This window comes from Clostridium sp. JN-9, from assembly GCF_004103695.1.
Taxonomy (GTDB): domain Bacteria; phylum Bacillota; class Clostridia; order Clostridiales; family Clostridiaceae; genus JN-9.
The window spans coordinates 3,113,892-3,223,191 of the sequence record NZ_CP035280.1; the positions used below are offsets into that span (position 1 = coordinate 3,113,892).

The following is a 109,300-nucleotide window of genomic DNA, read 5'->3' on the forward strand; positions in this document are numbered from 1 at the left end:
TTAACTTGCTGCTAAAATCATATAAATTGATTATATCCCCTACTTTAAATTCAAAGGAATAGTTATTATAATACTCACTTGGGATATATTGCGGCGCCAGGCATTCGATTGAGGAAACAATGATTTTCTTTCCAGGCTTTAAAATCTCTTTTAATACTTTTAACCTTTCCCATCTTAAGTCACTGGATATAGCATCAATATTATAAAACACTATCTCTTTAGTGGGAAAATAAAAGCATTCTGGTATGTATAAGGATAAGTCCTCGTATAAATTTTTTGCCTCCATGTCACTATGTGTTAAGACTAGGAATGGCTTGTCTATTTCTTCATACAAGCCATTTATTAAATAACTCCTGGCCGAATCTGAAACCCCAAAAATACTCAGAGGAAACTTATTCTTCTTAATATTCGCTAATGCTGATTTAAATTCATTACTTTCCTTAAGAGGTTGTGTAATTCCAACCAATCTCATTAAATTCCGCCCCCTAACCTACTCCGCTTTATATCCATTATATTTATTCATTGCTTCTTCTAAACTAGTCTCCATTATTTCCTCTACAGCCAATAATGCTGTTTCTAAGGTCTCATCTAAAACCTTTCTTTCTTCTTCAGAGAACCTTCCAAGTACATATGAAACTAGATTTTCCTTTGGCTGTCCAACTCCAATTTTTATTCTTGGAAATGAATCTGTACCAAGGTTTAATATTATATTTTTTATTCCATTATGACCGCCTGCACTACCTTTGCCTCTTATTCTCAACCTTCCTACAGGAATGCTTATGTCATCATATATTATTATTATTTTATCTAAATCAATTTTATAAAAATTTACTGCCTCCCTGACACTTTCACCACTTAAATTCATATATGTTGATGGTTTCAACAATAGAACCTTTTCTCTGCCTATATATCCCTCTCCATATATTCCTTTAAATTTTACCCTATTTAATTCAATATTATACTTTCTGCTTAATAAATCAATTGTATCAAATCCAACGTTATGTCTTGTTTTTTCATATTCTCGTCCTATATTGCCTAATCCAACTATTAGATACATCTTTTTCAACTCCTAAACAATAAATTCCACTTTTTGATTATACACTTTTTTTTATATAATATATACTTTTAAAATCTAAATAAATAAGAGACCTTATATGGTCTCCTATTTATTAGTGTCCTTCATTTCTGATAAAACTATATTGTACTGAACTATCTTGCCATTTCTCCATACTTTGCATGATACTGTATCACCAATTTTGTGAGAATCAATTATATCCGCTAGATCTTCAAACTTTGTTACTTTCTTTCCATCTAATTCTACTATTATATCTGTTGGCTTTATACCAGCTTTATAAGCTCCGCTGTCTTTAACTACCTCTTTAACATATACTCCCTGAACTTTGTTTGCATCAGAAATGATACTTTGTCCGTAAATTCCTATAAATGGTCTGCTTACAACTTTACCATAGTTCATTAATGATTTCACAATATCTTTTGTTTCATTTATAGAAATTGCAAATCCCATTCCCTCTGCACCTTGCTCTGTTCCCAATTTAAGGCTGTTAATTCCTATAACCTCTCCAGCCTCATTACACAATGCCCCGCCGCTATTGCCGGGATTAATAGCTGCATCAGTTTGGAGAACTTTATAAATTGCTCCCTGATAACTAATTTTTCTATTTAGAGCACTAACAATTCCAGCAGTTACACTTCCAGCAAATTCTTCACCTAAAGGATTACCTATTGCTATTGCTAAATCACCCACTTTTACCTTAGATGAATCTCCAAATTTGGCTACTGGAAGGTTTTGAGCTTCTACTTTAATAACAGCTAAATCTGACCTTGCATCAGCTCCTACTAATTTTGCATCTAGGGTTTTCCCGCTGGATAGTCTTACAACTATTTTTTCAGATCCTGCAATTACATGGTTATTTGTAACAATATACCCATTTGGGTCAAAAATAATACCAGAACCGCTGCTTTCATCCTGTGGTCCGAAAAAACCATCAACCTTATTGCTTATACCTACTACAGCAGGCCCTACAGCTTCCGCTACCTTATTGATTGCATTTTTAGGTATATCTGCGGTTTTAGTATCTCCTTGTTGAAACATAGATTGATTGTTAGGAGTTAACACCCTTGCTGAGTACTTCTTATCAACAATATATGCGCCTACTGCTCCACCTATGGCTGCTGATGCAATAATTATACATACTAATTTAAAAAATCCTTTAATTCTTCCATGTCTGTTATTATTTCGAAATTTGATTTTGCCTTCTTCATTTAATACACTTTCCCATTGAACATCCTTAACTTTATTTAAGTCACTATCTCCCAACATAATACACCTCCCAGCTTTTCAATATAATCAAATCTATCTGGACACAGTTTTTAAAGTAAAAGTAAATTCTACTCCCTCAGGCATTTTGTTTTCAACCCAAATGTCTTCACCATGCTGAGTCAGTATGCTTCTTACTATTGGTAACCCCAGTCCTGTACTAACTTTATTTGATCTGGATTTATCTCCTTTGTAAAATCTATCCCAAACATGCTTTATATCTTCTTCAGGAATATTGTTCCCGTTATTGTAGATGGAAATCTGAGCTTTATTGCCCTTTGTTCTGGTAGTTATATTAACAGTACCGCCATCTTTAACATATTTAATTGCATTATCCAAAAGATTGGTAACAACTTGTGTTATTCTATCCTTATCACCATAAACATACAAGTTATCATTTTGAAAACACACATCAACAATTAATTTTTTATCTTTAATTTTCGTTTCAAATTTTATAACACTTAACCTTATTATTTCATTAATATCTATTTCCTCAATTTTTAATTTAAACTGACCAGCATCAATTGAGGAAAGATCTAATAGCTCATTTACCAATCTGGTAAGTCTCTGAGTCTCCTCATAAGCTATTTTTAAATAATACACTTCTTTATCTTTAGGTATTACTCCATCTATTATACCGCTTATAAAACCTTTAATAGATGTTATAGGTGATCTTATCTCATGTGACACATTAGAAATAAAATCCCTTCTGTTTTTTTCAACTTTCTCTAATGAATCAGCCATAGAGTTAAAAGACTCAGCAAGTTCTCCTATTTCGTCATTGGAATTAATATCCACTCTCTTATTAACCTCTCCCTTTGAGATTTTGTCAGCAACATAATTAATCTTTGCTAATGGTTTTATTATTATTTTCTGGGAGAAGAAATAAATAACGAAATTAGAAGCTACAATAGCCAGAACAGCTGATATCCATATAATCAGGTACACTCTTTTCAAAGGTCCTTTAATTTCATCAATTGATGTATGCATAATAATGGCACCCTTGAAGGTTCCCGTATCAGAAAATATTGGTATTTCCAAAGAGTGTACAGGAGTTTTAAAAGCACCACCATATAATCCTCTTTTTTCAACAATATGATTTAGCCTAAGTTCTTCTAAATCACTTGTAAGTATCTGATTAACAGAGATTTTATTTTGGCTGCTGTTTGAAACGGCATAAACATAGCCATAATTATCTGCAAGCCAGATATTAGTGGATAAATAATTGCCTATATAAGATAATATATCATTTATTTTTTCTGCAGACATATCATGATCTATGTACTGTTGTGCTGCATTTCCTATTAATTTAGATTCAGCCAGAAGCTGAGATTTCCTCTGATTATAATAATAGCTGTCAAACCATATTGACAGAACAGCAGCAGTAGTAATAAAACTAACAGCAATTATTGCGGTGAATGTTATAACCATTTTGGAAAACACGGTTTTTTTCATTGCTATTTCACCTCAAACTTATACCCAACACCCCATACTGTTTCTATCTGCCAGTTTTCTCCCTTTTCTAATTTTTCTCTTAATCTTTTCACATGAACATCTACTGTTCTGGAATCTCCAGGATAATCATATCCCCATACTTCACAAAGCAGCTGTTCCCTAGTAAATACCCTGTTCTTATTGCTTGCAAGGTAATACAATAATTCAAATTCCTTTGGAGGCATTTTAATTTCTTTACCATTATAAACTACTGAATATGAATTAATGTCTATAGTCAAATCCTGAAATTTAATTATCTCCTTATTATCATTATCCGTATTATATCTTCTTAATACTGCCTTGACTCTGGCCAGCAGTTCTTTTGGTTCAAATGGCTTAACTATATAATCATCTGCACCCAGCTCCAATCCAAGTACCTTATCAAAAGTTTCTCCCTTAGCAGTAAGCATTATTACAGATGTTGAATAATCCTTTCTTATCCACTTTAAAACATCAATACCATCTATATGAGGCAGCATTATGTCAAGTAAAACTAAATCAGGCTTATATTCTAAAAACATTTCTTCTGCTATTTTTCCATCATGGCAAACCCTTGTTGAATATCCGGCACTTTCAACATACATTTTTATAACTTCACATATATTTTCGTCATCATCAACAATTAGAATTTTACCGATTTTACCATCCATTTAATTTTCCTCCTAAATAGTCATATATATTTAATTTACCATATAATCTATACACAATGTGTTCCATTTTATAAAAGTTACAAATTATTTACTTAATATATAATAAGATTAAAAGGACATACTGAATTATACAGTATGCCCTAATGCTAATATAAAGTATTTATATTATTCTTCGAATAATTTACTTACGGATTCATCTCCATATATTCTTTTAATAGCTTCTGCAAACAATGGTGCCACAGATAAAATAGTGAATTTATCAAGCATCTTTTCTTCTGGTAAGCATATACTATTTAACATTACTAACTCTTTTATTGCCGAATTTTTTATTCTTTCAATAGCAGGGCCAGATAAAACAGCATGTGTACAGCAGGCATAAACTTCTCTTGCTCCCCTTTGCACTAGTGCATTTGCTCCGTTTGTTATAGTACCTGCTGTATCTATCATATCATCAACAAGGATAACTGTTTTATCCTGAATATCTCCAATGATATTCATTATCTCAGAAACATTTGCCTTTGGTCTTCTCTTGTCAATAATTGCTATTGGTGCATGCAGCTTATCTGCAAACTTTCTTGCTCTGGTAACACTTCCAAGATCAGGAGATACCACAACAACATCATCTCTATCGGCAAAACCCTTTTTTATAAAATATTTCGCAAGTATTGGAGAACCTAATAAGTGATCTACTGGTATATTAAAATAACCAGAAATCTGCGCCGCATGCAGGTCAATTGTAAGTACTCTGTCTGCTCCTGCTGCTGTAATTAAATCTGCAACTAATTTAGCTGTAATTGGATCTCTTGCCTTTGCCTTTCTGTCCTGCCTTGCATATCCATAGTATGGAATAACTGCGGTAATTCTTCCTGCAGATGCTCTTTTAAAAGCATCAATCATGATAAGCAGCTCCATTAAATTATCATTTACAGGTGAGTTAGTGGATTGTACTACGAAAACGTCTGTACCTCTAACGGTTTCGTTGATATCTACTGATATTTCTCCATCACTAAATCTGGAAACTTTTGAGTTTCCAACACTTACACCTAGAATGTCAGCAATTTCCTTTGCCAACTTAGGATGGGAATTTCCAGCAAAAATCTTAATGTTTTTACCATGAGTTATCATTGTTAGTCCTCCTTAGGTTAATTAATTATTTTTTCAAACCTTTTTTTTCTACCCAGCCCTCTATATTAGTCTGCCTAGATCTTGCAATTGATAAAGCACCATCAGGCACTTCTTCTGTTATTGTAGATCCAGCGGCTGTATAAGCATTATCATTTACTTTAACAGGTGATACTAAATTAGTATTACAACCTATAAATACATTATTACCTATAATTGTCTTATTCTTAACTTTTCCGTCATAATTAACTACTACTGTTCCGCATCCAAAGTTACAGCCACTGCCAACTTCAGCATCTCCTATATATGTCAAATGAGATACTTTGGTTCCATCTCCAATAGTAGATTTCTTAATTTCAACAAAATCCCCTATTCTTGCTGATTTTCCTATGACAGTTTCTGGTCTTAAATATGCATAAGGACCTACTGTTGTATTTTCGCCAACATGGCTTTCAATTATAACAGAGCACTGAATTGATACGCCCTGATCTATGACGCTGTTAACTATCCTTGAATTAGGATATAAAATGCAGTTACTATTTATAACCGTATTTCCTTCTATAAAATTACCTGGATAAATAATTGTATCATTATGTATTTCAGCCTCTGAACTTATGTATGTATTTTCAGGATCAATTATTGTTACACCATTTTCCATATGTTTTTTATTAATTCTAAGTCTCATTATCTTATCCACATCTGACAGCTGAGTTCTTGAATTTACACCCATTGTTTCTTCAAATGGGATAGGAAGGGCTCCTACCTTTAATCCTTCATTTTTCAATATTCCAATAATATCAGTGAGATAATACTCTCCCTGAGCGTTATTATTATTAAGCTTTTTTAATGCATTTAAAAGGCATTCTATATCAAAGCAGTACATTCCTGCATTAATTTCATCTACTTTTAATTCTTCGGCACTGCAGTCTTTATGCTCAACTATGCTGTCAACCTGGCCGTTCTGTTTTCTTATTATTCTGCCATATCCAGTTGGATCATCAACTAGTGAAGTTAATATTACAGCTTTATATTCTCCTTCTTCATGGTAGTTCATAAGTTTCATGACAGTTTCTGATTTAATTAAAGGAGCGTCACCTGTAAAAACAGCTACAGTTCCTTTCTTTCCATTAAGGAAATCCTCAGCACACATAACTGCATGCCCTGTACCTAATTGTTTTTCCTGAAAAGAGTAGTTAACATTTCTGCATTTTGTAGCTTCTTTTACCTTATCTGCTCCTCTGCCTACAATAACATCTATATCATTTATCTGACTTCCCTTTAATGTATCTATTACGTGATTAACCATTTCTTTCCCGCACACCTTGTGCAGAACTTTAGGCATACTAGATTTCATTCTTTTTCCTTCACCAGCTGCTAATATAATAGCACACTTATACATTTTATCACCTCATTAGGCTAATTATTTTAAATAACTTGTACTTAATGTTCGTAAACACCCTATAATATTATATTTTATATATAGATTATTTTCAACTATAAAAGATAATTTTCTCCATAATAAAAAGGAGTATTTCTACTCCCCTTTATTACTCTTCAACTTTTCCTTCAGTTGTTTCCTCATTCTTAACCTTTTCATACTCATCCAAAATAGCTTTTTGAATTTTTTCTCTGGTTTGAGTATTTATTGGATGTGCTATGTCCTTGAACTCTCCATCAGGAGTTTTTCTGCTTGGCATAGCAATGAAAAGTCCGTTTTGCCCTTCTATAACTTTGATATCATGAACAACAAACTCGTTATCAAAGGTTACGGAAACAATTGCCTTCATTTTACCTTCTGCAGCAATCTTTCTAACTCTTACGTCTGTAATTACCATTAAAATCCACCTCCAAGATGCTTCAATATATATATTATTCTCTACGTTTTAGTTTTTTCCTTCTTATTTTTTAAAAAATTATTAATTTTTTTGAAAATTTAGTTATTTAAAAAATTTAGATGGTACAATTTCAGGTTCGCCATTTTTGTTTATACCATTGAAATCTACTAAGGATACATATTCATTAATAAGTTTCTTCTCTGTGTCAGTGTTATCTATAAGCATGCCTATACCAACAATTTCACTTTCAAATTCCTTCATTAAATCTATTATGCCGATAGTTGTGCCTCCTGCCTTCATGAAATCATCTATAAAAACACATTTGCTTCCCTTTTTTATAGCCTTTTTTGATAAAGTCATGTTTTGAATTCTTCCACTTGATCCAGAAACATAATTAATATTAACTGTAGATCCTTCTGTAACCTTTGAATCCCGCCTAACCACCACTAATTGTACTCCCAGGTCTTTAGCAACTTCATAAGCCAGTGGAATCCCTTTTGTTTCAACAGTTACCACATAATCAACATTTTTATCATCAAATTTTGAGGACAAAATAATACCTGCCTTGGCTATTATCTCAGGATTGCACATTACATCGCTGACATAAAGAAAGTTTCCCGGTACTATTCTATCCTTATTCTGTAAAGTTATACATAGTCTTTCACAGAATCCCATTACTTCCTCAGATGACATTCCGCATACATATTTAACTCCACCTGCAGCTCCTGCAATAGTCTCTACTCTTCCCATATGAAGTTTGTTTAGTACATCTTTTATTACATATAAATCCTCACTTATTGTAGATTTTGCAGCATTGAACATTTCTGTGAAAGTATTTAGGTTTATTATAGTGTTTGAATTCTCCAATAAAACCTTGGTTATTATTGCCACCCTTTGGTTCCTAGTATATTTCTCCATTCTATCACCCATCATTTTAGATTTTACGAATAATTTTTATATTATTTAATTCATTATTCATATTTTATGACAAAACCCTGCTATTATCAATACTTATTTATTGATGTTAAAATTAAACATTAACTTTTCGCATGTATATCAATAAAAGTTTTTTTATTGTGTTTTTTTTTATTAAAATTTGATTATAATTAAAGATGTATAATTTTTAAAATAATACATTACTTTAAATCATATAGTAGAATAATTATATTGTTTTGGTATTAATATTGAGGAGTTGGTTATTTTGTCATTAGATTTTCTTCCAAGCAAAGAAACTAAAGTTCATTTTATAGGTATTGGTGGAATAAGTATGAGCGGGCTTGCTGAAATACTTCTTCAGAAAGGTTATAAAGTTTCCGGATCAGACATGAAAGTTTCTGAGACAACTTTAAAACTGCAGTCCATGGGAGCTGAGATTTATATAGGTCATAAAGCAGAAAATGTTATTAATTCAAATTTAGTGGTATATACAGCTGCTATAGCACAGGATAATGAAGAACTTTTAAATGCCAGGAAATTAAATATACCATTACTTACCAGAGCTGAATTTTTAGGTAAAATTATGAATGGCCATAAGTATAACGTAGCTGTTTCTGGTACTCATGGTAAAACTACTACAACATCCATGTTATCTCACATAACTGTTCATGCTGATTTAGATCCTACAATACTGGTTGGTGGAGAGTTAGATCTGATAAATGGAAATGTAAGAACAGGCAGCAGTGAATATTTTATAACTGAAGCCTGTGAATACAAAAAATCTTTTTTAAGCTTTTTCCCTTATATTGGCATTATATTGAATATCGATGCAGATCACTTGGATTTTTACAAGGATTTAGATGATATTGAAGATGCCTTTTATCATTTTGCAAAGCTTATTCCTGATGAGGGGTATTTAATTGCAAACAACGAAGATGAAAGAATTCAAAATATCATTAAAAAAGTAAATTGCAGCATAATAACCTTTGGTTTAACCTCAGGTGATTTCACTGCAGCAAATATAGTATTTGATTCATTAGGAAATGCAGCTTTTGATGTGGTTCATAACAATAATGTTATAGGTAAAGTTCATTTAAATGTACCGGGAAAGCATAACATTTTAAATGCTCTGGCAAGTCTTAGCTGCGCATATGTATTAAAAATCCCTATGGATTCAGCTATAAAAGGATTGGAGACCTTCGGCGGCACACATAGGAGATTTGAAATCAAAGGTGTTAAAAATGGTATTACAGTTATTGATGACTATGCTCATCATCCTACTGAAATAAAAGCAACACTTACTGCAGCTTTAAATTTTCCTCATAATAAAATATTTAGTGTTTTCCAGCCTCATACCTATTCAAGAACTCTTGCTTTATTAGATGATTTTTCTAAATCATTTTTTAATACTGACACCTTGCTGTTGGCAGATATCTATGCTGCCCGTGAAAAGGATACAGGCATTATAAGCTCAAAAATCCTTGGAGATAAAATCAGAGAGCTTGGAGTCAGGTGCATAAACTTTAATGATTTTAACAGCATAGTTGAATATCTTAATAAGGAAGCAGCTTCTGGCGATATTATACTTACTATAGGAGCAGGAGATATCTACAAAGTTGGAGAAATGTTTTTAAATAAATAATAGTGTAAAACCTTCTCAAAATGGGGATAATAATGATACAAACCAAATGAGGAGGTTTTTTTATATGAAAAATTTCATTATATCTGCATTTGCGGACCTGATATTAATTTTAGCAGCCTACTTCATTTTTAGAAGTGTAATCAGCGGTCCAACACGACATAGATTATATGAAAAGTTTTTTAGCTCCATGTCAAGATTTATTATAGTTTTATTTATAGTATCAATTTCTGTTACTGGTATTATTGCATTAATACTTTATAAAACCAGATATATTTCATATATAAATATAATATCACCGGGTGTTTTATCCATTTTAGTTGGATTTTTAATGTCAACAGTGCCAACACGTGGTGCAGGGGATGAAAAAAGCAAACAGTAATATATACTTTGAAATCTATGCAGTGTGTTTTTTGAAAAGTATATACATAAATTATCATTGATTTTTTTATGTGCAGCAGTTATAATAAAAACTGTTGCCGGGGTGTAGCGCAGATGGGAGCGCGCGTGGTTTGGGACCATGAGGTCGCAGGTTCAATCCCTGTCACCCCGACCAAGAGAGTTGTTTTTACAACTCTCTTTAAATTTAAAAAACCATATTAAAATTCCAATATTTATTCTTTTATAATCATAATATTATTGAATTATGTTATTTTATTTAATATAATAAATCTATCGGGGTGTAGCGCAGATGGGAGCGCGTATGCTTCGGGAGCATAAGGACGCAAGTTCGAGCCTTGTCACCCCGACCATCATTTCGTATATTTTCTGTAAAGTTTCTAATATTTTCAGATAATTTCTATAAAAGGAGTGATTTTATGAAAGAGAACTATAGTGAGTTATTTAAAGCCATTGTAAAAGCATATTATAATGATGACTTTGAAAAAGCAGTAAATGAATTGTTAGAATCATCTGAAATTGAAAAACAGCAGCTTAAGAATGTTATTGCATCACTTTGCGGTGTTGAAGTTGATTTTAATAGTGATAATTACATAGATTCTTTAATAAATGCAATACATACATATGAAGCTAAACATAAGATTGTAAACCATGTCAAATCCTGCTCAATGGATTGCGTGGATTCTGATGGAAAGACTTCATGTCAAAAAGCTTGTCCTTTCGATGCTATCTTTATTGATACTGAAAGGCATACTACAAGAATAGATAATGATAAGTGCGCTGATTGTGGATTTTGTGTTGATGCTTGTCCAAGTGGAGGTATACTAGATAAAGTTGAGTTTATACCTCTTATTAATTTATTAAAAGGTAATACACCTGTAATTGCTGCAGTGGCTCCAGCTATTGTTGGCCAGTTTGGTTCTGATGTTTCCATTGATCAAATGAGATCTGCATTTAAAAAAATCGGCTTTACAGATATGATTGAAGTAGCATTCTTTGCTGATATGCTTACACTAAAAGAAGCAATAGAATTTGACCATCATGTAAAAGACAAAGATGATTTAATGATTACTTCATGCTGCTGCCCTATGTGGGTTGGCATGCTTAAAAGAGTTTACAACGATATGGTTAAGTACGTTTCACCATCAGTTTCTCCAATGATTGCTGCTGGAAGGGTGCTTAAATATTTAAATCCAGATTGTAAAGTTGTCTTTGTAGGCCCATGCATTGCTAAAAAAGCAGAAGCTAAGAATGAGGATTTAATTGGAGATATTGATTTTGTTCTTACATTTTCCGAAGTTAAAGATACTTTCAAAAGTCTTAATGTTGATCCAGGTAAGCTTAGTCCTGACACATCATCTGAATATGCATCAAAGGGCGGAAGATTATATGCAAGAACCGGTGGAGTTTCCATAGCTGTTAAAGATGCAGTTGAAAGATTATTTCCCGAGAAATATAAACTATTTAAAGCAATTCAGGCAAATGGTGTAAAAGAATGCAAAGAAATATTGTCAAAAGCACAAAATGGTCAGGTAGATGCTAATTTTATCGAAGGAATGGGCTGTATCGGTGGATGCGTTGGTGGTCCTAAGGCACTTATTCCAAAAGAACAAGGTACTGAGTTTGTAAATGAATTTGCTAATAATTCTGAAATCACTGTAGCCGTTGATAGTAACTGCATGAATGAAATTCTACACAAGCTTAAGATTAATACTGTTGAAGATTATAAAAAAGAAGATAAAACAAAAATATTTGAAAGGGAATTCTAATTCTAAGTAGGAATATCCAGAATGTATTTGGGTGTTTACTATCCTACACATGTTTTTGCAGGTTCTATTTTAGGTTCTGTAACCTCAGTTTGTATTTTTCTATTAATATAGATAGAAAGAAGATGTTTGCTAATGTTTGACAACATAAAAGGTGCCATCTTTGACATGGATGGCACTATAATTGACTCTATGTGGGTATGGAGCAGAATTGACAGGGATTATTTAAAGAAGAGGGGAACTGAGGTACCAGAAGATTTATATGATAATATAGGGCATTTAAGTTTCAATGAAACAGCTGAATATTTTAAAGATAGATTTAATATTTCTGACTCTGTAGAAAATATACAGGAGGAATGGAACCGTATGGCCTTTGATGAATACTCTAAAAATGTAAAACTTAAACCAGGAGTAAAGAAGTTTTTAAATATATTAAAAGCAAAAAATATTAAAATTTCTGTTGCGTCAAGTAATAGCTTAACTCTAATTGAGGCTGCATTAAAAAGCAATGATGTATATAATCTTTTTGATTCCATTACTACTACAGATGAAGTAAAAAGAAATAAAAATTTTCCTGATGTATATTTATTAGCAGCTAAAAAATTAGGACTTGCCCCTTATGAATGTGTTGTCTTTGAGGATATTTTACCTGCTATAATAGGAGCAAAAGCCTCAGGTGCAAAAGTTATCGGTGTCCATGATTTTTATTCTAAAAATCAAATGAAAGACATTATAGAAAAAGCTGACAGCTATATTTTTGAATATAATGAACTTCTGGAAATGATGTAATAATGTTATCTTATACGAATATAATATAATATATAATTTATTTGGAGGACGCTTTATGCTGTTGTTCTTATTCATTTTATTATTATGTGCCGCATTAAGCATATCCTACTATTTTGCAAATAAAATGTCTGATCAGCATAAACAGATAATATTACTACGAACACAAAATGACAGATTAAAAAACAAAATAATAAAAAATGATCATACTTCGCAAAATATTAAAATTAAATATATGGAACCGCCATTTGAAATTGGAACCACCTGCAGGAAATGCAGATTATATTTATGCCCTATGGAGGACTCCATTATATTAGCTGATTTAGAAGCTGAAACTGTGGTGAATATTCATGATAGTGCAGAAGTTTCAGGTGTTACCTGGTTTCAGGTATCATTTCTATGTGAGACGGAAATCAATAATAAAGGCTGGCTGCAGTGTGATAAAATAAAATCAGAAAAGTTAATAACATAGAATAATTCTATGTTATTAATTTTACAAAAAACATACTATAAAAAAATGGGGGAAAAATATGAAAAGGATATTCAAAGCATTACTAATCTGTGCTTTATCACTAATGTTTCTTGTGTCCTGCAGCAGAGGCAGTAAATCAAGTGGGACAACCTCTCAGCATCCAGATGATCAGCCTTATGAGCAGACAAATACAATGATGGATACTGTTATAACTCTAAAAGCCTATGGTACCAACGCAAAGACTGCTGTGGATGAAAGTTTCAAAAGGCTGGATGAGATTGACAAACTTGCAAGCACTACCATAAGTACAAGCGATGTTTATAAAATTAATGCTGCAGCAGGAAAAGAGTATGTAAAAGTACATCCTGAGATTATTAAGATGATAGAAACATCAATAAGGTACTCAAAACTCAGCGGTGGTGCATTTGATATAACTACTGGCCCAATAATAAATCTATGGGGTATTGGAACAGATAAAGAGAGACTGCCTTCTGGCCCTGAAATAAAAACAAAGCTTTCACTAGTAGGATATAATAATATCAGCATTAATAAATCAGATAATAGTGTTATGCTCCAGAAAGAAGGAATGGCTATTGATTTGGGGGGCCTTGCTAAAGGCTTTGCTGCTGATGAAGTGCTTAAAATATATGACAAATACGAAATTAAAAAAGGTCTTATTAATTTAGGCTCCAGCACCATATATGCAGTTGGCACAAATCAGGATGGTAAGCCTTGGTCAGTTGGAATCAAACATCCTAGAAATGATGACAGCAGCACTTATTTAGGAATTATAAGAATTTCAAATCAGGCACTGTCTACCTCTGGTGATTATGAAAGATTTTTCATAAAGGATGGCAAAAGATATCACCATATAATTAACCCATCTACCGGGTACCCCGCAGATACCGGGGTAATGTCTGATACAATAGTAATAGACAACAAAGTACCAGATAAAAATATGGTAGCTGATATCCTAACTACTACAGTTTTTGTTCTGGGACCACAGAAGGGCATTCAGTTTGTTGATAATTTGGAAGGTGTATCCTGTGAAATTACAGGAACTGACAATAAAATATATACATCAAAAGGTTTTAAGGATAAGATTTCAAACCTGGGAAGTGACTTTAAATTTGCTAACTAAGCCAAGATTATCTAAAAGATATTTTAACTTATAAAAGAGGTTTTGCCATATTGTTTTTATGGTAAAACCTCTTTTTAACCTTTTATTTAGTTGTTAACCATTGCTGTCCTGTTATGGTGCTGTCTGCATCCATTTTGAATGTAGATTTATATTCAGAAGAAGTAAAATATATATTTCCATCAACAATAGCATCAACCAGCTTAAAGTTTGGTGCTGAAACATAAATATCTCCTTTGAAAACTCCATGTTCAATACTTGCGCTTGGACTATTAACTGTTAGTTTAGGTGCTGTTATCATAAATCTTCCATCAGTAACCTTATTATCATTGTGTGCATAAAGAGCTATTTTTCTCTGCTGAACTGGTGGAGTTTTTGTGTTATTAAATGTTCCATCTAAAACAATTTCTTTATTAAAAGTTAAATTGTCAAGAACTGCAATAATCCACTTTCCATCTTTGCTTATTGCTTTTTCAAAAGCATCATTATTATTTACTATTGAAGCTGATGTTTCAACATCCACATCCGAATTTAATTTTAATTCCTGTTTTCCTGTTATAGCTGTTTTATCGTCGCCAGCTTTATCATCTATTTTAAATGTATCTTTAGCTGCCTTATTAGTAAAGTAGATATTACCATCAATATTGGCATTAATTAACTTGAAATAAGGTGCTGACACATAAATGTCGCCCTTGAAGTTTCCATGTTCAATACTTGCATATGGACTTAAAATAGTTAATTTTGGAGCTGTTAAAGTAAATCTGCCAGTTACGACATGTTTATCATCCTGTGAATAAAGGGCTATTTTACGCTGAATAGCTGGTGGAGTTTTTGTGTTTACAAACTGTCCGTCAAGAACCAGTGCTTTATCTGTTGTCACATTTTTTGTTATAGAAATAATCCATTTGCCGCCCTTTGATTTTGGTGCTATGGCCTTTTGGAATGCATCTGCATTATCAACTATAGAAGCAGCTGATACCACATCCACTGGAGGCTGTGGTGCTGGCTTTTCCGGAGTTGTTGGAGTTGTTGGTGCTGGTGGTACAACAGCAGTTACTTTTGCATTTAACGCTGCAAAGGTTTTCGGGCCAGCTAGTCCATCAACTGCAAGGCCATTTGATTTCTGAAAGTTTTTAACTGCATTTAATGTTAATGATCCAAAGATGCCGTCAACATTAAGGCTATATCCAGCCTTATTCAGGTTCTCCTGAAGATATCTAACACCGCTTCCTGAGCTGCCTCTTCCAAGTACAGCTGTTGGTGTAGTTGGATTTAATTCTCCATACGTATTTGGTCCAACTATTCCATCAACTGCAAGACCATGCTGCTTCTGGAAGTCCTTAACTGCATTTAAGGTTAATGGTCCAAAAAAGCCATCAACATTAAGCTTATACCCATAATTATTAAGATTGGATTGTAGTGATTTAACAGCACTTCCTGAAGAACCTATTCTAAGTAAAACTGAAGAATTTGTTGATCCGTAATTGGCTTTACTACCGGTTGATGTATTCTTTGGCGGGGCTGGTGCTGGCGTTGGAGCTGTTGGAGTTCCATTTGTAGCTGCTGAAACAACATCCACGCCAACCGGACTTACATTTATGGTACCTTGCACAGCCAAAAATGAACATGTTACTACTGCTGCACATACTGTAGCTTTTAACCTTTTGTTCATAATATTTACCCCCTTAATTTAATTTAATTAATTTTCATAATATTCCAATATTCATTGTATCATGATTATGGTAAAATTTACATATTCCATTAGTAATACTGTATTCCTTTTTGGCATAACTTGTCCTAAAAATAAAATAGCGGCAATAATACTTTATATATAAAACTACTATATAATTTACTGTTGTGGTATACTACTTAAGGAAATAAACTTGGAGGTAACTTATATGGCTTGTAAATTTTACTTATATAGAGGAAAAGGGCTAAAGGCCGAGAATGGTCATCCATGGATTTACTCAAATGAGATCGAAGGTTATGATGGTGAATATACTAATGGTGACATTGTAGAGGTATATAATTTCAAAAATGATTTTATTGGGAAGGCATACATAAATGATGTTTCTAAGATCGCTCTTAGAATAATGACAAGGGATATTGATGAAGACATAAATGAGGACTTTTTTCGAAAAAGGCTGTTAAGTGCCTGGGAATATAGAAAGAAGGTAATTGATACCTCAAGCTGCAGGGTTTTATTTGGAGAAGCTGATTTTCTTCCTGGACTTATTATTGATAAATATGAGGACTATTATGTTATACAATCATTAGCATTAGGTATAGATAAATATAAAGATATAATTGTTAAAATATTAAATGAAGATTTTAATGCTAAGGGAATATATGAAAGAAGCGACGTGAGAGTACGTGAACTGGAAGGCATGGAACAAAGAAAGGGATTCCTTTCTGATGCTTTTGATACCAAAATTCAAATAGTAGAAAATGGCGTTAAATATATTGTGGATATTGAAAACGGACAGAAAACTGGTTTCTTCCTGGATCAAAAAGAAAACAGGAAATCAATTCACAAAATATGCAGAAATGCCGATGTATTAGATTGTTTTACCCATACAGGATCATTTGCACTAAACGCTGGAATTGCTGGTGCAAGAAGTGTTTTAGGACTGGATATATCTAATTTAGCTATTGAAGATGCAAAGAAAAATGCAGAATTAAACAATTTATCTAACATTGTTAAGTTTGAATGCCACAATGCATTTGATGTTCTTCATGAATGGTCAAAAGAGGGCAGAAAGTACGATGTGGTAATCCTGGATCCTCCTGCATTTACCAAGTCTAAATCAACAGTTAAAGGTGCAGTGAGAGGTTACAAAGAGATAAATTTAAGGGGCATAAAAATGGTAAAACCGGGTGGTTTTCTGGTTACATGCTCATGTTCTCATTTTATGGATCCCCAGTTATTCAGTGAAACTATAAAAGATGCTGCTAAGGATGCCAGAAGGATGCTAAGGCAGGTTGAGTTCAGGACTCAGGCCTGTGATCACCCAATATTATGGAATTCTGATGAGTCATATTATCTTAAATTTTATATACTTCAGGTAGTTTAAATAATATAAAAATGGGGCTGTTGCACTAAAATAATTGGTGCGGCAGCTTTTTTACATAAAAATAAATCTTCCACTCGAAAGAGTGAAAGATTTATAGTAAAATTAACATATGAGAAAATACATTAATTCACACAAAAATTATACTTTATATCGTGGAAATTATCAATTAAAACTTCCATTAAATATTGAGTACATGATTCCCAATAATGATTCAGTGCGTTTGCTAAGTCAATTTGTAGAGGAGATGGATTTAACAGATTTATATTCGACTTATTCCCGAATAAGGGAAAATCAGGCTACGCCACGTCAGATGCTGAAGATTGTACTTTACTCCTATATGAATCATAATTATTCATCAAGAGCAATGGAGCTATCCTGCAAAAGAGATGTAAATTTCATGTACCTTTTAGAAGGTTCACCAGCACCAGATCATTCTACTTTTGCAAGATTTCGTAGTATTCATTTTGCCCCGTGCTCAGAAACAATAATGGCTGAAATGTCAAATTTTCTTTATGAGATTGGAGAAATATCAGGAGATACTATATTTATTGATGGTACAAAGATAGAGGCATGTGCTAACAAGTATACTTTCGTCTGGAAAAAAGCAGTTTCAAAAAACCTGGAGAGATTACTTTCTAAATTAGCTGATTTTGTAGCCGAATGTGAGGAATTGTATGGAATAAAGCTTGTATACGAAAACAAAGTAAAAATGAAACATGTAAAAAAGCTACGCAAAAAGCTTTACGCCTTGAAAAAGGAAGAAAATATTGAATTTGTACATGGATGTGGTAAAAGGAAAACTCCTATTCAACGTTCTATTGAAAAACTTGAGGAATACCTTAGAAAGTTAAAAGAATATACACAGAAAATCCATACCTGCGGTAAACGTAATAGCTATTCCAAGACAGATAAAGATGCAACCTTTATGAGGATGAAAGAGGATGCTATGAAAAATGGTCAGTTAAAACCAGGTTACAATGTTCAGAATGGAGTAGATTCCCAATATATAGTATGGGTTACTGTTTGCGATAAGCCTGGGGACACAACAACATTGATTCCATTTATAAAAAGCATGGAGAATTCCTTGTACTTTAAGTATTTTAAAATTGATGCGGATTCAGGTTACGAGAGTGAAGAAAATTATCTTTATATCAAAGAAAATGGACAGCTATCATATATTAAACCAGCAAATTATGAAATATCAAAAACAAGAAAATATAAACATGATATAAGCAGAATAGAAAACATGGATTATACTGAATTGGGCGATTATTATACTTGCAAAAATAATAAGAAACTAACAGTAAATAAAATAGTAAAAAGGAAAAGTAAGACTGGCTATATAAGTGAAAAAACAATCTATACTTGTGAGGACTGCAGTAACTGTGTTTACAAGAGTAAATGCATAAGAGGACATAACTGTAAAACGCCATTAGAAGAAAGGGTTAAAAATCTTGAGACTTCAAAACTATTCAACATGCTTCGCAAAGAGGATCTTGAAAGAATTATAAGTGATGATGGTTGCGAGTTGAGAATGAATCGAAGTATTCAAGCCGAAGGCTCTTTTGGAGAGATAAAACAGGATATGGGATTTCGTAGATATCTATGCAAAGGTAAAAAGAATGTTTTGGCAGAAAGTATTTTGTTAGCAATGGCACATAATATAAATAAGCTACATAATAAAATTCAGTTAGATAGAACTGAAACGCATCTTTTTCCACTTAAAAAAGGTGCATAATTATCAAACTTTAAAATTTTAAAAACTCTGCAAATCAAAAAAAGCCTTAATATGAAAGGCTTATTAAAGTGCGTCTTTTTTTAATTATCAAGCTCATTGGGGACTAAAATATCATTAAATTTTCTATAAAACACAAAAAAAATGCTGCCGCGTTAGCATATTTTTTTATGCTAATGCGACAGCCCCATTTTAAGTTAAATAGCTTGTTCACCTATAGAGCTTGTATTCACAATTATACCATCTTTGTATTCTGGTACAACTGTAGTAGTATCCTTCTTGCAGCAATATTCCAGATCATCTTCCAGATTTAATCTTTTTATAGTTTTGTAATGACTTGCTTTTTCTATAAATCCGTATATTCCCTTATTCTGGCTGTAAATATAATGAGCTGTTTTTGCTACATCAGTAAGTTCGGTATAAGGTGCCTTTTTTAAAATACAATCAATAATATATCCGCTGCATATAAAATCATCAATTGAAAACTGTCCATAAGTTCCGGCATTTACTATAGTTACATCATTATCTAATTTGATTACCTTATTAGCCACAGCATTGGAATTTATCATTGCTGCTATGATTATATTTTTAGCACCTTCACATCCCTTTATAGCCCTTGTCCCATTAGTTGTGGTCATTACTACAGTTTTATTTTTAACCACATTTTCAGTATACTCCAATGGTGAATTTGCGCAGTCAAACCCATCTATTTTAACAGCTCTTCTTTCTCCGCCTAATATGTACTTGTCCCTATCTTTGTTAGCTATTGAAAAGGCTTCTTCTATTGTCAATACAGGTATAACAGCTGTACATCCATTTGCTATAGCTGTAGTAATCACTGAAGTAGCCCTTAGCATATCAATTACAACAGCAGATTTATCCTTAATCTTTGATTCCTTTATATCATCAGTTGAAATTATTATGTCAATTTTCATTGGTACCCTGCTACTCAAAATATGGTCAAATGTACCCATACTGAGAAAATTCCTGTTTCATTGTACCCTGCCTTGCCTAAGCTACTACAGTTTGTATAGCACTCCACAGGCGTAAATTCCCGAAATAGCCTTCGGTACACATATAAGCGCTTGTTTAATTAAGCTATCTTATATTCTTTAGCATTAGCTAAATTGATTGAAGCATTTAAATCCCTATCAATAGAAGTATTGCAATTATCACATTTATACACCCTATCTGATAGTTTTAAATCTTTCTTAATCCTGCCGCAGCAACTACAGGTTTTACTACTTGGATAAAATCTATCAACTATTCTTACTTCAATACCATCTTGTTTACTTTTTGAAATAAGTTTAATTCTAAATTCATAAAACTTTTGCTGTGCAACTGCCTTTGCTAAATGTCTATTCTTCATCATTCCTCTTACATTCAAATCTTCTATTGTTATAAAGCTTGGTTTTTGCTTTATTAACTCATGCACAATCTTATTAATATAATCGGTTCTAATATTCGTAAGTCTTTGATGAAGTTTTTGCACCTTGACTATTTGTTTTTGGATATTTTGACGAGTAGTTTCCCCCTTCTCTTTTTTATTTCTTAATTTTAAATTTTCATATTTTCTTGAAAGTTTTCTTTGCTCACGTTTCAGTTTCTTTTCAATTTTCTTAACTTTTATAGTCTTATTAATATTCTTTTTAGTTATTCCATTAGAATAAACTGCAAATTCTTTAATCCCCAAATCGATGCCTATTCCAATAGATGTAGTTTTATTGTTTGTTTTAGTATCTTCATCAACTAATACAGAAACATAATATCTATCAGCTTTCTGACTTACTGTACCACTGGTTATTCTGCCATTAGTTGGTATATAGCCGTATTCTTTGAGTCTAATCCAGCCTAAAGTTGGTATTTTAATTCTATGCCTTTCAATAGTCCAATCAGTTTTATTGTTTTTAGGGAAGTAGGCTTTAGCGTCTTGGTTTTTCTTTTTCTTGAATTTTGGGAAGCCAGCTTCACCTTTGAAGAACTTCTTAAAAGCTTTTTCTCCACTCATAATAGCCTGTTTAACTGCTTTAGAAGATACTTCTTTTATCCAAAGTTTATCTACATTGCTAGGAATATACTCATTGTTAAGCCATTTAGAAAAATCCATGCCGTTAACAAATTTTTTTTCTTTTTCATAAACTTCTTTATTATGTGCAACATAAAAGTTATATACGAACCTGCTTACACCAATTGTTCGATGAATTTTTATTATCTGCTCTTCTGTTGGTTTAATTTCTGTTTTGTATGCTTTTTTCAACTTCTTCATCTTCCTTTATTTTTTTTATACTTTCTTAAGCCATAAATTCTGCAGCTAAAAACATGAAGTATTGAGATTACTGATGTCCTTCACTCATCAATAAGTTTATCCCATTTTTGCGATTATAATTCAATCCACTCCCATAATCTTCAATCACTTCATCTACAATAATTCCTTTTGCATTAGCATATTGTTTAAGAAATATAACTTGATTTTTTAAATCATCTTTTTGATTAGAAGTTGAAACCCTTGTATATATAACTACCTTTAATAATTCAGCAAATTCTTTAGGCCTATAGTTCTTACTCAAATATAGTCACTGCTTTCTTGTGATTATATTATATCATACCTGAGTACATTTGCATATAAGATTATAAACTATTTTATTTCTCCTAAAAAATAATAAATTACTGTTTATTTGAATCCAAAAATGATTCCCTGTATATCAGCTTAGTTGGTACAATTACTTTATTCTCTTTAGTACTGCCTTTTATTTTTCCTATCATCAGCCTTGCAGACTCATATCCAAGCATTGGTGCATTTATATCAACTGAAGTCAGTGAAGGTTTAACGAATTCAGCCAGGGGAACATTATTGAAACTTATAATTTCTATATCCTCCGGTATTTTAAGTCCTGCTTCTTTAATAGCATCCATAGCACCAAATGCCATAACATCATCGGTAGCTACCACCGCTGTAGGAATATCTTTTAGCTGAAGCAGCTCTTTCATTTTCAGATAGCCGCATTCCTTTGTGAATTCGCATTCCTTAATGAGCTCCCTTGCAAAAGGTATTTTGTATTTTAATAATGCATTCCTATATCCATCTAATCTGTCTAATGAAACTATTAATTTTAATTTTCCTCCTAGTAATGCAATATTCTTATGCCCTTTTTTTATAAGCTTTTCAGTTACATTATAGCATGCCTCCACATTATCATTATCAACATAAAGCACTCCCTTAGCTTTCATGGGTTTACCAATTATTAATACAGGTAATTTTAATCTTCTCACAGTATCCAGTATAACATTATCCACAGAGGAATACATTATAATAATGCCATCTACCATTCCCCCCATGGCAATGTTGCTTATTGATTCCAATTGTTCATCATCATTATTCCCAGTGGAAAGAAGAATGCAGTATCCCTGTTCATGTGCAGCTGCAGCAATACCACTCAGGGCTTCCGGGAAGAAAGGATTCAGGAAAGCCATTTGAGTTGATTGAGGCATAACAATGCCAATGGTTTTTGTAGATTTATTAACAAGACTTCTGGCAATGGCATTTGGATGATATTCAAGTTCCTCCATTGCCTCTTTAACATTTTTTTTAGTTTCATCGCTTATTCTTGGGCTGTCAGATATTACTCTTGACACTGTAGATGTGGCCACACCAGCTAGTTTAGCCACTTCCTTTATTGTTACCTTCATAGTTATTACCTCTTTAAATATATAGAATGTTTAAAAGGAGGTAAATATTTACCTCCTTAAATTTCTAATTTCGTTCTCTCCAAGCGAGAAATGCAATTACAAACACAGTGGCTTCCTTAAAATTTCTTATATCAAATCCAGTATCTTTATATATTTTATCCAATCTGTAAATTAACGTATTTCTATGAATATATAGCTTTCTAGCTGCATCGCTTATGTTCAGCCCGCAATTTACAAATTCCTCTATTGTGTTTATTATCTCCGAATCAAACAAGTTAAACTTGTCTGCAAATTTTGTATTTAACTCTTCCTTAACCCTGTCACTAACATTATAAACAATTTTTTCAAACAGCATACTGCTTGATGAAAACACCTTGTCTTTTATTCTGAACTTTTTCCCAAGTGCCATGTATTCAGTCGCATCATTATACATTTTATTAATTTCTTTGGAGTTATATATTGTATCACTGATGCTTATATAACATTTACAGAAAATATTGGATGTTATTAAATCCTTAATACTTTCAGCATGCTCCATAGCATCTTCAAAGGCACCAATAATTACAATGGAATCTCCATATATTATACTAACAACATCCTGTTCATTATATAGTTGTCTTATAATATTAAGAGCTTCACTTTTATTCCCATCCAAATTGACTAATATTATATTACAGCCTTTTGAAATAAATGGAAAACTTTTATCTATTTTATCAACGCTTACAGTCTTTGAATCAAGTAAGTTATAAAAAACCTGTTCTCTTATGGAAAAAATTTCAGAGTATTTACTTTCTATGATATACTTGAGAAGTTTATCACATGCTTTAAATTCCCTGGACATTGTCAAAAAAGCCTTATTATTTTCTAATTCTACTGCAATTTCATGCTTATAGGAGTCTTCAATATCAGGATATCCAGTAAAAATTATTTCACCATCCACTTTATGTAGATTGAATTTAATACCTGAGTTATTTGATAAATCCTGCAAAAAATCTCCAAAGCTCTGCATTGCTGATTCCTCCTAAAAGATTGTGTCTTCTGTTTCCTTATTAAATACATGAATTTTTGATGAATCTAGTGCTACTTCTATTATATCTCCAGCCTTAGCATTGGATGTTCCATTTACCCTGACTGTAATATTTACTTTGTCATTATTTAAATATAATAAAGTTTCAGCCCCTAATAATTCAGTAACCTCAACCTTAGCTTTCATAACTGAATCTCTGTGCTCAGAAATATATTCATCTTTATCAGATATGTTCTCTGGCCTTATGCCCATCATAACATCTTTTCCTATTAATGATAAGTCCTTTAATTTTTTCCCTTTATCTTCTGACAAAATAATATTGTTTCCTTCAAATACAAGAGAAACTTTATTGTCTTTCTCTACTACCTTACAGTCAATAAAATTCATTTGAGGACTTCCTATAAATCCTGCTACAAAGATGTTTTTAGGGTTTTCATAAATATTTTGAGGAGTATCAACCTGCTGTATAACTCCATCCTTCATAACAACTATTCTCGTACCAAGAGTCATAGCCTCTGTCTGGTCATGTGTAACATATATAAATGTAGTTTGCAGTCTCTTGTGTAATTTAGATATTTCAGTTCTCATCTGAACTCTCAATTTTGCATCAAGGTTTGATAAAGGTTCATCCATTAAAAATACCTTTGGTTCTCTTACTATAGCTCTGCCCATAGCAACTCTCTGCCTTTGTCCACCAGATAATGCCTTTGGCTTTCTGTCTAAAAGATGTTCAATATCAAGGACCTTTGCTGCTTCTTTTACCTTTTTATCTATTTGATCCTTAGGCAGTTTTCTTAATTTTAAACCAAATGCCATATTATCATAAACTGTCATATGAGGATAAAGTGCATAGTTCTGGAATACCATTGCTATATCTCTATCCTTAGGTGCCACATCATTAACAAGTTTGTCCCCTATACTAAGCTCTCCCTTTGATATTTCTTCAAGGCCTGCTATCATTCTTAAAGTTGTAGATTTTCCACAACCTGATGGTCCAACAAATACTATAAATTCTTTATCTTCTATTTCAAGATTGAAATCTTTAACTGCTGTCACATTACCAGGATAAACTTTATAAATATGCCTTAACGATAAATTTGCCATTATAGACTCCTCCTAAATGTTATATTTAATAATCTAATTTTAACACTGAGAAGTTTATTAATCTATTCTCAAACTCTACAAAACATTTAAAATGAATTTGTAGAATAATACAAACCGTTGTAATTTTGTCCCTGATACCAGTCTCTTTGTTCCAGTGTGTTATTTATAGAATTTAATATTTCCCACTTTTTAAGACTCCAAAGGGGCCCTATGAGCAATTGTCTTGGAGCATCTCCTGTTAACCTGTGTATTACAATGCTTTCAGGCAGTAACGTTATTGATTTGCATACTATATCAATATACTGCTGTTTTTCCAAAAACTTTAATTGTCCTTTGTTGTATAAATTAACTAATGGAGTGTTCTTCATTAAATGCAGAAGGTGAAATTTAATTCCCTGAATATCTTTATTTGAAATATACTTTATTGTATTTAACATATCATTTTCATTTTCACCAGGCAGACCAAATATAGTATGCACCACAATGTCAATTTTTCTTTTTCTCAAGCTTTTAACTGCCTTCTCAAAGGTTTCTAAGTTGTAACCTCTGTTAATCTTAATTGCTGTATTTTCATTGGAGGTTTGAAGCCCAAGTTCTACCCACACATATATTTTATTATTTAATTCCTCTAGCAGGTCCAAAACCTGTTCTGAAAGACAATCTGGTCTTGTAGCTATTGCAATTCCAACTACATTTTCCTGATTCATAGCTTCATAATATTTTTCCCTTAAAACTTCTATTGGCCCATAGGTATTAGTATAGGCCTGGAAATATGCAATATACTTACCGTTCTTCCACTTATTGTTCATTAAAGATTTAATATTTTCAAATTGCTGATGTATTGAAAATTCCCTGCTTCCAGCAAAGTCTCCGGATCCCCTTTCTGAACAGAATATACATCCCCCTCTGCTAATTGTGCCATCCCTGTTTGGGCAGGAAAACCCAGCATCAAGTGATATCTTAATAACTTTACAGCCAAATTTATGTCTTAAAAAATAATTTAAACTATAAAATCTTTTATCTTCCCATTTTTTCGTCATACGAATTTCCTCGTTTCATTAAAAATTCAGGCTTGTTAATAATGATATCACATTTTAAAAATATTAGTAAATCCTGGCTTACATTTTGTTTGCCTTAAATGTTTTAAGATTTAGCTGCCATTTTCCTATGATATCTGATGTTGATTTGGCTTTATTTCCACTGCTTTTTTCAACAACATCAAAATTCAATACACCTTTATCAAATGAAGAAAATACTGTATCAACTGTGTCCACTGGGTAGTTTTTCTCAAATTTAAATGGTATTAAATCTCCGCTGTCAGTTTTATATACCCTTAAGAATCTTCCTGCGCCCGGTTTATTATATTGAATCATCAGGAACTTTTCATCCATGGAAAATGTCATAAATTCTATTGTACATGACTTAATAATATCCACATTAGTAATATCCTTACCAATAGGCTTCTCTCTTATATTTAGTCCCTGACTGCTTTCAGTATCTGATTTTTTTTGAGAATCCCCTTGTTTTTTATCTTCACCCCCCTGAACTACTAAAGTTTCGTCAATTTTTACAATTGATGAATATGCATCCTGGGACTGTGTGGTTATACATAGCATATCTCCGTTATATCCAAAATTTATTATACCAAACATATTTCTAGGTACTACCTCTTTATTTACATTGCTGCCATCATCTTTAGGAATGGCATAACTTGGAATGCTGCTCATTTCAAGTATTAGATTGGTTTTTACATTATTCTTGTTTTTATATCTTATTTGATTTCCTTCATTAAAGGCTTCAGCCATAACTACATCTTTAGTTTCAGATATCTTATAATCATTTTGCTCCTTTTCAACTTTTACAGTATACTCATCCAGGCTTGTATAAGGCTTTTTTGTATTCACTCTTGTAACCCTTATTTTAAACAATCCGCTTTTACCCATTTCAGTTACATCAATTATATTGTAGCCCTTTATTTTTAAATCAGGGTCAATTTTTGCATCACTCTTTTGTAATAACTCCTTAGAATACAGCTTTTTTGCATTATCTGTATCTTCCTTCATTAAATATTTCATATAGGTATCTGCAACATTTGTAGCAGCCTTTATATCAAACTTATTTTCTTTCTTCTGGCTGTTTGATTCCTTATTGGCATTACTGCATGATATTTGAAATAAGGCACTGGTAATTAATGCTGCAGCTAATATCATTTTTACTATTTTCTTATTAATTAAGCTCAATTCTTTGTTACCTCCCTATTACTTTTATAATAATAGTTTGCCAAAAAATATTATTTTAATTATAATTCATTATTTTTAATTTATATATATATATTTATATTAATTGGTAATTGTATTTTGTTGGGAGTGGATTTATATTGAAAAAGGACTATCATGTAATCCTGCAGATAGCAGCAGTATTTATAGGCACTATAGTGGGGGCTGGATTAGCATCTGGTCAGGAAATAACTCAATTTTTCAGTACCTATGGATATATGAGTTTCATAGGTATAATAATATGCTGTTTTATTTATATTATTTTTGGAAGGATAATAATAAATTTAAGCATAAAATATAACTTAAAATCCTACAGTGATCTTATTTTTCTTGTTAATCCTTCATTTGTTGGAAAGGCCCTGGATATAATTATGGGATTATTCCTGGTTAGCAGTGCCGCAATAATCTTAGCCGGCAGCGGCGCCCTTTTGCATGAATTCTTTAGGCTCTCACCCATTATTGGCATTTTTATAATGGCAGCAATTTCTCTGTATGTTCTTTTAATGGGTACAAAGGGTCTTATTGAAATTAATTCATTTATTGTTCCTTCATTATCAATTGTTATAATTACTATCTTTATTCTGTACTTATTATTTAATAATAATGTGAATCTGCTGTATGTAAAAAATATTCCTGCTATAAAAAAGGCATGGCTCCCTTCATCACTGGTTTATGGAGGTTTTAACATATTCTGCTGCAGCGGTGTGCTTGTACCGTTAAGTTTAGAAATTAAAAATAAGAAAAACTTATTTTTAGGATTAACCATAGGATCCGTAGGACTTACTATTCTTTCTCTAATAATAAATTTATTATTGATATTAAATATTCCTTATATATTTAAATATGAAATACCATTACTTTATATTTCTAATAGATTTGGAAGATTTATTCAGAGTTTATTACTTTTAATTATATGGCTGGAGATGTTCTCCACGGAGGTTTCAGATATATATAGTGTAAGTAAATCTTTAAATGAGTCCATAAATTTATCATATAAAAAATCAGTGTTCCTGATTATAGCCATAGCTTTACCAGTTTCCCAAATTGGATTCGTTAATTTAATAAGCATATTATATCCTGCCTTTGGAATTTTAAGCTTGATTTTTATGCTGCAATGTGTTTATTTTTATTATAAAAGCAATAAATAACTGCTTTATTTAAGTTGCAAATATTTTAACATAGAAAATTTGGAGGCAAAGATTATGGATATACTAAAGCAATTAGAGAGCTGCAGACTATGCAAAAGAAATTGCGACGTTAACCGATTAAAGGGAGAAAAGGGATATTGCAGAGCTGGTATGAATGTAAGAGTGGCAAGAGCTGCATTACATTATTGGGAGGAGCCATGTATATCAGGCAAAAATGGCTCTGGTACCATATTCTTTTCTAACTGTAATTTAAATTGTGTATTTTGTCAGAATCACGAGATAAGTCAGGAATGTATTGGAAAAGATATAAGCATAGAAAAACTCAGCAGTCTTTTCCTTGAGCAGCAGGAAAGAGGTGCTAATAATATAAATCTGGTTACGCCAACCCATTATATACCACAAATTATAGCTTCACTTGAAATTGCTAAAAGCAAGGGATTAAAATTACCCATTCTATTCAATACAAACAGTTATATCAACGTGGATGCCTTGAAATTATTGGATGGATATATAGATGTTTATTTACCGGATCTGAAATATTTTAATGATAAATATGCAGTAAAATACTCAAATGCCCCTGGATATTTTAAGCAGGCATCTGCAGCTATTAAAGAAATGTTCTCTCAGGTTGGTGAAAACATATTTAATAAGGACGGGATAATGACAAGAGGAATAATAATAAGACATCTTATGTTACCAGGTTTGCTATTTGATTCAAAAAAAATAATAGACTATATTCATGCTGCATATGGGAATTCAGTTTATATAAGTATAATGAATCAATATACTCCCCTTTTTAATGCATATAAATATAGTGAAATTAATAAGCCCTTAAACCCGGATCATTATGATTCACTTATTAATTATAGTTTAAATATTGGAGTAGTAAATGGCTTTATTCAGGAATCAGGAACTTCTTCTGATAAATTTGTACCTGAATTCAATTTTGAAGGTTTGTAGTAATATTTTAAAGGGCTCAAAAGAGCCCTTTATTTTAAATTCTATACTTGCTTAATCCAGTCTTAAATGATTCTGTAATCTTTTTAAACTGAGATATATTATCAACTAACTTTTTAATTTCATTTGTATAGCTTGATACATTGGCACTAACTTCTTCAGAAGATGCAGAATTCTCTTCTGCACTTGCTGCCAGTGACTCAATATTTTCATATATTGTTGCTATAGAATCTGATTCTCTACTTAATTGATTTATAGTTTCTATCATGGAAGAAGCAACAGTTTTAACAGATTTTGTAGACTCATGGCTTATATTTTTAACATCCTCCAGGCTTTTTGTTTCTCCTTGGAGCACATCATACTGAGCTTCTATTTTGTCTACCAGTTCTTTTATTTCTTCAGCAAACTGAACAATATTTGAGTTTATTTCCTCAACAGAGCTTTTAGATTGTTCTGCCAACTTTCTTACCTCTTCTGCAACAACTGCAAAGCCTCTTCCCTGTTCTCCAGCTCTTGCAGCCTCAATAGAAGCATTTAAAGCCAATAAATTAGTTTGTTCTGATATTCCAGAAACTATAGATACTATATTAGTAATGTCATTAGCTTGACTTTGCAGTTTTAATCCTTTGTCCTTTACCTCTTGGAATTTTTCCAGTGTTTTTAAGAGATTGTTACTTGTGCCTTCAACATTTTCATTACTATTATTTATTTTATCAATAGCAGTCTCCAGCTCCTGCTTATTTCCATTTTCTCTTTCTACGATTTTCTTTAGGTTTTCTATGTTCCCGTTTAAAGTAGTTACTGCAGATTCAGTATTCTCAGCCTGTGCCACAGCTGTATTTGCAACCTGCTCAACCACCCCTGATATTTCCTGGGAAGTATTATCCATAGTATTAGATATTCCATTAATGCTGGATACAAAGGTATTCATCTCATCTGTAACACCTTTAAAGCCGACAAAATCTGTGCTTACTACCTGTTTATGCTTTCTAATAAGCTTATATAAATCTTCGAAGAAATCATTTGTAACTATATCGCTATCTTCCATGTATTCATTATTAACAATCTTGTTTATACTATCTTTTATACTTTTATTAGGCATCATCAATATAGATGTTCCTATAGATGATGCCACTGCAGAAATAATACCTGCAGCAAACAGTTTTATAATATTCGAGGAATTATTCACACCTATAACAGGTATTAATGCTAATACTGATACTACAAATGTGAATATGCCAGCTTTTACCCCTATATTTTTTATAAATCCAAAGGATAATATTTTGTTTAATGAATATGTTTTTTTGTAATAGATATTCTTTTCAAATGTTAACTTCAGCTTTAAAAAGCTGTCTGTCTTTTCCATCTCATCTACTTTAATGTTTTCTTTAAAATGATTACTTGCCCCTTTAAGCATTCCTAAAAAATAATCAAACATCCCTCTCTTAGATGAATATGTAAAGCATGCTTCTCTATCTGAAATTGGCTCTATGTGCAAAATAGGCGGCTTTGCTCCTGGAAACTTTTTTGTCATTACTACATGCACATCAAACATTGATTTCAAAAATGAATATAAATTGTCATGTTCAAAAAATGCAGGATAATCTTCATAGAAAGCATTTATGTTATCAATTCCTACTTCATACCATAACTTTTTAATTTCAACATTATTATCCTCTGAAATTTTCTGCATTATTTGTTTAACTTTCAAATCATCTACATTCTCAATGGGACTAAATATTTTAGAGGCTCCCCAGCCTACCGCATCCATTGCATTATCAATAGATGTATCTCCAAATAATTTTCTGCAGGTTCTCATCCAAGTAGCTACAATTGTACCTTTCATTTTTTCCCTCCTGATTAATTAATTTTAAAATAAAAGCTAAGTCTAAAAGTTATATATCTTTATATACGTTAATATAATATTATGAAATAATCACTATCATATTATTTTAACATTATGTTATGAATTTTACAAAATAGTAATAATAAACATTTTCATGATAATAATTGATTTTCTTATGATTTAATCAATTAAAGCACCATTTTGCACATAGTATATACTTTTCTGCATATAATAATATGCACTTTTGTTTTAGGAGGGTTTATGAAATCTATAATACATTCATTTTATAAATACATTTTTCTATTATTCTTCATAATAATACTGCTGATTTTACTATTCCCAAGAAAAGTAACAAATGCTGTAGTAATTAATTGCAGTGGAAACTTATGCAGCATGTACATTAATGGTGAAAAGAGATCAATTAAAGTTGCAAAAAGCTTTAAACCTCTTTCTGTAGTCAATTTCAAATATAACCTTATTAAGAATTATAATTTTCAGGAGGTAATTCCTATAACACAGAGGGTTATGAAAAAAAATAATAACTCATATGACCTGGAATCATCTGGAGAGAACAGGCTATCTAATAAGGTATATTATTATAAAATCGTTAATAATGTGCCAGTTGTTTCAAATAAAGATAATTTAATTATTGGAAAAAACAACTTAAAATTATATAAAGATTTTCATGGCAATATAAATACTGTTTTAATTTATCCTATGGATTACTCTAAAATAAGAGTGGGAATATCAACCTCAGAATTCTCATCATTACAACATACTAATTTAGAATTAAAATTTTCAGAGCAGGCATATATTTATGATTTTGTTGAACCACTTTTTTTAATTGCTGATAAAAACTCTGAAATGAAAATATCCTTTGAAAATAAACAAATGAATTTATATGTTAATGGCTTAAAGAAGGCCTTAAATTCCAGAATATATATTAAGTGTGATAAAGCACAATTCCTCAATATAAAAAGAGGCTCCCCAAATTTTGCTCCCATATACAGCGGTATTATTGAAATCAGTCCAAATGGCAGCGGGCTTACTGTAATAAACGAGCTGGATATTGAAGAATACCTGTATAAAGTGGTTCCATCAGAAATGCCTGCCAGCAGTTCGCTTGAGGCGCTAAAATGTCAGGCTATTGCAGCTAGGACCTATGCTGTGTCTGATATGCTTATTAACAGATATGCAGGTTTGGGATTTTATGTAGATGACAGCACACAGAGCCAGGTATTTAATAATACCTTACCTCAGCCTAAATCTACAGAAGCTGTAAACTTAACCAAAGGTCTTGTTTTACTTTACAATAATAAACTAATAGATGCAAAATATTATTCAACATCCTGCGGAATAGGAGCAAATTATAAAGATATATGGTTTAACCCTGATGGAACCAGTGAAACTAAACCCTATTTAAAAGCAAGCTCATATCTTGCATCTTCAAAGCCTCCTTCAACTGAAGATGAATGGCTGAAATTTTATAAGGATATTAATATTAAAGCTACCGATAGCTCTTCCCCCTATTTCAGATGGTTTGCAGAATTCACAAAAAAAGAAATGGAGAGCTCCATTAAAAACTCTGTAAAAACTATTTATGATAAAAGGAAAGATTACATTGAATTATATTTAGGAAATAAAAAAATCAGTTATTTCCCAGACTTTACTGATTTGATAAATATTAAAGTTAATAAACGAGGTGATGGCGGAAATATAATTGAGATATGTTATGTATTCAAAAATGGTAAAATTATTGTAAGAGGCGATACCAATATAAGAAGCTCTTTGAGATGCACAAAAGTCTATGCAGGAAAAGATATTCCTATAATAAGATATACTGGTGATGCCATTTTGGGAAGTACATTTTTACCATCTTCATTTTTTTCAATTGAGGAAAACAATGGTTCATTTATAATATATGGTGGAGGTTATGGTCATGGAGTTGGTATGAGTCAGTTTGGAGCAATGGAACTGGCAAAGAAAGGTGAAGACTATAAAACCATATTAAATACCTACTATAAAGATATAAATATAGTTAAATTAAATGATTTCCCTTTTTAGAGAAATCATTTAATTTAATGCTTTGAATATATTTAACTAAAGCTGTATCTCTACTCTAAGCAGCCTTGCAATAACCTTTATTGACTTATTATCAACGGTTTCCGTTCTAGTTGTTCCTCTGTTGCTGATTAAAAGCAGTTTATTACTGTCTAACTTTCTAATCTGCCTTATTATTCTTTCATTATCAACTTCTATTAAGCATATGGAATTATTCTCAATGTCAGATGTTAAATGCGCTAAAGCCAAATCACCTTTAGCTATTCTGAATCCAATCATATCGTCTTCCTGTATTTCAAGATAAATTACCTTATCCTGAGCAAATCCCTCTATCTTATTGGATACTAATGGCATTTGCTTGAAAGCCTTTGCCTTATCCAGTTCATATTTATAGATTGGGACATTCTTTATTACTGACCCAAAGGCTTCATTCCATACTTCTTTTACTTCTTCCTTCTTAGGCTTTTTATCATATTTTAAGTCTTTTTCCTGTTCATACACCTGCTCTTCAAATGACATAGTAACATCATTTAAATCTGTGCCCAAAACCTTTGATATTCTGTCAATCAGAGTTTGATTAATTATCTTCTTACCCGTTTCAACTTCATTTATGAAGCTTTCAGAGACACCTAATTTTTTCCCTAAAGCCTTTTGTGTCAATTTGGCTTTTGATCTTTCAAGTTTTATCTTTTCTCCTATTCTGCTCATCTTGCTCCCCCATTTATTTTCCGTTTTTTAAGTACCAGCTTTTCTCAGCCATTAAATGCTGAAGTAAGTACTCAAATGTCCACTTAATAGATGTAGCTGTAATAACAGCCATTATGGGCATAGGTTTAAAAAACTTTTTTAATTCACTTATTGATTTTTCAACTTCTGCATCACTAAAATTATTGAACAAAATAACTTTTTCCTTTGGTAATTTCACATTAAAGACTTCCATCTTAAAACCTCTTATTATATCCCATAGTGTCATTTTGCCCATACTTTCCGTGATTATTTTATATCCAGGAAGTTCATTCTTTTTAATAATTTTATCTAAAATCTCTTTTTCTTCCTCTTGGAACCCAAAAATCAACATTTCCTTATTGTTATTCAATATCATTCATCTCCCTTCCCTTAAACACCATATATAATTTTATTATTTTATAGTCTCAGGTTCTTTATATTCTACACCAAAGGTTTCAACTGTTACTTTCTCCATAATCTGATCTTCATATGGCTTATCTTTAAAATCTTTTTTTGCCTTTACTATTTTTTCTGCTGTTTCCCCACCTTCAATAACCTTCCCAAATGCAGCATACTGACCATCTAGATGGGGTGCGTCTGCTACCATTATAAAGAACTGGCTGCCTGCTGAATCAGGGTCATTGGCCCTGGCCATAGAAATTACTCCCTTAGTGTGATTTAACTGATTTTTAAAACCATTTGAGGAAAATTCTCCTCTTATACTGTATCCAGGACCTCCTATGCCTGTTCCCTGCGGGCATCCTCCCTGAATCATAAATCCTGGTATTACCCTATGAAATATCAGTCCATTGTAAAATCCTTTATTAACTAAACTTATAAAGTTGTTTACCGTATTTGGTGCAATGCTAGGATATAATTCAACTTTTACTGCATCACCATTTTTCATTTTTATCGTAACTATTGGATTATCCATAATACCCTCCTGTAAATCATTAGTTTAATACAATATTCTACTACAATTATACATTATTTTCTCCATAATTAGAATTATTTAATCCAAAACAAAGTAAAAAATGGCAGCCAAAATAATTTTTGCTGCCATTTTCATTAAATGTACGGTTCATTATATTTCCTGTTCATTACAATCTATGAATAAATTAGCCTCCATAATTGCTTTTTCAAGTCTTATTAATAGGCTTCCCCCAGGTATTAATATAAATACTTTCCCATTTATTCTTGCCAGTGGTTTATCTAAAAATATCATATGGCTTTCATACTCACTATTTATTTTATCCTCATTCTTGTAACGGCACATTACTTTTAATACTCCTGCATATTTTATATCTGGCTGAGCATTACTGCTGTCATCTGGAAGAAAACAAAGTCTGTTAGTGTCCTTTAATCCTAAAATCATATTATTTATCACACATATATGCTTACTATCTTCTGGATTAACAAGCACAATATAATTAAATTTTTTTACATCATGCAGTTTTATTTCAATTTTATTATCCTTTTCTTCCCCTAAGTAATCTTCGTATTTATCTCCTGAAGCCTCTTTCAAAATAAATGTCTTCATATCTTTATCACCTTATTTCATTTAGTTATATATATTAATTTATTCATTAATAATATAAAATGTGCATTTTCATTTATAAAATAAAATCCACCAGCCGTTAAAATGACTGGTGGTATCTGCAGATTAATTTTAGTTAAGTTAATAAAAATATAAGTATCATATATTATCATAAACTAGTTAAGAGAAGTTCCCATTAAAACCCTTGTGAAATCTTTTGCATTATCCAAATTTTTCACACTGATATTTTTTTCAATTAAACTTCTATCTTTTCTATTCATCAAATACTCTGTTAACATATTAGCAAAGAAAGATACAGGTACTTTACCAATTCCTGCAAAGTCAAGAACAACTTTTTCATTTAAGCTCTCTTTTACTGATTCTTTCAGTAATATTCCATCCTCTGGATCAACCCTTGAACCAACAACATCTTTCACTAATATTCTTTTCATAAATCATAACCTCCCAAATCTATAATTTATTAAATATGTATATTTAAGAATTTTCTATCAATTTGTTTTCTGTAATTATAATATAACAAATCCAAAATATATTGTCAATACTTTAACAATATATTTTGTTAAAAATTTATCTATATAATAGTTCCTTACTTAATTCAATTATTTTTTTGTCATTGAGAGAGTTATAAATTTCTACACTTCCCTTAGAAACTTTATCGTTTAAAATGTTTTGCTTACTCAATTCCCTTTTAAGCTGCTTCGCAGTTCCCAGGCTTCCATCTACCACAGGAACTGAATTATCTATAATCCTGCATAACTCTTTTTTTATAAAAGGGTAATGAGTACATCCAAGTACTATGGCAGCAATATCATCACTTTTATATTTAGCAAGTTTTTCATTCAAATACAGATTAAGTTCCCTTCCTTCCAGTATTCCATTCTCGATAAGTTCAACAAGACCTGCACATGGCAATGGCTCTATGTCTGCAAAATCATTATAATTAGATAGCAGATCCCCGAATTTTCTTTCAGCTAATGTCATAGGAGTTGCCATTATTAGTATTTTCCCTTTTCTTCCGCATTCTACAGCAGGTTTTAAAGCTGGTTCAATACCTATAACAGGCATCTCCTTATATCTTTCCCTTAAATCTGCTATGGCTGCGCTGGTTGCTGTATTGCATGCTATTACTACAGCCTTCACATCTTTTCCTATTAAAAAATCTACTGCTTTAAAAGTAAGTTCTTTGACTTCTGATACAGTTCTTGTACCATATGGTGCGTTTTTAGAATCTCCAAAATAAATATAGTCCTCACTTGGCAATATTTTAACTGCCTGCTTTAATACGCTTATTCCCCCAACTCCTGAGTCAAAAAAACCTATGGGTTTGTATTTTAAATCCATTAAAATCTCCACCTTTTACTTTTCCTATAATGATTTTATATAATTTCATTAATATTATACTTCAATATTTCTTAATATGGTAAGTCAATTTTTTATTTAATAAATTAATGCAGTAAATTTTCAAATGAAACACGAACATTATAAACTTTCATTTTTACTATTGACATTACCATATAATAATTATAAAATCGAAAATATATTTTAAGATTTCTTTTATAGTAATTGGACAATTGAGCTATTCCCTTGATTTATCAAACACAATATAAAATTTGAGGAGGCCAAATATGTTAAAAGATCTAGTTTACACTATACCAGAAGATAAACATAGTGTAACTTATTTAAAGAACATTCTTCTAGAACATACGGAGATAAAATTCGTGTCCCTTATAGGTATCGATTTAGCAGGAAATGATACTGATGAAAAAATTCCTGTGAAGGTTTTTTTAGATGATATTGAAACTTTCTTAAAAGGCGCAATACAAACAGATGGTTCTTCAGTTGTTCTTCCTGGTATTGCATCCCTTAACAATGCTAAGGTTGATATGATTGCAGATTTAGACGTTAACTGGTTTGTTGACTATAATTATGAAAACATTGATGAAGAAACTGCTAAGCCGGTAGGAACTCTTAGAATCCCCTGCTTTTTATACCACGAGAACAAGGCAGTAGACTCCAGACATATTTTGAAAAATTCCATTGAACACTTTTCCACAGAGCTTCTTAATCTCTTTAAAGCATATCCATCTGCACTTTCTGCATATAAAATTACTTATGACGATATAGATAAAGTTGTTGCAACATCTGCAACGGAATTAGAATTTTGGGTAATGACGCCAAATGATAAGGCAGAAGTTGAAGAATTATCTACTTCTCAGGTATTACAGGAACAATACTGGACCAGAACAAAAGGTGTAGTTCGTACTTCACTTGAAGAATCATTAATGCTTATGGAAGCTTATGGATTAGAACCTGAAATGGGGCATAAAGAAGTTGGCGGAGTAAAGGCAGGAATGGATGCATCCGGTAATCTGACTCACATAATGGAACAGCTTGAAATAGACTGGAAATATTCAAATCCAACTCAGGTAGCTGACAATGAACTCATTGTCAGGATCATAGTAAAAGAAACATTTAGGAAGAACGGACTAGATGTAACTTTCTTAGCTAAACCTATTGAAGGTGTTGCAGGAAGCGGTGAACATACCCATATTGGTATAGCATTAAAATTAAAGAATGGAAAGACAATTAATTTATTTACACCTGCATCAAAACATTTCCTAAGTATTTATGGATATGCTTCAATAATGGGTATTTTGAAAAACTACGAGGTTATTAATCCATTTGTTTCATCGACAAATGACTCCTTAAGAAGATTAAAACCAGGATTTGAAGCTCCTGTATGTATAGTTACTTCACTAGGAAATAGTGTAGAAGCTCCTTCAAGAAACAGAACTGTATTACTTGGAACTATAAGAGATCTGCAAAACCCATATGCTACAAGATTTGAATTAAGATCACCCAATCCACATACAAACACATATTTAGTAATTGCAGCTCTTTACCTGTCAATGATAGATGGTATTTCATATGCAGTTAAAAATAATAAATCAGAAGACGATTTATTAAAAGAACTTTCTAAGAATTACGGAGAAGATGCTGATTACCTGGATAAAAACAGAGCTTATAGAAGTGAGGAAGAAGTTTTTGAATATTATTCAGATGAGGAGAGAAATAAACTATTCGGCATTGCTCCTGAAACTGTTTATGAAAACTTAAGTGCTTTTAAAAAGTATCCTGAAAAGCTTAAGGTTTTAGAAGCCGGAAATGTTTTAAATGCAAATTTAATTGAAAGTTTTACTATTGCAGCAACAAAAAGATGGCTTGTAGAAATTAATAGCAGAATACTAAATAATTATGCTGAAGAAATAAGAAGCTTTAAAATGCTTCATTCCATCGATAAGGCCTTGGACTTAGATGTAGCTAATTGGATGAAAGTAAATGATTTACGTTATTACATTATGAAAGATTCTTATGCAAATAAATCACTATTTACAAGGATTAAAACAGCTATAGAAAATAATGATTTACCCCTGGTTTCAAACCTTCAAATAGAATTAGACAGTAAAATGAATGAACTTAGAGAATTATATTCAGCTTACAGCAAGAATCTGCTGGATATCTAAATTATGAGTAATTAAAAAGGTTTCCGCTTAAATGCAGAAACCTTTTTAATATTCCCTTAATGGAAAGCTCTTAACAACCATATCTCTTTTATTATTAATAGGCTTCCAAAGTTCCATTTTTTCTATAGTAATCATTTTATGAGTATCTTTCTTTTTAGCGCTGTCACAAGCAGCTGAATATTCCTTATTGCTCCATTCTCTAATGGCATAATTAGTATTTGCCAGAGAAATATGTAAGTCCCAATTATCAATTTTTTCCCTAACGTCAAATCCATGCAGCTTTAAGGTTTCATTAAAATTCCTTGCAAGTCTTACAATATATCCCTTATTTTCAACTTTCAAATTTACAGATTTATAGGGAGCGTCAAAGCAGATGGCCCCATTTATTTCAGCTTTAAATTTCTTATAAGGCTTTAACATATCGGATATAACTTTGGATAATTTCTCAATATCTGGATCCCCTATTACTTCCATTGTTATATGAAGTGTAGGGAGCTTTTTGTATAGCCTGTATTGCTTACAAATGCTTCTTTGGATATTTTCTACATATATATAGGAATCCCTATCCATTAATGCAACTAAATAATATCTCATTGTTACCCCCAAAATTGTAAATTTTATAAAAACTGGCTTTTTAATATGCAATTATGATTATATCATAGTTCACCAATAAAACAAAATAGTATTTCCCACCATTTCCCTTACATTTATTTAAAATTCTTCATTTCATTGTTATTTTAAAGAATTATGTAATAATCCAATTAAATTTCTATATTATACCCCTTCACTTTTCTGAAATTAATGATAAAATAGTATATAATTGTGTTATAATAAATTTTGTAATATATATAAGGAATACTATCAGATTATATATCTGTAAAATAAATGATAAGGATGGATGCGGGGATGGACAAATTAGTCATAACCGGGGGGAACCCACTTAATGGTGTCGTTGAAATAAATGGTGCAAAAAATGCTGCTGTAGCCATTTTACCTGCTGCTATTTTAGCAAGCAAGGGTGTTTGTACTATTGATAATATACCAGACATTGAAGATGTTAATTGTATTGAAAGAATAATAGCTAGTTTAGGATGTAAAGTTAAATGTGGAAAAAATGTAGTTACAATAGATAGCAGTTGTCTATGCAGGACTGAAGCCATTACTGATGATGTAAGAAAAATGAGGGCTTCTTATTACTTAATAGGTGCATTACTTGGAAGATTTAAAAAGGCAAGAGTTGAACTTCCTGGGGGCTGTTCCATTGGTGTAAGACCTATAGACCAGCATATTAAAGGCTTTGAAGCATTAGGTGCAAAAGTAACAATTGAGCATGGCGCTGTAATAGTAAATGCTGATAAACTGGTTGGTACAAACATATTTTTTGATGTAGTAAGTGTAGGTGCAACAATTAATGTAATGATAGCAGCTACTCTTGCAGAAGGACTTACAGTGCTTGAAAATGTTGCTAAAGAGCCTCATGTGGTAGATGTGGCTAACTTTTTAAACAGCATGGGTGCAAATATTAAAGGTGCTGGGACAGATATAATAAGAATCGAAGGCGTAAAGGAACTAAGAGGATGCTCTTATAGCGTAATTCCTGATCAAATAGAAGCTGGTACATATATGATAGCTGCTGCAGCCTGCGGTGGAGAGGTAAAAATTAATAATGTAATTCCAAAGCACCTGGAATCAATATCAGCAAAACTAATAGAAATGGGTGCTCAAGTTATAGAAAATGGTGATTCAGTTATTGTCAAATCAAATGGTAAGCTTAAGGGCGTTAATGTAAAAACACAGCCTTACCCTGGGTTTCCAACAGATGTACAACAGCCTATGACTACCATACTATCCATAGCAAAAGGAAGAAGTATAATTAGCGAAAGCATCTGGGAAGGCAGATTTAAACATGTTGATGAACTAAAGAAGATGGGTGCAAACATTAAAGTTGAAGGGAAAACAGCAATTGTTGATGGTGTTGATAAACTCACAGGAGCTGTGGTAAGAGCCACTGATTTAAGAGCTGGCGCTGCAATGGTTATTGCAGGCCTATTAGCTGAGGGAACCACAGAAGTGCTTAGTATTGAACATATTGACAGGGGCTATCCCAATATAGAAAATAAATTTAGAGAATTAGGTGGAAAAATTAGAAGGGTTAGTGATTTTTCGCAACTTGAAAAGGCTGAGTAATTCACACCTATTCAAGATTGGAGAATTATACATATGATTTTTTGTTCACTTTATAGTGGTAGCAGTGGAAATAGCATCTTTGTTTCCTCTGGACATTCAAATATATTAATAGATGCTGGATTACCTGGTAAGCGCATAGAAAAAGCTTTAAGCGATATAAATAAGGATGCCTCTAGTATTGATGGTATCTTTATTACTCATGAACATACTGACCACATAAAGGGAGCTGGAGTTTTATCAAGGAAATACAATATTCCTATATATGCAAATGCTGAAACCTGGAATTCAATGTATAATTCAGTAGGGAAAATTAATGAAAGCAATATAAAAGTAATGGATTCTAATTCTGTAAATATAAAGGATCTTCATATTACTAATTTTAAAATACCTCATGATGCTGCTGATCCATGTGGTTATTCCATAAGCCAGGGTGACAAGAGAGTTTCAGTAGCTACAGATTTAGGTTATTTTTCTGATGAGGTAAAGGACTCAATAAAGGACTCGGATATAATATTGCTTGAAAGCAATCATGATACAGAAATGTTAAAATTCGGACCATATCCTTATCCTCTGAAAAGAAGAATTTTAAGTAATGTTGGACATCTGTCTAATGATGCATGCGGAAAAGCAATTTCAGAAATAGTTAAGGACTCACATAAGACTATAATACTAGGACACTTAAGTAAAACAAATAATTATCCAGATTTAGCTTATGCTACAGTAGCAAATGTTTTAAATGACTGTGGATACAAAATCAATAAGGATTTAAATTTGTATCTTGCAAAACGAGATATGCCCAGCGGATATATAGAGTTTTAAAGTAAAGGGTGGATTTTATGAGGAAATGTGTAAGTCTGATTATGTGTTCTGTAATTCTGGTTTCATCGCTATCATTGGTTAGCTGTGAAAAAAAAGATAAGGAAAGTATAAAAAATAAAGAAAAAATTGAAAATGTTTTATCATCAAAGGAGAAAGACAATCTTTTTAATTTAAGTTTGTATTTTGATTCAACAACCAATGAGAATAAACCAGAAACTGCTAAAGAGGAAAGACTTATAAAAAAAGAAGAGGTTATGGGAGAAGTAATAATGCAGGAATTATTAAAGGGTCCTGCAGTGAAAAGCCAGCTAAAACCTATACTACCTAAAGATACAAGATTATTAAGTTTCTCCATAAAAGATAATATTGCATATGTTAATCTTTCTAAAGAAGCAAAAACTAAAATGTCTGCTGCCAAGGAAGAAACTTGTTTAGAAAGTATAATAATGTCTTTAAATCAGATTTCTTCAATTGCCAAGGTTAAGATTCAAATTGACAGTCAGGATTCTGATACCCTAGGAGGCAACTATGATATTTCTAAGCCTCTGGGAAAGGACGACATCCAAAATGCAAGAAAGAAGTAAATTATTGAAATTCTTCTGGTTGTTTATTATAATGTAACATATTGAAATTTAATTGATGTGAGGAGAATATACTATGAGTTTATATACGCAATGGACTGATTTTGTTGTTGATTTTGTTAAGAAAAATGGCGAAGAAAGTTTTTGGAATAAATATGGTGCCGTTGAAAAGGATATTTATACAAAAATTCTGGCTAACCATAAAAATACCGTTTCCGGCACTTTAGAAAACCTTCCAAAGGAATATGGCACCGATGAAGTATTCTTTATGGGTTTTTTAGATGGAATCAATGATAGTTTAAATGAACAGCTTGATCTTGAAAATTTAGAAGCAACAGCTGAAATAAAATTAGATATTAATTTTGAAAAGTTATATTTTAATATGCTGGATGCTAAGGCAGATTATCTCTACAATTTGCCGCAATGGGAAGGTATTTTCTCCAAAGAAAAGAGAAAAGAAATACACAATGAGTGGAAATCCTCTAAAACAGTAGTTAAAGAGACTAAAATCGGGAGAAATGATCCATGCCCTTGCGGAAGTGGTAAAAAATATAAAAAATGCTGCGGCAAAAATGCTTAAATAACCATGGCCATCTTATTGGGTGGTCATTTTAGAATATTTTATTTATAAATTAGGAGTAAAATATGAATATTACTATTATATCAGTTGGTAAAATAAAAGAGAAATATCTAAGGGATGCAGTAAATTATTATACTCAGCGTCTTTCAAAATGCAGCAGTCTTCAAATTATTGAACTTCCAGATGAAAAAACCCCTGATAATGCTTCTTTGAAAGATGAAATTAAAATAAAGGAAAAAGAAGGCTCCAATATTTTACGAAATATTAAAGCCGATATGTATGTTATAGCTTTAGATTTAAAAGGAGTAATGCTTTCCTCTAAAGAACTATCTAATTATATAAATAAGTTACAAATTAATGGTAATAATAATTTATCTTTTATTATTGGCGGTTCTTTAGGATTAAGCAGCGAAGTTTTAAAAAGAGCTGATTATTCTCTTTGTTTCTCAAAAATGACTTTCCCCCATCAATTATTTAAAGTGATTTTATTAGAACAAATCTGTAGAAACTTTAGGGCCAGCAATTAATTTTTATTATAAACTGCTATTTATGATAAGCCTGATTATTAATTATACGATAAGCCCTGTAAATCTGCTCATAAATAATAGTACATTTTAAACCCAAATCCATTTCCATTGGGCTTATGGTTAATTCCTCATTATATCCTGTATATTCAGAGCCTATGGTTATGGAAATATCAGAAATGCCACCTATGGCAAAACTGTTAATTTTACTTGCAAGCTCTTCCGATGATATAACACATCCATTATCACCAATTCTTATGTTATAAGCTTTACCAAAAACTTTCTTATCCAGTTGGTTTTCATTTTTAATGTGAATAAGGCTTACCTTACAGTAACGGCTTAATCTCTTCTCATATTCCTTTATTGCCTCCCTGTAAAATTTATGGATTTTATCACCAACAATATATATCTTAAAGTTCATAATACACCTCGAGTATTTATTCTTTTCTCATTCTATCAAAATAGTTATTTTTTGCAGAAGTTTAGCACCTAAAAAAGTTTTAGGGCGCAGCCCGCTGATTTATATTGATTTGCTAGTATTTAATAAAAACATTGTAAAATCCGATTTCTACTGGAAATTATAAAAAAAATTTGCATAATAAAAGCATCCTTTTTATAATAGTTTTGCACAACACAATAGAAAGGATGCCTTAAGATGAATAAAAGTTATTTAAAACAAATGCTCACCTATATTAATAAAGTATACGATATAGGTGAAAAAATCAATACCTTAGAGGATAAAAAGATAAAATCTCTAGTAAAAATTTCAACAATCACCTTTGTAGTTTTGTTTGGATTTATGCTTCAAATAAGAAGTTTCAACAGGTTAGAGCATTGGCTTAAAAAAGGTAAATTTAAAAAAGTATTACCTAAAAACACTAAAATGATTCACATTGATGCCGTTAGGCGCTGCTTAAGTGATTTTGATTTGAATGGTTTGAAAAATATTCATGATAGTATAATTAGAACTACGATAAAAAATAAGATATTTAGAAATGGTACCATAGATGGCTTAAAGGTAGTTGCTGTAGATGGTGTAGAATTATTTGAAAGTGCTAAAAAATTTTGTGACAAATGTCTTTCACGAAAGAATAAGGATGGCACTACTCGTCATTTCCACAGATCTGTAGTTTGTACTACCGTAGGTTCGGATCCCCATGTTATTTTAGGACAAGAAATGCTTGAACCTAAGAAAGATAGTTCGAATAAAGATGAAGGTGAAATCACCGGAGGTATAAGATTAATAAAAAAATTATATCGTAAATATCACCATTTTGCCGATATTATAGTAGCTGATGCTTTATATTGTAAATCTACTTGGATAAAAGAAGTCCTTTCAATAGGAATGAATGCAGTAGTAAGAGTTAAAGATGAGCGTCTTCTCATTGTAAAGGATGCATTAGCTCTATTTAAGCGCCGTGAGGCTGATAAGAAATGGATTGTAAAGCAGGGAAGTAAAGACTATACCAAAATTAAAGCTTGGGATGAAGATAATTTTGAAATATCAGATCCGACTATCAAAGTTAGATTTATAAGGTTTATAGAAGAAATTCATACTGGAGATAAGGTAGAAATTAAAGAAGGCTGGATTATAACAACAGACAAATTTGCCTCAGTAGAAACCTTGTGGAAGATAATGCACAAGAGGTGGGATATAGAAAATAATGCCTTTCATCAGCTTAAAACAGAATGGCATTTAGATCATTGCTTTCTTCATAGCCCTACGGGCGTAGAGACAGTACTGATGTTTATAATTATAGCGTTTAATCTGATGCAGTTATATTTTTTTAGATGTATCAGAGGTTTTAGAAAGAAACGGATGCTTCAAATAGATATTATTGAAGATATAAAAGATGAAAGATTTACTATAGATGACAACTGGAATAATCCAATATTTAAAAAGACTTAATATAAAAATAAAATTGGAAATCGATTATTAAAATTTCTTAGGGTAAGGGTAATTATAACTATTTTTTCTACATATCGGTCTGTTGATTTACCAGCCATGTAAGAAAGTACAATAAAATACAATTCCAGTAAAAGTAAATCTTTTACTGGAATTTAGATGCGAAATCTCTGGATTTTTTGTATAGTCATTTATATATGCTTTTCTATGTGATATACTAAATCTAATTATATTTTTATTTTGGGGATGATTTCTATGGAATTAATCAATAATAGATATAGGGTCTTAAAAAACTTAAGTCAGGATCAATTAGTGTCATGTTATCTGGTATCAGATATTATAGAAAAGCAAAAAATTATGAGATTAAATATAATAAATTCTGAATATCTTCCTGAGACTTTATTATTATATTGTATTGATGAGTATAATCATTTAATAAACATTAAGATAAAAAACCTATCAAAAGTATATGATATTGGTGTTGTTGATTTCATTGATAATAAGAAAATCAGCAATGTTCGATATTTTTATACATATGATAATATAGGCTCTGATTTTTCATTTTCTGATTTAGTACCCCATCTAAATCCATCAGAAATATTATCTATATTTTGTGAAATATGTAAAATAGTAAACACTTTACATCTGAAAAACAAATTATATGAGGACATTAATTTAAATAATATTTATTTTACCAGATCTGAAAATGGAATCATTCCAATTTTAAAGGATATGGTGTCAACAAAATTGGAGAAGCATAATTATTGGTCTAAAAATAGTCCTCAGCTGATTTTTGATGCTCCAGAAGTTGTTAATGGAGGAAAATCATCAATTAAATCAGATATATATTCACTTGGCATACTTTTATTAATGTTAGACAGTAGATCTGACTATGAATCCTTCAATAAAAGCAAGGCCTTGTCACATTTTCTAATTACTTATGGTAATGAATTTTATAATGTTGTTTCAAAAATGGTGGACATTACGTCATCAAACAGGCCATCAAATTTGACAGAAGTTATAAACAAAATAAATGGTATTTTTAATAAAAACTTTCTTCCTTTTTATAAAGAAAATCTTGAAACACTGAATTTAGATATAAAATTAATAGACAAAGATTATGAGCTAAACAAAATTAAAGAAATTTATAATGGCATTAATCAGCCGGATGGAAACTCCAAGTTTTTATTTGTTCATGGGGATTCAGGTATTGGAAAGAGTAAACTATTAACTGAGTTTCAAAGATTTCAAAAATTTAATAATAATAGTGTTTATTATAGCATTTCCATAAATGATTCAACCTTAGGAAATTATAATCCTTTTGTTATAATATTAAAAAGACTTGTTGCTGAAAGTGATAATTCAGCACTGGAACCTTATGAAAGTGAATTAATAAAGCTTATACCTGATTTAGGGGATAATAAATATATAACTCCATCTCAACCCTTAAGCGGTGAAAAAGAAAAATACAGACTAATGAATGTAATTTATAACTTTATAATACACTTTGTTGAAGATACGCCAACTACAATTATAATCGATAATATTCACTTAGCCAACGATTTTACCATTGAATTGTTGGATTATTTTTATATGAGAAATTTTAAAGACAAAAAAATATTAATGCTTTTATCCTATAACGATAGAGAATATAAAAGCAACAAAAAGTTTTGCGACTTTCTTAAGAAGCTTAAACTGGATAAATGTAACTATGATGTGCCTTTACATGGCTTAAGCAGTAATGGTACTTGTACTATGATTAGGGAAATATTAAATTATCCCTGTAATCCTGTTAATTTTTCCAATAGAATTTATATGCAGACGGATGGTAATCCATTATTCATAATAGAAACAATAAAGGATTTTTATTATAAGAAGATAATAAAGATTAATCCTGCTACAGGTCACTGGGTTACTAGTTACGATAATAATTATGATGAACTGCCAATTCCGGAAACTCTTGAACAGGCAGTACTTAATCAAATAAAGGAAATAGATGATTTTAGTTATGAAATTATATCCACCATCAGCATATTTAAAACTGCTGTACCAATTAACGTTATAAACTGTTTCTTATCAGCTGATACTACTAAATTAGAAACTGGCATTTCCAATTTAGTGAGCAAGGGAATATTATGCAGAAAAATAGATGATGGCGGCTTTGTATTCGATTTTAATAACAGGCTGCTTAAAGACATAACCTATAAAAGATTATCAGATAAAAACAGAATGTGCAAACATAAATTGGCTTCCGAAATCCTTGAAAAACAAAATAGTGATGATAGAAACAATAATGAAGAAATAATTTACCACCTGGAAAAATGCGGAGATAAAAGTAAAGTTATTACTTATTGTTTAAAAAATGCCCACAAAATGTTATCGCTAAGGAACTCACAAGATGCCCTTAAAAACCTGGAGAAAGCTCTATCCATGTTTAATCAAGATGACTTTAGTAAAGAAAAAATTGAGCTGCTTATTGAAATTGGAAATCTGTATTCTGATGATGTTAATATGTCAAGTGCATTGAACTACTATAGTGAAGCTGAGATAACATCAAGAAAATCCGGAAACATAGAACTTCAGATAGATAGTTTGAACAAGCTATCTGAAGCATATGTTCTAAAATATGATATAGATGAAGCTGAAAATAGCATTGAGAAATGTAAAGGTCTTTTATTAAATTTTAATTATTTATATGGTTATCTTGAATGTCATAGAATAATCATTTCTGTATATGTAGCAAAGGCAAAATATAATGAAGCTATAGAACTTTGCAATAAATGTATACCATTGTGCGGAAATGAGTTTATTAAAATTAAAGGATACCTTTACAATTCATATGGAACTTGTAATATAAATATTAATAAAATTGAAAGTGCACTAAATTGTTATTCTGAAGCCATTAAATACTTTGAAAAAATTAATTTTCAAAATGGCATTGCTATATGTCTTAATAATATTGGAACTATTTATGGCGATTATTATCAGGATAATAAACGAGCCATTGATTATTTTACTAAAATGAAAGAGCTATCAGAGCGTTACAATATTTTTACCCTAGAGGTTTTGGCCCTGATGAATTTAGGAGAATCTTATTTCTATGATTTAAAATATGATTTAGCCTATGAATATTTTCAAAATGCTTTGGAAAAAGCAAAAAAAGTGAATCTGAAAAGGATACCTTATATTGCTACGACTTACTGTGTTTAATTTGTTTAAAGCTGAATAATTATAAAGAAGCCTACAATTATAACAATCTTTCAAACCAGGAAATTAAATTGTACCCCTTGTATGGGAAATACTTACTAATGCATAAGCAGGTTAATGCAGAACTTCTGTACACCTTTGGTCAACTGGAAAAAGCTTATTTTACTATAAAGGAAGCATTAGATACAAGTTCTGATGAAGTGTCAAAGCAAAGATTTGACGGGGAAAGATTAAAATGTCTAATAAACTTATCAAGGGGTTTTAATGATTTAAAGAGTTTAAAAGATATGCTTACTAATTATTCTAATAATCTGGATAAGACAAATGTACTTTTCGACGCTTGTATTATACTCTGTATGAATAGCAATAGAAATGCTGTTATTAATTTATTAAAAAACTATACTGATTACACTGATATGGACGAAACTAAAAGAATTAAGCTGAAATATTTATTTATCCAGGGATATATTGCTACAGACTGTAAAAAGAAAGTAGAATACCTGAATTCAGCTTTAGAATTAAGCAAAAATCTGAATTCCCATGAAATGCACTGGAAAATCTGTACCATACTTGGTGATTATTATTTTGAAAAGGAAAACTTCTTTTATGCTGTAAATTATTATTTTGAATCATGTGAAATTGTTAAAAAGCTTACCTTACAGCTGCCAGATAAATATAGAATAGGATTTTTAAAATCAAATGGGATGCTTAAACCATTTAATAATTTAATATTATTAAATAAATTTCATGACTATAACAAAGTTACTCAGGCTGTTTGCCCTGATTATATAAAAATAAATTCTAAAAGGGATTTAGATAAGCTTTTTTCATATAATGACTTCAAGAGTATATTAAATAATAAATTTTTTATTGAATCAGCTCAAAAAATTTATAATACATCTTTCAATAAGCAGATAAATAATATACAGGATTTACTAAACAATATGCATTCAGGGCCTAAGAAGAACTTGGAATTAATTGCAAAATATATTTCAGGATTAACCTTAGCTACCAGAAGTGTAATTATTTTAAAACAGTACGACCAAAAAAGCAAAGTAATAGCTTCAAGTGACGGAAAGCTTGATTTTCCTCACAATAATTATGTATTTGAAACTGTAAAAGCATCTTTAAAACCATTTTTAATTAATGAAACAGCAAATAAACAAAATAAGATTAGCAATCATTATGATGATATTAAAGCAGCTATGTGTGTGCCTGTATTTTCAGGCAGTGATGATGAAATTTATCAATTGGATGTAGAAAAACGGAAATTTAGCGGAAAATCAAGGAATATTATAGGGTATATGTACTTAGAATCAGATAGGATACTAAATAATTTTAATGAAACTACATTAAAAAGATGTAATGAACTTTCTAATCTTACGGCACTAATACTTGACAATTATAAGCTGAAAATCAGTTCATCTATAGATAAACTCACTGGAACACTTACTAGAAAATTCTTAGAAGATGCAATAATAGACAATATCGAAAAAGCTAGTGCATTAAATGAAGATTTTTCAATTATTATGTTTGATTTAGACCATTTCAAGGATATTAATGACACATTCGGTCATCAAACTGGTGATGAAGTTTTGCAAAAAGTGTGCAGTATTGTATTAAATAATCTAAGATCCACTGACCTGGTTGGCAGATATGGAGGAGAGGAGTTCATAGTAATATTACCTGGAACAGGTTCAGATAAAGCTTTACCAGTTGGTGAAAAGTTAAAAAATGCTATAGATAAAGCTAAAATTCTTGGTGAGAGGGTGCCTGTAACAATTAGTATGGGTATAGCTTCTTATCCAAAACATGCTCAGTGGAAACAAGATCTTATTGAAAAAGCAGATCAGGCATTGTATGTAGCTAAGGAAAATGGGAGAAATAAGTGTCAGTTGTGGAACAGCAATTTTTCCAGTAAAGCAAAAGTTACAAATAAATTATCTGGAATCATAAGCGGTAATGCTGTTTCTGATTATAGAAATGTACTGGTTATTTCAGAATTGATAGGCATAATAAGCAAAAAAATGCCTCTGGAGGACAAAATTTATAATATACTTGGCAGAATAATTGAAATAACAGAATCTCAGTATGGTATGCTGTTTATCACAAAGGATAATAATGTGGTACGCAGTTATAGCAGAAAAATATTTGAGAAGGATTGGATTGAAGCAAAATTTTATAATATGAATATAATAAATTCTGTTATAGAAAAACAGCAGGGCATATATATGATCGATTGGGATGAGTTTGGTGATTATGACGCTCTTACAGGTACCTGTGACTGGCATTCCATTATTGCTGCACCATTAATAAACTCAGGTATATGTAAAGGAGTTTTATATCTATCAGTTTCAACAAAGATAAAAGAATTTAATTTTGATAATTATAATTTTGTAAATACATTAGGTGAAATACTAGCAGCAATTATTTGATCATGTTATGTGAGTAAATTTTTATTGTAACTCAGGAGGATTTTATGGAAAAAAGGGTAGGAGTAATTGGAATAGTTGTTGAAGATCTAAATAGTTCTTCCAATGTAAATAATATTCTTCATAACTTTTCAGATATAATAATTGGAAGAATGGGAATACCATATAAAGAAAGAGGCATTTCTGTAATATCTATAATTGTAGATGGAACTACAGATGAAATAAGTGCCTTAACTGGAAAACTTGGAAAAGTTATTGGGGTTAATGTTAAATCAGCAATAACAAAATTATAATATATATTTTATGTCCTTATGTTAAAATATAAGGACATTTTTATTATTTTCGGCAATTATTCACAATTTTCTATAGATTTTATGGCTTTTTCGCATATATTTAAAAAAAACTTTTTGAAACCGATTCCAAAATCTTTTAATTTTTCTGTATTTTAGATAAAATAGATTTGTGACATTATAAGATAAAAATAAGCTATTTAATTGATTATGAAAGGCGGCCATAACAAATGAACCTGGAAAAATTGTTTTCTATGCAGAAAATATTAGATGAACATATTAGAAATCAGCACAACTTACAGGGTCAATCTCTCCTTGCAAAAAAAATGTTAGCCTTACAAGTTGAGTTAGGTGAACTAGCTAATGAAACCCGTTGCTTTAAATATTGGAGTAATAAAAAGCCTTCTGAAAAAGATGTTATTCTGGAAGAATATGTTGATTGTCTTCATTTTATTTTAACTATTGGTATTGAAATTAATTTTACAGACATTAAGTTAGAACCAAGATCTTTAGAATGCAGCATTACTGATCAATTTATTAATTTATTTATTGATATAAATGATTTTATCGTATGTTCCTCAAAGGATCATTACATAACATTATTTGAGGACTTTTTGACTCTTGGAAGTAGTCTGAATTTTTCCAATGATGATATTGAAAATGCTTATATCTCTAAGAATACAATAAATCATGAAAGACAAAATCAAGGATATTAAAAAATGGCAGGAATCTTTCCTGTCTTTTTTATTGTAAATAATAAAAAGCACTATGGTTACACTAATTATAAGAGGAGCGTGATTATAATGTTTGGTATTATATGTTCTATAATTGCTGGAATTTCTATGAGTTTTCAGGGAGTTTTTAATACAAGATTAGGGGATAAAATTGGCATTTGGGAAACTAATTCCATTGTTCAGGGCAGTGGTTTATTAATTACATTATCAATATTGCTTATATTTGGCAACGGTAACTTTAAGAATGTAAAATCAGTAAATAAATTGTACCTCCTTGGTGGTGCTTTAGGAGTAGTGATAATTTATACTGTAATGATAGGGATTAAATGTCTTGGACCAACTTATTCTATTTCTACAATATTAGTTGCACAATTAGCAACGGCTGCAATTATAGATGCATTTGGATTATTTGAATCAGAAATAATAAAATTTGACATTACCAAACTTATTGGTGTAGGAATAATGATAGCTGGTATTGTAATTTTTAAATGGAAAGGGTAATTTTATAAAATTATGTATCGAATAATTCATTTTTGTGCTAAACTTAATAAATGAGATTATTTTGTTATCCTGTGGTAGGAGGTTCATTATGGACTTTAAACAATTAGAAGCATTTATTAATGTTGCAAAGCATAAAAGTTTTTCAAAAGCAGCAAATTGCGTGTTTTTATCTCAGCCTGCTGTAAGTTCACATATAAGTACTTTAGAGAGGGAACTTAATGTGCAGCTTTTTGACAGGACATCAAAGGAAGTACTATTAACACCAGCAGGGGAATCCTTTCTAAACTTTGCAGTTGATATATTAAATACCCGTGATAAAGCTATATCGGATATCTCTAGTTTTAATACTACCATTAATGGTAAATTAAGATTAGCAGCAAGCACAACCCCCTGTAATACAATTTTACCAATGCTTATTAAAAGCTTTCAAAAATTATACTCAGATGTATCTTTCTCAGTAACAGAACTTAGTTCAAGGGAAATTGTAAATGAAATAATAAAGTTTGATTGTGAAATTGGCATTGTGGGTAATGGTGTAAAGGATGACAAAATTAAATGCTATAGACTTTTAGAGGACAATTTAGTTCTCATTTCAAGTCCGGAATTTAATATTCCAGAGGAAATCAGCCTGGAATCACTTCTTAAATATAGATTTATTTTAAGAGAGAATGGCTCTGCAACCAGGAAAACCTTTGAAGATGCTCTTTATAAAAATAATATGGACATAAGTATGTTAAATGTCTGTTGTGAAGTAAATAATCAGGATACATTATTTCAGTTTGTTAAAAACGGTATTGGTATTTCCATAGTTTCGGATGCAGTTTATAATAGCTATTTAAACTTAGACTGTATAAAAAAAAGTAAGATAAAAGATATTGTTTTAAAAAGATATATTTATTTAATTATTAGTTCTAAAAGGACTCTCACTCCTACGGCTAAGGCATTTTTCAACCTTTGTAAAAAAACCTATGAATTTGATAAGTAAACAGGAATTGCTTCATGCAATTCTTTTCTATTTATATGTAACATTTACCCTGCTATTTGCTTATAATATATATTGGAATAAATTTTGTGGAGCATATTATGTTTTTAAACCTAAACAGATTGGATCAGCCATTAAAAGCTTCAATAGCCTCAAATTCATATAAAACCTATAGAGTTATAATTCAATGTAGTGCTATGACCGAACATATAGAAAAAAAAATCAAATCTTACAGAGGCATTGTTCTCTATTGCCTTAGTTATATTAATTGTATAGCTGCTATTATTTCACCTTCAGCAGTTAAACGATTATTGGAGTTTCCCTATGTTAAGCATATATTTTTAGATGAGTATGCCTTTTTGTGCGGCAGCAGTGTTTCTTCCTTGAACAGAGTTAACTTTCAAACTGCTAGCAAGCTTACTGGTAAGGGTGTCACCATTGGATTAATAGATACTGGTACTTATCCTCATGCAGACCTTATATATCCAAAAAATAAAATAATTAAATTTACGGATAATATAAATAATTTAAGGTACCCATATGATGATAACGGACATGGTACCTTCATAAGCGGTATTATTGCAGGTAGTGGAAAATTATCAAGTGGAATGTATAAAGGAATCGCAGTAAACTCCAATATTTACAGCATAAAAGCCTTTAACAGTATAGGAAGGGGCTTTATTTCAGACATATTATATTCAATGGAATTCCTTTTAAATGACAGCAGCAGCTATAATATTAAAATAATAACACTTCCATTTGAATTAACAGGTCATAATATAAACATAGTTTCATTATTTAATAAGTACTTTCAGATAGCAAAGAATAATAATATTGTAATAGTTGTACCTGCTGGACATAATGGCAATACTCAATGTTCAATTCAAGGCATTGCGGCATTAGACAATTGTATTACTGTAGGCGGTTTGGATACTACATCAGATAAAATTTCTGCATATAAATACAGCTCCTGCGGTCCATTAGGTAAACTAAATAAGCCTGATTTATCAGCTGCCTGTGTAAATATATGCTCATTAAATACCAATGCAAATTTTGTTTCCGAAAGAAATGGGCGGAAGCTATATCCCTTGGCCTTAAGCAGCAATTATACTACCTATAGCGGTACTTCATGTGCTGCTGCCTATATAAGCGGAATATGTGCACTGCTTTTTGAAAGAAATCCTGAATTAACATTTAATGATATTTTGTCAATACTTACAGCATCCTGTAATCTAATGGATATTCCAAAGTGGCTTCAAGGCTCCGGTATAGTTGACGTAAATAGATTATTTTCATAAAACGCAGCCTATTCCCTCATAGATTACGTTTTAAATTAATAATTATTATTGTTTACTATTAAATATGCTAATGATATAATAAAATAAATGATAGTTACTAAGGAGGTTCTTATTATGTTAAGTGAAAAACTTTTAGATGCTGTAAATGATCAAATTAATTATGAAATTTATTCCGCTAACATATATCTGGCTATGCAGGCATATTGTGCCGATAAAAACTTAGATGGCTTTGCTAATTTCTTTAAAGTTCAAATTCAGGAGGAAACCTTTCATTCAAATAAACTTTTTGATTTTGTAAATCAAATGAATGGCAGAGTAATAATTGGGGCCATTGAAGCTCCCAAAAATAATTTTGAATCCATACTAGATGTTTTTAAATCTGCATATGAGCATGAAAAGATTGTTACCAAAAGAATTTATAACCTGACTGACATAGCATCAGAAGAAAGAGAACATGCCACTATAAGCTTATTAAAATGGTTTATTGATGAGCAGGTAGAGGAAGAAAACACATTTAGTACTATAATAAAAAAGCTTGAAAGAATAGGCAACGATTCAGCTGGTCTTTACATGCTTGATACAGAGTTAGCTGCCAGAGTATATACTCCACCTGTAATTGCTTAAAAAAGAAACCACTCATTTGTTTTAACATTTGAGTGGTGTTTTTGTTTATTATCTATTGTTCCATAAACTTTCCCATATTTCTAAATTTATTGTATCTATCCTGAACTAACACATCCAAAGGCTTTTCAGTTAACTTTGCTAAGGATTTAATGAGTTCATGTTTTATAGCAGCAGCCATAACCTTTGGGGCCTTATGTGCTCCCCCTCTTGGTTCCTTAAGGATCTTATCTATTATGCCGTATTCTTTTAAATTTTCTGCTGTTACCTTCATGACTTCCGCTGCTTCCTTTGCTCTGGAAGAATCTTTCCATAAAATACTTGCAAAGCCCTCAGGGGACAATGTAGAATATATTGAATTTTCAAGCATCCACACTTCATCAGCTACAGCCAGGGCCAATGCCCCGCCGCTTCCTCCTTCTCCTATTACTATAGAAATAATGGGGGTTTTAAGCATGGACATCTCGAAAAGATTTCTTGCAATGGCTTCTCCTTGTCCTCTCTCCTCTGCACCAATACCGCAGTATGCGCCTTTTGTATCTACAAAACATATTATAGGTCTTTTGAACTTTTCTGCCTGTTTCATGAGCCTAAGGGCCTTTCTATACCCTTCTGGCTGCGGCATGCCAAAGTTTCTCTCAATATTCTCTTTAGTGTTTCTGCCTCTTTGCTGACCGATAATGGTAACTGCCATAGAATTTAATGTGGCTATGCCTCCAACAATACATTTATCATCTGCAAAATGTCTGTCACCATGAAGTTCTATAAAATTATCAAAGATTTCTTCTATGTAATCTAAAGTTGTAGGTCTTTCTATTAATCTGGCAATATTCAGCTTTTCCCAAGCACCTAAATGAATTTTATTTTTTGAGTTTGATTTTCTGATTTTCTTATTATCCATTTTTATTCCTCACAGTTTCACTTATGAATAGCTAAAAATAAAGCTAAAGCATTTTTTAATTGTTTTCTTGGAACAATCTTATCAATAAATCCATGTTCTAATAAAAATTCTGCCTTTTGAAATCCTTCTGGAAGTTCCTGCCTTATGGTCTGTTCAATTACTCTCTTTCCTGCAAATCCAACTAAAGCTTCTGGCTCAGCTAATATAATATCGCCTAGCATGGCAAAGCTTGCAGTAACCCCACCAGTTGTAGGATCAGTAAGTACAGTAATATATAATAATCCAGCTTCTGAATGCTTTGCAACAGCAGCACTGGTTTTAGCCATCTGCATCAATGAAAACATGCCTTCCTGCATTCTTGCACCGCCTGATGCAGTAAATACTATTACTGGTAGCTTAAGCTCTACAGCCCTTTCAAAAGCTCTTGTTATCTTTTCGCCAACTACAGATCCCATGCTGCCCATCATAAAATTACTATCCATTACACAAATAATAGCTTTATTGCCGTTAATTTTACAGGAGCCTGTTACAACAGCTTCTTTTAATCCTGTATAATCTTTTAATTTATCTATTTTATCCAGATATCCATTAAAGTTTATTGGATTAGTTGTTTCCAGATTACTATCAAACTCTTCAAATGTATCCTTATCAGATATTAATTCAATTCTCTCCTGAGCAGAAATCCTAAAATGATATCCACAGTGATTACATACCATAACATTTGATTCCAGATCCTTTTTGTATATAATCTTGCCGCACTTTTTACATTTAACCCACATACCATCAGGTATACATGGCCCCGAGCCATCTTTAGGCATATTTAATTCATTTAATACGCTGGGATGGACAGTAATATACTTTTCCTTCTTAAATAAATCCTTCAAAAGCATAGGACATGCACCTCCATTATTGCAATAAAAAGTAATACTATTTTGTATACTTTATAGTATTTTATTTACTTCATAAGCTTTTGTATAAACCCTGTATCATAGTTTCCGCTTTGAAATTCTTTTGTATTAATAAGTGCATATTGGAAATCTATATTGGTTTTTAAGCCATCAATGACAAACTCCCCCAAGGCCCTTTTCATTTTGCTAATGGCTTCCTTCCTATCCTTACCATGTACAATAAGTTTTGCAATCATAGAATCATAATAAGGCGGAATTGAATAGCCCGCATAAACTGCACTGTCAAGCCTGATGCCCAGCCCTCCTGGTACATGCAGGTTATTTATTTTACCTGGGTTTGGCCTAAAGTCCTTGCTGGGATCTTCAGCGTTTATTCTGCATTCTATGGAATGCCCGTTTATCTTTATATCCTCTTGTTTGTAATTGAGTTTTTCTCCAGCTGCTATATTTATCTGCTCTTTTATTATATCCACACCAGTAACCATTTCAGTTATAGGATGCTCAACCTGAACTCTTGTGTTCATTTCCATAAAATAATAACTTCCAGATCTGTCAAGCAGAAATTCTATTGTGCCAGTATTTTTATAATTAACTGCTTTGGCTGCTTTAACAGCATCATTTCCCATTAATACTCTAAGTTCATCTGTTAATACAGGAGATGGCGATTCCTCCAATACCTTTTGATTTCTTCTCTGCATAGAACAGTCTCTTTCACCTAAATGAATTACATTGCCAAAATTGTCTGCCAGTATCTGAAATTCTATATGCCTTGGATTTTCAATAAACTTTTCCACATACATGGTGTCATCTCCAAAGGCACTCTTAGCCTCAGCTTTTGCAGTATTAAATGATTTTGAAAACTCTTCTTCTGAATAAACTATTCTTATTCCTCTGCCTCCGCCGCCTGCAGATGCCTTAACAACTATAGGAAAGCCTATTTTTCTTGCTGTATTAAGAGCTTCCTCTTCACTGGAAACTGCTCCATCCGATCCTGGTATAACTGGTACACCAGCTTTAATCATCATATCCCTGGCATTGGACTTATTCCCCATTTTATCTATGGTTTTAGAATCCGGCCCTATAAATGTTATATTACATTCACTACACATATCTGCAAACTTACTGTTTTCTGATAAAAAGCCAAATCCAGGATGAATAGCCTCAGCACCGCTTAATACAGTTGCACTAATAATATTATGGATATTTAAATAGCTGTCTTTTGGAGATGGCGGTCCAATGCAGATAGCTTCATCTGCTATTTGTGTATGAAGTGCATCTCTGTCTGCTTCAGAATACACGGCTACTGTTGCAATACCCATTTCCTGACAGGCTCTTATTATTCTTACAGCAATTTCTCCTCTATTAGCAATTAATATCTTCCTAAACACTAATCTCTTCTCCAATCTTAACAAATATATTATTGTCCTATGATGAATGTCAGTTCAGCTTGGCATACAACTTTTCCATCTACAGTTGCAATTCCCTTTCCTATACCTGCAGGGCCCTTTGTTTTTATTATTTCAACTTCCAGCCTTAACACATCACCAGGTACTACTTTTTTTCTAAATTTTGCTTTGTTTATTCCTGCAAAGTAGGCTATTTTACCCTTATATTCTTCCTTGCTTAACATGGATACAGCTCCAACCTGTGCCATAGCTTCAATTATAAGGACTCCTGGCATAACTGGCTCCTGAGGAAAATGTCCTTGAAAGAAATACTCATTTATAGTTACATTTTTATATCCAACTGCCCTTTTTCCTTCTTCTAATTCCTCTACTTTATCTACTAGAATAAAAGGGTATCTATGTGGAATAATCTTCATAATTTCATTTATATTTAAACACTTTTTTTCCATAATTATCACCTATACTCTTAACTTTGTTTTATCTTTATTAAGTTCTCGCCATACTCTACCATTTCGCCATTTTTTGCAATTACTTCAGTAACTTCTCCATCTACTTCACACTCTATCTCATTCATAAGCTTCATGGCTTCAATTATACACAGTGTCTGACCCTTTTTTACCTTATCTCCTACATTTACAAATGAATCCTTACCTTCACCTGGAGAAGTGTAGAAGGTACCAACTATTGGTGACTTAACTATATATAAATTTTCATCTGATTTTACTTCTGCTTCATTTATTTCTTCCACAGCATCAGATTCTGCACTGTCTTTAATGTGTTCTTCTGGTGCTTTAATAGTTTTCAAATGAACAGTTTCACTGTCATCTTTCTTCATTTTTATTGTGACACCTTCCCACTGTATTTCCAGTGAGGAAAGTTTTGATTCACTCATTGTATTTATTATTCCCTGTAATTCTTTAAACTCCATTTTATTCACTCCATTTTTTAAATAATAAAACTGCATTATGTCCGCCAAAGCCTAATGAATTGGACATAGCGTAGTTTATATCCTGCTGTCTGCCAACATTAGGTACATAATCCAAATCACAGTCTGGATCACTAACTTTATATCCAACTGTTGGAGGAATAAATCCTTCCTGTAATGCCTTAATACATACTATAGCCTCAATTGCCCCTGCAGCGCCAAGCAAATGTCCTGTCATTGACTTTGTAGAGCTAATGGGTACATTTTTTGCATAGTCTCCAAAAACTTTTTTTATAGCTATAGTTTCAAATTTATCATTAACAGGAGTACTTGTGCCATGAGCATTAACATATGAAACTTCCTCTTTTGATATATCTGCTTCATCTATTGCAATTTTCATAGCTCTGGCTGCTCCCTGGCCATCTGGTGAAGGCGATGTCATATGATATGCATCGCAGGTTGAGCCATAACCTACTATCTCAGAAAGAATGTTAGCTTTTCTTTTCAAAGCATGCTCTAAGGATTCTACAATAACAATACCAGAACCCTCACCCATAACAAATCCAGATCTTTCTGCATCAAATGGTATAGATGCTCTTTTAGGATCATCACTTTTTGTTAATGCTGTAAGCTGAGTAAATCCAGCTATTGACAAAGGTGTAATTGATGCTTCAGTACCGCCTGCAATCATTATATCTGCCAGCCCGTTTTTTATGGCATGGAAAGCCTCACCAATACAATTTGTTCCTGTGGCACAAGCTGTAACAACATTAGTGCACATTCCTTTGGCACCAAATTTAATAGCTATATTACCTGCAGCCATATTTGAAATAATCATAGGAATAAATAAAGGGTGTACTTTATTTGGCCCTTTTTTCAAAAGATTTCCTTCTTCCCTTTCAATAGTTCCTATACCACCAATTCCTGATCCCACAATTACGCCAAATCTTTCTTTATCAATACTGTCTAAATCAAGTCCGCTGTTCTCAAATGCCTGGGCTGCACCAGCTATAGCAAACTGGCAGAATCTGTCCATTCTTTTAATTTCCTTCTTTTCAATATATAACTCAGGCTTAAAGTCTTTAACCTCAGCAGCAAGTTTTACTTTGAAATCAGAAGTATCGAATCCCTTTATAAAATCTATACCTGTATTACCACTTTTAATATTACTCCAAAATTCATCTGGATTATTTCCTAGTGGGGTTATTGCTCCCAATCCTGTAATTACTACTCTATTTCTTTCCATAATATCTTACCTCTCTACTTAAGAATACTTACATAACCATTCCGCCATCAATATTTATAACCTGCCCTGTAATATAATTTGAACTATCGCTGGCTAAAAAAGCTACTAAATTTGCTACATCTGATGGCTGGCCTAATCTTTTCAGCGGTATAGAAGCGCTTATTGTTTCCTTAGCCTTATCTGCTAATTTATCAGTCATATCTGTAACAATAAATCCAGGGGCTACAGCATTTACATTAATGCCCCTGCCTCCTAATTCCTTTGCAATAGACTTAGTCATGCCTATTATTCCTGCTTTTGCAGCACTATAGTTTGCCTGGCCTGCGTTTCCAGTTATACCAACCACAGATGCAATATTTATAATCTTACCTGATCTTTGTTTCAACATTATAGGGCTGGCATGTCTTATACAATTAAAGGCACCTTTAAGATTTGTTTGTATAACACTATCAAAATCCTGCTCTTTCATTCTTAAGATCAATCCATCTCTTGTTATCCCCGCATTGTTCACAAGTATATCTATTCTTCCAAAAGCTTCAGCCGCAGTGTGGATTATATTTTTTGAATCTTCAAAAGAACTTACATCTCCTTGAACAGCAACTGCTTCCACACCATACTGTTTAATTTCATTTATTACACTTTCAACAGCTTCTATGCTGTTTCTATAATTCACAACCAGATTTGCTCCCATTCTAGCTAAAGTCAATGCTATTTCTCTGCCTATTCCTCTACTTGCCCCCGTAACTACTGCGCATTTACCAGCAAGGGAAAAAAGATGATTATTATCCATGTTTTATTCTCCACTCCTATTATTTAAACTTTCTAAAGTTTTATTTAATGATTGCATATCTTCAACATTGCATATGGATGCTTTTCTATTTATCCTTTTTACAAATTTGCTTAAAGATTTACCTGGTCCAATTTCAACGAATGTATCTACTCCCAAATCTATCATGTTTTTAATTATATCTTCCCAATATACTGATGACATAACCTGCCTTATTAAATTATCCTTTATATTAGAAATATGCTCTATTTCTTTACCATTTACATTTGTAAATACCGGCACTTTCATGTCATTAAGATTAATGTTTTCTAATTCCCTTTTCAGTTTTATGGATGCAGATTTCAGCATAGATGAATGAAAGGGTCCGCTAACAGTAAGCATTACTGTTTTCATGGCTCCTTTTTCTTTTGCTCTCACACAGGCCTCTTTTACTGCCTTAATTTCCCCGGCAATTACTATCTGCCCTGGGCAATTAAAATTTGCTGCTTCAACTACACCTATATGGCTGCATTCATTACATGCTTCTAATACTTTATCCCTTTCCAATCCTATAATTGCCGCCATGGTTCCAATTCCTTCAGGAACTGCTTCCTGCATATACCTTCCCCTTTTTTTAACCAGGGATACTGCAGTTTCAAAATCAAAAACATTACTGCAGACTAATGCAGAATATTCTCCTAAACTTAATCCAGCGCAGCAGTCCGGGTTTATCCCTTTTTCCTGAAGTGCCTTTAATGCTGCAATGCTTACAGTTAATACTGCAGGCTGAGTATTTTCAGTGCTGTTAATTAATTCCGCCGGCCCGTTAAAACAAATACCGCTGATACTAAATCCCAGAGCTTTATCAGCCTCTTCAAAAACTTTTCTGCTGACCTGAATGTTTTCATACAATTCTTTTCCCATGCCAACGTACTGAGCTCCCTGGCCTGAAAATAAAAATGCTATCTTTCCCATAAAGCCTCCATAAAATTATTCTGTAACTAATTTACAGGATTTCATAAATAATTTTTCTGTTTCATCAAAGATTTCAGTAATAATTTCTTTGCAGCTTTGCTCCTTAGTAATTAAACCTGCAATTTGGCCTGCCATTACAGAACCATTATCAATATCACCATCTTTTGCTGCTTTACATAAAGCCCCTGTTCCCAATTTCTCAAGTTCCTCTGCAGGAGCCCCTTCCTTTTCCAATAACTGAAACTTTCTTACTAATCTGTTTCTAAGCACTCTCACAGGGTGTCCTGTTGACCTTCCTGTAACCTGAGAGTCTATATCCTTTGCTGCCAATATCTTTTCTTTGTAATTTTTATGTACTGTACATTCATAGGCAACTAAAAATCTTGTTCCTAACTGAACTCCAACTGCTCCTAACATGAAAGCTGCAGCAACTCCCCTTCCGTCTCCAATTCCACCAGCTGCTATTACAGGAATGTTTACAGCATCTACAACCTGAGGTACTAAAGTCATAGTGGTTAGTTCTCCTACATGTCCACCAGACTCTCCGCCTTCTGCAATAACTGCATCTACTCCTGACCTTTCCATTCTTTTTGCTAAAGCTACTGAAGCTACAACTGGTATAACTTTTATTCCATGTGCTTTCCACATATCTATATACTTTCCTGGATTTCCTGCTCCTGTAGTAACTACTTTTACTCCTTCTTCACATATCAGCTTTGCCATTTCTTCAGCCTGCTCACTTAAAAGCATAATATTTACTCCAAATGGTTTGTCAGTTAACTGCTTAGCCTTTCTAATTTCGCCTCTTACCCATTCAATAGGCGCATTTCCTGTAATTATTCCTAGTCCCCCAGCATTGGATACTGCCGCTGCTAAGGAGCTGTCAGCTATCCATGCCATTCCACCTTGAATAATAGGATATTTTATTCCAAGCATATTGCACAATTGACTATGAATCATAATTTTCCTCCTACCAAATCTTTTTATTCTTCAATCTTACTTTCAACAAAATTAACTGCATCTCCAACAGTTTTTATTTTTTCTGCATCTTCAATTTGTACATCAAATTCTTCCTCAATCTCTATTATTATTTGAAATAAATCAAGTGAGTCTACTCCCAAATCTTCAAATGAAGTTTGAAGTTTGATTTCATCTTGGCTTACCCCTAGCTGATCAACTATAATTTTTCTTATCTTTTCAAATATCATTTTTTTACTCCTCCTAAAAAATTATTACCTGAATAAACATCAATTCCATTGAAATATTGCTCCGCCATAAGTTAAGCCTCCCCCGAAGCCAACAAGCATGATCTTATCCTTTGGCTTTAGCATGTTGCTGCGAACTAAATCATCCAAAGCTATTGCTATACTGGCTGCTGAAGTGTTACCAAACTTATTTAGATTCACAAAGAACTTTGAAGAATCTATTTTTAATCTCTTTGCTGTAAAGTCTATAATTCTTAAATTTGCCTGATGGGGTACTATATATTTAATATTATCAATGCTTTCTCCGGACTGCTCCAGCAGCTTTTTTATAGTTTCTCCCATTGCGTTTACTGCAAATTTAAATATCTCCTTACCATCCATATGAATATAATTATCATCATATAAAGCATAGCTTTTCTTTACAAAGGGATTTACAACTGGTACATTTTCACTTCTTAAATAATCCCCTTTACTTCCATCAGAGGCAGTATAAAAAGAAATTGTTTCATTATTATCAGAAGTTTTTATCACTGCCGCTCCTGCACCATCTCCAAATAATACACAGGTACTTCTATCCTTCCAATTTAAAATTTTGGACAGAGTCTCTGCTCCAATTACCAAGGCATTGCTATACCTGCCTGTAATAATAAACTGAGAAGCTGTATCTAAAGCATATATAAATCCAGTACAAGCTGCGGACAAATCAAAACATACAGCATTTACTGCCCCAATATTTTTCTGAACTATACATGCAGTTGATGGAGTAAAACAATCTGGAGTTAAAGTTGCCACTATTATTAAATCAATATCCTTAGCCTTTATATTGGCACTTTCAATAGCTTTTAATGCAGCCTTAGTTGAAATCTGTGATGTATTTTCTCCTGTACTTATGCGTCTTTCCCTTATTCCAGTTCTAGTTGCAATCCATTCATCAGTGGTATCTACCATTTTAGACAAGTCTTCGTTAGTCACCACATTTTCTGGTACGTAACTGCCCGTGCCAATTATCTGCACCTTATTCATTTTTAATCTCCTTCTTACTGCCTTTTAAATGATATTTTTCCTTAAAAAAATTATTTAATTTATCAAGAGACCTTACAAGTACTACTTCTTCTTCATGAGATAATCCCTCAATGGTTGCAAGTACCATATCATGGTGAAACTTTTCATGAATCCTGTATGCCAATTTTCCTTTTTTAGTTAACTTTATTTGCACTACTCTTCTATCCTCTTCATTTCTCATTCTTTCAACATACTGTTTTCTAACTAAATGATTAATGGCGGTAGTTAAAGTCCCTACAGTGATGTCTAATTTACCTGCTACCTCAGACATACTTTTAAGCTCGTACATTCCTATTGCATCAATTGTATGAATCTCTGTTACTGACAAATCGTTAAATGCTCCACTTTGCAGAGCCATTTGTTCAATTTCCAAAATATCATTAAATGTGTCTACCAAAAGTTCATTTAATATATTTAGACTTTTATCCACTTATATCCACCTCTTTGACTGTTCCAAACATAACCTGTATGAAATAGTCACCTAATTCAAATTTTTCGCAGCATCATTTTTTAATTCATCTATGAGGTTCTTAACACTGACAATTTTATCTATCCTATATGCATTGCTGCCAGTAAAAATCAGGGCATTATCGACATTTCCATTAACTGCATCCACAAGGGCCCTTGTTATACAGTATGGTGTTTCCTTTGGATTACATTTTTTAAGACACTGGAAACATTTATCCGGTGGAATCCTTCCCTGTTCAACTCGTTTAATAAAATCGTTTCTTATTGCTCTTCCAGGCATACCCACAGGACTTATTATAATTTCTATATCTTCTTTTTTACATTTTATATATTCTTCCTTATATTTAATATCGGCATCACACTCAAATGTGGCCACAAATCTTGTAGCCATCTGAACTCCGCTTGCCCCTAGTTTAATCAGTCTCGCTATATCTCTGCCGTCATAAACCCCGCCTGCTGCAACCACAGGAATTTTTTTATTATAAAATTCTTCAAATACTTTAACTTCATTTATTACCTCAGTTACAATATCATCTAAACTCATAGGATTATTTAAATCTTCTCTGTGAAATCCTAAGTGTCCACCTGCTTCTGGGCCTTCTACTACAATTAAATCCGGGCATCTGTTATGTCTCTTCCACATTTTACAAATAATAGATGCTGCCTTACCAGATGAAACTATTGGGGCGATTTTTATATTGCTTCCTAAAGCAAACTTTGGAAGTAATAATGGCAATCCTGCTCCTGAAATTATCAGGTCTGCATTTTCCTCAATACATGCCTTTACCATTTCACCATAATTATTTGTAGCAACCATTAAATTAACCCCAATTATTCCATTTGGGCTTATTTCCTTTGCCTTCCTGATTTCTTTTCTCAATGCTCTTATATTTGCCTCTTTTGTATTTGTAATGAAATCAGGCTCCCTATATCCTATCTGCGCCCCTGAGATTATACCAACTGCACCTTCATTTGCAACTGCAGAAGCCAACTTATAGCCTGAAATGCCTACTCCCATTCCACCCTGTATTATAGGTACACTAGCAATCAAATCTCCTATTACTAAAGGAGGTAAATTCATACGATCCTCTCCTTACACTGTTTTGATACTCAAACATTTTGATAATCAAAGTATATATTAGCAGTAAAATAAAGTCAACATATTTTTAAATTTCTTTTACATTACATCCCAATACTTAAATATTTTAACGGGTTCTCCGGCTGGCCATTTACTATTACTTCAAAATGTAAATGTGGTCCTGTGCTGTTACCAGTACTGCCTACTTGACCTATTTTATCACCTTTTTTTACATATTCATTTGTGCGTACTTCTATAAGGCTGCAATGTCCATACACTGTTTCTATGCCATTACTATGCTGAATTTTAATTACATTTCCATAACCTTCTTCATAATGTGCAGCTATGACTTTACCATCCCAGGCAGCATAAATAGGATCTCCCATTGCTGCTCCAATATCTATTCCCTTATGCTGTTTTCCCCATCTCATACCGAAATTTGATGTTATTGTTCCTAAGGCCGGCGTAAATAGCGTTACCTTCTGTGAAGCTCTTGATAGTTCTGCTCCATTTTTTACTCCTGTTACATTAAAGCAGACTAATGCTTCATTGTTTTTATCACTAAGTATGATCTTCTCAGATAAAGCATCTATAGTTGATATTTTAGATATATCTGCATTAACTTTTGCATAAGTAATTTTATTATTTAATTTATATCCTTCCAGCTGTTTTATGTTATTTTTATTTATATAATAATCTTTTACCTTATCCAGTACCTTTACTATTTCTTCCTGATTATTTAAGTATCCAATTATCTTTCCGTCAGTTTTCATGATAACAGCCGGAACTTCTATCTTTATATTGTTTTTTATTGAATTTTTCATAAATTCCGTATGGCTTAACAACTTGTAATCAATTTTAACCTGCTGGAACTTTATCTCTTCATTTATATTTATTCCTTTATGTTCATTCATTAACTGAGACTTGACTTCTTCATTTATTCTATTAAAATCTTCTTTATCTTTAACATATGCAATTGGAGTATTTTCCAAATAGACCTTCCAGGCATTTGGTTTTAATGAAATATATTCTTTAGCACAAACAGTACCTGCTATAAATAATGCTGCTATGCATATAATTTTTTTAATATCAATCTTTTTATACAAAATCAACATTCCCTTCAGTAATTTTTTTGTCATAGCTAATATTTTGCTCTAAATATGCCAAAAAATACAACTTTTATTATAAAATCTCATATGGCACTAACATTGAGATACTATACTTATTTTGATATAATTAATAGTTGTTGATACTGCTATAGTATAAATTAAGAAATGGAAAAGGAGGGGTTACGTAAAACATTTACATTATAAAGTTTTACGTGACAATGTTAATTTATGAGTACTTATGTTTTTAAAAATAATACATTTAGCTATACCCCTGTTAGTAATGTTTTTATAGATAAATTTATGCCAAAGGCCAGAGGAGAATATGTAAAAGTTTATCTTTTAGGCCTGAAATACTGTATGTCTGGGGAACTTGGTGTTAGTTCCGTAATAATGTCATCTACCCTGCATTTACTTGAAACAGATGTAATTAATGCATGGAATTACTGGGGGGATGAAGGTGTTGTTGAAATTGTTCCAGTAGACAATATGGGTAACTTCTCAATAAAATTTCTGGATTTAGACAGCTTAATGCCAGAAAAAAATGATAGTATAGATCTTCTGAAAGAATTAGATAATAATTCAGTAAAGGATATGCTGCAGGATGTGGAAAAGCTCATCGGGAGACCACTTTCCTCAAAGGAAATGTCTATGTATATAGGCTGGTCAAAAGATTATGGCTTTTCTCCGGAAATCATTCTTTTATTAGTTCAGTATTGTGCATCTAAAGGTAAGACTGACTGGAGATACATAGAGAAAATAGCCATAGCCTGGTTCGATGCTAAAATTAAAACTGTTGAAGAAGCTCAGATTTATATTAAGAAGCATGAGGATAAGTGGGTATCTATAAGAAAAATATTAGGGTACCTTGGGATAAAGGACGGAGAAGTTATGAAGCCTCAGGAAGATTTATTAACTAAATGGCTTACAATATATAACTTCCCTACAGAAATAATTTTTAAGGCTTGTGACATATGCTTTCAGAGAATTAACAAGGCCGATTTCAAATATATTGATGGTATATTAACAAGCTGGTTTAAAGATGGAATAAAAACACTGCAGGATATTGCTGTTAAGGATAATAAAAAATCATCAGGAAAAAAAGCTGTTAATTATAATAACTCTCCAAAAGATTCATTTAATAACTATGAACAAAGAGACTATGATTTTAATGCATTAGAAAAAAAATTATTAGGATGGGATAATAATGATTAAAGGATATCAAGGAGACATCTTAAAAAGCTATGAGTTAATAAGAGATGAAGAAAAAAAGCTGCTGGCTGACAGGAAAAAAGAAATATCAGAAAAGATTCCTGACATATATAATATAGAAAACCAAATTGGGAAACTTAGCATAGAACTTTCACTAGTTATGTTAAAGAATATTCCAGATAAAGATGATAAGATTAAATATTTTAAAAATAAGATAACTGAGTTAAGAATGAGAAAAACTGAATTATTAGTCAGCAATGGATATCCCATGAATTATCTGGATCTTCATTATAGATGTCCAAAGTGTAAGGATACTGGCTTTATTGGCACAGATAAATGTTCCTGTTTCAAACAGAAATTAGTTTCTCTTTACTATAAAAATTCAGATTTGTCCTCATTACTTAAAAATAACAACTTTGGCAATTTTGATTTCAGATATTTTTCGGCATCCAGGATTTCAAGTGAACCTGACAGCCCAAGAAAAAACATTGAAAAAATTCTGCAGAAAAGCTGGGACTTTATAAATTCCTTTAGTGAAAACAGTGAAAATTTATTATTTTATGGTACCTCTGGCACTGGAAAAACCTTTCTATCTCATTGTATTGCCAAAGAGCTTTTAGATAAAGGTTATTTCGTTGTTTACAGAACAGCTGATGACTTAATTCAAAATCTTAAACATATAAAATTTAACGAAGATGATCAGATGGAGTATCTATTGTTAGATTGTGATTTGTTAATCATAGATGATCTGGGTTCTGAACAAATCAGTGTATTTTCAAAAACCGAATTATTTAACTTAATTAATAAAAAACTTTTAATGGGGAAGAAAATGATTGTATCAACAAATTACAGCCTGGAGGAAATTTTAAAAAGTTATTCTGAAAGAATATCCTCAAGGCTTTTAGGCAATTTTAATTTATGCAAATTTTATGGAGATGACATACGAATTCAAAAAAATATAAAAAAGCTGTAAGTAAAACTTACAGCTTTTTTGGCGACCTAGAAGGGACTCGAACCCTCGACCTTCGGCGTGACAGGCCGACACTCTAACCAACTGAGCCACTAGGCCATAGTTATGTGGTGGGCACAACAGGGCTCGAACCTGTGGCCCTCTGCTTGTAAGGCAGATGCTCTCCCAGCTGAGCTATGCGCCCACATTATATGGTGACCTCTAGGGGACTTGAACCCCTGTTACCACCGTGAAAGGGTGGTGTCTTAACCACTTGACCAAGAGGCCATATTAAATTTAATGGTGCTGGCAGCAGGATTTGAACCCGCGACCTATTGATTACAAATCAATTGCTCTACCAACTGAGCCATGCCAGCGATATAAATGGCGACCTAGAAGGGACTCGAACCCTCGACCTTCGGCGTGACAGGCCGACACTCTAACCAACTGAGCCACTAGGCCGTAATTATGTGGTGGGCACAACAGGGCTCGAACCTGTGACCCTCTGCTTGTAAGGCAGATGCTCTCCCAGCTGAGCTATGCGCCCACATTATATTGGTGACCTCTAGGGGACTTGAACCCCTGTTACCACCGTGAAAGGGTGGTGTCTTAACCACTTGACCAAGAGGCCATATAATATATATGTTATTAGGTTTGCGCAACCCGACATAGACTATAATACAAAATATTTCCCAATGTGTCAACATATTTTTTTGTTTTTCTGATTTATTTTTGTGATAAATACCTCCAAGGTCCTTATTTATCAATACTTTACGGAACTTATCTGACAATTTAATTACTGCTGTCCAATACTCTCCATTATTATAAAAGCTGTGTCCTCTATTGCTCTCTTTGTTACATCTATAATCTTACACCCTAACCTTCTCATAAGTCTATCCGCAAAATCCAGTTCATCCAAAACCCTTTCTGCATTTGCATATTGAATTGCATGAGATGCTGCCCTCAGCTTATCAATCCTATGCTTTCTGATTTCCATCAACTGAATTGGATCTATCGTTAATCCTATTATTTTATTTCTATTAATATTAAATAATTCATCAGGAACAGGTACCTCAGGCATTAAAGGAATGTTTAGTGCTTTTATACCCTTATTAGCCAAATACATGCAAAGGGGTGTCTTTGATGTTCTTGACAGCCCAATTAATACTACATCTGCATTTTTAATACCCGAATGATCCTTACTATCATCATATTGAATGGCAAACTCCATAGCTTCAATCTTTTTATAGTACTGATCATCCATGCTCAATATTGCCCCTGGCTTATAATCCGGGACCTTATTTAAAATTCTTGCTGCCATACTAATGCATGGTCCTAATATATTAGTTATATGAATTCCCTTTTCAATACATCTTTGGACTAAAAATTCTCTTACATCAACTAATACAATAGTAGAAACCACCATTGTATTTTTAGGATCTTCTACTCTCTTTATAAAGTTATTAACTTCTTCAAAACTATTTACATATGTTATTCTTTCAACCTCAATCACGTCGCTGAACTGACTGGCCGCTGCTCTTGCAACTTGATCAGCGGTCTCACCAATAGAATCTGATATGGCATAAATCTTCAACTTTTATCCACCATCCTATTTATTATATTTCGAAAGTTCTACCAGGGCACATCCTTCAATTCCTATAATACCTTTATCTTCACAATATGACAATATGTTATCACTTTCTGCACCAGGCTGAATTAAAATATACTTTATTCCAATATCATGTGCCTGTTTTATTATATCAATTCCTATCTTTGGGCTTATACATAAATCAACCACATCAACTTTTTGTGAAATATCTTTTAGTGATTTATACACATTATCATTATTTGCTCTTGGATTCACCCCATAGGCTTTAAAACCTGCTTTTTCAAGGGATTTAAATATTCTATGTGCATATTTTTCAGGGTTAGTTATGTCTCCGGCAACTGCCCAGTTTTTAAAATTCAGAAATTCCGAAGCTTCCATAATTATTCTCCTCCTAATTATCTTTTAATTTAATTCTATTTTATTTTTCCTCAATAGGGGCTGTTGCACTAAAATAATTGGTGCGGCAGCTTTTTTACATAAAAATAAATCTTCCACTCGAAAGAGTGAAAGATTTATAGTAAAATTAACATATGAGAAAATACATTAATTCACACAAAAATTATACTTTATATCGTGGAAATTATCAATTAAAACTTCCATTAAATATTGAGTACATGATTCCCAATAATGATTCAGTGCGTTTGCTAAGTCAATTTGTAGAGGAGATGGATTTAACAGATTTATATTCGACTTATTCCCGAATAAGGGAAAATCAGGCTACGCCACGTCAGATGCTGAAGATTGTACTTTACTCCTATATGAATCATAATTATTCATCAAGAGCAATGGAGCTATCCTGCAAAAGAGATGTAAATTTCATGTACCTTTTAGAAGGTTCACCAGCACCAGATCATTCTACTTTTGCAAGATTTCGTAGTATTCATTTTGCCCCGTGCTCAGAAACAATAATGGCTGAAATGTCAAATTTTCTTTATGAGATTGGAGAAATATCAGGAGATACTATATTTATTGATGGTACAAAGATAGAGGCATGTGCTAACAAGTATACTTTCGTCTGGAAAAAAGCAGTTTCAAAAAACCTGGAGAGATTACTTTCTAAATTAGCTGATTTTGTAGCCGAATGTGAGAAATTGTATGGAATAAAGCTTGTATACGAAAACAAAGTAAAAATGAAACATGTAAAAAAGCTACGCAAAAAGCTTTACGCCTTGAAAAAGGAAGAAAATATTGAATTTGTACATGGATGTGGTAAAAGGAAAACTCCTATTCAACGTTCTATTGAAAAACTTGAGGAATACCTTAGAAAGTTAAAAGAATATACACAGAAAATCCATACCTGCGGTAAACGTAATAGCTATTCCAAGACAGATAAAGATGCAACCTTTATGAGGATGAAAGAGGATGCTATGAAAAATGGTCAGTTAAAACCAGGTTACAATGTTCAGAATGGAGTAGATTCCCAATATATAGTATGGGTTACTGTTTGCGATAAGCCTGGGGACACAACAACATTGATTCCATTTATAAAAAGCATGGAGAATTCCTTGTACTTTAAGTATTTTAAAATTGATGCGGATTCAGGTTACGAGAGTGAAGAAAATTATCTTTATATCAAAGAAAATGGACAGCTATCATATATTAAACCAGCAAATTATGAAATATCAAAAACAAGAAAATATAAACATGATATAAGCAGAATAGAAAACATGGATTATACTGAATTGGGCGATTATTATACTTGCAAAAATAATAAGAAACTAACAGTAAATAAAATAGTAAAAAGGAAAAGTAAGACTGGCTATATAAGTGAAAAAACAATCTATACTTGTGAGGACTGCAGTAACTGTGTTTACAAGAGTAAATGCATAAGAGGACATAACTGTAAAACGCCATTAGAAGAAAGGGTTAAAAATCTTGAGACTTCAAAACTATTCAACATGCTTCGCAAAGAGGATCTTGAAAGAATTATAAGTGATGATGGTTGCGAGTTGAGAATGAATCGAAGTATTCAAGCCGAAGGCTCTTTTGGAGAGATAAAACAGGATATGGGATTTCGTAGATATCTATGCAAAGGTAAAAAGAATGTTTTGGCAGAAAGTATTTTGTTAGCAATGGCACATAATATAAATAAGCTACATAATAAAATTCAGTTAGATAGAACTGAAACGCATCTTTTTCCACTTAAAAAAGGTGCATAATTATCAAACTTTAAAATTTTAAAAACTCTGCAAATCAAAAAAAGCCTTAATATGAAAGGCTTATTAAAGTGCGTCTTTTTTTAATTATCAAGCTCATTGGGGACTAAAATATCATTAAATTTTCTATAAAACACAAAAAAAATGCTGCCGCGTTAGCATATTTTTTTATGCTAATGCGACAGCCCCATAATTAATTGGATAATAATAGTATATCCTGCTTATTGCCACCTATGACACTACAGACATTTCTCAGTGCTTTTTTATATATATTTATATTACTTTGCTGCTCTTTAATCTTTTTATCAGCTTCATCTATGAACAATAAGCAGCTGTCAATAAACTCACTTAAATCTACATCCTTTATGGTTACGTTAAAATTCTTACCAAACTTTGTACCATTTGCAAAAATTCCAAGAGGAATACTTTCATTTATCATTATGAATATTTTTTTCCTCCAGATTCCTTTTTTTATAAATTCAAAATCATCTTCTAATACATCTATAGATGTAATCTTTTCACCTATTTTATCTTCAATAAGCTTTATAATAACTGAGTAAAATGCTAAGCTTATTCCCTTATTTAATTTTATTTTAATTATATCCTTTAATTGATATATACTTTACAAAGTATATAGTTGGAAATTCACTATAAATTAATAGTATTATATGTTAAAATACAGTATAACTTACTTGTAAACTTTTAACTTATAACTCATAACTTATAACTCTTAACTTTTAACTCTTAACTCATAACTCTTAACTTTCAACTGAATAAGGTGGTGTATAAATTTGTTCCATAAAATTATCATTATTGGTGCCGGAGCTTCTGGAATAATGGCAGCAATTACCTGCAAGGACTTTGGGGAAGACGCAGCTATTATTGAGGGACAAAACAGAATTGGCAAAAAACTTTTAATTACAGGGAATGGCAGGTGTAACATTTCCAATATTAACACCAAACCGTCCAGATACCATAGCCATAACAAAGATTTTTTCATACCTGTTTTAGAGGCCTTTAACTGCCGCGACACGAAGGAATTTTTTGAAGGCTTAGGATTACCTCTAACCACACTTGATGACGGCAAAATGTATCCTATGAGCTTACAAGCATCATCTGTAATTGATATACTTAGATTTTCATTAGATGAAAGATCAATTCCTATATATTTAAATACAAATGTAATTGAGATAGAAAAGTTAAGCAAAGGTTTTAAAATAATAACAAATTCTAATGAAGAATTCACCTGTGAAAAGGTTATTTTAGCTTCAGGAGGAACCTCAGCATCAAATACCGGCTCCAATGGCTCTGGATATAGACTTGCTAAAAAGTTAGGACACGAAATTATTACTCCAATACCAGCCCTGGTTCAGTTAAAATTAAATTATGACCATTTAAAAGCACTGTCAGGTGTTAAATTTAACGGATTTGTAGAAATATACATAGATAATAACCTAAAAGGTAAGGATTTTGGAGAAATCCTTTTTACTGACTACGGCATATCAGGTCCCCCTATTCTTCAATTGAGCAGAATTGCCTCTTTGGGAGTATTTAATAAAAGTCATGTTACAATAAAACTGGACTTAATACCAAATCTATCAGATGAAAATCTCAAAGATTATTTATATAACCATTTTGGTATATTCAGCTACAGATCTGTAATGGATTCCTTTATAGGTATAATAAATAAAAAAATAATCCCCATTCTTTTAAAGCAGGCTGGGGTTTCTGATATTCATAAGCCTTGTATGGATTTAACATGGCAGGAGAAGTCTAAAATTATTACATTGCTAAAGCATTGGGAATTTCAAGTTACAGACACTAATTCCTTTAGTAATGCTCAGATAACAGCTGGCGGTGTTAATACTAAACAGGTTAACAGTTCCACTTTGGAATCTAATATTGTGAAAAACTTATTTTTTTGTGGTGAAGTTCTGGACGTGGATGGAGACTGCGGTGGATTTAATCTTCAATGGGCATGGAGCTCAGGATTTGCTGCAGCAAAATCTGCCTGTAATAAATAAAGAGGTCAATTTATATGACCCCCCTTTATTTATTACTTGTCCAATTTGTTTCCATTATGGTTAGCTCAGTACCATTATTGCCTTCTATTTTATGTTTGCATAAAATAGTTCCATCCTGGTTATCTATAACCTGTACCTTTGACTTTACAATATCTCCATAGGTTGTCTCTTTTTCGTATGTAACTATTATATTGTTTAAAGAATGGTCCAATACGATTTCCTTTGGTACGGTTTCCAATGCCCAGGCCACATAATTAACATTATTTACATGCTTATTTGTATCAATATCGCTGTATCTGACATTAAATGTCTTTTCATATTGTGTTTGTTCCGGTGACTTTATTTTTTTAATTTTTACATCTGCATTGTCATCTTTTGAAATGCCATAAGCCAAATACATATCATCTGAAATTCTAATGGGTTTTCTTTTTTCAATGTCAATTAAAAACCAGACTGAATCAGCAGTCATAATTAAATCGTCCTTTGAATCATATACCTCATATTTTCTATAACCAAAAAACTTATTAAATGAACTTGGAACAGTTTTTATTCTTATTATTTCTTCCAGAAGAGGATACCTTTTTATATTTATGCTCCATTTATATAATACCCATGTTTTCTTGCGTTCTGCCATATAATCAATACCAACATTAAAATCTTCACTTTGATGATTTACTATATCATTGAAGAAATTCATTAAACTTGTAAGTAAAAGTCTCTTTTTATAATCGATTTCATAATAATGTATCTCATATTCCTTAGTTGTTACTTTACCGCTCATTTTATACCCCCCTAAATAGATTTTAAAGTAAATCAACGTATAGTAATATAATATCAAATATACTAAGCAATCTAAATGAAATTAGAATTTGTTTACAAAAAAATAATAAAAACAGAACATATACGTTCTGTTTTTATCTATAGCGTGGAATTACTTATTTAATGCCTGTAGTAATTCCTCTATATTCATTCCATGTACCATAGCAGCTTCTTCTAATGTTTCAGCCTGTGAAGCTGGACATCCTATGCATCCCATTCCAAATTCCATTAGAGTTTCAGCTGAATTAGGGAAATTTCTCACTATTTCACCTATTGTCATTTCCTTGGTAATTTTCATATTATCAACCTCTCTTTTATTAACAAAATGAATGTATTATAATTATACATCATTTATCCATTAATTCAAGTAGGCACTTTTTCCATTCTTAGTACCAAAATAGAAATCTATAATTTTGATATCTTCATTGTCTGATCTCTTCTTGGGCCCACTGAAACTATTGATACTCTGGTTCCTGTAAATTCCTCTATCTTTTTAATATATTTTTTGGCGTTATCTGGAAGCTCATCAAAGCTTCTTGCATTAAGTATACTTTCATCCCATCCCTGAAATTCTTCAAAAACGGGTTCGCATAAAGCTATATCTTCAAGACTAGCTGGAACATAATCAATTATCTGACCCTTAAATTTGTATCCAACACATACCTTTATCTTATCAAGACCTGCTAAGGTATCTATTTTAGTAACAGCAAAACTTGTTAATCCAGACACTCTTGCTGAAGTCTTTAAAATAACAAGGTCAAGCCATCCGCATCTTCTTGCTCTTCCTGTTGTTACTCCAAATTCATGTCCTTTTTCTCTTATCCAATCACCAGTTTCATCTAAAAGTTCAGTAACAAAAGGTCCCTTTCCTACTCTTGTAGTATATGCCTTTGCAATACCAACAGCATTTGTAACCATTGTTGGTCCTATACCAGCTCCTATGCATACTCCACCTGCTATGGTGCTTGATGATGTAACATAGGGATAAGTGCCATAGTCTATATCTAATAGAGTTCCCTGGGCGCCTTCAAATAATACCTTTTTATTTTCTTTTATTTTATTATAAACTATTACTGATGAGTCCTTAACAAAAGGCCTTAGCATATCAGCATATTCCATATAATCATTATAAATTTTATCAAAACTTAAAGGTTCTTCATTGTACACCTTGCATATAATATTATTTTTATCTTCAATGTTTATAGAAAGCTTTTCCTTAAATACTTCTTTATGCATTAAGTCGCATACTCTAATTCCGCTTCTCTCCATTTTATCTGTATAGCATGGTCCTATTCCCTTACCGGTAGTTCCTATATCTCTTTTTCCTCTTGCTCTTTCCTTTATACCATCCATAACTTTGTGATATGGCATTATCAATTGAGCTCTGTCACTTATTATTAAGTTTTCCGGAGTAACGGATACTCCAAGACCCTGTAAGTATTTTATCTCTTCAAATAAAGCTTTAGGATCTAATACTACACCATTTCCTAATATATTCAGCTTATCCTTATACAATATACCTGATGGTACCAAATGAAGCTTATATTGTTTATCTCCTACTTCAACTGTATGACCAGCATTATTACCACCTTGAAATCTGACAACTACATCGGCATTTTCTGCCAGGTAATCAGTCATTTTACCTTTACCTTCGTCGCCCCATTGAGCTCCTAATACTATTAATGATGACATGATTCATTCCTCACTTTCGTTAGTTAAACCTTTTTTCACATTATGCACTAAAATTTTAATTATTATCAGCTTTCCTTTTTATTTATGCTTCTAGCCACTACAACACCAGTTACAGATGCCTGCATTAATCCTCTGGTTATACCGGCACCATCTCCTATAGTATAAAAATTACTTATAGGTGTTTCAAATTCCTTATTGGTGTGGAACTTACTAGAATAGAACTTAACCTCAACACCATATAATAAAGTATTCTTGCTATAAAGGCCAGGAGCTATTTTATCAAAAGCCTTAAGTGCCTCTACTATGGAAGTCAGATGTCTTTGAGGAAGCACAAAACTTAAATCTCCCGGAACTGCTGACTTAAGTGTAGGTATTGTAGTTGATTTTTTAAGTCTTGCTGCATCTGTTCTCCTTCCATTTAATAAATCTCCTAATCTTTGCACCATAATAGGTCCACCTGTAAGCATATTTCCAAGCTTAGCTATATATTTACCATAATCAATTGGCTGATTAAAAGGCTCAGTAAATGTAGTAGAAACCAGCATTGCAAAATTAGTATTATTTGTTCTCAGCTCTTTTTCAGAATAACTATGTCCATTAACCACAGCTATTTCCCCATCGTAGTGTTCTTCTGAAACAACTCCGCCAGGGTTCATACAAAATGTCCTTACTTTGTTATCAAAAGTATCCGAATAATAAACCAGTTTTGCTTCATATAAATCTTTAGTTAAATGATCCATAATTGAATTTGGGACTTCAACTCTCACCCCAATATCTACTGCATTATTGGTGGTTAAAAGCTTTAGCTTTTTTGCCTCATCTGCTAACCATTCTGCTCCGCCTCTGCCTGGCGCTGCAACAACATAATTAGCTTCAACTGTAGTTTCACCCTGTTTGTTATTTAAAACTACACCTTTGACTTTGTTATTTCCCACTATTATATTTGTAACCTCAGTTAACTCGAAAAATTCAGTATTTGTATTATCCATTAGATGGTGATACATCTTTTTTAAAACTTCATAAGCAAGTTCTGTTCCCAAGTGTCTCACAGCACATTCAATAAGGCGTATATTGTGCTTACTTGCTTCATATTTTATTTTATCAACATTTTCGTTGTTTAATCCATATACAGTTTTATTTGCCCCAAATTGAAGATATATATCATCACAATATTTTATTAACTTTTTAGCTTCATCTTCAGAGTAGTACTCTAATATTCTTCCGCCTACCTCAGGGCTTAGCGACAATTTGCCATCTGAGAACGCACCTGCTCCGGACCATCCAAATGTAATGCCGCAGGGCTTACAATTTACACATTTACCTGTAGTTCTGGCCGGACAACTTCTTTTTTCAATATTTCTTCCCTTATCAACAATTAAAACACTAAGCTTAGGATTTAATTTTGTAACCTCAAGGGCTGTAAAAATACCAGCAGGACCAGCACCGATTATTACTATATCATAATATTTTTTCAAAGCGCATCCCTCCTTCAATATGTTATCAAAACAAAGTTACTAAGTCAATAAAATTCCGAATATTATTCTGTTTATTTATTATATAATTCGTATATATTGAGTTTTATAATTTATATTGGTAAACTTATATATACTTATAATTTAGGCAATACTATAAAAAAACAAAATAAAACGGGGTGATTTAAATGAATATACCCAATGCACTTACACTTTTTAGATTATTTTTAGTTCCAGTTTTTGTGCTTGTATTTTTTTCAAACATTCAAAATAACTTAATAATATCTGTAATTATATTTCTTTGTGCAGGCCTTACCGATATATTAGATGGTTATATTGCAAGAAAATATAATTTAATTACAAAATGGGGTATGGTAATTGATCCTTTAGCAGATAAATTAATGCTGGTTACAGTATTAACCTGTCTGGTTATTAAATCATATATACCACTATGGATTTTAATAATTATTGCAGTTAAGGAATTATCTATGGTTGCTGCAGGGATTATTTTATATAACAGGAATATAGTAATACCTTCAAATGAATTTGGTAAAATAACTACAATAATGTTTTATATATCTATATTTGCCTTAACAGTAAATAAAACCTTAGGCAGATATTTAATCTACCTGTCTGTACTTGGAGCTTTAATTACATTTATAAATTATCTTTTAATATATTTAAATGGAATATCCAGTGAAAGAATATAATCACTTCTCTTTTTTATATATAAAAGTGCTTTTTTTTAAACCCAAAATATAATATAATAGTCCTATGGTAAATTATTACAAAGAGAAGGTTATTTATGAAAAACTTAAAATACTATATAATTCAATTAGTCATCACTTTGCTCATTGCAATTATTGTTTCATTAATAATTACAGTTCCTAAAGTTGAAGGGACATCAATGAATCCTACATTGAATGAATCAAATTTATCTAATGATAGGATTATAGTTGAAAAAATAAGCACTATGAGACATGATTTAAAAAGAGGTGAAGTTGTTATTTTTAAGCCCTATAGAAATAACAATACTTTGTATATAAAAAGAATCATCGGACTCCCTAATGACATTATTGAAATTAAAAATAATTTTGTTTATATAAATGGTATTAAGCTGAATGAAAGCTATTTAAAACCTAATACTTTAACAGATCCCAAAATGGAAGTACATGTGCCTGACGATTGTATTTTTGTTTTAGGCGATAATAGAAGTGTTAGTAAAGACAGCAGACTTTTAGGATGTATCCCCATAGAAAATGTTGTTGGCCATGCCATGTTTAAATTTAATATAAAAAATCTGCAGTTTGGGAGTTTAGATACATATAAAGCCCCATAAATCTGCTCCCATATTTAATCATGCAATTCTGTCATTAAAAATATTTTAATTTTTAGAATATTCAGTTGACTTATTTCTAAGTTAATGATAGAATACAATTAAGAAGAAACAATGTTTCTTCCAGCAGATCCTAACTCATATTATGTTATGTAAATTAAAAAGTAGTAGGTAAATTATAAGCATTTGATGATATCAGGATATAGTTAATAGGTAGCACAAATATAGTGTATTTGGCTAATGCTTAACCATATAACAATATCTAATATAATGCTGAAAACCATTGTTAATGTAATGTAAATCAATATACAAGTATTATATCGTAGAAAGTTAGTAGTAAATATTTTAATAAAATTATGTGTCTACAGGATATATACTTGTAATTCAGTAATCTGCAATAAACTTTTATAGTACTTTAAAAAGTATTATAAAATATGCTAGAGGGTCAGGTGATAAATATTTCTGTTGAACCAATTTTTTCTGATGAGTTAGAATTTGCTTAACCACCAATTAGTAATTAACTGATTGGTGGTTTTAATTTATTTAAATCTATTATCATAACTTTAAACTCATAATTCAATATATAGTATAAGTTATCAACATTATCCACAATACATTGTTGATAACTATTTTCAAGTAATAATAATTGGACTAAATTGAAGGTATTGAATAAATCTCCCATGAGTTATTTTGTAGTACCACCATGGAAATAGCACTCATAAACTTTATTCTGACAATAATAGATTTCCTCATATCCCTGAAACCAATCTGAAGTTCCATTGACGGAGCACCGATAAAGAAACTTTTTATCTTGAAACAATCTAGGTCCGCGAAAAGGCAGTTCTTCTGATACCATAGATAGCGCTGCTTTTAGAAAATCTCCGCTGAAGTCATCGCTTAAAACTCTCCCGCTGTAATTCATTGCATAAACAGGATTATCCTTCACCCATACAGCCTCTTCACCGGAAAACATTTCGCCGCCAAGATATGTATCAATGTACAATAGATCTCCATCCCTATACTGAAAATCATGAGAACGCGGTCTTGAACTTTCGACTTCTGCTCCTTTACCAGCGTATGTCTTTCTTTTAGCTGTAATGAGAAACTCAATAATTTTATAGTGGTTTGCAGGTACTTGAACTATTTTTTTCTGACATTCATCATCTTTTACTAAATGATCAATGGTTACAAGAAAAACTTCACTCAAACGTATCAGATTTTCAATATCAGGATATGCCTGCCCCGACTCCCACTTTGCAACTGCCTGACGAGATACATACAGCATATCTGCAAGTTCTTCCTGAGTAAGTCCTTTGCTTTTGCGAATCAACTGGAGTTTTTCAGAAAAATTCATTGTTTTGCACCTTCTTTCTTACATTTAGAATAGCGCATCCCAAGCCAAATTACCAACAGGCCGCAGTTGCATTTATGCTACTTTTAGTTTCCAATGATAACATTAATTATTATTTATCTGCTTGTTATATAATCCAGATCAAACATACCATAAGAAACAAAAAAAGTGAAAGTACTCAAACTATAACAGTTTGAATCCTTTCACTTGCTTATTTATTGGTGCTCCCGGCAGGATTCGAACCTGTGGCCTACTGATTACGAATCAGTTGCGCTACCAGCTGCGCTACGGGAGCATGACTATTCTTACCAAAATATCCATAACTAAGACAATAAATCAATATATTATTTACTCTTTTATAAGATTTACCTCTTAATTATATTCCCTAAACATATGAAATTCAAGCCTTAAGTGAAAAGTTGAAAAGTGAACATGACTTGTATTAATTGAAATAATAAAAATCCTCTTTATTTTCCAGTTTATTATTAAATAAATTGTTTAGAATAATTTATAGCATAGTATCATATTTTATCTTCATCTTTCGTCTAATATCTTCTTCCTATAGACTTTGACTTTCTTTGACCTTTATATTACTATGTATATGTAATAAAGATAAAGATAAAAAGAACTTAAAAATCTTTATCAAAACAAAATATATGATTTATGGGAGGTTATATATATGTTTGATTTAGTACCTTTTAGAAGAAATAATAATTCATTATCAAGAGGTGATTATTTTGATGAGTTTATGAATAACTTCTTTGGCGATGATTTTCTAGCTCCTGTAGGTTTTACAGGTATGGGTAATGGTTTTAAGGTAGATTTAAAGGAAAATGAAGATTCTTATATGATTGAAGCTGATTTACCTGGAGTAAATAAAGATTCAATAAATGTTGAATATAAAGATAATTATTTAACAGTTGGTTCAAAACGTGAAGATAACTTCGAAGATAACAAAGATAATTATCTTAGACGTGAAAGAAGATATGGAGAATTTAAGAGATGTTTTTATATAGATAATGTTAAGGAAGACCAAATAAAAGCATCATTTAAAGATGGAGTATTAAAAATCAATCTGCCAAAATCTGAACCAGGAGTTAATAAATCCAGAAAGATTAATATTGAATAATCATCTTGTAAAAACAAAATCCTTGTATATTATTTTACAGGGATTTTGTTTTGCAATAAATTAATCTCTATGAATTACATCTAAATTGCCAAATTTACTGAACTGACCAAGCCAAGCCAGCTTTACTACGCCTGTTGGACCGTTTCTTTGTTTTGCAATTATACATTCAGCCACATTTTTTTCTTCTGTTTCCTTGTTGTAATACTCATCTCTGTATAAGAACATTACTATATCCGCGTCCTGTTCTATAGATCCTGACTCTCTTAAATCTGAAAGCATTGGTCTATGATCAGTTCTCTGTTCTGGAGCACGAGACAGCTGTGAAAGTGCAATTATTGGGCAATTCATTTCCTTTGCCAGCGCTTTTATGGATCTTGATATTTCAGAAACCTCCTGCTGTCTGCTTTCAGAGCCCCTGGTACCTGACATAAGCTGTAGATAATCTATTACTATCATATCAATACCATATTCTATTTTTAATCTTCTGCACTTTGACCTCATTTCCATAATATTTATACCTGGAGTATCATCGATATAAATTTTAGCTCCACCTAGAGGGCCTGAGGCCTTAGCTATATTTTCCCAATCCCTATCATCCAGATCTCCTGTTCTAAGCTTTAACATATCTACATTTGCCTCAGCGCATAGAAGTTTATAGGCTAATTGTTCTTTTGACATTTCCAAAGAAAATACAGCCACACTTTTCCCGGCTCTTAATGCTGCATTTTCTACAAGATTTAACGCAAAGGTTGTTTTACCCATTGAAGGTCTTGCTGCAACTAGTATCATATCTGACTTTTGAAAACCTGATGTTTTAGCATCTAATTCTGTAAAACCTGATGGAATTCCAGTTGTTTCGCCTTTGTTATTAAAAAGTCTTTCTATTTCAGCAAAACCTCTCTCAAGAACAGTACTCATTGGCTCAAAATCAGAAGTACTTCTATTATCTGCAATATTGAATATTTTTTTCTCTGCAAAGTCAAGTACAGAAGCTACATCATCCTGCTTGTTATAGCTGTTATTTATTATTTCTGATGAGGACCTGATGAGCTTTCTGAGAATTGACTTATCCTTAACAATTTTAATATATTCCTGAACATTTGCAGTGGTTATAATAGATGTATAAAGTCCACTTATATATGTAACTCCCCCTACTCCTTCTAACAAATTTTTTGATTGAAGATTTTCGGAAAGTGTAACCATATCAACAGCTATATCTTTTTGATAAAGTTCCTTTATTGTACTAAAAAGTATTTTATGAGCATCTTTATAAAAATCATCTTCTGACAAACTCTCAACTGCCTGAGCTATAGAAGTTTTATCTGCAATCATTGCACCTAATACACTCTGCTCTGCTTCAATATTATGGGGCATACTTTTAAGCGGTGAATCCATTTACAGCACTTCCTATCAACTAGGAAACTAGCTTTTTAGCACATAATGCTAAAAAACTAGTTTCATTAATTCTTCTATATTTCCCACGCACTTAACTTCAATATCATTAAGACCATGAGGAATCTCTTTTTCATTATCATTAGGAATAATAACAAGCTTTATTCCTTTTCTTCTGGCACCATATATTTTTTCAAATATTCCGCCTACTGGTTTAATATTTCCTCTAAGTGATATTTCTCCTGTTACAGCTATATCCTGCTTTATTGGCTTGTTCAATAGTGCACTTATAATACATACTGTAATTGCAGCACCTGCTGATGGTCCGTCAATTTTACCGCCGCCTATTACATTTACATGAATATCATAGTCATTTATATCTTTATCTGTTATTTTTCTAATAACAGATGCGGCATTAAAAACTGAATCCTTTGCCATACTCCCGGCGGTATCGTTAAATCTCACTGTTCCCTTTCCCTTTGACTTTGCCTCAAAAACTGCAGCTTCAATTTCTATTGTAGAACCAATATAGCCGCTGACACCTAGTCCATATATATGTCCTATTTCAAATGGCTTATCATTATTAATATTTTCAAGCTGCACCAATCTGCTTATACCAATTACTTTATCTAAATCTTCCATAGTAATCTTATTAATCTCGCCGCTATCATTATTATTAAGTGCAAAACCATAAACATCGGATAATATATTAACAGCTTTTCTTCCTTCAATAGTATACCTGCTGATAGCTTCGGAAACTCCGGCCTCTAATTCAATATTAAGTTTCTGTGCTGCATTTTTTACTATTTTTTCTATATCCTTAGCTGAAAGAGGCTCAAAGTAAACCTCTGTACATCTGGATCTTAATGCAGGACTAATTTCATGAGGCTCTTTGGTAGTTGCTCCAATTAATATAAAATCTGCAGGAGCTCCATTTTCAAACAAATATTTAATATATTTAGGTGTATTCTCGTCCTCAGGATCATAGTATGAAGATGAAAACTCTACTCTTTTATCTTCTAAAACCTTTAATAATTTATTTTGAAGTATTTCATCTAATTCACCTATTTCATCAATAAATAAAACTCCGCCATGGGCATCCGTAACCAATCCTGGTTTTGGCTCTGGTATGCCAATTTCCGCCAGATCCCTTTTACTTCCCTGATATATAGGATCATGGACTGAACCTAATAATGGATTGGTTATCTCCCTTGGATCCCATCTAATGGTAGTTCCATCAACTTCAACAAACTTTGCTGTTTTAGAAAATGGAGTATGCTTACGTTTCTTTGCCTCTTCTAAAGCCAGTCTGGCTGCTGTTGTTTTTCCTACTCCAGGTGGACCATATAAAATTATATGTTGTGGATAAGGTGATGCTATCTTTGAAATAAGTGCCTTTATTGCCCTTTCTTGTCCAACAATTTCATCGAAACTTTCTGGTCTAAGCAATGTTTGGACATTTCTAGATAGTTTTTTTGAATCCATAACCTTTAATTGAGCATACTTTTTTAGAGTTTTTGAGTTTTCAGGACCTTTTCGCTTTTTTATAACGCTAAGTCTGATTTCCTCCATATACTTATCCTGCTTTTCAATTAGCAGTCTCTCAACTTGGGATTCTATTTTATTTTGTACATATCGTTTTGCCAAAGCCTCGGATATCCATTTATTTGTATCATCAATAGCTGCATATAATTCTTTTTTACCTGGAACAATTTCTAAACCCTTGCCGTCACTTATTATTTTATTTATTCCATATATTCTGTCGCAGGCATCATCACTTTTTATAAATCTTTGCAGCTTATATTTTGTAATTCTCGCCTTTAAAGTGGATTCTTTTATTAAATTTTTTACAATTTCATACATAATGCTTATTTGTGTGTCTAATGGCACTGTATCAGGAATGTCCTTTCCTATAAAATCAGTATACTGTGATTTCAAAGTTATCCTCCTTTTATAATTCTGTGATAACCACTTTCACTTTAGTAGAAATTTCAGGATAGAGCTTTATTTCTACATCATAACTACCAAGTTGCCTTATGGTTTCTACAACAATTTTTTTCTTATCAATTTTTAGATTATATTGTTTATTCAATTCTTCTGAAATATCTTTACCAGTAATTGATCCAAAAAGTCTGCCATTCTCCCCGCATTTTACTGATAACTTTATTTCCTTACCTTTAATTTTCTCTGCTAATTTTTGAGCTGCTTCAACTTCTGCTAACTTTTTTCTTCTTTCAGCTTCATTTTTATTATTTAATATGTGCATATTTACTTCGTTTGCTTCTTCAGCCAGCTTTCTAGGAAATAAGAAATTTCTGGCATAACCATCTGAAGCATTTACAACTTGACCTTTCTTTCCAACATTTTTAACATCTTTTAATAATATAACTTTCATATTATTCACCTTCCCTTAAGTATTTCTCTATAGCTTGTTTTAGTAATTCAATAGCTTCTTCAAGCTTTTTATCTGAAATTTTTGTACCAGCCATAGTCATGTGCCCTCCACCGCCAAGTGTTTCCAGTATTATCTGCACATTAATATCACCAAGGGATCTTCCACTTATATATATATCCTCTCCTATTGTAACAAAAACAAATGAAGCTTGAATACCTGTAATATTTAGTAGCTCATCCGCAGCTTGTGCAGCCAATACAGTATCTTCTATTTCTGGTGGACATACTGCAATTGCAATATTGTTTTTAACTACAGCTGATTTTATTATATCAGCTCTTTTTAAATATGTGTCAAGATCATCTGAAAAAAGTTTTTTAACATCTATAGTATCAGCACCTAGTTTTCTCAAAAATGATGCTGCTTCAAATGTTCTTACACCAGTTTTAAAATAAAAATTTTTCGTATCTACGCATATTCCCGCCAGCAGTGCTTCCGCTTCTACAGGCTTTAGCTTTGGCTTTTCCAGCATATATTGAATCATTTCTGTAACTAATTCACAGGTTGAAGATGCATATGGTTCTATATAGCTTAATAATGCTCCTTCTAAATAATCTGTTGATTTTCTGTGGTGATCTATTATCACCAGCTTTTTAAATGATTCAACTAACTCCAGATTTTGAACATATCCTTTGTTGTGAACGTCTAAAACTATGAGTAAGCTATTGTCGTCTTTAGTTTCCATGCATTTTTTACTATCAATAAAGGCAGAATCATAATCAGCTTCACTTTTTAATTTATCCATCATTCCCTTTATACTATTATTAGTACCATCTAAAACTATATAACATTCTTTATTTAACGCTTTTATTGTACTATAAATACCTACTGCTGCCCCTAAGCAATCTATATCAGGATTAATATGGCCATGTATATACACATTACTGCTTTCATTTATCAGATCAACTAAGGCATGAGCAATAACCCTGGATCTCACTTTAGTCCTTTTCTCTATTTCTCTTGTCTTTCCTCCATAAAAATCAAGTTTTTCACCGCTCTTTACTATAGCCTGGTCTCCACCCCTGCCAAGTGCCAGTTCTTTTGCAGAAACTGCGTAACTTTCGTTATTGAATGGATTACCTCCGTTTCTGCCAACACCAACACTAAGTGTTACAGTAAGTTTATTTCCCATACTGATTTCTCTCATACTGTCTAATATTTCAAATCTTTTTTTCATTTCTTCTTCAACATATTTGTTTTGTAATGTCAAAACATATTTATTTGAAGAATATTTTTTTACCATAGCATTTAAACCTTGGGCATAACTATTAATTGTTCTTTCTATTTCTGCAATTAATAATGGTTTTTTGTCTTCCTCAGTACTTTTTATAACTTCATCTAAATTATCAACTTCAATCAGCATAACTGCCTCCTTATTTGACTCTACGCTGTTAATTAAGTTAAATACATCTGTAACATCATAAAAGTAAAGGAGCATAATTTTATCATTAAGATTTTTATAATCTCCAAGATCTATTAAATTTGTATATATATTAAAGTACTTTTCGTTTAATTTAACATATTTAAATACAGTTTTTTTCCCATCCATAGCTAATTTTAAGTTAAAGTCTTTCAATACATCATTTATATTAGATTCAAATATATCGCTTCCATCTAATATAGATGATAAATTTTGATTATACCACAATATATTTCCTTTGTTACCTATTATAATTAATGGAAATGGAAGCTTTACTAATGTGTTCCTTGTAGCTAAATCAAGCTTTGAAGAAAAATCCTCTATGAACTTTTTCCATTCATATTTTTTTTGTTTTGTATTTTTTACGTTATATAATACAAGCAGTCCATATAAAGCAATTGCTATTCCTCCAATATATATATGTCCATATAAAAACAATATAAATATTAATACAGCTATGGACACCATATATATTTTATTCTCAGTTATAAAATAATTGTATTTATTATCCATTACTAAGCCCCCAGCTATTCTAATTTTCCTCGTCTTAAAGGGTCTAATTTTCTAAAATCCATAATAATATCGGCTAGTCCTGCGTACATATAAATTACCGAAAATGGCTGTTGTAAAACTGTAAAAATTATTATAAAAACTACAACTGCCTTGGATATATTAAATTTTCTTCTAAGAAAAAAGGTTAATAGTGAGATACCGTCAAGTATAAGTGCAATCTGAAGTAATACCTGCGAGGTAGTTACTATATATTCATAGCCGGATATTTTATATTTAGACAGCACTATACCTAGTAGCAAAAGGGTCACTAATACTACTCCTATTCTGCTGTTTAAATATATTTCCGTAAAAGGCCTCATTTCTTTCATATTAAATCTAAACTTTTTTAATATCATGCTGGTAATCTTATAGCTAAGAAATGCTGATACTAATCCACCAATTATTAAAAATGAAGGTATAAGATGCATCACAAATTCTGGTGTAAATAATTTCATAGTATCTTGTAAAGGTTTTATCTGCTCAGCAGTTATCCCAAAATTTTTGTAAATTTTAATTGCTGAATCCATCGACTCATTCAGCATTTTTAAGCCTGCAGTAATAAAACCCATTAATCCTCTTTTATCAATAAAGTTTAAATAAACTGTGTAATCAATAACAGTACCTAATGCTGAAGCTGCAGAAAGTAAAATAATTGTAATACCAGCTTTCATGTCTTTTTTTATACAATATCCTAATGTCAGCCCAGTTAATCCAAATACTACTGCAGATGTAAGACCTCTTATAGGATCATATGTTAATCCAACTAATATGCCGCTGACCAATACTGCTGACAACGATACTTTAAAATTATGCCTTAAATATAATACTGTTACAGGTATGGGAAGCAGAAAAGTGCCAAATATCGAGAACCCTGGAACGTAAACATTTATCAGTGCTAATACAACAATTAATGCAGAAATTAATCCCGCTTCTACTATGGATTTAGTTTTAAGACTTCTGTTATCCATTACTTCCTCCGTTATTCTCTTTCCTTAATGTGAGTATATAATCTAGTTAAATCCTTGCTTTCTTTTTCAATTTCATCCTGTTCAATTATTCCTGTCTTTAACTTCTTTTTTATTTGATCATCTACAGCTGCATAAGAATATCCTAATCTGTCACTTAAAACATATAGTATTATTATTGCCCCGGAAATACATTCCAAAATAGCATCATGAGCTACATTACTTCCCCGAGTTAACAATTTAAAAAAGTCTGCAATTATGCTTAATAATTCCGCCTTTAAATCCTCTATTATTTTGATGTTATACATTATATTCAAGTTATCTTTATTCACTAAAATTCATCCCCTTTTATGCCTATATTTCTATTTTAGTTATCTTTATACATTTATGCAACAATACTTGTTCCTTTTCAGAGATTTCGCATCTAAATTCCAGTAAAAGATTTACTTTTACTGGAATTGTATTTTATTGTACTTTCTTACATGGCTGGTAAATCAACAGACCGATATGTCGAAAAAATAGTTATAATTACCCTTACCCTAAGAAATTTTAATAATCGATTTCCAATTTTATTTTTATATTAAGTCTTTTTAAATATTGGATTATTCCAGTTGTCATCTATAGTAAATCTTTCATCTTTTATATCTTCAATAATATCTATTTGAAGCATCCGTTTCTTTCTAAAACCTCTGATACATCTAAAAAAATATAACTGCATCAGATTAAACGCTATAATTATAAACATCAGTACTGTCTCTACGCCCGTAGGGCTATGAAGAAAGCAATGATCTAAATGCCATTCTGTTTTAAGCTGATGAAAGGCATTATTTTCTATATCCCACCTCTTGTGCATTATCTTCCACAAGGTTTCTACTGAGGCAAATTTGTCTGTTGTTATAATCCAGCCTTCTTTAATTTCTACCTTATCTCCAGTATGAATTTCTTCTATAAACCTTATAAATCTAACTTTGATAGTCGGATCTGATATTTCAAAATTATCTTCATCCCAAGCTTTAATTTTGGTATAGTCTTTACTTCCCTGCTTTACAATCCATTTCTTATCAGCCTCACGGCGCTTAAATAGAGCTAATGCATCCTTTACAATGAGAAGACGCTCATCTTTAACTCTTACTACTGCATTCATTCCTATTGAAAGGACTTCTTTTATCCAAGTAGATTTACAATATAAAGCATCAGCTACTATAATATCGGCAAAATGGTGATATTTACGATATAATTTTTTTATTAATCTTATACCTCCGGTGATTTCACCTTCATCTTTATTCGAACTATCTTTCTTAGGTTCAAGCATTTCTTGTCCTAAAATAACATGGGGATCCGAACCTACGGTAGTACAAACTACAGATCTGTGGAAATGACGAGTAGTGCCATCCTTATTCTTTCGTGAAAGACATTTGTCACAAAATTTTTTAGCACTTTCAAATAATTCTACACCATCTACAGCAACTACCTTTAAGCCATCTATGGTACCATTTCTAAATATCTTATTTTTTATCGTAGTTCTAATTATACTATCATGAATATTTTTCAAACCATTCAAATCAAAATCACTTAAGCAGCGCCTAACGGCATCAATGTGAATCATTTTAGTGTTTTTAGGTAATACTTTTTTAAATTTACCTTTTTTAAGCCAATGCTCTAACCTGTTGAAACTTCTTATTTGAAGCATAAATCCAAACAAAACTACAAAGGTGATTGTTGAAATTTTTACTAGAGATTTTATCTTTTTATCCTCTAAGGTATTGATTTTTTCACCTATATCGTATACTTTATTAATATAGGTGAGCATTTGTTTTAAATAACTTTTATTCATCTTAAGGCATCCTTTCTATTGTGTTGTGCAAAACTATTATAAAAAGGATGCTTTTATTATGCAAATTTTTTTTATAATTTCCAGTAGAAATCGGATTTTACAATGTTTTTATTAAATACTAGCAAATCAATATAAATCAGCGGGCTGCGCCCTAAAACTTTTTTAGGTGCTAAACTTCTGGTTCCTTTTTATAAATAGGGTATATACATATAAGTTATAGATAAAATTATATTTATTGATATTCTTATTATTGCCATAGTAATATATTTTTCAAACATATTAACAGTAGTTAATTAGTAAGCTTTTTCATAAAAAAAGTTCCTACTTTTGTAGGAACTTTTAACTTCAGAACTATTCTGTTGTAAATGGCAATAATGCTATATTTCTTGCTCTCTTTACAGCCTCAGTAAGCATTCTCTGATGTTTTGCGCAATTTCCAGAAATTCTTCTTGGAAGAATCTTGCCTCTTTCAGTAACATACTTTCTGATTTTGTTTATATCTTTATAATCTATAGATTCAGCTTTATCAACGCAAAAAGCACAGACTTTTTTCTTAGCCCTTCTCATTCTTGCTGAACCTCTTTTATTATTTCTTTCTTCTCTAGCCATTTTTATCCCTCCTTACCAAATTAAAATGGTATATCTCCATCATCTACAGGGGTTATATCTTCTCCGCCCATATCCTTTGAAAATCCACCTTGTTGACTTTCATAATTAGAATTACTTTTTCCATAATCCTGATTCATGCCTCTGTTTCCATTTCCCCATTCAAGGAATTGTACTTCATCAGCAACTACTTCTGTGACATATCTTCTTGTACCATCTTTAGCGTCATAGCTTCTGGTCTGAATTCTTCCGCTTACACCCATAAGTTTTCCCTTATTCATGTAATTTGCAGTAGATTCAGCCTGCTTCCCCCATACTACTATGGGAATGAAATCCGCTTCCCTGGTACCGTCTTTAGAAGGCATCCTTCTATCGACTGCTAATGTTAAGGTGGTAACAGCTGTTCCTGAACCTGGAGTAAACCTCAGCTCTGGGTCTTTAGTTAATCTTCCAATTAAAACAACTTTATTCAATTAAAACACCACCTATTTTTCATTTTTTATTATAATATGTCTTATAACTGAATCTGTAATTCTAAAAACTCTGTCTAATTCTTTTGGTAATTCTGGATTAGCACTAAAGTTTATTAATGTATAATATCCTTCATTTACTTTGTTAATTTCATAAGCAAGCTTTCTCTTGCCCCATGAATCAACATTTTCAACTACTCCGCCACCATTTTCTATTACACCTTTGAATTTTTCAACGCCAGCCTTTACAGCTTCCTCGTCTAATGATGGATGTAGTATAAATATAGTTTCATATTTTCTCATTAGATTCACCTCCTCCCTATGGACTAACGGCTGTGAATTATATTCACAGCAGGGCCATACTTGTATAGTTTACTACTACATTTAAATAAATGCAACTATTTTTCTTCAACTGAAGTGTTTTGTTTAATGAACTTTTTTATACTTTTTTCAAATTTACTCCTCTGAAGCATTATTATTCTTCCGCAGCCACAGCATTTTACTTTTATATCCGCGCCAAGCCTGATTATCTCCCATTTATTTTCCCCGCAGGGATGTCCCTTTTTCATTTCTACTATATCTCCAAGATGTAAATCTTTTGGCATTTTTATCTTCCTTTCACTAAAATTATATTTGAGTATTTATTACCTCTACTCTCTTATAAGCCATTTTTATTTTTGATTCATCAAGTCTGTTTTTTATATCTCTTCTTAACTTCATTTCAATATCCCATTGCATCATAGGCTTTACCTTTGCAAATACTTTTACTGATATTCCGTCTTCAGAAATTTCGGATATGCCTAGTACCCTTGGCCCTTCTACCACATTATTATTTTTATTCTTAAATTTTTCACATTCATCGGTAATTACTTCTATTGCCTTATCAATATTTTCATCATATGAAATATTAATATCTAATAATACCCGCATATTACCTCTTGAATGATTAGTTACCATCTTTATTATTCCATTCGGTATTATGTGTAAATCCCCATTAAAATCCCTGATTTTGGTTACCCTTAATTCTATTCCTTCTACTATACCGTCTTTACCTTCTATGCTTACGTAATCACCTACGGAAAATTGGTCTTCAAACAATATGAAAAATCCATTTATAATATCTTTAATTAGATTTTGTCCCCCCAGGCCTATTGCTACTCCTCCCAGTCCTGCAAATATTGAGCCTATTTTACCAAAAACTATTTCTATTATTGCAAAAATACCAAAAAAGTATACCGAATACCTCAAAACACTTTTTAATACTGCTCCCAGGGTTTTAGCTTTTCTATCATCTAATGAAAATTTCAGCTTTTTCTGCTTGCTTATAAACCTGTTAATAATTCCATTTCCTATCTTTATGCTTGCATACATTAAAATTAATATTATTATTACTTTCAGGAATTTTTCAAAAGTATTATATATGCTTTCTTTGCTTATAGTAAAATTAGCTATTTTTATGCCAGATTCATTATATGTAATTTCTAAAATGTTTAAAATAACTGATTTAATCATGTACTCTCCTTTATTACATAAAATTAATTTATTTCAATGTAATTATTATTTTCCTTATAATACATTGCCTTTATTTCTAATTGTTTATGTTCAACTAATGATATTACTCTTTCTTTTTCATTTTCTTTAAATATGATGCTTATTCCACAGCTTCTGGTTATCATAGTTGGAGTTGGCATAACACTGCAGATTATTTTATTGACCTTTAAAACTTCTTCAGCTTTTATTGCCTGATGTGTATTTTGAAAAGTTATTATATAGTATTTGTCCATTAATATCACCTTTCTAAATTTTATGCTTACAAAAATTGTAATTTGTTAATTATTACATATACAAGTGGATTATTTTAGATTATAATTAAATGAGTGTTCTATTATGTACTTATTTCCTTATATATTATATCAAATTTATTAATGTTTGGAGTTAATTATGGATAAGTTTGTTGATATTTTAAAAGCTATTCTAACTGGTTGTTTTACAGGTTTTATTATTTCAATTCCTTTAGGACCAGCTGGACTTGAATCTGTAAAAAGGACTATATCTAAGGGATATAAGGAAGGCTTTTCTGTATCCATTGGTGCACTTAGTGCAGATGTAGCTTACCTATTGCTTATAAATGGAGGCCTTGCCAACCTTCTTTCTAAAAGTAAAAAAACAGAGGCATTATTTTGGATATTCTCTGGTCTTATTTTATCTGTAATTGGATATTTTCAGATAAAATCTAAAGATAGTGATGAAAGATTTAAGTTGAATATTTTAACGAAATTTAATATAAAATCCATGCCTTTTTTAACTGGTTTTATAATTACTTTTTCAAATCCAATGACACCTTCCTTATGGCTGGCTCTTAGCGGAACTGTTATAAGAGCATGGTATCATGTTGGATTAGTATTTTATTATACTTTTATTATTTCTATTATTGCCGGCATGGTTGCATGGTTTGCAATACTTAATTATTTAGCCCTGAAAGGTTTTAAAATTTTAAATCCTGACCTTTCTAAGGGGGCATCTAATGTTTTGAAGTTTTCAATCTTTATTATTGGTATAGTTTTTGTGGTATTTGGTATAATTAAGTTTATTATTTAGGAGGTATTCCAATTGAAACTATATTTAGATAACGCTGCTACATCATATCCTAAGCCATCTGAAGTTTATAATTCAGTTATGAATTATATGATAAATATAGGTGCTAATCCAGGAAGAGGTGCAGCTTCAAATGTACTTATTGGTGATAGGACAATATATAAATGCAGAGAAGCTTTAGCTGATTTTTTTAATTTTAAAGCTACAGAAAATATTATTTTTACTTCTAACATTACAATGTCATTGAATATTTTACTAAAGACAACTATAAAGGAAGGATGGCATATTATCACTACTTCAATGGAGCACAACTCCGTATTGAGACCTCTGCAGCGCATGAGATCTTTAATGAATATTGAAGTTGATATAATAAACTGCGGTTTAAATGGGGTTGTTAATGTTAATGATATAAAGGATAAAATTAAATCTAATACAAAGATTATTGTTATGTCTCAATCTTCAAATATTATTGGAAGTATACAGCCATTAAAAAAAATAGGAAAATTGTGCAGGGATAATAATATTTACTTTATTATAGATTCTGCTCAAAGTGCAGGTTGCATACCAATTGATTTTTTAGAACTTAATTGCAATGCTATAGCTTTTACGGCTCACAAGTCACTTTTAGGTCCACAGGGAGTAGGCGGATTCATAATTGATGATGTTTTGAATTCCGAAGCAACATCATTCATTGAGGGTGGAACAGGCAGTTTATCAGAAAGTATTACCCAGCCTGATTTTTTACCGGACAAATTTGAAAGCGGAACTCTAAATGCTCCTGGAATTGCCGGACTATTAAGCGGCATAGAGTTTATTAATAGAGAAGGAATTAATTCTATTAGAGAAAAGGAAGAATACTTATCACAACAGTTTATAAATGGACTTTTAAATATAGATTCTATAAAATTATATGGCGATACTGATGCAGGTAAAAGGACTTCTGCAATTTCAGTTAATTCATCAAAAATAAGTAATTCTGAATTTAGTTTTATTTTAGATAATGAATTTGGGATTGTTACACGTTCAGGCTTACACTGTGCTCCCCTTGCCCATAAAACCATTGGCACCTTTCCACAGGGTACTATACGTTTTAGTTTTGGATATTTTAATGACATTAAAGATGTTAATTATACTTTAAGTGCAATTAATTCCATTATTGGGAGGTAATAGTACCATGGAAGATCTAATTAAAAAATTAGATAAAATAGTAATTTTCTTTATTATTTATTCCTTAATATTTTTTATTTTTTTTGGCACTTTGAGTTATACGCTTCCATTTGTTCTGGCATTACTTTTTGCTTTTTTTTTAAGAATACCAACAGAATACCTCATTAAGAAGTTCAAGATGAAGAATTCTTTAGCAAGTTTGATTTCTACTTTGGTTTTCTTTGCAATATTAATTTCTGCACTTTCTTTTGGAATAGTAGCTATAACTCAGGAAGTTACACAACTTGGCAAAAGCACTCAAAATTATTTATCAAAAAATTCCAATCAAATTTATAATTTTGTTGAAAACCTGAAAAAGTATTATAGCAACTTGGATCCTGCAATATCAAACACCCTTGAAAAAAACTTTACAGGGGCTATATCTAAAATTTCCAATATGACTGTAACATTAACAGGTAAAATTATTTCTTTTGTTATTAATTTTCTAAGTTATGTTCCTTATATTATAATGGTTATTTTATTTACACTCCTTTCTACGTATTTCTTTACAAAAGATATGACCTCTGCCAAAGAAAAATTTAGAAGTTTAATTCCCAATGATAAGTCAGATAAATTGATTTATATTTTTAATGAGGCAAAAAGAATGCTTGGCAACTATTTATTGTCATACATGCTGATAATATCAATTACATTTATTGAAACCTTAATTGTATTTTTAATTTTTAGAGTTAAATATGCAGTTATCTTAAGCATAATTTGTGCCATTGCGGATATTCTGCCGGTTCTTGGAATAGGGACAATTTATATACCTTTATCCATTTTTTACTTTTTTATAGTAAAAAATTATTTTACAGCATTTGGTATCTTAATTTCATATATTTTAGTTTCTATTATTCGACAAATTATTGAACCAAAAATCGTTTCATCCTCACTTGGAATCCACCCTGTTGCCGTTCTAGCTGCTCTATTTATAGGATTAAAAGCTAGTGGAATTTCAGGAATGTTCTTCTGTATATTTTTAGTTGTCTTTTTTAACATATTAAAAAGTGTTAAAATATTATAATTATGCTTTATATATTTTTATGATTAAACTTTAACTATATTGGTTAGACTTACTATTAGGATGGTGATTCATATGGATGAAAAAGTGATTATTGATCCTAAAAATAAGGATTCCATTGGTTTAATTAGAGATAACATATATAGTGAGATATTTCCAATATTCAAATCCGGCAGAGATATTTCCGTTATTTGTATTGGTAGTGATAGGTCTACAGGAGACAGTCTTGGACCACTGATTGGAGAAAAACTTAAATTTTTAAATAGAGAACACTTTTCTATTTACGGGAATCTTCAATATCCTGTTCATGCTAAAAACATATTGGACACTTTAGATAATATTAATAAACTTAATAACAACCCATTCATTATTGCAGTTGATGCCTGCCTTGGAAGCTTAGAGCATGTTGGAAGTGTAATTTTGAAAAAAAGCCCCTTATTACCAGGAGCAGCTGTAAATAAAAACTTACCACCAGTGGGTAATCTAAGTATAACAGGCGTAGTTAACATTTCAGGTACTATGGAATTTATGGTTCTGCAAAATACCAGATTGTATAATGTAATGCAGCTGGCTGATTTAATTTCAAATGGTATTTATCATAGCATATTAAAAACATATGGTGGAAGAAAATATTCAATTCATGAATTAGATGTATTAAAAAGATATAAAAATCAAATTGAAGCTCAATAATACATTTTAGAACAATGAACTATATACTCTGTTATTTAAAATGTACTCTATTTCATCGATATTTTTACTTCCGCTATCAATTATCAAAGTTCCTTCTGTTCTTACATTGCTTTGCATATTTACATTTTGTAGTCCTCCATTTTTTATATTGCAAATTATTGCATCACATGGAGAACTACTATTCTCTTCTACAACTGTATAACCTCTTTTTCTTAATTCACTACTTATACTTTTTAATTCTTTACTTACATATATAATCATAAATAAAACCTCCTTTAGGTAACTTTCCCTTAAAGGAGGTTTTCTATACAATAATTTATTTTGACATTGCATCCAGAAGAACTTGTTTCTCTTCCTGTGATAATTCGTATCTTGATAGTCCCTCATCTATTGGTTTTGCATATGTAGTACTTTCATTTCTTCCATAAATACCTGTTAAAATAAAACCATTATTTTTCGAATCTAATATTGCTATTGAAAAGCTTAAATCACTTCCTACGTCTTCAAATGCCCTATATCTTATTAATGATACCTTTTGTATGCAATTTTCTACTTTTTGATTTAAACTTTTATATAATTCCTTCACATCTTCTGTATCTTCTTTTACTTTATCTATATTATCAAAATATTTTAGTATTAATTCTTCGATGTTCTTATTGTCTGTTCCTCTCATGAACTTTTTATACTTTCTTTCTAATTTTCCTAGTGCATTGAAAAGTATTATTATCATTAGTATCATGATTATTACAACTATTACAAGTGCTAATATTAAATATGGTTGAAAGTTATTAAATGTTTTGATTAAATTGTCCATGCTTTACACCTTCCTGATATTGTTTCACGTGAAACATATTCATTTATATATTTAATGTTTCAATTATTCTCTGTAAATCTTCAGTGGAATAATATTCAATTTCAATTTTACCTTTATTATTATTATGTTTTAATGTAACTTTAGTTCCAAAATAATTCTCGAGTTTACCCCTGAGTTCATTAATAAAAGGGTTGTTTTCTATAATTACATCTTTATTTTTTTTAATATTTTTATTCACATTTGTTTTTTTTACAAGGCTCTCAGTTTCTCTAACACTTAATCCTTCATCGATTATTTTCTGTGCTATTTCAAACTGGTATTCTTTATTTTCCAGACCAAGAATAGCTCTTCCATGTCCTTCGCTGATTACACCTTCGATTATATAGCTTTGGACCTTTTCATCTAAATTTAATAACCTCATACAATTAGTAATGGCAGTTCTGGATTTTCCAATCTTTATACTCAATTCTTCCTGAGTGAAAGAAAAATCTTCTATTAATCTTTTATATGCCTGAGCTTCTTCGATAGGATTAAGGTCCTGCCTTTGAATATTCTCAATTAATGATATTTCCAAAATTTCTTTTGTACTTCTATCCATCACTATAGCAGGAACTTCTTTTAACTTTGCCTGTTTAGCTGCTCTCCACCTTCTTTCTCCTGCAATAATAGTATATGTATTACCATCTTTTTGTAATATTAATGGCTGTAAAATACCATATTCTTTAATAGACTGTGAAAGTTGAGCTAATTGAGCCTCATCAAAGACTTTTCTTGGCTGCTTATCGTTTGCTTTAATTAAATTGATATCAATCAAATTAGAAGAAGGTTTTTCATTAGTATCAGTATTATTATCAATTTGTTCAGGGATTAATGCCCCAAGACCTTTTCCTAATCCAAATCTTTTGTTTGTGCTCACTATATCAACTCCATTCATTGTCTTTGAATAAATTCTTTAGTTAAATTTTCATATGCCAGTGCCCCTCTGCATTTACCATCGTACAGCATAATGGGTAAGCCGAAGCTTGGTGCTTCAGCTAATCTTATATTTCTAGGTATAGTTGTTTTATAAACTTTATCCTTAAAATATTTTTTTACCTCTGAAACAACTTCATTAGATAAATTTGTTCTACTATCATACATACTCATTATAACGCCTTCAACCTGTAAATTTTTATTGAGGGATTTTTTTACAAGATGAATTGTATTTACTAGTTGTCCCACTCCTTCTAAAGCGTAAAATTCACACTGTATAGGTATTAACACGCTATCAGATGCTGCCAAAGCATTTACTGTTAAAAAGCCAAGCGACGGAGGACAATCAATAAATATGAAATCAAATTCAGATTTCATATTTTGAATTTTATTTTTTAATATTGACTCTCTATTATTCTTTTCTATAAGCTCAACTTCAGCACCTGCCAATTCCATAGTGGAAGGTATTATAAAATAATTGCTGATTAGCTGGCTTTCAACAATAGCATCATCAATTTCTACATCATCATAGGCCATGACATCATAAATAGATGTTTCAATATTGTTTTTATCAAAACCTAATCCACTTGTTGTGTTACCTTGTGGATCTATATCAATTGAAAGGACTTTATATCCAGACATAGCTAAGTATGAACATAGATTAATGTTGGTAGTGGTTTTTCCAACTCCACCTTTTTGATTAAATATTGAAATTACTTTCAACTCCTCACCACCTTACGTTTGTAAAATATTTAAGCTTAAGTTCAACTATCATAATTATATATTTAACATGAATATAATTAAAGTGTTTTTATTAATTTAAATATATTTTTCCCGAAATATATGCAAAAAGCTTAACAGAAATAATACTGTTAAGCTTTTTGTTTCACGTGAAACATATTTAACTATTTTTTTGGTATGGTTACAGTTATCTGAATGCTGTCATCCATATCCTTAGATGAATATTGAACCTGCATTCCATATTTATCAAAAACTTGTTTAATTGTATTAATATAAACCCTAGGAGAAAAAATTCCCTTGATTTTATTCTTAGTTTCTTTAACAGTCCCAGATTTAGCTTTGGCAAGCTCTTTTTCAATTAGACTTTCCGTGTTTTTTACATTTAATGATTTTTTTATAACCTGATTAAGTACTTTAAGCTGCAAATCATATGAAGGTAATTTTAATAAAGCCCTGGCATGTCTTTCAGTAAGATTATTATCAAGGATCATCTTTCTCAAACCTTCATCTAATTTTAGGATTCTTAATTTATTAGCAATTGTAGACTGCTTTTTACCTATTGTTTCAGCTAATTGTTCCTGAGTATATGAGTGCTCTTTAATTAAATTATTATAAGCTTCAGCTTCTTCTATAAAATTTAAATTTTCCCTTTGCAGATTTTCTAGCAAAGCAATTGCTGCAGAATCTTTATCAGTAATATCAATAATTATTGCCGGAACCTCATTTAATCCAATTTTTTTGGCAGCACGCAGCCTTCTTTCACCAGCAACTAATTCGAATCTTCCTTCTCCCATTTTTCTTACAGACAATGGCTGTAAGATTCCATAAGCTTTTATAGACTGAGCTAGTTCATCAATAGCTTCATTATCAAAATATTTTCTTGGTTGATATATATTGGGGTAAATATCCTCAGTAGGTAAATAACAAATATTGTTTTGTTGCATATTAAACCATCCCTCTACATTTTCCTAATGTTAACAATTCTACATTTTCCCATAAATTCCTTCTTTTTTAAAATATTTTACATAAAGTTTTATTTTATAGGTTTCTTAGTAGCCATACCCGCTTTTCTAGGGTATTGTTTTGGAGTATGTTTTATTTTTTCAATTATAACTAAATTATGTTTAAGATCACTATCTTCAATATTCACTTCAATAATTTTTTCTAAACTGCCGCCAAGTACAGCAATTGCATTCCTAGAATCATTTATTTCATCTGCAACAGCTGGTCCTTTCATAGCAATAAATTTACCATTTAACTTTAAAAAAGGTAAACAATATTCACTAAGAGAAGTTAAATTTGCCACAGCCCTGGAAATTGAAAAATCAAAACGTTCCCTATAGTTAACATCCTGTCCAAAATCCTCTGCTCTTCCATGAACAGCAGTAATATTTTTCAAATTTAATTTATTTATTACCTCATTCAAAAAATTAACTCTCTTATTTAAAGAATCAAGCAATACTATTTTGTTTTCATTATTAATAATATTCATGGGTATACCTGGAAAACCAGCCCCTGTCCCAACGTCTATTATACTACATTTACTCTTCAAACTTTCATATTTAAAAATCTTTATGCAATCTATAAAATGCTTCTTTATAATTACATCATCCTCTGTAATTGCCGTTAAATTTACCCTCTCATTCCAAAGTTTTATCATATTCATGTACTCAATAAATTTATCGTATTTCTCACTATCAAAATTTACTTTAACATCTGAACATGCTAAACTTAACATTTCAAAATAATTCATACAATTTTCTCCTATTTATCAATTGTTCTGTCATTTCTATACTCATGCTCTAAATAAATCAATAGAACTGATACATCTGCAGGTGAAACTCCTGAGATTCTTGAAGCTTGACCAATGCTCATAGGTCTGATTTTACTTAATTTTTGAATTGCTTCTATTCTTAATCCCCTGACATTTTCATAGTTTATATCCTTGGGTATTAATTTAACCTCAAATTTTTTGAATTGACTAACCTGCTCAAGTTGCTTTTCTATGTATCCTTCATATTTTGATACAATATTTATTTCCTCAATCACATCATCAGATAACTGTGGTCTGTTGTTATCCAAGGCTGCTACCATTTCATAGTTAAGCTCAGGTCTCTTAATTAATTCATATAAACTAATAGGCTTTTTTATTTCTGATGAATTTAATTTCTTAAGAATTTCATTAACTTCATCTTTACCTGTAATTTGAAGCTTCTTTATTCTTTCTAATTCATTTTCAATTGAAGCTTTTCTTTTTAAGAACTTTTTGTATCTCTCTTCAGTTACTAAACCTACTTTATAACCTAATTCCGTAAGTCTTAAATCTGCATTATCTTGTCTTAATAATAATCTGTATTCAGCTCTGGAGGTCATCATTCTATATGGTTCATTTGTTCCTTTAGTTACTAAATCATCAATTAAAACTCCAATATAGCCATCTGATCTCTTTAAGATTAAAGCCTCTTCTCCTTTGCAAAGCTGAGCAGAGTTAATTCCTGCAATTATTCCCTGAGCAGCAGCTTCTTCATACCCTGAACTTCCATTGCTTTGACCGGCACTAAATAATCCACTGATGTTTTTAAATTCCAAAGAAAGTTTTAATTGAAGAGGATCAATACAATCATATTCAATTGCGTAACCATACCTTAAAATTTCAGCATTTTCTAGTCCAGGGACAGACCTGTACATCTTCATCTGAACATCCACAGGGAGGGAACTTGACATACCGCCTACATACAATTCCTCTGTACTTTCACCCTCTGGCTCAATAAACACCTGATGTCTTTCCTTATCAGGAAATCTCATTATTTTATCCTCAATTGAAGGACAATATCTAGGACCTATTCCAACAATAGTACCGCTGTATAATGGTGATCTGTTTATATTCTCTCTTATTATTTCTGCAGTATCGCAACTGGTATATGTAAGATAGCATGGTATCTGATCTCTATCTAACTTTCCAGACATAAAAGAAAAAGGTACTATTTTCTCATCGCCTGGCTGTTCAATCATTTTTGAAAAGTCAACAGATCTTCTATTTATTCTTGCAGGAGTACCGGTTTTAAATCTTCTTAACTGAATACCAAGTTTCTCTAAGCTGCCCGATAACTTATTTGCAGGGAATAGCCCACTAGGTCCGCTGCTGTAACTAATATCTCCTATTATTACTCTTCCTTTTAAATATGTTCCTGTAGCAAGTACTACAGCCTTTGTTGAATAATAGGTTCCAAGATTTGTGGTCACACCTTTTACCCTGCCATCTTCAACATCAATATCAACGACTTCCACCTGACGCAAATCTAAATTTTCCTGAAGCTCAATAACATGCTTCATCCTTTCTGAATATCTTCTTTTATCAGCTTGAGCACGTAGTGAATGAACAGCAGGTCCTTTTGATGTATTTAGCATTCTGGATTGCAAAAATGTATGGTCAATATTAACCCCCATTTCTCCGCCCAATGCATCTATTTCTCTTACCAAATGGCCTTTTGCAGTACCTCCTACATTAGGATTACATGGCATAAGACCTATACTATCTAAATTAATTGTACAAATTAATGTTTTACATCCCATTCTTGAAGCTGCTAAAGCAGCTTCACAGCCTGAGTGACCAGCACCAATTACAATAACATCATATTCACCAGATAAATATTTCATAGTGACATACCTACTTTCCTAAACAAAATTTCGAAAAAATCTTATCAATAATATTTTCCTCCAAGGTATCACCAGTAATTTCCCCAAGACTTAACCATGCATTTCTAATATCTATTGAAGCTAAATCAATTGCATCAGTATCTTTTAATGCCTTAAGAGCACTTAAACAACTTTCCTTAGCTTTAAAAACAGCTTCCTTATGTCTGGCATTAGTAATTAAAATATCCTTTGACTCTATTTTACCATTAAAAAATAAATCTTTAATACCTTGTTTTAAATTATCTATTCCCTCTCCAGAAGATGCAGATATTTTTATTATATATTCACTTTTAAAACCGCTGATCTCATCTAAGTTTAATTTTTGTTTTAAATCCTTTTTATTTAGTATAATTATACTTTTTTTATCCTTTATATAATTTATGATTTCTTTATCCTCTTCATCAATTTCTCTGCTTAAGTCAAGCATAAGTATTACTAGATCTGCTTCATTTATTTTTTCTATGGATTTCTCTACCCCAATCTTTTCAACCAAATCATTAGATTTTCTTATACCTGCAGTATCTACTATTTTGATAGGTATTCCATCAATATTGATAAATTCTTCAATTACATCTCTTGTGGTTCCAGGAATATCAGTTACAATAGCTCTGTTTTCGCTTAATAAAGCATTAAGCAAAGATGATTTGCCAACATTGGGCTTTCCAACTATTACAGTATTTAGACCATCTCTGATGATTTTACCCTGCTCTGCATTTTTTAATATTTCTTCAAGTGCTTCTATTATTTGTTTTAATTTAATGCTCACATTATGAGATGTTGCCTGTTCCATATCTTCTTCAGGATAATCTACAGTAGCTTCAATATGTGCAATTACCTCAAGCAGCTTTTCCCTGAGATTATTTATTTCATTAGACACCTTTCCCTGGGACTGCATTACGGCAGATTTCATAGAAAGATCTGTTTTAGCTCTTATTATGTCAATTACTGCTTCAGCTTCGCTCAAATCTATTCTTCCATTTAAAAATGCCCTTTTAGTAAATTCTCCAGGCTCAGCTATCCTGGCTCCAGCCTTAATAACCTCCATTAAAACTTTATTAGTTGCAGTAACCCCGCCATGACAATTAATTTCTACAACATCTTCTGCTGTAAAGCTTTTTGGTCCTTTCATATATGAAACAATAACTTCATCTAATATTTCATTTGTTTCTCTTTCAATTATATATCCATATCTCATGGTATATGTTTTCATATTATTAAGCCCTTTATTGTTCTTACCCCTAAAAATAGAATTTACAATCTTCAATGCCATACTGCCAGATACTCTTACAATAGCAATACCACCTTCACCCAGACTGGTTGATATAGCTGCAATTGTATCAAATTCCTTCATTCTCTCACCTCATTAAATCTAGAATTTATTTAATAAATAAAAAGAAAGCCTCTAGGCTTTCTTTAAATCAACAACTACTCTTCTATAAGGTTCTTCACCTTCACTATATGTCACAACTTTTGAATCCCCTTGTAATGCAGAATGTATAATTCTTCTTTCGTATGGATTCATAGGTTCAAGTTTTACACAGTTTCCAGTTCTACAAGCCTTTTCTGCGATTCTTCTAGCTAGTCTTTTTAGTGTCTCTTCTCTTTTAGCCCTATAGTTTTCAGTATCCAAAATTACTCTTTTGTACTCAAAATCGTGACCTTTATTTATTACAAGACTAACTAAATACTGTAAAGAATCTAAGGTCTCACCCCTGTATCCAATAAGTATTCCCATATTGGGCCCTGTTAAAGTAATTTTAATAACATCATTTTCTTCTTTTATCTTTATTTCAGCTTTAATGTTCATGTTATTTAAAATATCTCTTAAAAAAGTTTTTCCTTCATATAGATAATCCCTTTTTACTTTAACTCTTACTTTAGCCGGTCTTGTTCCAATTAAATTAAAAAAACCTTTATTACCTTCATCAAGAACTTCAACTTCCACCTTATCTTCTGTAACATTAAGTTCCTTCAATGCATTTTTAACAGCATCTTCAGTAGTTCTTCCAGTAATTTCAATTACCTTCATACCATAAGTCACCCCCTATGATTCACTAGCCTTTTTCTTATCCACTTTTTTCTTATCCATTTTTTTCATTACTACAGTTTGAGCAATTTGGATCAGATTATTTACAACCCAATATAAAACTAAAGCTGACTTTAAGCTCCAGCTCATTACAGTCATGAAAATAGACATACCTATATTCATTGTACTAGTTTGTTTTGCCTGAGCACTATCATTATTAACAGCCATCAAAGCACCTGATAAATAAGTAGTTAATCCAGATAATATGGCAAGAAACATATCCCTGCTAGCTAAATTTTTAATCCATAAAAAATGAACCCCATCTATACCGCTTATATTATTAAAAGCATAATAAAGAGCAATAAAAATTGGCCACTGAATTAATAATGGTAAGCATCCACTTAAAGGGTTTGCTCCCTTTTCTTTGTATAGCTTCATTATTTCTTCCTGGGACTTTTGGGGATTGTTTTTATACTTTTCCTGAAGTTTCTTTACTTCTGGCTGCATTTCACTCATAACTACAGATGATCTTGTTTGCTTTATATTTAATGGTAATAATATTATTCTTATTATAACTGTCATAAGAATGATAGCTAAGCCATAAGAATAATTCTTATCTGCAACGACTAAATTCACACTTCTTAATATAAAATTGAAAAATTGTACAAATGCATTATTTAAAGCCTGCAAAACTCAAACCTCCTGATATCTCCTGATATATTTATTTAACTGGGTCATAACCGCCCTTGGAAAAAGGATTACATCTTAATATCCTCCATATACTCATAAATATACCCCTAAAAGCACCATATTTTTCAATCGCTTCAATAGCATATTGTGAACATGTAGGATAATATTTACAACTTGGTCTTTTATATGGTGAAATGTATCTTCTATATATTTTAATAATAAAAATTAAAAGTCTTTTCATTAATTATATAGACCTGCCTTGTTTAAGAGATTTTTTAAAGCTTCCTGGATTTCAAAATAGCTTTTATCATTTGCCGCATTTCTAGCTATAAAAACTAAATCAAAACTTGTCTTCAAATTATTATTATTATTTCTATATGCCTCATTAATTAATCTTTTAATTCTATTCCTTGTTACACTTTTCCCAACTTTTTTACTAACTGATATACCTAATCTATTAACATCTTTCTTATTTTTATACACGTATAAAACTAATATTTTATTTGAAAAAGATTTTCCCTTACGGTACACTGCTCTAAATTCCGCGTTTTTTCTTATTTTGTATTTTTTCATACTTTATGCTCCTTTTTTGCAGTTACAGAAAAAGGCCACAAAAGCGGCCCTTATGCTGTCAATCTTTTTCTACCTTTTTGTCTTCTTCTCTTAAGAACATTTCTTCCTGATAAAGTAGACATTCTTTTTCTAAAACCATGCTCTCTTTTTCTCTGTTTCTTTTTTGGCTGGTAAGTCATAAACATAAGTTATTACACCCCCTTCTAAGTGTTTTTTCTATACAATATATATAGATAAAATTCAGAGGCTTAATTTCATTTTATTATTAATTTAGCCTTTTTTACAATTTACTATTAAATTATATATTTACAACTTGACAATGTCAAGAAAAAGCAATATGTAGATATATTTATTAACTTTTTGTGGATAACTTCTTGAATAGCTACTAATGTTTTGCTATTATTAATATTGACTTATAAATAATTGTGCATAAAAGTAAGTTATCAACAGCTGTGCATAACTTTGTGGATAACTTGTACAATTATTGTTCATTATATATAATTCTTGCCTTATTATTAACTAAAATACACTGCTCATAGGCAGTTGATATGTTAATATCTATTTTTTTGTTTTTGTTGATAAATTTATATTGCTAAAACTACCAACATAATTATTAACATGTGAATATAATAATTAACATTTGTCAATTATTAATAATATTTGTTGATAATATTGTTTATTATACATAATTTATAAAAAAATATTTTATTTATACACTTTGCAAAAGACATATTACATTATGCTTATTCAAAAATCGCTCTGGATTCGATATTTTATAAAGCACAATGTAATATTTTTAACACAGAGTATATAGAAATGGAGGATACAAA

General features: G+C 31.5%; 111 protein-coding genes, 10 tRNA genes and 1 pseudogene (1 of these 122 running past the window's edge). 39 read left to right on the forward strand and 83 right to left on the reverse strand.

The window, feature by feature from the left end; genetic code table 11:
- The 9 genes from mfd to purR form a co-directional block, all read right to left on the reverse strand.
- Positions 1-472 carry the beginning of a transcription-repair coupling factor gene (gene mfd / locus EQM05_RS14995; RefSeq protein ID WP_128750884.1) on the reverse strand. It extends 3,050 nt beyond the left edge of the window, so only the first 472 of its 3,522 coding nucleotides appear in the window; it begins with the start codon at positions 470-472; its stop codon lies off the left edge, out of view.
- An 18-nt stretch (positions 473-490) separates the two neighbouring features.
- Complete coding sequence (gene pth / locus EQM05_RS15000; RefSeq protein ID WP_128750885.1) at positions 491-1,057, reverse strand: aminoacyl-tRNA hydrolase; 567 nt, start codon at positions 1,055-1,057, stop codon at positions 491-493.
- A 105-nt stretch (positions 1,058-1,162) separates the two neighbouring features.
- Positions 1,163-2,338: a trypsin-like peptidase domain-containing protein gene (locus EQM05_RS15005; protein ID WP_128751141.1), complete on the reverse strand. Its 1,176-nt coding sequence runs from the start codon at positions 2,336-2,338 to the stop codon at positions 1,163-1,165.
- A gap of 36 nt (positions 2,339-2,374) precedes the next feature.
- On the reverse strand, positions 2,375-3,793 hold the full coding sequence (locus EQM05_RS15010; RefSeq protein ID WP_128750886.1) for a HAMP domain-containing sensor histidine kinase: 1,419 nt from the start codon (positions 3,791-3,793) through the stop codon (positions 2,375-2,377).
- A 2-nt stretch (positions 3,794-3,795) separates the two neighbouring features.
- A complete protein-coding gene (locus EQM05_RS15015; protein WP_128750887.1) occupies positions 3,796-4,482 on the reverse strand; it encodes a response regulator transcription factor in 687 nt (228 codons plus the stop codon).
- Between the two features lie 165 nt (positions 4,483-4,647).
- Positions 4,648-5,607, reverse strand: coding sequence for a ribose-phosphate diphosphokinase (locus EQM05_RS15020; RefSeq protein WP_128750888.1), 960 nt, complete (start codon positions 5,605-5,607; stop codon positions 4,648-4,650).
- 25 nt (positions 5,608-5,632) lie between these two features.
- Entirely contained in the window at positions 5,633-7,003 is a 1,371-nt protein-coding gene (gene glmU, locus EQM05_RS15025; protein WP_128750889.1) for a bifunctional UDP-N-acetylglucosamine diphosphorylase/glucosamine-1-phosphate N-acetyltransferase GlmU, read from the reverse strand.
- A 148-nt stretch (positions 7,004-7,151) separates the two neighbouring features.
- The gene (gene spoVG, locus EQM05_RS15030; protein ID WP_128750890.1) at positions 7,152-7,439 is read right to left on the reverse strand and encodes a septation regulator SpoVG; all 288 of its coding nucleotides are present in this window, start codon (positions 7,437-7,439) and stop codon (positions 7,152-7,154) included.
- Positions 7,440-7,541: 102 nt separating this feature from the next.
- Positions 7,542-8,357: a pur operon repressor gene (gene purR, locus EQM05_RS15035; protein WP_128750891.1), complete on the reverse strand. Its 816-nt coding sequence runs from the start codon at positions 8,355-8,357 to the stop codon at positions 7,542-7,544.
- 283 nt (positions 8,358-8,640) lie between these two features.
- On the opposite strand from purR, the gene murC reads away from it, so the two are divergent.
- The 8 genes from murC (at position 8,641) to EQM05_RS15080 (ending at position 14,578) form a co-directional block, all read left to right on the forward strand.
- Entirely contained in the window at positions 8,641-10,017 is a 1,377-nt protein-coding gene (murC, locus tag EQM05_RS15040) for a UDP-N-acetylmuramate--L-alanine ligase (protein ID WP_128750892.1), read from the forward strand.
- A 64-nt stretch (positions 10,018-10,081) separates the two neighbouring features.
- A complete protein-coding gene (locus tag EQM05_RS15045; protein ID WP_128750893.1) occupies positions 10,082-10,396 on the forward strand; it encodes a hypothetical protein in 315 nt (104 codons plus the stop codon).
- 98 nt (positions 10,397-10,494) lie between these two features.
- Positions 10,495-10,570: transfer RNA gene (locus EQM05_RS15050), tRNA-Pro, on the forward strand.
- Positions 10,571-10,690: 120 nt separating this feature from the next.
- Positions 10,691-10,766: transfer RNA gene (locus tag EQM05_RS15055), tRNA-Pro, on the forward strand.
- Between the two features lie 66 nt (positions 10,767-10,832).
- The gene (locus tag EQM05_RS15060; RefSeq protein ID WP_128750894.1) at positions 10,833-12,182 is read left to right on the forward strand and encodes a [Fe-Fe] hydrogenase large subunit C-terminal domain-containing protein; all 1,350 of its coding nucleotides are present in this window, start codon (positions 10,833-10,835) and stop codon (positions 12,180-12,182) included.
- Positions 12,183-12,314: 132 nt separating this feature from the next.
- Positions 12,315-12,968 carry an HAD family phosphatase gene (locus EQM05_RS15070; protein ID WP_128750895.1) on the forward strand — a complete coding sequence of 218 codons (654 nt, stop codon included), beginning with the start codon at positions 12,315-12,317 and terminating at the stop codon, positions 12,966-12,968.
- Between the two features lie 55 nt (positions 12,969-13,023).
- The gene (locus EQM05_RS15075) at positions 13,024-13,437 is read left to right on the forward strand and encodes a hypothetical protein (protein ID WP_128750896.1); all 414 of its coding nucleotides are present in this window, start codon (positions 13,024-13,026) and stop codon (positions 13,435-13,437) included.
- A gap of 58 nt (positions 13,438-13,495) precedes the next feature.
- Positions 13,496-14,578, forward strand: a complete 1,083-nt coding sequence (locus EQM05_RS15080; RefSeq protein WP_128750897.1) for an FAD:protein FMN transferase — start codon at positions 13,496-13,498, stop codon at positions 14,576-14,578.
- Positions 14,579-14,660: 82 nt separating this feature from the next.
- Here EQM05_RS15080 and EQM05_RS15085 read toward each other — a convergent pair whose 3' ends face one another.
- A complete protein-coding gene (locus tag EQM05_RS15085; protein WP_128750898.1) occupies positions 14,661-16,247 on the reverse strand; it encodes a peptidoglycan-binding protein in 1,587 nt (528 codons plus the stop codon).
- Positions 16,248-16,473: 226 nt separating this feature from the next.
- On the opposite strand from EQM05_RS15085, the gene EQM05_RS15090 reads away from it, so the two are divergent.
- Both EQM05_RS15090 and EQM05_RS15095 read left to right on the forward strand, forming a co-directional pair.
- Entirely contained in the window at positions 16,474-17,649 is a 1,176-nt protein-coding gene (locus EQM05_RS15090; RefSeq protein ID WP_128750899.1) for a class I SAM-dependent rRNA methyltransferase, read from the forward strand.
- 109 nt (positions 17,650-17,758) lie between these two features.
- Entirely contained in the window at positions 17,759-19,387 is a 1,629-nt protein-coding gene (locus tag EQM05_RS15095) for an IS1182 family transposase (RefSeq protein ID WP_128748411.1), read from the forward strand.
- A gap of 194 nt (positions 19,388-19,581) precedes the next feature.
- On the opposite strand, the gene EQM05_RS15100 is transcribed toward EQM05_RS15095, so the two are convergent.
- From EQM05_RS15100 to EQM05_RS15135, 8 genes and pseudogenes are all read right to left on the reverse strand, one after another.
- Complete coding sequence (locus tag EQM05_RS15100; protein ID WP_128750900.1) at positions 19,582-20,319, reverse strand: 2-phosphosulfolactate phosphatase family protein; 738 nt, start codon at positions 20,317-20,319, stop codon at positions 19,582-19,584.
- 158 nt (positions 20,320-20,477) lie between these two features.
- Positions 20,478-21,650, reverse strand: a complete 1,173-nt coding sequence (locus EQM05_RS15105; protein WP_205694149.1) for an RNA-guided endonuclease TnpB family protein — start codon at positions 21,648-21,650, stop codon at positions 20,478-20,480.
- Positions 21,613-21,903: pseudogene (locus EQM05_RS16390) on the reverse strand (recombinase family protein); the annotation flags it as partial. The gene EQM05_RS15105 and the pseudogene EQM05_RS16390, both read right to left, overlap by 38 nt.
- A gap of 145 nt (positions 21,904-22,048) precedes the next feature.
- A complete protein-coding gene (locus EQM05_RS15115) occupies positions 22,049-23,071 on the reverse strand; it encodes a LacI family DNA-binding transcriptional regulator (RefSeq protein WP_128750902.1) in 1,023 nt (340 codons plus the stop codon).
- A gap of 64 nt (positions 23,072-23,135) precedes the next feature.
- Positions 23,136-24,080, reverse strand: a complete 945-nt coding sequence (locus EQM05_RS15120; RefSeq protein WP_128750903.1) for a helix-turn-helix domain-containing protein — start codon at positions 24,078-24,080, stop codon at positions 23,136-23,138.
- A gap of 12 nt (positions 24,081-24,092) precedes the next feature.
- Positions 24,093-25,202: a sn-glycerol-3-phosphate ABC transporter ATP-binding protein UgpC gene (ugpC, locus tag EQM05_RS15125; RefSeq protein ID WP_128750904.1), complete on the reverse strand. Its 1,110-nt coding sequence runs from the start codon at positions 25,200-25,202 to the stop codon at positions 24,093-24,095.
- Between the two features lie 86 nt (positions 25,203-25,288).
- Entirely contained in the window at positions 25,289-26,242 is a 954-nt protein-coding gene (locus EQM05_RS15130; protein ID WP_128750905.1) for a TIGR01212 family radical SAM protein, read from the reverse strand.
- 78 nt (positions 26,243-26,320) lie between these two features.
- Positions 26,321-27,442, reverse strand: a complete 1,122-nt coding sequence (locus EQM05_RS15135; protein WP_128750906.1) for a hypothetical protein — start codon at positions 27,440-27,442, stop codon at positions 26,321-26,323.
- A 134-nt stretch (positions 27,443-27,576) separates the two neighbouring features.
- Here EQM05_RS15135 and EQM05_RS15140 point away from each other — a divergent pair, with 134 nt between their 5' ends.
- Both EQM05_RS15140 and EQM05_RS15145 read left to right on the forward strand, forming a co-directional pair.
- Positions 27,577-28,626 carry a transporter gene (locus EQM05_RS15140; protein ID WP_128751142.1) on the forward strand — a complete coding sequence of 350 codons (1,050 nt, stop codon included), beginning with the start codon at positions 27,577-27,579 and terminating at the stop codon, positions 28,624-28,626.
- 60 nt (positions 28,627-28,686) lie between these two features.
- Entirely contained in the window at positions 28,687-29,586 is a 900-nt protein-coding gene (locus tag EQM05_RS15145) for a radical SAM protein (RefSeq protein WP_128751143.1), read from the forward strand.
- A 34-nt stretch (positions 29,587-29,620) separates the two neighbouring features.
- Here the strand turns inward: EQM05_RS15145 and EQM05_RS15150 are convergent, their stop codons facing one another.
- The gene (locus tag EQM05_RS15150; protein WP_128750907.1) at positions 29,621-31,429 is read right to left on the reverse strand and encodes a heme NO-binding domain-containing protein; all 1,809 of its coding nucleotides are present in this window, start codon (positions 31,427-31,429) and stop codon (positions 29,621-29,623) included.
- 261 nt (positions 31,430-31,690) lie between these two features.
- Here EQM05_RS15150 and EQM05_RS15155 point away from each other — a divergent pair, with 261 nt between their 5' ends.
- Entirely contained in the window at positions 31,691-33,493 is a 1,803-nt protein-coding gene (locus EQM05_RS15155; RefSeq protein ID WP_128750908.1) for a SpoIID/LytB domain-containing protein, read from the forward strand.
- A gap of 36 nt (positions 33,494-33,529) precedes the next feature.
- Here the strand turns inward: EQM05_RS15155 and EQM05_RS15160 are convergent, their stop codons facing one another.
- From EQM05_RS15160 to murI, 6 genes are all read right to left on the reverse strand, one after another.
- Positions 33,530-34,198 carry a S24 family peptidase gene (locus EQM05_RS15160; protein ID WP_128750909.1) on the reverse strand — a complete coding sequence of 223 codons (669 nt, stop codon included), beginning with the start codon at positions 34,196-34,198 and terminating at the stop codon, positions 33,530-33,532.
- A gap of 13 nt (positions 34,199-34,211) precedes the next feature.
- A complete protein-coding gene (locus EQM05_RS15165; protein ID WP_128750910.1) occupies positions 34,212-34,586 on the reverse strand; it encodes a DUF3783 domain-containing protein in 375 nt (124 codons plus the stop codon).
- A gap of 42 nt (positions 34,587-34,628) precedes the next feature.
- Positions 34,629-35,150: a peptidylprolyl isomerase gene (locus EQM05_RS15170; protein WP_128750911.1), complete on the reverse strand. Its 522-nt coding sequence runs from the start codon at positions 35,148-35,150 to the stop codon at positions 34,629-34,631.
- A 150-nt stretch (positions 35,151-35,300) separates the two neighbouring features.
- Positions 35,301-35,756 carry a hypothetical protein gene (locus EQM05_RS15175; RefSeq protein ID WP_128750912.1) on the reverse strand — a complete coding sequence of 152 codons (456 nt, stop codon included), beginning with the start codon at positions 35,754-35,756 and terminating at the stop codon, positions 35,301-35,303.
- A gap of 173 nt (positions 35,757-35,929) precedes the next feature.
- Positions 35,930-36,205 (reverse strand): DUF4325 domain-containing protein, encoded by a 276-nt coding sequence (locus EQM05_RS15180; RefSeq protein WP_128750913.1) that lies wholly within the window; start codon positions 36,203-36,205, stop codon positions 35,930-35,932.
- A gap of 136 nt (positions 36,206-36,341) precedes the next feature.
- Positions 36,342-37,115: a glutamate racemase gene (murI, locus tag EQM05_RS15185; protein ID WP_128750914.1), complete on the reverse strand. Its 774-nt coding sequence runs from the start codon at positions 37,113-37,115 to the stop codon at positions 36,342-36,344.
- 284 nt (positions 37,116-37,399) lie between these two features.
- Between murI and EQM05_RS15190 the strand changes: the two genes are divergently transcribed.
- The gene (locus tag EQM05_RS15190; RefSeq protein ID WP_128750915.1) at positions 37,400-39,298 is read left to right on the forward strand and encodes a glutamine synthetase; all 1,899 of its coding nucleotides are present in this window, start codon (positions 37,400-37,402) and stop codon (positions 39,296-39,298) included.
- 45 nt (positions 39,299-39,343) lie between these two features.
- Here EQM05_RS15190 and EQM05_RS15195 read toward each other — a convergent pair whose 3' ends face one another.
- On the reverse strand, positions 39,344-39,892 hold the full coding sequence (locus tag EQM05_RS15195; RefSeq protein WP_128750916.1) for a 2'-5' RNA ligase family protein: 549 nt from the start codon (positions 39,890-39,892) through the stop codon (positions 39,344-39,346).
- A 312-nt stretch (positions 39,893-40,204) separates the two neighbouring features.
- On the opposite strand from EQM05_RS15195, the gene EQM05_RS15200 reads away from it, so the two are divergent.
- The 5 genes from EQM05_RS15200 (at position 40,205) to rlmH (ending at position 43,992) form a co-directional block, all read left to right on the forward strand.
- Positions 40,205-41,485, forward strand: coding sequence for a UDP-N-acetylglucosamine 1-carboxyvinyltransferase (locus EQM05_RS15200; protein WP_128750917.1), 1,281 nt, complete (start codon positions 40,205-40,207; stop codon positions 41,483-41,485).
- A gap of 33 nt (positions 41,486-41,518) precedes the next feature.
- Positions 41,519-42,304 carry an MBL fold metallo-hydrolase gene (locus EQM05_RS15205; RefSeq protein WP_128750918.1) on the forward strand — a complete coding sequence of 262 codons (786 nt, stop codon included), beginning with the start codon at positions 41,519-41,521 and terminating at the stop codon, positions 42,302-42,304.
- Between the two features lie 17 nt (positions 42,305-42,321).
- Positions 42,322-42,888, forward strand: coding sequence for a GerMN domain-containing protein (locus tag EQM05_RS15210; RefSeq protein ID WP_128750919.1), 567 nt, complete (start codon positions 42,322-42,324; stop codon positions 42,886-42,888).
- A gap of 73 nt (positions 42,889-42,961) precedes the next feature.
- Positions 42,962-43,465: an SEC-C metal-binding domain-containing protein gene (locus tag EQM05_RS15215; protein WP_128750920.1), complete on the forward strand. Its 504-nt coding sequence runs from the start codon at positions 42,962-42,964 to the stop codon at positions 43,463-43,465.
- Between the two features lie 65 nt (positions 43,466-43,530).
- The gene (gene rlmH / locus EQM05_RS15220; protein WP_128750921.1) at positions 43,531-43,992 is read left to right on the forward strand and encodes a 23S rRNA (pseudouridine(1915)-N(3))-methyltransferase RlmH; all 462 of its coding nucleotides are present in this window, start codon (positions 43,531-43,533) and stop codon (positions 43,990-43,992) included.
- A 16-nt stretch (positions 43,993-44,008) separates the two neighbouring features.
- Here the strand turns inward: rlmH and EQM05_RS15225 are convergent, their stop codons facing one another.
- Positions 44,009-44,410, reverse strand: coding sequence for a 23S rRNA (pseudouridine(1915)-N(3))-methyltransferase RlmH (locus EQM05_RS15225; RefSeq protein ID WP_128750922.1), 402 nt, complete (start codon positions 44,408-44,410; stop codon positions 44,009-44,011).
- Between the two features lie 234 nt (positions 44,411-44,644).
- Between EQM05_RS15225 and EQM05_RS16315 the strand changes: the two genes are divergently transcribed.
- The 9 genes from EQM05_RS16315 to EQM05_RS15270 all read left to right on the forward strand — a co-directional run bounded on the left by EQM05_RS16315 (position 44,645) and on the right by EQM05_RS15270 (position 55,963).
- Positions 44,645-45,898 carry a transposase gene (locus EQM05_RS16315; protein ID WP_128748581.1) on the forward strand — a complete coding sequence of 418 codons (1,254 nt, stop codon included), beginning with the start codon at positions 44,645-44,647 and terminating at the stop codon, positions 45,896-45,898.
- Between the two features lie 252 nt (positions 45,899-46,150).
- Positions 46,151-49,105: an AAA family ATPase gene (locus tag EQM05_RS15235; RefSeq protein WP_164917315.1), complete on the forward strand. Its 2,955-nt coding sequence runs from the start codon at positions 46,151-46,153 to the stop codon at positions 49,103-49,105.
- Between the two features lie 98 nt (positions 49,106-49,203).
- Positions 49,204-51,537: a GGDEF domain-containing protein gene (locus EQM05_RS15240; RefSeq protein WP_128750924.1), complete on the forward strand. Its 2,334-nt coding sequence runs from the start codon at positions 49,204-49,206 to the stop codon at positions 51,535-51,537.
- A 44-nt stretch (positions 51,538-51,581) separates the two neighbouring features.
- Positions 51,582-51,827 (forward strand): TM1266 family iron-only hydrogenase system putative regulator, encoded by a 246-nt coding sequence (locus tag EQM05_RS15245; protein WP_128750925.1) that lies wholly within the window; start codon positions 51,582-51,584, stop codon positions 51,825-51,827.
- A 227-nt stretch (positions 51,828-52,054) separates the two neighbouring features.
- Positions 52,055-52,540, forward strand: a complete 486-nt coding sequence (locus tag EQM05_RS15250) for a dUTP diphosphatase (RefSeq protein WP_128750926.1) — start codon at positions 52,055-52,057, stop codon at positions 52,538-52,540.
- 87 nt (positions 52,541-52,627) lie between these two features.
- Positions 52,628-53,059: a DMT family transporter gene (locus tag EQM05_RS15255; RefSeq protein ID WP_128750927.1), complete on the forward strand. Its 432-nt coding sequence runs from the start codon at positions 52,628-52,630 to the stop codon at positions 53,057-53,059.
- 88 nt (positions 53,060-53,147) lie between these two features.
- A complete protein-coding gene (locus EQM05_RS15260; protein ID WP_128750928.1) occupies positions 53,148-54,044 on the forward strand; it encodes a selenium metabolism-associated LysR family transcriptional regulator in 897 nt (298 codons plus the stop codon).
- A 98-nt stretch (positions 54,045-54,142) separates the two neighbouring features.
- Positions 54,143-55,339, forward strand: a complete 1,197-nt coding sequence (locus tag EQM05_RS15265; RefSeq protein WP_128750929.1) for a S8 family serine peptidase — start codon at positions 54,143-54,145, stop codon at positions 55,337-55,339.
- A gap of 114 nt (positions 55,340-55,453) precedes the next feature.
- The gene (locus tag EQM05_RS15270) at positions 55,454-55,963 is read left to right on the forward strand and encodes a ferritin (protein WP_128750930.1); all 510 of its coding nucleotides are present in this window, start codon (positions 55,454-55,456) and stop codon (positions 55,961-55,963) included.
- A 52-nt stretch (positions 55,964-56,015) separates the two neighbouring features.
- Here EQM05_RS15270 and EQM05_RS15275 read toward each other — a convergent pair whose 3' ends face one another.
- From EQM05_RS15275 to EQM05_RS15340, 14 genes are all read right to left on the reverse strand, one after another.
- Entirely contained in the window at positions 56,016-56,861 is an 846-nt protein-coding gene (locus tag EQM05_RS15275; protein WP_128750931.1) for an acetyl-CoA carboxylase carboxyltransferase subunit alpha, read from the reverse strand.
- A gap of 17 nt (positions 56,862-56,878) precedes the next feature.
- Positions 56,879-57,751, reverse strand: coding sequence for an acetyl-CoA carboxylase, carboxyltransferase subunit beta (gene accD, locus EQM05_RS15280; protein WP_128750932.1), 873 nt, complete (start codon positions 57,749-57,751; stop codon positions 56,879-56,881).
- A gap of 65 nt (positions 57,752-57,816) precedes the next feature.
- The gene (locus EQM05_RS15285) at positions 57,817-59,157 is read right to left on the reverse strand and encodes an acetyl-CoA carboxylase biotin carboxylase subunit (RefSeq protein ID WP_128750933.1); all 1,341 of its coding nucleotides are present in this window, start codon (positions 59,155-59,157) and stop codon (positions 57,817-57,819) included.
- Between the two features lie 29 nt (positions 59,158-59,186).
- Entirely contained in the window at positions 59,187-59,624 is a 438-nt protein-coding gene (fabZ, locus tag EQM05_RS15290) for a 3-hydroxyacyl-ACP dehydratase FabZ (RefSeq protein WP_128750934.1), read from the reverse strand.
- Between the two features lie 17 nt (positions 59,625-59,641).
- Entirely contained in the window at positions 59,642-60,103 is a 462-nt protein-coding gene (gene accB, locus EQM05_RS15295) for an acetyl-CoA carboxylase biotin carboxyl carrier protein (protein ID WP_128750935.1), read from the reverse strand.
- Between the two features lies 1 nt (position 60,104).
- The gene (fabF, locus tag EQM05_RS15300; protein WP_128750936.1) at positions 60,105-61,346 is read right to left on the reverse strand and encodes a beta-ketoacyl-ACP synthase II; all 1,242 of its coding nucleotides are present in this window, start codon (positions 61,344-61,346) and stop codon (positions 60,105-60,107) included.
- Positions 61,347-61,374: 28 nt separating this feature from the next.
- Entirely contained in the window at positions 61,375-62,136 is a 762-nt protein-coding gene (gene fabG, locus EQM05_RS15305) for a 3-oxoacyl-[acyl-carrier-protein] reductase (RefSeq protein WP_128750937.1), read from the reverse strand.
- 3 nt (positions 62,137-62,139) lie between these two features.
- A complete protein-coding gene (fabD, locus tag EQM05_RS15310) occupies positions 62,140-63,087 on the reverse strand; it encodes an ACP S-malonyltransferase (RefSeq protein ID WP_128750938.1) in 948 nt (315 codons plus the stop codon).
- Between the two features lie 15 nt (positions 63,088-63,102).
- Positions 63,103-64,047 carry an enoyl-[acyl-carrier-protein] reductase FabK gene (gene fabK, locus EQM05_RS15315; protein ID WP_128750939.1) on the reverse strand — a complete coding sequence of 315 codons (945 nt, stop codon included), beginning with the start codon at positions 64,045-64,047 and terminating at the stop codon, positions 63,103-63,105.
- 23 nt (positions 64,048-64,070) lie between these two features.
- Positions 64,071-64,295, reverse strand: coding sequence for an acyl carrier protein (gene acpP, locus EQM05_RS15320; RefSeq protein ID WP_128750940.1), 225 nt, complete (start codon positions 64,293-64,295; stop codon positions 64,071-64,073).
- 39 nt (positions 64,296-64,334) lie between these two features.
- A complete protein-coding gene (locus tag EQM05_RS15325) occupies positions 64,335-65,315 on the reverse strand; it encodes a beta-ketoacyl-ACP synthase III (protein WP_128750941.1) in 981 nt (326 codons plus the stop codon).
- Positions 65,308-65,784 carry a MarR family transcriptional regulator gene (locus tag EQM05_RS15330; protein WP_128750942.1) on the reverse strand — a complete coding sequence of 159 codons (477 nt, stop codon included), beginning with the start codon at positions 65,782-65,784 and terminating at the stop codon, positions 65,308-65,310. Before EQM05_RS15330 ends, EQM05_RS15325 begins: the two co-directional genes overlap by 8 nt.
- Positions 65,785-65,835: 51 nt before the next feature.
- A complete protein-coding gene (locus EQM05_RS15335) occupies positions 65,836-66,903 on the reverse strand; it encodes a nitronate monooxygenase family protein (protein ID WP_128750943.1) in 1,068 nt (355 codons plus the stop codon).
- A 101-nt stretch (positions 66,904-67,004) separates the two neighbouring features.
- On the reverse strand, positions 67,005-68,039 hold the full coding sequence (locus tag EQM05_RS15340; RefSeq protein WP_128750944.1) for a M23 family metallopeptidase: 1,035 nt from the start codon (positions 68,037-68,039) through the stop codon (positions 67,005-67,007).
- 198 nt (positions 68,040-68,237) lie between these two features.
- On the opposite strand from EQM05_RS15340, the gene EQM05_RS15345 reads away from it, so the two are divergent.
- Entirely contained in the window at positions 68,238-69,221 is a 984-nt protein-coding gene (locus EQM05_RS15345) for a DnaD domain protein (RefSeq protein ID WP_128750945.1), read from the forward strand.
- Entirely contained in the window at positions 69,214-70,191 is a 978-nt protein-coding gene (locus EQM05_RS15350) for an ATP-binding protein (protein ID WP_128750946.1), read from the forward strand. Before EQM05_RS15345 ends, EQM05_RS15350 begins: the two co-directional genes overlap by 8 nt.
- A gap of 19 nt (positions 70,192-70,210) precedes the next feature.
- On the opposite strand, the gene EQM05_RS15355 is transcribed toward EQM05_RS15350, so the two are convergent.
- The 9 genes from EQM05_RS15355 to EQM05_RS15395 all read right to left on the reverse strand — a co-directional run bounded on the left by EQM05_RS15355 (position 70,211) and on the right by EQM05_RS15395 (position 72,154).
- Positions 70,211-70,287, reverse strand: a tRNA-Asp gene (locus EQM05_RS15355).
- A gap of 9 nt (positions 70,288-70,296) precedes the next feature.
- Positions 70,297-70,372, reverse strand: a tRNA-Val gene (locus EQM05_RS15360).
- 8 nt (positions 70,373-70,380) lie between these two features.
- Positions 70,381-70,455 (reverse strand) — tRNA-Glu (locus EQM05_RS15365).
- 13 nt (positions 70,456-70,468) lie between these two features.
- Positions 70,469-70,544: transfer RNA gene (locus EQM05_RS15370), tRNA-Thr, on the reverse strand.
- An 8-nt stretch (positions 70,545-70,552) separates the two neighbouring features.
- Positions 70,553-70,629 (reverse strand) — tRNA-Asp (locus EQM05_RS15375).
- Between the two features lie 9 nt (positions 70,630-70,638).
- Positions 70,639-70,714: transfer RNA gene (locus tag EQM05_RS15380), tRNA-Val, on the reverse strand.
- Positions 70,715-70,723: 9 nt separating this feature from the next.
- Positions 70,724-70,798 (reverse strand) — tRNA-Glu (locus tag EQM05_RS15385).
- Positions 70,799-70,963: 165 nt separating this feature from the next.
- A complete protein-coding gene (locus tag EQM05_RS15390; protein WP_128750947.1) occupies positions 70,964-71,761 on the reverse strand; it encodes a pyruvate, water dikinase regulatory protein in 798 nt (265 codons plus the stop codon).
- Between the two features lie 15 nt (positions 71,762-71,776).
- The gene (locus EQM05_RS15395) at positions 71,777-72,154 is read right to left on the reverse strand and encodes a CoA-binding protein (protein WP_128750948.1); all 378 of its coding nucleotides are present in this window, start codon (positions 72,152-72,154) and stop codon (positions 71,777-71,779) included.
- Between the two features lie 152 nt (positions 72,155-72,306).
- On the opposite strand from EQM05_RS15395, the gene EQM05_RS15400 reads away from it, so the two are divergent.
- Positions 72,307-73,935: an IS1182 family transposase gene (locus EQM05_RS15400; RefSeq protein ID WP_128749912.1), complete on the forward strand. Its 1,629-nt coding sequence runs from the start codon at positions 72,307-72,309 to the stop codon at positions 73,933-73,935.
- A 190-nt stretch (positions 73,936-74,125) separates the two neighbouring features.
- Here the strand turns inward: EQM05_RS15400 and EQM05_RS15405 are convergent, their stop codons facing one another.
- Complete coding sequence (locus tag EQM05_RS15405) at positions 74,126-74,371, reverse strand: hypothetical protein (protein ID WP_128750949.1); 246 nt, start codon at positions 74,369-74,371, stop codon at positions 74,126-74,128.
- 352 nt (positions 74,372-74,723) lie between these two features.
- Here EQM05_RS15405 and EQM05_RS15410 point away from each other — a divergent pair, with 352 nt between their 5' ends.
- On the forward strand, positions 74,724-75,956 hold the full coding sequence (locus tag EQM05_RS15410) for an NAD(P)/FAD-dependent oxidoreductase (protein WP_128750950.1): 1,233 nt from the start codon (positions 74,724-74,726) through the stop codon (positions 75,954-75,956).
- Between the two features lie 25 nt (positions 75,957-75,981).
- Here the strand turns inward: EQM05_RS15410 and EQM05_RS15415 are convergent, their stop codons facing one another.
- The 4 genes from EQM05_RS15415 to EQM05_RS15430 form a co-directional block, all read right to left on the reverse strand.
- Positions 75,982-76,737, reverse strand: coding sequence for an acyl-ACP thioesterase domain-containing protein (locus EQM05_RS15415; protein ID WP_128750951.1), 756 nt, complete (start codon positions 76,735-76,737; stop codon positions 75,982-75,984).
- 150 nt (positions 76,738-76,887) lie between these two features.
- Positions 76,888-77,073 carry a DUF1858 domain-containing protein gene (locus EQM05_RS15420; protein WP_128750952.1) on the reverse strand — a complete coding sequence of 62 codons (186 nt, stop codon included), beginning with the start codon at positions 77,071-77,073 and terminating at the stop codon, positions 76,888-76,890.
- 107 nt (positions 77,074-77,180) lie between these two features.
- The gene (locus tag EQM05_RS15425) at positions 77,181-78,467 is read right to left on the reverse strand and encodes an adenylosuccinate synthase (protein WP_128750953.1); all 1,287 of its coding nucleotides are present in this window, start codon (positions 78,465-78,467) and stop codon (positions 77,181-77,183) included.
- Between the two features lie 65 nt (positions 78,468-78,532).
- Positions 78,533-79,942 carry an FAD-dependent protein gene (locus EQM05_RS15430; RefSeq protein ID WP_128750954.1) on the reverse strand — a complete coding sequence of 470 codons (1,410 nt, stop codon included), beginning with the start codon at positions 79,940-79,942 and terminating at the stop codon, positions 78,533-78,535.
- Between the two features lie 185 nt (positions 79,943-80,127).
- Here EQM05_RS15430 and pgsA point away from each other — a divergent pair, with 185 nt between their 5' ends.
- Both pgsA and lepB read left to right on the forward strand, forming a co-directional pair.
- A complete protein-coding gene (gene pgsA / locus EQM05_RS15435) occupies positions 80,128-80,649 on the forward strand; it encodes a CDP-diacylglycerol--glycerol-3-phosphate 3-phosphatidyltransferase (protein WP_128750955.1) in 522 nt (173 codons plus the stop codon).
- A 95-nt stretch (positions 80,650-80,744) separates the two neighbouring features.
- The gene (gene lepB, locus EQM05_RS15440; RefSeq protein ID WP_128750956.1) at positions 80,745-81,278 is read left to right on the forward strand and encodes a signal peptidase I; all 534 of its coding nucleotides are present in this window, start codon (positions 80,745-80,747) and stop codon (positions 81,276-81,278) included.
- 682 nt (positions 81,279-81,960) lie between these two features.
- On the opposite strand, the gene EQM05_RS15445 is transcribed toward lepB, so the two are convergent.
- Positions 81,961-82,629, reverse strand: coding sequence for a DUF5680 domain-containing protein (locus EQM05_RS15445; protein ID WP_128750957.1), 669 nt, complete (start codon positions 82,627-82,629; stop codon positions 81,961-81,963).
- A 216-nt stretch (positions 82,630-82,845) separates the two neighbouring features.
- Positions 82,846-82,921, reverse strand: a tRNA-Thr gene (locus EQM05_RS15450).
- A 384-nt stretch (positions 82,922-83,305) separates the two neighbouring features.
- On the opposite strand from EQM05_RS15450, the gene hsp18 reads away from it, so the two are divergent.
- Entirely contained in the window at positions 83,306-83,755 is a 450-nt protein-coding gene (gene hsp18, locus EQM05_RS15455) for a heat shock protein Hsp18 (RefSeq protein ID WP_128750958.1), read from the forward strand.
- A 60-nt stretch (positions 83,756-83,815) separates the two neighbouring features.
- Here the strand turns inward: hsp18 and EQM05_RS15460 are convergent, their stop codons facing one another.
- From EQM05_RS15460 to EQM05_RS15520, 13 genes are all read right to left on the reverse strand, one after another.
- Positions 83,816-85,150, reverse strand: a complete 1,335-nt coding sequence (locus EQM05_RS15460) for a replicative DNA helicase (RefSeq protein WP_128750959.1) — start codon at positions 85,148-85,150, stop codon at positions 83,816-83,818.
- A 48-nt stretch (positions 85,151-85,198) separates the two neighbouring features.
- Positions 85,199-87,085, reverse strand: coding sequence for a Lon family ATP-dependent protease (gene lonC, locus EQM05_RS15465; protein WP_128750960.1), 1,887 nt, complete (start codon positions 87,083-87,085; stop codon positions 85,199-85,201).
- A gap of 13 nt (positions 87,086-87,098) precedes the next feature.
- Positions 87,099-87,542 (reverse strand): 50S ribosomal protein L9, encoded by a 444-nt coding sequence (gene rplI / locus EQM05_RS15470; protein ID WP_128750961.1) that lies wholly within the window; start codon positions 87,540-87,542, stop codon positions 87,099-87,101.
- Position 87,543: 1 nt separating this feature from the next.
- Positions 87,544-89,532 (reverse strand): DHH family phosphoesterase, encoded by a 1,989-nt coding sequence (locus EQM05_RS15475; RefSeq protein ID WP_128750962.1) that lies wholly within the window; start codon positions 89,530-89,532, stop codon positions 87,544-87,546.
- A 14-nt stretch (positions 89,533-89,546) separates the two neighbouring features.
- The gene (locus tag EQM05_RS15480) at positions 89,547-90,539 is read right to left on the reverse strand and encodes a YybS family protein (protein WP_128750963.1); all 993 of its coding nucleotides are present in this window, start codon (positions 90,537-90,539) and stop codon (positions 89,547-89,549) included.
- Positions 90,540-90,550: 11 nt separating this feature from the next.
- Positions 90,551-90,868 (reverse strand): MazG-like family protein, encoded by a 318-nt coding sequence (locus EQM05_RS15485; RefSeq protein ID WP_128750964.1) that lies wholly within the window; start codon positions 90,866-90,868, stop codon positions 90,551-90,553.
- A 248-nt stretch (positions 90,869-91,116) separates the two neighbouring features.
- Positions 91,117-92,370 carry a transposase gene (locus tag EQM05_RS16320; protein ID WP_128748581.1) on the reverse strand — a complete coding sequence of 418 codons (1,254 nt, stop codon included), beginning with the start codon at positions 92,368-92,370 and terminating at the stop codon, positions 91,117-91,119.
- Between the two features lie 351 nt (positions 92,371-92,721).
- Positions 92,722-92,979 carry a 30S ribosomal protein S18 gene (gene rpsR, locus EQM05_RS15495; protein ID WP_128750965.1) on the reverse strand — a complete coding sequence of 86 codons (258 nt, stop codon included), beginning with the start codon at positions 92,977-92,979 and terminating at the stop codon, positions 92,722-92,724.
- A 20-nt stretch (positions 92,980-92,999) separates the two neighbouring features.
- Positions 93,000-93,449, reverse strand: coding sequence for a single-stranded DNA-binding protein (ssb, locus tag EQM05_RS15500; protein ID WP_128750966.1), 450 nt, complete (start codon positions 93,447-93,449; stop codon positions 93,000-93,002).
- 12 nt (positions 93,450-93,461) lie between these two features.
- Complete coding sequence (gene rpsF / locus EQM05_RS15505; RefSeq protein ID WP_128750967.1) at positions 93,462-93,749, reverse strand: 30S ribosomal protein S6; 288 nt, start codon at positions 93,747-93,749, stop codon at positions 93,462-93,464.
- 95 nt (positions 93,750-93,844) lie between these two features.
- Positions 93,845-94,051 (reverse strand): DUF951 domain-containing protein, encoded by a 207-nt coding sequence (locus EQM05_RS15510; RefSeq protein ID WP_128750968.1) that lies wholly within the window; start codon positions 94,049-94,051, stop codon positions 93,845-93,847.
- 22 nt (positions 94,052-94,073) lie between these two features.
- Entirely contained in the window at positions 94,074-94,958 is an 885-nt protein-coding gene (locus EQM05_RS15515; protein ID WP_128750969.1) for a mechanosensitive ion channel family protein, read from the reverse strand.
- 23 nt (positions 94,959-94,981) lie between these two features.
- Positions 94,982-95,230 (reverse strand): DUF3343 domain-containing protein, encoded by a 249-nt coding sequence (locus EQM05_RS15520; RefSeq protein WP_128750970.1) that lies wholly within the window; start codon positions 95,228-95,230, stop codon positions 94,982-94,984.
- 157 nt (positions 95,231-95,387) lie between these two features.
- Between EQM05_RS15520 and EQM05_RS15525 the strand changes: the two genes are divergently transcribed.
- From EQM05_RS15525 to yyaC, 4 genes are all read left to right on the forward strand, one after another.
- The gene (locus tag EQM05_RS15525; protein ID WP_128750971.1) at positions 95,388-96,044 is read left to right on the forward strand and encodes a LysE family transporter; all 657 of its coding nucleotides are present in this window, start codon (positions 95,388-95,390) and stop codon (positions 96,042-96,044) included.
- Positions 96,045-96,056: 12 nt separating this feature from the next.
- The gene (locus EQM05_RS15530) at positions 96,057-97,208 is read left to right on the forward strand and encodes an aminotransferase class V-fold PLP-dependent enzyme (RefSeq protein WP_128750972.1); all 1,152 of its coding nucleotides are present in this window, start codon (positions 96,057-96,059) and stop codon (positions 97,206-97,208) included.
- A gap of 7 nt (positions 97,209-97,215) precedes the next feature.
- Positions 97,216-98,271: a sporulation integral membrane protein YtvI gene (ytvI, locus tag EQM05_RS15535; RefSeq protein WP_128750973.1), complete on the forward strand. Its 1,056-nt coding sequence runs from the start codon at positions 97,216-97,218 to the stop codon at positions 98,269-98,271.
- Positions 98,272-98,343: 72 nt separating this feature from the next.
- Positions 98,344-98,958, forward strand: a complete 615-nt coding sequence (gene yyaC / locus EQM05_RS15540) for a spore protease YyaC (RefSeq protein WP_128750974.1) — start codon at positions 98,344-98,346, stop codon at positions 98,956-98,958.
- Positions 98,959-98,964: 6 nt separating this feature from the next.
- Here yyaC and EQM05_RS15545 read toward each other — a convergent pair whose 3' ends face one another.
- From EQM05_RS15545 to rpmH, 13 genes are all read right to left on the reverse strand, one after another.
- Positions 98,965-99,219: a YkuS family protein gene (locus tag EQM05_RS15545; RefSeq protein WP_128750975.1), complete on the reverse strand. Its 255-nt coding sequence runs from the start codon at positions 99,217-99,219 to the stop codon at positions 98,965-98,967.
- Between the two features lie 55 nt (positions 99,220-99,274).
- On the reverse strand, positions 99,275-99,772 hold the full coding sequence (locus EQM05_RS15550) for a DUF4446 family protein (RefSeq protein WP_128750976.1): 498 nt from the start codon (positions 99,770-99,772) through the stop codon (positions 99,275-99,277).
- Positions 99,773-99,815: 43 nt separating this feature from the next.
- Positions 99,816-100,688 carry a ParB/RepB/Spo0J family partition protein gene (locus EQM05_RS15555; protein ID WP_243108085.1) on the reverse strand — a complete coding sequence of 291 codons (873 nt, stop codon included), beginning with the start codon at positions 100,686-100,688 and terminating at the stop codon, positions 99,816-99,818.
- Positions 100,689-100,702: 14 nt separating this feature from the next.
- Positions 100,703-101,467, reverse strand: a complete 765-nt coding sequence (locus EQM05_RS15560) for a ParA family protein (RefSeq protein WP_128750978.1) — start codon at positions 101,465-101,467, stop codon at positions 100,703-100,705.
- Between the two features lie 182 nt (positions 101,468-101,649).
- Positions 101,650-102,429: a nucleoid occlusion protein gene (gene noc / locus EQM05_RS15565; protein ID WP_128750979.1), complete on the reverse strand. Its 780-nt coding sequence runs from the start codon at positions 102,427-102,429 to the stop codon at positions 101,650-101,652.
- An 89-nt stretch (positions 102,430-102,518) separates the two neighbouring features.
- Entirely contained in the window at positions 102,519-103,238 is a 720-nt protein-coding gene (gene rsmG / locus EQM05_RS15570) for a 16S rRNA (guanine(527)-N(7))-methyltransferase RsmG (RefSeq protein ID WP_128750980.1), read from the reverse strand.
- An 11-nt stretch (positions 103,239-103,249) separates the two neighbouring features.
- Positions 103,250-105,142, reverse strand: coding sequence for a tRNA uridine-5-carboxymethylaminomethyl(34) synthesis enzyme MnmG (gene mnmG, locus EQM05_RS15575; protein ID WP_128750981.1), 1,893 nt, complete (start codon positions 105,140-105,142; stop codon positions 103,250-103,252).
- 10 nt (positions 105,143-105,152) lie between these two features.
- A complete protein-coding gene (gene mnmE / locus EQM05_RS15580; RefSeq protein WP_128750982.1) occupies positions 105,153-106,532 on the reverse strand; it encodes a tRNA uridine-5-carboxymethylaminomethyl(34) synthesis GTPase MnmE in 1,380 nt (459 codons plus the stop codon).
- A gap of 51 nt (positions 106,533-106,583) precedes the next feature.
- A complete protein-coding gene (gene jag / locus EQM05_RS15585; RefSeq protein WP_128750983.1) occupies positions 106,584-107,210 on the reverse strand; it encodes an RNA-binding cell elongation regulator Jag/EloR in 627 nt (208 codons plus the stop codon).
- Positions 107,211-107,225: 15 nt separating this feature from the next.
- Complete coding sequence (locus tag EQM05_RS15590; protein ID WP_128750984.1) at positions 107,226-107,897, reverse strand: membrane protein insertase YidC; 672 nt, start codon at positions 107,895-107,897, stop codon at positions 107,226-107,228.
- A gap of 31 nt (positions 107,898-107,928) precedes the next feature.
- Positions 107,929-108,138, reverse strand: coding sequence for a membrane protein insertion efficiency factor YidD (gene yidD, locus EQM05_RS15595; protein ID WP_128750985.1), 210 nt, complete (start codon positions 108,136-108,138; stop codon positions 107,929-107,931).
- The gene (gene rnpA / locus EQM05_RS15600; protein ID WP_128750986.1) at positions 108,138-108,470 is read right to left on the reverse strand and encodes a ribonuclease P protein component; all 333 of its coding nucleotides are present in this window, start codon (positions 108,468-108,470) and stop codon (positions 108,138-108,140) included. Before rnpA ends, yidD begins: the two co-directional genes overlap by 1 nt.
- 50 nt (positions 108,471-108,520) lie before the next feature.
- Positions 108,521-108,655 carry a 50S ribosomal protein L34 gene (gene rpmH, locus EQM05_RS15605; RefSeq protein WP_040214767.1) on the reverse strand — a complete coding sequence of 45 codons (135 nt, stop codon included), beginning with the start codon at positions 108,653-108,655 and terminating at the stop codon, positions 108,521-108,523.
- Positions 108,656-109,300: the final 645 nt, after the last annotated feature.

What these genes read in the sequence shown, in the direction of transcription:
- jag (WP_128750983.1), bottom strand. Translation starts at nt 107,210, where the DNA reads ATGAAGGTAATTGAAATTACTGGAAGAACTACTGAAGATGCTGTTAAA.
- fabF (WP_128750936.1), bottom strand. Translation starts at nt 61,346, where the DNA reads ATGGAAAGAAATAGAGTAGTAATTACAGGATTGGGAGCAATAACCCCA.
- EQM05_RS15105 (WP_205694149.1), bottom strand. Translation starts at nt 21,650, where the DNA reads ATGAAGAAGTTGAAAAAAGCATACAAAACAGAAATTAAACCAACAGAA.
- EQM05_RS15545 (WP_128750975.1), bottom strand. Translation starts at nt 99,219, where the DNA reads ATGATTATATATGTAAGTAAAGAATTAAAAAGTATAAGTAGTGAATTA.
- rpmH (WP_040214767.1), bottom strand. Translation starts at nt 108,655, where the DNA reads ATGTTTATGACTTACCAGCCAAAAAAGAAACAGAGAAAAAGAGAGCAT.
- EQM05_RS15475 (WP_128750962.1), bottom strand. Translation starts at nt 89,532, where the DNA reads ATGGATAATAAATACAATTATTTTATAACTGAGAATAAAATATATATG.
- EQM05_RS15215 (WP_128750920.1), top strand. Translation starts at nt 42,962, where the DNA reads ATGAGTTTATATACGCAATGGACTGATTTTGTTGTTGATTTTGTTAAG.
- EQM05_RS15075 (WP_128750896.1), top strand. Translation starts at nt 13,024, where the DNA reads ATGCTGTTGTTCTTATTCATTTTATTATTATGTGCCGCATTAAGCATA.
- EQM05_RS15510 (WP_128750968.1), bottom strand. Translation starts at nt 94,051, where the DNA reads ATGCCAAAAGATTTACATCTTGGAGATATAGTAGAAATGAAAAAGGGA.
- EQM05_RS15205 (WP_128750918.1), top strand. Translation starts at nt 41,519, where the DNA reads ATGATTTTTTGTTCACTTTATAGTGGTAGCAGTGGAAATAGCATCTTT.
- rsmG (WP_128750980.1), bottom strand. Translation starts at nt 103,238, where the DNA reads ATGAATTATTTTGAAATGTTAAGTTTAGCATGTTCAGATGTTAAAGTA.
- EQM05_RS15100 (WP_128750900.1), bottom strand. Translation starts at nt 20,319, where the DNA reads ATGAAAATTGACATAATAATTTCAACTGATGATATAAAGGAATCAAAG.
- EQM05_RS15265 (WP_128750929.1), top strand. Translation starts at nt 54,143, where the DNA reads ATGTTTTTAAACCTAAACAGATTGGATCAGCCATTAAAAGCTTCAATA.
- EQM05_RS15190 (WP_128750915.1), top strand. Translation starts at nt 37,400, where the DNA reads ATGTTAAAAGATCTAGTTTACACTATACCAGAAGATAAACATAGTGTA.
- EQM05_RS15200 (WP_128750917.1), top strand. Translation starts at nt 40,205, where the DNA reads ATGGACAAATTAGTCATAACCGGGGGGAACCCACTTAATGGTGTCGTT.
- mnmE (WP_128750982.1), bottom strand. Translation starts at nt 106,532, where the DNA reads ATGAAGGAATTTGATACAATTGCAGCTATATCAACCAGTCTGGGTGAA.
- ytvI (WP_128750973.1), top strand. Translation starts at nt 97,216, where the DNA reads ATGGAAGATCTAATTAAAAAATTAGATAAAATAGTAATTTTCTTTATT.
- EQM05_RS15420 (WP_128750952.1), bottom strand. Translation starts at nt 77,073, where the DNA reads ATGAAAATTACCAAGGAAATGACAATAGGTGAAATAGTGAGAAATTTC.
- EQM05_RS15010 (WP_128750886.1), bottom strand. Translation starts at nt 3,793, where the DNA reads ATGAAAAAAACCGTGTTTTCCAAAATGGTTATAACATTCACCGCAATA.
- EQM05_RS15160 (WP_128750909.1), bottom strand. Translation starts at nt 34,198, where the DNA reads ATGAGCAGAATAGGAGAAAAGATAAAACTTGAAAGATCAAAAGCCAAA.
- EQM05_RS15250 (WP_128750926.1), top strand. Translation starts at nt 52,055, where the DNA reads ATGAACCTGGAAAAATTGTTTTCTATGCAGAAAATATTAGATGAACAT.
- accB (WP_128750935.1), bottom strand. Translation starts at nt 60,103, where the DNA reads ATGGAGTTTAAAGAATTACAGGGAATAATAAATACAATGAGTGAATCA.
- EQM05_RS15395 (WP_128750948.1), bottom strand. Translation starts at nt 72,154, where the DNA reads ATGGAAGCTTCGGAATTTCTGAATTTTAAAAACTGGGCAGTTGCCGGA.
- EQM05_RS15120 (WP_128750903.1), bottom strand. Translation starts at nt 24,080, where the DNA reads ATGCAGAGCTTTGGAGATTTTTTGCAGGATTTATCAAATAACTCAGGT.
- EQM05_RS15180 (WP_128750913.1), bottom strand. Translation starts at nt 36,205, where the DNA reads ATGAAAAGAATATTAGTGAAAGATGTTGTTGGTTCAAGGGTTGATCCA.
- EQM05_RS15550 (WP_128750976.1), bottom strand. Translation starts at nt 99,772, where the DNA reads ATGGACAATTTAATCAAAACATTTAATAACTTTCAACCATATTTAATA.
- ugpC (WP_128750904.1), bottom strand. Translation starts at nt 25,202, where the DNA reads ATGGCAAATTTATCGTTAAGGCATATTTATAAAGTTTATCCTGGTAAT.
- EQM05_RS15115 (WP_128750902.1), bottom strand. Translation starts at nt 23,071, where the DNA reads ATGAAGGTAACAATAAAGGAAGTGGCTAAACTAGCTGGTGTGGCCACA.
- yidD (WP_128750985.1), bottom strand. Translation starts at nt 108,138, where the DNA reads ATGAAAAGACTTTTAATTTTTATTATTAAAATATATAGAAGATACATT.
- EQM05_RS15460 (WP_128750959.1), bottom strand. Translation starts at nt 85,150, where the DNA reads ATGGATTCACCGCTTAAAAGTATGCCCCATAATATTGAAGCAGAGCAG.
- EQM05_RS15175 (WP_128750912.1), bottom strand. Translation starts at nt 35,756, where the DNA reads ATGAAGACATTTATTTTGAAAGAGGCTTCAGGAGATAAATACGAAGAT.
- EQM05_RS15240 (WP_128750924.1), top strand. Translation starts at nt 49,204, where the DNA reads ATGCATAAGCAGGTTAATGCAGAACTTCTGTACACCTTTGGTCAACTG.
- EQM05_RS15020 (WP_128750888.1), bottom strand. Translation starts at nt 5,607, where the DNA reads ATGATAACTCATGGTAAAAACATTAAGATTTTTGCTGGAAATTCCCAT.
- EQM05_RS15270 (WP_128750930.1), top strand. Translation starts at nt 55,454, where the DNA reads ATGTTAAGTGAAAAACTTTTAGATGCTGTAAATGATCAAATTAATTAT.
- pth (WP_128750885.1), bottom strand. Translation starts at nt 1,057, where the DNA reads ATGTATCTAATAGTTGGATTAGGCAATATAGGACGAGAATATGAAAAA.
- EQM05_RS15340 (WP_128750944.1), bottom strand. Translation starts at nt 68,039, where the DNA reads ATGACAAAAAAATTACTGAAGGGAATGTTGATTTTGTATAAAAAGATT.
- EQM05_RS15235 (WP_164917315.1), top strand. Translation starts at nt 46,151, where the DNA reads ATGGAATTAATCAATAATAGATATAGGGTCTTAAAAAACTTAAGTCAG.
- fabG (WP_128750937.1), bottom strand. Translation starts at nt 62,136, where the DNA reads ATGGATAATAATCATCTTTTTTCCCTTGCTGGTAAATGCGCAGTAGTT.
- pgsA (WP_128750955.1), top strand. Translation starts at nt 80,128, where the DNA reads ATGAATATACCCAATGCACTTACACTTTTTAGATTATTTTTAGTTCCA.
- EQM05_RS15195 (WP_128750916.1), bottom strand. Translation starts at nt 39,892, where the DNA reads ATGAGATATTATTTAGTTGCATTAATGGATAGGGATTCCTATATATAT.
- EQM05_RS15345 (WP_128750945.1), top strand. Translation starts at nt 68,238, where the DNA reads ATGAGTACTTATGTTTTTAAAAATAATACATTTAGCTATACCCCTGTT.
- rlmH (WP_128750921.1), top strand. Translation starts at nt 43,531, where the DNA reads ATGAATATTACTATTATATCAGTTGGTAAAATAAAAGAGAAATATCTA.
- spoVG (WP_128750890.1), bottom strand. Translation starts at nt 7,439, where the DNA reads ATGGTAATTACAGACGTAAGAGTTAGAAAGATTGCTGCAGAAGGTAAA.
- EQM05_RS15275 (WP_128750931.1), bottom strand. Translation starts at nt 56,861, where the DNA reads ATGGATAATAAGAAAATCAGAAAATCAAACTCAAAAAATAAAATTCAT.
- EQM05_RS15080 (WP_128750897.1), top strand. Translation starts at nt 13,496, where the DNA reads ATGAAAAGGATATTCAAAGCATTACTAATCTGTGCTTTATCACTAATG.
- acpP (WP_128750940.1), bottom strand. Translation starts at nt 64,295, where the DNA reads ATGATATTTGAAAAGATAAGAAAAATTATAGTTGATCAGCTAGGGGTA.
- fabZ (WP_128750934.1), bottom strand. Translation starts at nt 59,624, where the DNA reads ATGGAAAAAAAGTGTTTAAATATAAATGAAATTATGAAGATTATTCCA.
- EQM05_RS15090 (WP_128750899.1), top strand. Translation starts at nt 16,474, where the DNA reads ATGGCTTGTAAATTTTACTTATATAGAGGAAAAGGGCTAAAGGCCGAG.
- lepB (WP_128750956.1), top strand. Translation starts at nt 80,745, where the DNA reads ATGAAAAACTTAAAATACTATATAATTCAATTAGTCATCACTTTGCTC.
- EQM05_RS15015 (WP_128750887.1), bottom strand. Translation starts at nt 4,482, where the DNA reads ATGGATGGTAAAATCGGTAAAATTCTAATTGTTGATGATGACGAAAAT.
- EQM05_RS15335 (WP_128750943.1), bottom strand. Translation starts at nt 66,903, where the DNA reads ATGAATTTACCTCCTTTAGTAATAGGAGATTTGATTGCTAGTGTACCT.
- EQM05_RS15480 (WP_128750963.1), bottom strand. Translation starts at nt 90,539, where the DNA reads ATGGATAACAGAAGTCTTAAAACTAAATCCATAGTAGAAGCGGGATTA.
- EQM05_RS15325 (WP_128750941.1), bottom strand. Translation starts at nt 65,315, where the DNA reads ATGAATAAGGTGCAGATAATTGGCACGGGCAGTTACGTACCAGAAAAT.
- EQM05_RS15405 (WP_128750949.1), bottom strand. Translation starts at nt 74,371, where the DNA reads ATGATAAATGAAAGTATTCCTCTTGGAATTTTTGCAAATGGTACAAAG.
- EQM05_RS15245 (WP_128750925.1), top strand. Translation starts at nt 51,582, where the DNA reads ATGGAAAAAAGGGTAGGAGTAATTGGAATAGTTGTTGAAGATCTAAAT.
- EQM05_RS16315 (WP_128748581.1), top strand. Translation starts at nt 44,645, where the DNA reads ATGAATAAAAGTTATTTAAAACAAATGCTCACCTATATTAATAAAGTA.
- EQM05_RS15225 (WP_128750922.1), bottom strand. Translation starts at nt 44,410, where the DNA reads ATGAACTTTAAGATATATATTGTTGGTGATAAAATCCATAAATTTTAC.
- accD (WP_128750932.1), bottom strand. Translation starts at nt 57,751, where the DNA reads ATGCTTTTGAAGGATTTATTTAAGAAGGAAAAGTATATTACTGTCCAT.
- rnpA (WP_128750986.1), bottom strand. Translation starts at nt 108,470, where the DNA reads ATGAAAAAATACAAAATAAGAAAAAACGCGGAATTTAGAGCAGTGTAC.
- murI (WP_128750914.1), bottom strand. Translation starts at nt 37,115, where the DNA reads ATGGATTTAAAATACAAACCCATAGGTTTTTTTGACTCAGGAGTTGGG.
- hsp18 (WP_128750958.1), top strand. Translation starts at nt 83,306, where the DNA reads ATGTTTGATTTAGTACCTTTTAGAAGAAATAATAATTCATTATCAAGA.
- EQM05_RS15130 (WP_128750905.1), bottom strand. Translation starts at nt 26,242, where the DNA reads ATGACGAAAAAATGGGAAGATAAAAGATTTTATAGTTTAAATTATTTT.
- EQM05_RS15060 (WP_128750894.1), top strand. Translation starts at nt 10,833, where the DNA reads ATGAAAGAGAACTATAGTGAGTTATTTAAAGCCATTGTAAAAGCATAT.
- EQM05_RS15150 (WP_128750907.1), bottom strand. Translation starts at nt 31,429, where the DNA reads ATGAAAGGTACAATTGTAGCTACTTGGATGAGAACCTGCAGAAAATTA.
- EQM05_RS15070 (WP_128750895.1), top strand. Translation starts at nt 12,315, where the DNA reads ATGTTTGACAACATAAAAGGTGCCATCTTTGACATGGATGGCACTATA.
- EQM05_RS15255 (WP_128750927.1), top strand. Translation starts at nt 52,628, where the DNA reads ATGTTTGGTATTATATGTTCTATAATTGCTGGAATTTCTATGAGTTTT.
- fabD (WP_128750938.1), bottom strand. Translation starts at nt 63,087, where the DNA reads ATGGGAAAGATAGCATTTTTATTTTCAGGCCAGGGAGCTCAGTACGTT.
- purR (WP_128750891.1), bottom strand. Translation starts at nt 8,357, where the DNA reads ATGGAGAAATATACTAGGAACCAAAGGGTGGCAATAATAACCAAGGTT.
- EQM05_RS15210 (WP_128750919.1), top strand. Translation starts at nt 42,322, where the DNA reads ATGAGGAAATGTGTAAGTCTGATTATGTGTTCTGTAATTCTGGTTTCA.
- rpsR (WP_128750965.1), bottom strand. Translation starts at nt 92,979, where the DNA reads ATGGCTAGAGAAGAAAGAAATAATAAAAGAGGTTCAGCAAGAATGAGA.
- yyaC (WP_128750974.1), top strand. Translation starts at nt 98,344, where the DNA reads ATGGATGAAAAAGTGATTATTGATCCTAAAAATAAGGATTCCATTGGT.
- EQM05_RS15425 (WP_128750953.1), bottom strand. Translation starts at nt 78,467, where the DNA reads ATGTCATCATTAATAGTATTAGGAGCTCAATGGGGCGACGAAGGTAAA.
- EQM05_RS15045 (WP_128750893.1), top strand. Translation starts at nt 10,082, where the DNA reads ATGAAAAATTTCATTATATCTGCATTTGCGGACCTGATATTAATTTTA.
- EQM05_RS15260 (WP_128750928.1), top strand. Translation starts at nt 53,148, where the DNA reads ATGGACTTTAAACAATTAGAAGCATTTATTAATGTTGCAAAGCATAAA.
- EQM05_RS15155 (WP_128750908.1), top strand. Translation starts at nt 31,691, where the DNA reads ATGAAATCTATAATACATTCATTTTATAAATACATTTTTCTATTATTC.
- EQM05_RS15095 (WP_128748411.1), top strand. Translation starts at nt 17,759, where the DNA reads ATGAGAAAATACATTAATTCACACAAAAATTATACTTTATATCGTGGA.
- EQM05_RS15400 (WP_128749912.1), top strand. Translation starts at nt 72,307, where the DNA reads ATGAGAAAATACATTAATTCACACAAAAATTATACTTTATATCGTGGA.
- EQM05_RS15350 (WP_128750946.1), top strand. Translation starts at nt 69,214, where the DNA reads ATGATTAAAGGATATCAAGGAGACATCTTAAAAAGCTATGAGTTAATA.
- EQM05_RS15445 (WP_128750957.1), bottom strand. Translation starts at nt 82,629, where the DNA reads ATGAATTTTTCTGAAAAACTCCAGTTGATTCGCAAAAGCAAAGGACTT.
- EQM05_RS16320 (WP_128748581.1), bottom strand. Translation starts at nt 92,370, where the DNA reads ATGAATAAAAGTTATTTAAAACAAATGCTCACCTATATTAATAAAGTA.
- EQM05_RS15520 (WP_128750970.1), bottom strand. Translation starts at nt 95,230, where the DNA reads ATGGACAAATACTATATAATAACTTTTCAAAATACACATCAGGCAATA.
- EQM05_RS15525 (WP_128750971.1), top strand. Translation starts at nt 95,388, where the DNA reads ATGGATAAGTTTGTTGATATTTTAAAAGCTATTCTAACTGGTTGTTTT.
- EQM05_RS15515 (WP_128750969.1), bottom strand. Translation starts at nt 94,958, where the DNA reads ATGATTAAATCAGTTATTTTAAACATTTTAGAAATTACATATAATGAA.
- mnmG (WP_128750981.1), bottom strand. Translation starts at nt 105,142, where the DNA reads ATGAAATATTTATCTGGTGAATATGATGTTATTGTAATTGGTGCTGGT.
- rpsF (WP_128750967.1), bottom strand. Translation starts at nt 93,749, where the DNA reads ATGAGAAAATATGAAACTATATTTATACTACATCCATCATTAGACGAG.
- rplI (WP_128750961.1), bottom strand. Translation starts at nt 87,542, where the DNA reads ATGAAAGTTATATTATTAAAAGATGTTAAAAATGTTGGAAAGAAAGGT.
- glmU (WP_128750889.1), bottom strand. Translation starts at nt 7,003, where the DNA reads ATGTATAAGTGTGCTATTATATTAGCAGCTGGTGAAGGAAAAAGAATG.
- fabK (WP_128750939.1), bottom strand. Translation starts at nt 64,047, where the DNA reads ATGATTCATAGTCAATTGTGCAATATGCTTGGAATAAAATATCCTATT.
- EQM05_RS15170 (WP_128750911.1), bottom strand. Translation starts at nt 35,150, where the DNA reads ATGGATAATCCAATAGTTACGATAAAAATGAAAAATGGTGATGCAGTA.
- EQM05_RS15415 (WP_128750951.1), bottom strand. Translation starts at nt 76,737, where the DNA reads ATGAGCGGTAAAGTAACAACTAAGGAATATGAGATACATTATTATGAA.
- noc (WP_128750979.1), bottom strand. Translation starts at nt 102,429, where the DNA reads ATGCAACAAAACAATATTTGTTATTTACCTACTGAGGATATTTACCCC.
- EQM05_RS15085 (WP_128750898.1), bottom strand. Translation starts at nt 16,247, where the DNA reads ATGAACAAAAGGTTAAAAGCTACAGTATGTGCAGCAGTAGTAACATGT.